Source organism: Arthrobacter sp. Y3221114 (assembly GCF_059092625.1).
The window spans coordinates 113,938-229,280 of record NZ_JBNHHW010000007.1; the positions used below are offsets into that span (position 1 = coordinate 113,938).

92 protein-coding genes, 3 tRNA genes, 1 pseudogene and 1 riboswitch (2 of these 97 only partly in view) are annotated in these 115,343 nt (G+C 67.5%); of the genes and pseudogenes, 26 read left to right on the forward strand and 70 right to left on the reverse strand.

Annotation, left to right across the window (positions count from 1 at the left end; genetic code table 11):
- Positions 1–496 carry the 3' end of an alanine dehydrogenase gene (gene ald / locus AC5RV3_RS15060; RefSeq protein WP_494122819.1) on the forward strand. It extends 593 nt beyond the left edge of the window, so 496 of the gene's 1,089 nt are visible here — the last part of the coding sequence; its start codon lies beyond the left edge, outside the window; it ends in the stop codon at positions 494–496.
- A 99-nt stretch (positions 497–595) separates the two neighbouring features.
- Here ald and AC5RV3_RS15065 read toward each other — a convergent pair whose 3' ends face one another.
- Both AC5RV3_RS15065 and AC5RV3_RS15070 read right to left on the reverse strand, forming a co-directional pair.
- Complete coding sequence (locus tag AC5RV3_RS15065; protein WP_494111385.1) at positions 596–2,221, reverse strand: monocarboxylic acid transporter; 1,626 nt, start codon at positions 2,219–2,221, stop codon at positions 596–598.
- Positions 2,218–2,586, reverse strand: coding sequence for a DUF485 domain-containing protein (locus AC5RV3_RS15070; protein WP_494122820.1), 369 nt, complete (start codon positions 2,584–2,586; stop codon positions 2,218–2,220). The genes AC5RV3_RS15065 and AC5RV3_RS15070 overlap by 4 nt, the downstream gene beginning before the upstream one ends.
- 178 nt (positions 2,587–2,764) lie before the next feature.
- On the opposite strand from AC5RV3_RS15070, the gene AC5RV3_RS15075 reads away from it, so the two are divergent.
- Genes AC5RV3_RS15075 through AC5RV3_RS15090 form a run of 4 tightly spaced genes read left to right on the forward strand, consistent with a single transcriptional unit; the run spans position 2,765 to position 6,731 of the window.
- The gene (locus AC5RV3_RS15075) at positions 2,765–3,982 is read left to right on the forward strand and encodes a sensor histidine kinase (RefSeq protein WP_494122821.1); all 1,218 of its coding nucleotides are present in this window, start codon (positions 2,765–2,767) and stop codon (positions 3,980–3,982) included.
- 48 nt (positions 3,983–4,030) lie between these two features.
- Positions 4,031–4,753 carry a LytR/AlgR family response regulator transcription factor gene (locus AC5RV3_RS15080; RefSeq protein WP_494111388.1) on the forward strand — a complete coding sequence of 241 codons (723 nt, stop codon included), beginning with the start codon at positions 4,031–4,033 and terminating at the stop codon, positions 4,751–4,753.
- The gene (locus AC5RV3_RS15085; RefSeq protein ID WP_494122822.1) at positions 4,750–5,229 is read left to right on the forward strand and encodes a hypothetical protein; all 480 of its coding nucleotides are present in this window, start codon (positions 4,750–4,752) and stop codon (positions 5,227–5,229) included. The genes AC5RV3_RS15080 and AC5RV3_RS15085 overlap by 4 nt, the downstream gene beginning before the upstream one ends.
- Positions 5,226–6,731 (forward strand): sodium/solute symporter, encoded by a 1,506-nt coding sequence (locus AC5RV3_RS15090; RefSeq protein WP_494122823.1) that lies wholly within the window; start codon positions 5,226–5,228, stop codon positions 6,729–6,731. Before AC5RV3_RS15085 ends, AC5RV3_RS15090 begins: the two co-directional genes overlap by 4 nt.
- Positions 6,732–6,747: 16 nt before the next feature.
- On the opposite strand, the gene AC5RV3_RS15095 is transcribed toward AC5RV3_RS15090, so the two are convergent.
- The 6 genes from AC5RV3_RS15095 to rpsB form a co-directional block, all read right to left on the reverse strand.
- Positions 6,748–7,338, reverse strand: a complete 591-nt coding sequence (locus AC5RV3_RS15095; protein ID WP_494111391.1) for a DivIVA domain-containing protein — start codon at positions 7,336–7,338, stop codon at positions 6,748–6,750.
- A gap of 100 nt (positions 7,339–7,438) precedes the next feature.
- The gene (locus tag AC5RV3_RS15100) at positions 7,439–8,341 is read right to left on the reverse strand and encodes a phosphatidate cytidylyltransferase (RefSeq protein ID WP_494111392.1); all 903 of its coding nucleotides are present in this window, start codon (positions 8,339–8,341) and stop codon (positions 7,439–7,441) included.
- Positions 8,342–8,364: 23 nt separating this feature from the next.
- Entirely contained in the window at positions 8,365–8,922 is a 558-nt protein-coding gene (frr, locus tag AC5RV3_RS15105; RefSeq protein WP_494111393.1) for a ribosome recycling factor, read from the reverse strand.
- Positions 8,923–9,014: 92 nt separating this feature from the next.
- A complete protein-coding gene (gene pyrH / locus AC5RV3_RS15110) occupies positions 9,015–9,758 on the reverse strand; it encodes a UMP kinase (RefSeq protein ID WP_494122824.1) in 744 nt (247 codons plus the stop codon).
- Positions 9,759–9,929: 171 nt separating this feature from the next.
- A complete protein-coding gene (tsf, locus tag AC5RV3_RS15115; RefSeq protein WP_494111394.1) occupies positions 9,930–10,769 on the reverse strand; it encodes a translation elongation factor Ts in 840 nt (279 codons plus the stop codon).
- Positions 10,770–10,886: 117 nt separating this feature from the next.
- Positions 10,887–11,786, reverse strand: a complete 900-nt coding sequence (gene rpsB / locus AC5RV3_RS15120) for a 30S ribosomal protein S2 (protein WP_494122825.1) — start codon at positions 11,784–11,786, stop codon at positions 10,887–10,889.
- Between the two features lie 375 nt (positions 11,787–12,161).
- On the opposite strand from rpsB, the gene AC5RV3_RS15125 reads away from it, so the two are divergent.
- A complete protein-coding gene (locus AC5RV3_RS15125; RefSeq protein WP_494122826.1) occupies positions 12,162–12,668 on the forward strand; it encodes a murein hydrolase activator EnvC family protein in 507 nt (168 codons plus the stop codon).
- On the opposite strand, the gene AC5RV3_RS15130 is transcribed toward AC5RV3_RS15125, so the two are convergent.
- The 6 genes from AC5RV3_RS15130 to AC5RV3_RS15155 all read right to left on the reverse strand — a co-directional run bounded on the left by AC5RV3_RS15130 (position 12,665) and on the right by AC5RV3_RS15155 (position 17,869).
- Positions 12,665–13,855, reverse strand: a complete 1,191-nt coding sequence (locus AC5RV3_RS15130) for an acyl-CoA dehydrogenase family protein (RefSeq protein WP_494122827.1) — start codon at positions 13,853–13,855, stop codon at positions 12,665–12,667. The two genes, AC5RV3_RS15125 and AC5RV3_RS15130, sit on opposite strands and share 4 nt — an antisense overlap.
- 208 nt (positions 13,856–14,063) lie before the next feature.
- A tRNA-Ile gene (locus tag AC5RV3_RS15135) sits at positions 14,064–14,137 on the reverse strand.
- An 88-nt stretch (positions 14,138–14,225) separates the two neighbouring features.
- Positions 14,226–15,422 (reverse strand): glycosyltransferase, encoded by a 1,197-nt coding sequence (locus AC5RV3_RS15140; RefSeq protein WP_494122828.1) that lies wholly within the window; start codon positions 15,420–15,422, stop codon positions 14,226–14,228.
- Between the two features lie 55 nt (positions 15,423–15,477).
- Positions 15,478–16,392 carry a DMT family transporter gene (locus AC5RV3_RS15145; RefSeq protein WP_493988113.1) on the reverse strand — a complete coding sequence of 305 codons (915 nt, stop codon included), beginning with the start codon at positions 16,390–16,392 and terminating at the stop codon, positions 15,478–15,480.
- 42 nt (positions 16,393–16,434) lie between these two features.
- Positions 16,435–17,064 (reverse strand): CDP-alcohol phosphatidyltransferase family protein, encoded by a 630-nt coding sequence (locus AC5RV3_RS15150; protein WP_493988112.1) that lies wholly within the window; start codon positions 17,062–17,064, stop codon positions 16,435–16,437.
- A gap of 91 nt (positions 17,065–17,155) precedes the next feature.
- Entirely contained in the window at positions 17,156–17,869 is a 714-nt protein-coding gene (locus tag AC5RV3_RS15155; RefSeq protein ID WP_494111400.1) for a phage holin family protein, read from the reverse strand.
- 498 nt (positions 17,870–18,367) lie between these two features.
- Between AC5RV3_RS15155 and AC5RV3_RS15160 the strand changes: the two genes are divergently transcribed.
- Positions 18,368–19,786 (forward strand): GH1 family beta-glucosidase, encoded by a 1,419-nt coding sequence (locus tag AC5RV3_RS15160; RefSeq protein WP_494122829.1) that lies wholly within the window; start codon positions 18,368–18,370, stop codon positions 19,784–19,786.
- Positions 19,787–19,835: 49 nt separating this feature from the next.
- On the opposite strand, the gene AC5RV3_RS15165 is transcribed toward AC5RV3_RS15160, so the two are convergent.
- From AC5RV3_RS15165 to AC5RV3_RS15205, 9 genes are all read right to left on the reverse strand, one after another.
- A tRNA-Asn gene (locus AC5RV3_RS15165) sits at positions 19,836–19,908 on the reverse strand.
- 116 nt (positions 19,909–20,024) lie between these two features.
- Positions 20,025–20,097, reverse strand: a tRNA-Asn gene (locus tag AC5RV3_RS15170).
- A gap of 80 nt (positions 20,098–20,177) precedes the next feature.
- The gene (dnaG, locus tag AC5RV3_RS15175) at positions 20,178–22,289 is read right to left on the reverse strand and encodes a DNA primase (RefSeq protein WP_494122830.1); all 2,112 of its coding nucleotides are present in this window, start codon (positions 22,287–22,289) and stop codon (positions 20,178–20,180) included.
- A gap of 109 nt (positions 22,290–22,398) precedes the next feature.
- A complete protein-coding gene (locus AC5RV3_RS15180) occupies positions 22,399–23,694 on the reverse strand; it encodes a deoxyguanosinetriphosphate triphosphohydrolase (protein ID WP_494122831.1) in 1,296 nt (431 codons plus the stop codon).
- Positions 23,687–24,868, reverse strand: a complete 1,182-nt coding sequence (gene dusB / locus AC5RV3_RS15185) for a tRNA dihydrouridine synthase DusB (protein WP_493988107.1) — start codon at positions 24,866–24,868, stop codon at positions 23,687–23,689. The genes AC5RV3_RS15180 and dusB overlap by 8 nt, the downstream gene beginning before the upstream one ends.
- Positions 24,869–25,002: 134 nt before the next feature.
- Positions 25,003–25,671, reverse strand: a complete 669-nt coding sequence (locus AC5RV3_RS15190; protein ID WP_494122832.1) for an HAD family hydrolase — start codon at positions 25,669–25,671, stop codon at positions 25,003–25,005.
- Positions 25,672–25,743: 72 nt separating this feature from the next.
- Positions 25,744–27,096: a YibE/F family protein gene (locus tag AC5RV3_RS15195; protein WP_494122833.1), complete on the reverse strand. Its 1,353-nt coding sequence runs from the start codon at positions 27,094–27,096 to the stop codon at positions 25,744–25,746.
- Between the two features lie 3 nt (positions 27,097–27,099).
- Positions 27,100–28,008 carry a GNAT family N-acetyltransferase gene (locus tag AC5RV3_RS15200; RefSeq protein WP_494122834.1) on the reverse strand — a complete coding sequence of 303 codons (909 nt, stop codon included), beginning with the start codon at positions 28,006–28,008 and terminating at the stop codon, positions 27,100–27,102.
- 79 nt (positions 28,009–28,087) lie between these two features.
- The gene (locus AC5RV3_RS15205) at positions 28,088–29,476 is read right to left on the reverse strand and encodes a glycine--tRNA ligase (protein WP_493988103.1); all 1,389 of its coding nucleotides are present in this window, start codon (positions 29,474–29,476) and stop codon (positions 28,088–28,090) included.
- 246 nt (positions 29,477–29,722) lie between these two features.
- Here AC5RV3_RS15205 and AC5RV3_RS15210 point away from each other — a divergent pair, with 246 nt between their 5' ends.
- On the forward strand, positions 29,723–29,950 hold the full coding sequence (locus tag AC5RV3_RS15210; protein WP_493988102.1) for an RNA-binding S4 domain-containing protein: 228 nt from the start codon (positions 29,723–29,725) through the stop codon (positions 29,948–29,950).
- Positions 29,951–29,991: 41 nt separating this feature from the next.
- On the opposite strand, the gene AC5RV3_RS15215 is transcribed toward AC5RV3_RS15210, so the two are convergent.
- A complete protein-coding gene (locus tag AC5RV3_RS15215) occupies positions 29,992–30,642 on the reverse strand; it encodes an alpha/beta hydrolase (RefSeq protein ID WP_494122835.1) in 651 nt (216 codons plus the stop codon).
- 105 nt (positions 30,643–30,747) lie between these two features.
- Positions 30,748–31,809, reverse strand: a complete 1,062-nt coding sequence (locus AC5RV3_RS15220) for an alpha/beta fold hydrolase (RefSeq protein WP_494122836.1) — start codon at positions 31,807–31,809, stop codon at positions 30,748–30,750.
- 154 nt (positions 31,810–31,963) lie between these two features.
- Between AC5RV3_RS15220 and AC5RV3_RS15225 the strand changes: the two genes are divergently transcribed.
- Genes AC5RV3_RS15225 through AC5RV3_RS15235 form a run of 3 tightly spaced genes read left to right on the forward strand, consistent with a single transcriptional unit; the run spans position 31,964 to position 33,983 of the window.
- Complete coding sequence (locus AC5RV3_RS15225) at positions 31,964–32,806, forward strand: SGNH/GDSL hydrolase family protein (RefSeq protein ID WP_494122837.1); 843 nt, start codon at positions 31,964–31,966, stop codon at positions 32,804–32,806.
- Between the two features lie 11 nt (positions 32,807–32,817).
- Complete coding sequence (locus AC5RV3_RS15230; protein WP_494122838.1) at positions 32,818–33,705, forward strand: winged helix DNA-binding domain-containing protein; 888 nt, start codon at positions 32,818–32,820, stop codon at positions 33,703–33,705.
- 23 nt (positions 33,706–33,728) lie between these two features.
- Positions 33,729–33,983 (forward strand): DNA glycosylase AlkZ-like family protein, encoded by a 255-nt coding sequence (locus AC5RV3_RS15235; protein ID WP_494122839.1) that lies wholly within the window; start codon positions 33,729–33,731, stop codon positions 33,981–33,983.
- A gap of 10 nt (positions 33,984–33,993) precedes the next feature.
- Here the strand turns inward: AC5RV3_RS15235 and AC5RV3_RS15240 are convergent, their stop codons facing one another.
- The 6 genes from AC5RV3_RS15240 to AC5RV3_RS15265 all read right to left on the reverse strand — a co-directional run bounded on the left by AC5RV3_RS15240 (position 33,994) and on the right by AC5RV3_RS15265 (position 42,985).
- A complete protein-coding gene (locus tag AC5RV3_RS15240; RefSeq protein ID WP_494122840.1) occupies positions 33,994–37,119 on the reverse strand; it encodes an alpha-mannosidase in 3,126 nt (1,041 codons plus the stop codon).
- A 29-nt stretch (positions 37,120–37,148) separates the two neighbouring features.
- Positions 37,149–38,003, reverse strand: coding sequence for a carbohydrate ABC transporter permease (locus tag AC5RV3_RS15245; RefSeq protein ID WP_494122841.1), 855 nt, complete (start codon positions 38,001–38,003; stop codon positions 37,149–37,151).
- 4 nt (positions 38,004–38,007) lie between these two features.
- Positions 38,008–38,895 carry a carbohydrate ABC transporter permease gene (locus AC5RV3_RS15250; RefSeq protein ID WP_494122890.1) on the reverse strand — a complete coding sequence of 296 codons (888 nt, stop codon included), beginning with the start codon at positions 38,893–38,895 and terminating at the stop codon, positions 38,008–38,010.
- Between the two features lie 56 nt (positions 38,896–38,951).
- Entirely contained in the window at positions 38,952–40,319 is a 1,368-nt protein-coding gene (locus AC5RV3_RS15255; RefSeq protein WP_494122842.1) for an extracellular solute-binding protein, read from the reverse strand.
- Positions 40,320–40,508: 189 nt separating this feature from the next.
- Positions 40,509–41,579, reverse strand: coding sequence for a homoserine O-acetyltransferase MetX (gene metX / locus AC5RV3_RS15260; RefSeq protein WP_494122891.1), 1,071 nt, complete (start codon positions 41,577–41,579; stop codon positions 40,509–40,511).
- 80 nt (positions 41,580–41,659) lie between these two features.
- Positions 41,660–42,985, reverse strand: a complete 1,326-nt coding sequence (locus tag AC5RV3_RS15265; RefSeq protein ID WP_494111417.1) for a bifunctional o-acetylhomoserine/o-acetylserine sulfhydrylase — start codon at positions 42,983–42,985, stop codon at positions 41,660–41,662.
- A 67-nt stretch (positions 42,986–43,052) separates the two neighbouring features.
- A riboswitch (SAM riboswitch) is annotated at positions 43,053–43,167 on the reverse strand.
- 228 nt (positions 43,168–43,395) lie between these two features.
- Here AC5RV3_RS15265 and AC5RV3_RS15270 point away from each other — a divergent pair.
- The 3 genes from AC5RV3_RS15270 to AC5RV3_RS15280 all read left to right on the forward strand — a co-directional run bounded on the left by AC5RV3_RS15270 (position 43,396) and on the right by AC5RV3_RS15280 (position 45,178).
- Positions 43,396–44,037, forward strand: a complete 642-nt coding sequence (locus AC5RV3_RS15270) for a VOC family protein (RefSeq protein ID WP_494122843.1) — start codon at positions 43,396–43,398, stop codon at positions 44,035–44,037.
- 173 nt (positions 44,038–44,210) lie between these two features.
- Entirely contained in the window at positions 44,211–44,825 is a 615-nt protein-coding gene (locus tag AC5RV3_RS15275) for a type IV toxin-antitoxin system AbiEi family antitoxin domain-containing protein (protein ID WP_494122844.1), read from the forward strand.
- On the forward strand, positions 44,825–45,178 hold the full coding sequence (locus AC5RV3_RS15280) for a hypothetical protein (protein WP_494122845.1): 354 nt from the start codon (positions 44,825–44,827) through the stop codon (positions 45,176–45,178). Before AC5RV3_RS15275 ends, AC5RV3_RS15280 begins: the two co-directional genes overlap by 1 nt.
- A 133-nt stretch (positions 45,179–45,311) precedes the next feature.
- Here the strand turns inward: AC5RV3_RS15280 and AC5RV3_RS15285 are convergent, their stop codons facing one another.
- The 7 genes from AC5RV3_RS15285 to AC5RV3_RS15315 all read right to left on the reverse strand — a co-directional run bounded on the left by AC5RV3_RS15285 (position 45,312) and on the right by AC5RV3_RS15315 (position 51,637).
- Positions 45,312–46,091 (reverse strand): CPBP family intramembrane glutamic endopeptidase, encoded by a 780-nt coding sequence (locus AC5RV3_RS15285; protein WP_494122846.1) that lies wholly within the window; start codon positions 46,089–46,091, stop codon positions 45,312–45,314.
- A 109-nt stretch (positions 46,092–46,200) separates the two neighbouring features.
- A complete protein-coding gene (locus tag AC5RV3_RS15290) occupies positions 46,201–47,169 on the reverse strand; it encodes a PDR/VanB family oxidoreductase (protein WP_494122847.1) in 969 nt (322 codons plus the stop codon).
- Between the two features lie 8 nt (positions 47,170–47,177).
- On the reverse strand, positions 47,178–47,975 hold the full coding sequence (locus AC5RV3_RS15295) for an amino acid ABC transporter ATP-binding protein (protein ID WP_494122848.1): 798 nt from the start codon (positions 47,973–47,975) through the stop codon (positions 47,178–47,180).
- Positions 47,972–48,910, reverse strand: coding sequence for an amino acid ABC transporter permease (locus AC5RV3_RS15300; RefSeq protein WP_493988087.1), 939 nt, complete (start codon positions 48,908–48,910; stop codon positions 47,972–47,974). Before AC5RV3_RS15300 ends, AC5RV3_RS15295 begins: the two co-directional genes overlap by 4 nt.
- A gap of 19 nt (positions 48,911–48,929) precedes the next feature.
- A complete protein-coding gene (locus AC5RV3_RS15305) occupies positions 48,930–49,880 on the reverse strand; it encodes an ABC transporter substrate-binding protein (protein WP_494122849.1) in 951 nt (316 codons plus the stop codon).
- 237 nt (positions 49,881–50,117) lie between these two features.
- Positions 50,118–50,567: a hypothetical protein gene (locus AC5RV3_RS15310; RefSeq protein ID WP_494122850.1), complete on the reverse strand. Its 450-nt coding sequence runs from the start codon at positions 50,565–50,567 to the stop codon at positions 50,118–50,120.
- A gap of 8 nt (positions 50,568–50,575) precedes the next feature.
- On the reverse strand, positions 50,576–51,637 hold the full coding sequence (locus AC5RV3_RS15315; protein ID WP_494122851.1) for an aromatic ring-hydroxylating dioxygenase subunit alpha: 1,062 nt from the start codon (positions 51,635–51,637) through the stop codon (positions 50,576–50,578).
- Between the two features lie 174 nt (positions 51,638–51,811).
- Between AC5RV3_RS15315 and AC5RV3_RS15320 the strand changes: the two genes are divergently transcribed.
- Complete coding sequence (locus AC5RV3_RS15320) at positions 51,812–52,468, forward strand: GntR family transcriptional regulator (RefSeq protein WP_493988083.1); 657 nt, start codon at positions 51,812–51,814, stop codon at positions 52,466–52,468.
- 44 nt (positions 52,469–52,512) lie between these two features.
- Here AC5RV3_RS15320 and hutI read toward each other — a convergent pair whose 3' ends face one another.
- Genes hutI through AC5RV3_RS15345 form a run of 5 tightly spaced genes read right to left on the reverse strand, consistent with a single transcriptional unit; the run spans position 52,513 to position 58,775 of the window.
- Entirely contained in the window at positions 52,513–53,742 is a 1,230-nt protein-coding gene (gene hutI / locus AC5RV3_RS15325) for an imidazolonepropionase (protein WP_494122852.1), read from the reverse strand.
- Positions 53,739–55,151: an amidohydrolase family protein gene (locus AC5RV3_RS15330; protein WP_494122853.1), complete on the reverse strand. Its 1,413-nt coding sequence runs from the start codon at positions 55,149–55,151 to the stop codon at positions 53,739–53,741. The genes hutI and AC5RV3_RS15330 overlap by 4 nt, the downstream gene beginning before the upstream one ends.
- Positions 55,148–56,347 (reverse strand): allantoate amidohydrolase, encoded by a 1,200-nt coding sequence (locus tag AC5RV3_RS15335; RefSeq protein ID WP_494122854.1) that lies wholly within the window; start codon positions 56,345–56,347, stop codon positions 55,148–55,150. Before AC5RV3_RS15335 ends, AC5RV3_RS15330 begins: the two co-directional genes overlap by 4 nt.
- Before the next feature lie 11 nt (positions 56,348–56,358).
- The gene (gene hutU / locus AC5RV3_RS15340; protein WP_494122855.1) at positions 56,359–58,056 is read right to left on the reverse strand and encodes a urocanate hydratase; all 1,698 of its coding nucleotides are present in this window, start codon (positions 58,054–58,056) and stop codon (positions 56,359–56,361) included.
- A 2-nt stretch (positions 58,057–58,058) separates the two neighbouring features.
- A complete protein-coding gene (locus AC5RV3_RS15345; protein ID WP_494122856.1) occupies positions 58,059–58,775 on the reverse strand; it encodes an IclR family transcriptional regulator in 717 nt (238 codons plus the stop codon).
- 181 nt (positions 58,776–58,956) lie between these two features.
- Between AC5RV3_RS15345 and AC5RV3_RS15350 the strand changes: the two genes are divergently transcribed.
- The 3 genes from AC5RV3_RS15350 (at position 58,957) to AC5RV3_RS15360 (ending at position 62,744) form a co-directional block, all read left to right on the forward strand.
- Positions 58,957–59,985: an ABC transporter substrate-binding protein gene (locus AC5RV3_RS15350; RefSeq protein ID WP_494122857.1), complete on the forward strand. Its 1,029-nt coding sequence runs from the start codon at positions 58,957–58,959 to the stop codon at positions 59,983–59,985.
- Positions 59,986–60,027: 42 nt separating this feature from the next.
- Positions 60,028–61,614: a histidine ammonia-lyase gene (gene hutH / locus AC5RV3_RS15355; RefSeq protein ID WP_494122858.1), complete on the forward strand. Its 1,587-nt coding sequence runs from the start codon at positions 60,028–60,030 to the stop codon at positions 61,612–61,614.
- Between the two features lie 101 nt (positions 61,615–61,715).
- Positions 61,716–62,744, forward strand: a complete 1,029-nt coding sequence (locus AC5RV3_RS15360; protein ID WP_494122859.1) for a sialate O-acetylesterase — start codon at positions 61,716–61,718, stop codon at positions 62,742–62,744.
- A 115-nt stretch (positions 62,745–62,859) separates the two neighbouring features.
- Here AC5RV3_RS15360 and AC5RV3_RS15365 read toward each other — a convergent pair whose 3' ends face one another.
- Together AC5RV3_RS15365 and tdh are read right to left on the reverse strand one after the other, a co-directional pair.
- Positions 62,860–64,074 (reverse strand): glycine C-acetyltransferase, encoded by a 1,215-nt coding sequence (locus tag AC5RV3_RS15365; protein ID WP_494122860.1) that lies wholly within the window; start codon positions 64,072–64,074, stop codon positions 62,860–62,862.
- Between the two features lie 11 nt (positions 64,075–64,085).
- The gene (gene tdh, locus AC5RV3_RS15370; RefSeq protein WP_494122861.1) at positions 64,086–65,132 is read right to left on the reverse strand and encodes an L-threonine 3-dehydrogenase; all 1,047 of its coding nucleotides are present in this window, start codon (positions 65,130–65,132) and stop codon (positions 64,086–64,088) included.
- Between the two features lie 190 nt (positions 65,133–65,322).
- On the opposite strand from tdh, the gene AC5RV3_RS15375 reads away from it, so the two are divergent.
- Both AC5RV3_RS15375 and AC5RV3_RS15380 read left to right on the forward strand, forming a co-directional pair.
- Positions 65,323–66,519 carry a cytochrome P450 gene (locus AC5RV3_RS15375; protein ID WP_494122892.1) on the forward strand — a complete coding sequence of 399 codons (1,197 nt, stop codon included), beginning with the start codon at positions 65,323–65,325 and terminating at the stop codon, positions 66,517–66,519.
- 33 nt (positions 66,520–66,552) lie between these two features.
- Positions 66,553–66,858 (forward strand): annotated as a pseudogene (locus AC5RV3_RS15380) (DUF779 domain-containing protein); the annotation flags it as partial.
- 118 nt (positions 66,859–66,976) lie between these two features.
- Here the strand turns inward: AC5RV3_RS15380 and AC5RV3_RS15385 are convergent.
- The 8 genes from AC5RV3_RS15385 to AC5RV3_RS15420 form a co-directional block, all read right to left on the reverse strand.
- Positions 66,977–67,297, reverse strand: coding sequence for a VOC family protein (locus AC5RV3_RS15385; protein ID WP_494122862.1), 321 nt, complete (start codon positions 67,295–67,297; stop codon positions 66,977–66,979).
- Positions 67,298–67,424: 127 nt separating this feature from the next.
- Positions 67,425–68,312, reverse strand: coding sequence for an aminoglycoside phosphotransferase family protein (locus AC5RV3_RS15390; protein ID WP_494122863.1), 888 nt, complete (start codon positions 68,310–68,312; stop codon positions 67,425–67,427).
- A gap of 401 nt (positions 68,313–68,713) precedes the next feature.
- Positions 68,714–70,225: an Asp-tRNA(Asn)/Glu-tRNA(Gln) amidotransferase subunit GatB gene (gatB, locus tag AC5RV3_RS15395; protein ID WP_494111444.1), complete on the reverse strand. Its 1,512-nt coding sequence runs from the start codon at positions 70,223–70,225 to the stop codon at positions 68,714–68,716.
- Positions 70,226–71,728 (reverse strand): Asp-tRNA(Asn)/Glu-tRNA(Gln) amidotransferase subunit GatA, encoded by a 1,503-nt coding sequence (gene gatA, locus AC5RV3_RS15400; protein WP_493988064.1) that lies wholly within the window; start codon positions 71,726–71,728, stop codon positions 70,226–70,228. It abuts the gene before it with no gap.
- A 9-nt stretch (positions 71,729–71,737) separates the two neighbouring features.
- Positions 71,738–72,034: an Asp-tRNA(Asn)/Glu-tRNA(Gln) amidotransferase subunit GatC gene (gatC, locus tag AC5RV3_RS15405; RefSeq protein WP_493977642.1), complete on the reverse strand. Its 297-nt coding sequence runs from the start codon at positions 72,032–72,034 to the stop codon at positions 71,738–71,740.
- Between the two features lie 82 nt (positions 72,035–72,116).
- Positions 72,117–75,245 carry an efflux RND transporter permease subunit gene (locus AC5RV3_RS15410; RefSeq protein WP_494122864.1) on the reverse strand — a complete coding sequence of 1,043 codons (3,129 nt, stop codon included), beginning with the start codon at positions 75,243–75,245 and terminating at the stop codon, positions 72,117–72,119.
- 1 nt (position 75,246) lies between these two features.
- On the reverse strand, positions 75,247–75,696 hold the full coding sequence (locus AC5RV3_RS15415; protein WP_494091805.1) for a hypothetical protein: 450 nt from the start codon (positions 75,694–75,696) through the stop codon (positions 75,247–75,249).
- Entirely contained in the window at positions 75,693–78,959 is a 3,267-nt protein-coding gene (locus AC5RV3_RS15420; protein ID WP_494122865.1) for an efflux RND transporter permease subunit, read from the reverse strand. Before AC5RV3_RS15420 ends, AC5RV3_RS15415 begins: the two co-directional genes overlap by 4 nt.
- A gap of 336 nt (positions 78,960–79,295) precedes the next feature.
- Here AC5RV3_RS15420 and AC5RV3_RS15425 point away from each other — a divergent pair, with 336 nt between their 5' ends.
- A complete protein-coding gene (locus AC5RV3_RS15425) occupies positions 79,296–80,438 on the forward strand; it encodes a metallophosphoesterase (protein ID WP_494122866.1) in 1,143 nt (380 codons plus the stop codon).
- Positions 80,439–80,472: 34 nt separating this feature from the next.
- On the opposite strand, the gene AC5RV3_RS15430 is transcribed toward AC5RV3_RS15425, so the two are convergent.
- The 16 genes from AC5RV3_RS15430 to AC5RV3_RS15505 form a co-directional block, all read right to left on the reverse strand.
- Entirely contained in the window at positions 80,473–80,970 is a 498-nt protein-coding gene (locus AC5RV3_RS15430; RefSeq protein ID WP_494122867.1) for a GNAT family N-acetyltransferase, read from the reverse strand.
- 95 nt (positions 80,971–81,065) lie between these two features.
- Positions 81,066–81,818: a hypothetical protein gene (locus AC5RV3_RS15435; RefSeq protein WP_494122868.1), complete on the reverse strand. Its 753-nt coding sequence runs from the start codon at positions 81,816–81,818 to the stop codon at positions 81,066–81,068.
- 125 nt (positions 81,819–81,943) lie between these two features.
- On the reverse strand, positions 81,944–82,453 hold the full coding sequence (locus tag AC5RV3_RS15440; RefSeq protein WP_494122869.1) for a DUF2087 domain-containing protein: 510 nt from the start codon (positions 82,451–82,453) through the stop codon (positions 81,944–81,946).
- Positions 82,450–84,624: an NAD-dependent DNA ligase LigA gene (gene ligA, locus AC5RV3_RS15445; protein WP_494122870.1), complete on the reverse strand. Its 2,175-nt coding sequence runs from the start codon at positions 84,622–84,624 to the stop codon at positions 82,450–82,452. The genes AC5RV3_RS15440 and ligA overlap by 4 nt, the downstream gene beginning before the upstream one ends.
- Before the next feature lie 98 nt (positions 84,625–84,722).
- Positions 84,723–85,424: a hypothetical protein gene (locus AC5RV3_RS15450; RefSeq protein ID WP_493988059.1), complete on the reverse strand. Its 702-nt coding sequence runs from the start codon at positions 85,422–85,424 to the stop codon at positions 84,723–84,725.
- Between the two features lie 89 nt (positions 85,425–85,513).
- Complete coding sequence (locus AC5RV3_RS15455; protein ID WP_494122871.1) at positions 85,514–87,091, reverse strand: serine/threonine-protein kinase; 1,578 nt, start codon at positions 87,089–87,091, stop codon at positions 85,514–85,516.
- On the reverse strand, positions 87,088–88,740 hold the full coding sequence (locus AC5RV3_RS15460) for an FHA domain-containing protein (protein WP_494122872.1): 1,653 nt from the start codon (positions 88,738–88,740) through the stop codon (positions 87,088–87,090). The genes AC5RV3_RS15455 and AC5RV3_RS15460 overlap by 4 nt, the downstream gene beginning before the upstream one ends.
- A gap of 8 nt (positions 88,741–88,748) precedes the next feature.
- Entirely contained in the window at positions 88,749–89,585 is an 837-nt protein-coding gene (locus tag AC5RV3_RS15465; RefSeq protein ID WP_494122873.1) for a PP2C family protein-serine/threonine phosphatase, read from the reverse strand.
- Positions 89,582–90,775 (reverse strand): RDD family protein, encoded by a 1,194-nt coding sequence (locus AC5RV3_RS15470; protein ID WP_494122874.1) that lies wholly within the window; start codon positions 90,773–90,775, stop codon positions 89,582–89,584. The genes AC5RV3_RS15465 and AC5RV3_RS15470 overlap by 4 nt, the downstream gene beginning before the upstream one ends.
- Positions 90,760–93,285, reverse strand: coding sequence for a transglutaminaseTgpA domain-containing protein (locus AC5RV3_RS15475; protein WP_494122875.1), 2,526 nt, complete (start codon positions 93,283–93,285; stop codon positions 90,760–90,762). Before AC5RV3_RS15475 ends, AC5RV3_RS15470 begins: the two co-directional genes overlap by 16 nt.
- Positions 93,282–94,634 (reverse strand): DUF58 domain-containing protein, encoded by a 1,353-nt coding sequence (locus AC5RV3_RS15480; protein WP_494122876.1) that lies wholly within the window; start codon positions 94,632–94,634, stop codon positions 93,282–93,284. Before AC5RV3_RS15480 ends, AC5RV3_RS15475 begins: the two co-directional genes overlap by 4 nt.
- Before the next feature lie 39 nt (positions 94,635–94,673).
- Positions 94,674–95,645: an AAA family ATPase gene (locus AC5RV3_RS15485; RefSeq protein WP_494122877.1), complete on the reverse strand. Its 972-nt coding sequence runs from the start codon at positions 95,643–95,645 to the stop codon at positions 94,674–94,676.
- A 114-nt stretch (positions 95,646–95,759) separates the two neighbouring features.
- Positions 95,760–101,930: an Ig-like domain-containing protein gene (locus AC5RV3_RS15490; protein WP_494122878.1), complete on the reverse strand. Its 6,171-nt coding sequence runs from the start codon at positions 101,928–101,930 to the stop codon at positions 95,760–95,762.
- A gap of 229 nt (positions 101,931–102,159) precedes the next feature.
- Entirely contained in the window at positions 102,160–103,482 is a 1,323-nt protein-coding gene (locus AC5RV3_RS15495; RefSeq protein WP_494122879.1) for an adenylate/guanylate cyclase domain-containing protein, read from the reverse strand.
- A gap of 18 nt (positions 103,483–103,500) precedes the next feature.
- Complete coding sequence (locus tag AC5RV3_RS15500) at positions 103,501–104,061, reverse strand: PH domain-containing protein (protein WP_494122880.1); 561 nt, start codon at positions 104,059–104,061, stop codon at positions 103,501–103,503.
- A 36-nt stretch (positions 104,062–104,097) separates the two neighbouring features.
- The gene (locus tag AC5RV3_RS15505) at positions 104,098–104,985 is read right to left on the reverse strand and encodes a biotin--[acetyl-CoA-carboxylase] ligase (protein ID WP_494122881.1); all 888 of its coding nucleotides are present in this window, start codon (positions 104,983–104,985) and stop codon (positions 104,098–104,100) included.
- A 237-nt stretch (positions 104,986–105,222) separates the two neighbouring features.
- On the opposite strand from AC5RV3_RS15505, the gene AC5RV3_RS15510 reads away from it, so the two are divergent.
- A complete protein-coding gene (locus tag AC5RV3_RS15510; protein WP_494122882.1) occupies positions 105,223–106,818 on the forward strand; it encodes an acyl-CoA carboxylase subunit beta in 1,596 nt (531 codons plus the stop codon).
- Positions 106,815–107,087, forward strand: a complete 273-nt coding sequence (locus AC5RV3_RS15515; RefSeq protein ID WP_494122883.1) for an acyl-CoA carboxylase epsilon subunit — start codon at positions 106,815–106,817, stop codon at positions 107,085–107,087. The genes AC5RV3_RS15510 and AC5RV3_RS15515 overlap by 4 nt, the downstream gene beginning before the upstream one ends.
- Before the next feature lie 35 nt (positions 107,088–107,122).
- Here the strand turns inward: AC5RV3_RS15515 and AC5RV3_RS15520 are convergent, their stop codons facing one another.
- Positions 107,123–108,382, reverse strand: coding sequence for a serpin family protein (locus tag AC5RV3_RS15520; protein WP_494122884.1), 1,260 nt, complete (start codon positions 108,380–108,382; stop codon positions 107,123–107,125).
- 170 nt (positions 108,383–108,552) lie between these two features.
- On the opposite strand from AC5RV3_RS15520, the gene AC5RV3_RS15525 reads away from it, so the two are divergent.
- The 3 genes from AC5RV3_RS15525 to AC5RV3_RS15535 form a co-directional block, all read left to right on the forward strand.
- Positions 108,553–110,283: a DUF885 domain-containing protein gene (locus tag AC5RV3_RS15525; RefSeq protein ID WP_494122885.1), complete on the forward strand. Its 1,731-nt coding sequence runs from the start codon at positions 108,553–108,555 to the stop codon at positions 110,281–110,283.
- 267 nt (positions 110,284–110,550) lie between these two features.
- Positions 110,551–111,210: a Maf family protein gene (locus AC5RV3_RS15530; RefSeq protein WP_494122886.1), complete on the forward strand. Its 660-nt coding sequence runs from the start codon at positions 110,551–110,553 to the stop codon at positions 111,208–111,210.
- Between the two features lie 857 nt (positions 111,211–112,067).
- Positions 112,068–115,343 carry part of the coding region annotated (locus AC5RV3_RS15535; protein WP_494122887.1) for a carboxypeptidase regulatory-like domain-containing protein on the forward strand (this coding region is incomplete at its 3' end). Its footprint extends 1,487 nt past the window's final position, so 3,276 of the 4,763 annotated nt are shown.

Consider the following 115,343-nt stretch of genomic DNA (forward strand, 5'->3'; position numbering starts at 1 on the left):
CACCGACGTGCGCCGGCTGCAGCGGCTCGATGACCAATACCAGGGCCGGGTGGCCACGTTGGCCAGCAACGCGCTGGAACTGCGCCAGGCGGTCCTGGCGGCAGACCTGGTGATCGGGGCGGTGCTGATTCCCGGGGCCAGGGCGCCGAAACTGGTCACGAATGAGATGGTCAGCCGGATGCGGCCGGGCGCCGTCCTGGTGGACATCTCCATTGACCAGGGCGGCTGCTTCGAAGATTCCCGGCCGACCACCCACGCCGACCCCACGTTTAAGGTCCACGACACGGTTTTCTACTGTGTGGCCAATATGCCTGGAGCGGTGCCGCGCACCTCGACCTACGCGCTGACCAACGCCACGCTCCCCTACGTTAAACTCATTGCCGGCGAGGGGTTCGATGCCGCGGCCAAACGACGCCCGGAACTGCTGCCCGGGCTCAGCACCCGGGACGGGAAGATCGTTTCCGAACCCGTGCGCCTGGCTCACGCCGCCCGCTGATCCCCGCGCGCCCGAATGGCTGCGGGCCCGGCATCCATCCGCCGGGCCCGCAGTGCTATCCGAGGCGGCGCGTTTCAGGCGCGCGCCGCCGTCGTCGCATCAGTGGACCGTCGCCTTCTCCGCGCCGACGCCGGTGAGCGAGCGGACCTCCATCTCGGCCTGCTTGGACGCGTCCTCGCGGTTCTTGTCCAGCACGGTACCCAGCCAGCCCAGGAAGAACGCCAGCGGGATGGAGACGATGCCCGGGTTGTTCAGTCCGAAGATGGCGAAGTCCGCGCTGGGGATCATCGACGTCTCCTTTCCGGAGACCACCGGGGAGAACACGATCAGGACGATGGCCGCGCCGAGGCCGCCGTACATGCTCCACACCGCACCCTGGGTGGTGAAGCGCTTCCAGAACAGCGAGTAGACAATGGTGGGCAGGTTGGCCGACGCGGCCACCGCGAAGGCCAGCGCCACCAGGAAGGCCACGTTCTGGCCCTGCGCGCCGATGCCACCGAGGATCGAGACGACGCCGATGACCACCACGGTGCGGCGGGCCACCTTGACCTCGCCGGCCGAGTCGACCTGTCCCTTGCGCACCACGTTCGCGTAGATATCGTGCGCGAAGGAGGCGGCCGCGGTGATGGTCAGGCCGGCCACCACCGCCAGGATGGTGGCGAATGCCACCGCGGAGATCAACCCGAGCAGCACCGGACCGCCGAGCGCGAAGGCCAGCAGCGGCGCGGCGGAGTTGACCCCGCCCGGAGCGCTCTTGATGGCTTCCGGACCAATCAGCGCCGCGGCGCCGTAGCCCAGCACCAGGGTGAACAGGTAGAACGCGCCGATCAGCCAGATGGCCCAGACCACGGACCGGCGGGCCTCCTTGGCCGTGGGCACGGTGTAGAAGCGCATCAGCACGTGCGGCAGGGCCGCGGTGCCCAGCACCAGGGCCAGCGCCAGCGAGATGAAGTCCAGCTTGGACGCCTCCGAGACACCGTACTGCAGGCCCGGGTTGAGCAGCTCGGGGTTGCCGGCGGTTTCCACCGCGGCGCCCAGCAGCTCGGAAAGGTTAAAGCCGTGCAGTGCCAGCACCCACACGGTCATGATGAACGCACCGGCGATCAGCAGGCAAGCCTTGATGATCTGGACCCAGGTGGTGCCCTTCATGCCGCCAACCAGGACGTAGAGGATCATCAGTGCGCCGACGACGGTGATCACCAGGGACTGTCCCAGCCTGGAGTCAATGCCGATCAGCAGCGAGACCAGGGCGCCGGCTCCGGCCATCTGCGCCAGCAGGTAGAAGAAGCACACGGCCAGCGTGGTGATGGCCGCGGCGATCCGCACCGGGCGCTGCCGCAGCCGGAAGGACAGTACATCGGCCATGGTGAACTTGCCGGTGTTGCGCAACAGCTCGGCCACCAGCAGCAGGGCCACCAGCCAGGCCACCAGGAAGCCGATCGAGTACAGGAAGCCGTCGTACCCGTTGATCGCGATCGCGCCGCAGATGCCCAGGAACGACGCCGCCGAGAGGTAGTCGCCGGCAATGGCGGTGCCGTTCTGGCCGCCGCTGAAGGACCGGCCCGCCGCATAGTAGTCGGCCGCGGTCTTGTTGTTCCGGCTGGCCCGCAGCACCACCACCAGGGTCACGCCGACGAACAGGGCGAAGATCAGGATGTTGATCCAGGTGGAATCCTTGATGTCGTCCGCCGTGACGGCCAGCGGAATGTTCACGGCGTGCCTCATTTGGTGTCCTCCGGTAGGCCGACGCCCTCGTTTTCGAGGCTGTGGCGGATGTCAGTGGCGATCGGGTCCAGCTTCTTGTTCGCGTAGCGGACGTACCAGGTGGTGATGGCGAAGGTGCTCACGAACTGCAGCAGGCCCAGCACCAAGCCGACGTTGATGTTGCCCCATAGCTTGGTGGACATGAATGCGTGCGCATAGTCGGCCAGCAGCACATAGGCGAAGTACCACAGCAGGAAGGCCACTGCCATCGGGAACACAAACGAGCGGTGGCGCTTGCGCAGTTCGGTGAACTCCGGACTGCTCTGGACCACCTGGAAGTCCACGGACGCGGCGGTGCCGGCGTCCGGGTTGGGGTCGTTACCCATCTTTTCCTCCTCATCGGACACACGCAGGGTGTGACTGCGATCACTCTGCTAGCCCGCGGTCCCGGTGGCCAGCAGCCGGGCGGGTCACATCGCCCAACGGTCCACCGGCTGCGGTGAACGGCGCTCCCCTGCGCCGAGCTGCATTCGGCCGTTCGGCCCTGCGGCTAGGCTTGAGGGCATGCTCAGCCCCGCCGTGGACATCGCGCTCATCGCCGCCCTGGCCGTGGTGGCGGTGGCGGTGATCGCGCTGGTGGGCTTTAAACTGACCCGCTCCTACCGGGACCTGGGCTCCGAGGCCGACCGCGCAACCTACGCCACGCTGCACACCGCGGGGCTCGCGGGCCAGTACCTGCGCTCCGGGCTGACGCCGGCCGGCGCGGGCAAGGCGAGCAAGCACCTGCGCGGCCTGCTGGGCTCCGAGGTGTTGGTGTTGACCGGGCTGGACGATGTGCTCGGCTGGGACGGATCCGGCCAGCCGCCGGAGTCGGCCCTGCGCCTGGCCGGCAAGACCATCGGATCGGGCCGCACCCAGGTCTTCCGCGGTAACCAGTTGCTGCCGGACGGCCTGGTCCCGCAGGTGGCCGCCGCCCGGGACGGCGGCCTGACGGAAGCGGTCTTCGCCCCGATCCGGGTCCAGGACCGGGTGGTCGGCACCGTCGGCGCCTACACCGGACACGTGGCGGCTTCGCTCGTGCGGGCCACCAACGAGGTCGCGGCCTGGGTGGCCACGCAGATCGAACTGGCCGAGCTGGACACCTCCCGGACGTTGCTGATGGAAGCCGAAGTGCGGGCGCTTCGGGCACAGATCAGCCCGCACTTCATCTACAACGCCTTGAACGCCATCGCCTCCTACATCCTCACCGACCCGGCGCGGGCACGGGAACTGGTGATCGAGTTCGCCGACTTCACCCGCTACTCCTTCCGGCGGCACGGAGACTTCACCACCCTGGCGGAGGAACTGAAGTCGATCGACCGCTACCTGCTGCTGGAGCGTGCCCGGTTCGGCGACCGGCTCAAGGTCAGCCTGCAGATCGGCCCTGAAGTCCTCAGCACCGTCATCCCGTTCCTCTCCCTGCAGCCGTTGGTGGAGAACGCGGTGCGCCATGGGCTGGAAGCCAAGGAAGGCCCGGGACAGATCACCATCACCGCCCACGACGCCGGCGCCTACGCCGTGGTCACCATTGAAGACGACGGCGTGGGCATGGATCCGGAGCGGCTGCGCACCGTTCTGGCCGGCCGCACCGAAGGCGATCATGTGGGCTTGCGCAATGTGGACGTGAGGCTGCGGCAGGTCTACGGCGAGGAACACGGCCTGGTGGTGGACACGGCGCCCGGTGCGGGCACGCTGGTCACGCTGCGGGTGCCCAAGTTCCAGCCCGGCAACCGCGTGGACTAAAGCGGCCGGCGCGGAGCTCCGTCCCGGGTACCTAATAGACTGTGGGCCATGGTCAATGTGGTTGTCGCCGATGACGAAGCCCCCGCCGTCGAGGCCCTGGCGTACCTGCTCGCCCGGGATTCCCGGATCGGGGAAGTCCACAAAGCCACCAGCGGCGCCGAAGCCCTGCGTGCCTTGGAGCGCCACGACGTGGACGCGCTCTTCCTGGACATCCACATGCCGGCTTTGACGGGGCTGGACATCGCCAAGGTCATTTCCCGTTTCAGCCGCCCGCCCGCGGTCGTCTTCGTCACCGCCGATGAAGACAAGGCGCTGCAGGCCTTCGAACTGGCCGCAGTGGACTACCTGCTCAAGCCCGTGCGGGCAGACCGGCTGGCGGAATCGGTGCGCCGGATTTGCGAACTGATGGAAGACGGCGGTGCGGCGAAGCCGGAAGTCGTCACCGTTGACCAGGGCGGCATTACCAAGATGATCCGGCGCGACGAGATTCAGTACGTGCAGGCCCAAGGCGATTACGCCCGGCTGCACACGGCCGATGCGAGCTACCTGATCCGGGTGCCGCTCAATGACCTGGAGCGCCAGTGGGCGGACGCCGGCTACCTCCGGATCCACCGTTCCTACCTTGTGGCGATGGACCAGGTCCAGCAGATGCGGACCAGCGCCGGCAGGGCCAGCCTCCTGGTCGGCGGCGCCGAACTGCCCGTCAGCCGGCGGCATCTGCCCGGCGTCCGCGACAGGCTGGAGGCCACGCGGGTGAGGCCACGCGGATGAGCAGCGGTCCGGGCCGCCGCGAGGTTCCCCGCTTTTCCGACGGCGGCGCACCGCTTCCCGACGGCGATGCGCAGGTCCCGTCGGCCGGATTCCGGGAGCGGGTCCGCGTCACCGCGCCGCGTTCGGCTGCGCCCCGTCCATCGGGGGGCTACACCTTCTCCCGCGAAGTGGCCGAGCAGTCCGAGGTCGGCGAACTCTTCGTCCGGTCCCTGGTCCGCTCCCAGTTGCGCCTGGCCCTCGTGGTGGCGGCCGGCTTCGGGCTGATCCTGCTGGGCATGGCAGTACTGATCGCGCTGGTGCCGTTCGCGGGCACGCTGACCGTTTTCACCGTCCCGCTCCCCTGGCTACTGCTGGGCATCGGGATCTACCCGATCATCCTGGCGTGCGCCGTGCTGTACAACCGCGCGGCGGCCCGCAACGAGCGCCGGTTCCGCGAGCTGACGGCCGACTGGATCGATCCGGGGACGAAGCAGTGAACGCGGCCACCGGGCTGGCGGCGGTGGCCGCCGTCTGTGCCGCCACCGTGCTGATCGGCATTTACGGGCTGCGGATTTCGCGCACCACCGGTGATTTCTACGTGGCCTCGCGGACGGTCAAGCCGTGGTGGAATGCGTCGGCCATCGGCGGCGAATACCTCTCCGCCGCAAGCTTCCTGGGCGTGGCAGGGCTGATCCTGGTCTCGGGCATCGACGCGCTCTGGTTTCCCGTCGGCTATACCGCCGGCTATCTGATGCTCCTGCTGTTCGTGGCGGCCCCGCTGCGCCGCTCCGGCGCCTACACGATCCCCGACTTCGCCGCGGCCCGGCTCGATTCCGCCGCCGCCCGCCGCGTCACCAGCCTGCTGGTGATAGCGGTCGGCTGGCTGTACATTGTCCCGCAGCTGCACGGGGCCGCCCTCACCGTGCGCATCGCCACGGGCCTGCCGGGCTGGGCAGGCGCCCTTACCGTCGTCGTCGTGGTGGTGCTGTCCGTGGTCACCGGCGGCATGCGCTCCATCACCTTTGTGCAGGCCTTCCAGTACTGGCTCAAGCTCACGGCCCTGGCCATCCCGGTGGTGTTCATCCTGCTGGTCCTCGCCGGGTCGGGCCAATCGGCCACCGGCGGCGGCGCGGCCTTCGACCCGTCGCTGGACGTCGTCGGCGATGCATCGCTGTACCGAAATATCTCGCTGATCATCGCCCTGCTTTTCGGGACCCTGGGGCTGCCGCACGTGCTGGTGCGTTTTTACACCAATCCCGACGGCGCCGCCGCCCGCCGCACCACACAGCTGGTGCTGGGGCTGCTGGCCTTGTTTTACCTCTTCCCCACCCTCTACGGCGTCCTCGGCAGGCTGCACACGCCGCGGCTGGCCGACGGCGGCCAGTCCGATGCCACGGTGCTGCTCCTGCCGGGGCGGATCATGGAGGGTTTGGCCGGCGACCTCCTGAGCGCGTGCGTGGTGGCCGGCGCCTTCGCCGCGTTCCTCTCCACCACCTCCGGGTTGGTGGTTTCCCTGGCCGGCGTGGTCAGCCAGGACCTGTTCCGCGGCAGCGTCAGGGGCTTCCGGCTGGCCGCGGTGCTGTCGGCCATCGTGCCGCTGGGCATCGCCCTGGGAACGGAATCGCTGGCGTTGGCGGGCAGTGTGGGCACGGTCTTCGCGTTCACCGCCTCGACCATTTGCCCGCTCTTGCTGCTGGGCATCTGGTGGCGCGGGCTCACCGATGCCGGCGCCATTGCCGGCATGGTTTCGGGGGCCGTGCTCTGCGGCGGTTCGCTGCTGGCGGCTGCCGTGGCGGGCCCGAAGCTGGGAGCCTGGGCCGAGCCGCTGGGGCAGCCGGCGGCGTGGACCGTCCCGGCGGCGTTCCTGGTGACCGTGGCCGTTTCCCGGGCTACCGCTTCGCGCAGGCCGGCCACCACCGCCCGGGTCATGGCACGACTGCACACGCCGGAGCGCGCGGACACGCTGGATGCGGCCGGCTGGTCCGGTCACGCGGACTGAACGAGGTTCAGCCCGGTCAGTCGATGGCGGCCATCAACTCGACGACGCGGTCCAGGAACGCGTCCACCTGGTTTTCCTCGTAGCCGTCCTTGCCCTTGGCTTCACGGAACACGGCCCTGCGGACCACGTCGACGCTCATCGGCTGGTCGTGCTCGAAATATCCCAGCAGTTCCACGCACAGCGCGTCGACATCCTCGACGTTGTAGCTGACGGCGTTCCGCTTCGTGGGCCGGCGGAAGCGTTCGCCGGGAGCCCGGTGGAGGCGGGCCCGCAGCATCGCCGACACGCGGCCGATCTGGGTCAGCCAGGCCTGTTCGCCGTCGCGCTTGATCAGCGCGTCGCGCTCCCGCTGGGCGAAGACATCCTCCAGCCGGTCCAGCGCGGCGTCGACGGCCCGCGGGTCGTAACCGCCCTTGGCCGGATCGAACGTCATGGCCCGGACATCGCGGCTGGTGATGGGAGCGTCGCCGGGCTCGGGGTTGTTGTAGTACTCCCGGGCCCGGCCGAGGAAGTCGTCCACCTGGCGTGCGTTGTAGCCGAAGTTCCGCCGGTCCACGTGGTCGAACGGGGCACTGCCCTTGCCGGCATCAATGGTTCGTCGCGCCATGGTGTCCTGTGGTTCCTGTTCCTTCAATACGTTCCGCTTGTCTACGGTGCCAGTCTATGCGGGCCGTCGCACGCCACCGGGTCAAACACGGCCCGCGCGCCTAGACTGCCCCTGGCGCCAGCAGCGACGCGAACACGTAAGCCACCGGTGCCGCAAACACGATGGAATCCAGCCGGTCCATCACGCCGCCGTGGCCCGGCAGGAAGTTGCTCATGTCCTTGATGCCAAGTTCCCTCTTGACCATCGATTCGGCCAGGTCGCCCACGGTGGATGCGGCCACCGTGGCCACGGCCAGGACGAGCCCGAACCACCACTGCAGGTCCAGCAACAGCACCGAACACAGGACACCGACCAGGATGGCCCCGCCGACCGAACCGGCAAACCCTTCCCACGACTTCTTGGGGCTGATCTTCGGCGCCATCGGGTGCTTCCCGAACAGCACCCCGATGAGGTAGCCGAAGGTGTCGTTGGAGACCACCAGCAGCAGCATGGTGGCAACCTTCAGGGCACCCGATTCCTCCAGCAGCAACAGCAGGGAGAAGCTGATGAAAAAGGGGACCCAGCAGAGAATGAAGGTGCCGCTGAGCACACTGCTGACCGCGCCGTCGGTGCTGTCCAGGCACTTCCAGACCATCAGGGCGACGCAGCTGGCCACCAGGGCAAAGGCCAGCCCTTCCGGCCCGCCGTAGTATGCGGCCACAGGCATGGCGATGGCACCGGCGAACAGCGGCGGCAGCGGCACCTTGATGTTCTTGACCGTCAGGGCGCGGGAAACCTCCCACACGCCGACGGCAGAGAATCCGGCCACCAGCAGCACGAAGGCATCGGGCAGCAGGAAAAGCCCCACCAGGACAACAATGAGCAGCGAGAGCCCGACGACGATGGCTGCCGGCAGATTGCGCCCGGCACGGGACGGCTTGGCGGCGGCACGCAACGCCCGCCGTCCGGGTTCGGCCGGCCGTTGTCCCGGACCAGCCGCCGGAGCCGGCGTATCGCCAGCCATGGGTTGAGGCTGGTCCGTACTCATCAGACCTCGAGCAGCTCGGCTTCCTTGCGCTTGAGGAGCTCGTCCACGTTGTCCGTGTGCGACTTGGTCTTGGCGTCCAGTTCCTTTTCGGCCCGGTTGCCCTCGTCCTCGCCGACGTCGCCGTCCTTGACCAGCTTGCCGATGGTGTCCATGGCCTTGCGGCGGATGTTGCGGATGGAGACCTTGGCGTCTTCGGCCTTGCCCCGGACCACCTTGACGTACTCCTTGCGGCGTTCCTGGGTCAGTTCCGGCAGGACCACGCGGATCACCACGCCGTCGTTGGCCGGGTTGGCGCCCACATCCGAATCGCGCAGGGCCTTCTCGATATCGTTCAGCGCCGACTTGTCGTACGGCGTGATCAGCAGGGTGCGCGGTTCGGGGTTCTGGAAGGACGCCAACTGCTGCAGCGGGGTCGGCGTGCCGTAGTAGTCGACCGTGACCTTGGAGAACAGTGCCGGATTGGCGCGGCCGGTGCGGATGGTGGCGAAGTCTTCCTTGGCCACTTCGACTGCCTTGTCCATCTTCTCGGCAGCTTCGCGCAGCGTCTCGTCTATCACGGTCTCTCCTTCACGTCCTTCATTCATTCCGCGGTGCCCGCGGTCCTGACTCTTTTCCATCCTAGGCTATCGGGCGGATGGCCCGGCGCCAGTCAGGCGGTGACGTAGGTGCCGATCTGCTCGCCCAGAATCGCACGGGTCACGTTGCCTTCACCCTCCATCCCGAAGACCACCATGGACAGCTTGTTGTCGCGGCACAGGCTGAAGGCGGTCTGGTCCATCACGCGGATATTCCGGCGCATCGCTTCGTCGTAGGTCAGGGTGTCGAGCTTCTCGGCAGCCGGGTCTTTCTTCGGGTCGGCCGTGTAGACGCCGTCCACGCCGTTCTTCGCCATGAGTACGACGTCGGCGTGCACCTCGAGCGCGCGCTGGGCAGCGACCGTGTCGGTGGAGAAATAGGGCAGGCCGGCGCCGGCACCGAAGATGACCACGCGGCCCTTCTCCATGTGCCGGATGGCCCGCCGCGGAATGTAGGCCTCGGCTATCTGCCCCATGGTGATCGCGCTCTGCACGCGGGTGTCCACCCCGGCCTGTTCGAGGAAGTCCTGGAGGGCCAGGCAGTTCATGACGGTCCCGAGCATGCCCATGTAATCGGCACGGGAGCGGTCCATGCCCGACGTCGACAGTTCGGCGCCGCGGAAGAAGTTGCCGCCGCCCACGACGATCGCCACTTCGACCTGGCCGACGGTGGCGGCAATCTGCTTGGCGACGCCCCGGACTGTGTCCGGGTCCACGCCCAGCTTCCCCCCGCCGAAGACTTCGCCCGAAAGTTTCAGCAGGACGCGGCGGCGTTTGGTCCCGGTATCAGCGGTGGTCTGGGTGTTCTGGGATTCCATGGTGCCTCCCGGCGTGCGTGGTTCTGGGGAAAGAGTATGTGAGTGGCCGCGCGGCTGCCCGACGGCTGAAGCCGCGCGGCCGATCCGGACATGAAAAAGGAGTGGTCACCGGTTGGTGACCACCCCCTTGTCATCTGAATCAGCCAGTTCGCCTAAGCGTTGCGACCGAGGTTACGCTCCGACGCGGAAGCGGGCAATGGCGGTGGCGTTGACGCCGGCCGCCTCCAGCACCTTGCCGACGGACTGCTTCGGGTCCTTGGCAAACGGCTGGTCCAGCAGCACGATCTCCTTGAAGAAACCGTTCAGCCGGCCTTCGACGATCTTGGCCAGTGCGGCCTCGGGCTTGCCTTCGGCGCGGGCGGTCTCATCGGCGATGCGGCGTTCGTTCTCCACCGTCTCGGCCGGAACCTCTTCGCGGGTCAGGTAGGCCGGTGCGTAGGCTGCGCTGTGCACGGCGACGTCGTGTGCTGCCTCGGTGGCTGCAGCCCCCTCGCCGTCAACGGCGAAGAGGACGCCAACCTGTGCCGGCAGGTCCTTGGAGGTCTTGTGCAGGTAAGCATCCACGGTCTTGCCCTCGACCCGGGCAACCCGGCGGACGACGATTTTTTCGCCCAGCACGGCACCTTCCTCGACGACGAAATCGCCCAGCGGCTTGCCGTCGACGTCGGCGGCCAGCAGCGCGTCGAGCTCGGCAGCGCCGGACTCAACCGCTACGGCCAGTACCTTGTCAGCGAGTTCGATGAACTTGGCGGACTTGGCGACGAAGTCGGTCTCGCAGTTGACCTCGATCATGACGCCGACCGTTCCGTCGATGACCTTGGCGGCAACCAGGCCTTCGGCAGTGGAACGGCCCTCACGCTTGGTGGCGCCCTTCAGGCCCTTGATGCGGATCAGCTCAATGGCCTTCTCGGCATCTCCATTGGCCTCGTCCAAAGCCTTCTTGACATCCATCATGCCGGCGCCGGTGCGCTCGCGCAGGGCCTTGATATCAGCAGCGGTGTAGTTCGCCATTTGGACTCCAGTCCTCCCGTATTAAGTAGTGTTCGGTGCCGCTGGCGGCGGGCCCACAGCAGGCCCGGCCGCCAGCGGAAGTCCGGCGGCGCACAAGGCGCCGCCGGTGAGTCGGATTTACTTCTCGGTGTCCGCGGCGGGTGCTTCGGCGGCCGGGGCGTCCGCTGCGGGTGCTTCGGCGGCCGGGGCTTCGGCGGCGGGAGCGTCAGCAGCAGCTTCGGCGGCCAGGGCTTCGGCGGCCGGGGCCTCGGTCGAACCCTCGAGCAGTTCGCGCTCCCACTCGGCCATCGGCTCGGCCGGAGCTTCGGTGTTGCCTGCGGCGCGGTTGTTGCGGGCGATGAGGCCCTCGGCAACGGCGTCGGCGATCACGCGGGTCAGCAGGTTGACGGAGCGGATGGCGTCGTCGTTGCCCGGGATCGGGAAGTCGACTTCGTCCGGATCGCAGTTGGTATCCAGGATGGCCACAACGGGGATGCCGAGCTTCTGGGCCTCGTCAATGGCGAGGTGTTCCTTCTTGGTGTCGACAACCCACATGACCGAAGGGGTCTTGGTCAGGTTGCGGATGCCGCCCAGCGTGGTTTCCAGCTTGGTCTTCTCGCGCTGCAGCAGCAGCAGTTCCTTCTTGGTGCGGCCGGAAGCAGCAACGTCGTCGAAGTTGATCTCTTCGAGTTCCTTCAGGCGCGAGATGCGCTTGGAGACGGTCTGGAAGTTGGTCATCATGCCGCCGAGCCAGCGCTGGTTGACGTAGGGCTGTCCGACGCGGGTGGCCTGCTCGGCAATCGCTTCCTGGGCCTGCTTCTTGGTGCCGACGAACAGCACGGTGCCGCCGTGGGCAACGGTGGCCTTGACGAACTCGTAGGCGCGGTCGATGTAGGACAGCGACTGCTGCAGGTCGATGATGTAGATGCCGTTGCGCTCGGTGAAGATGAAGCGCTTCATCTTCGGGTTCCAACGGCGGGTCTGGTGACCGAAATGTACGCCGCTGTCGAGCAGCTGGCGCATGGTAACGACTGGCATGTCGTCACTCCTTCCGGCAGCATCGGGCTGGGCCTGGGCTGCTGCCTGTAGACGGTTGTTAGCTTTTCGCCCGGCGGGCTAAGCTCCTGGCGTCTGTCGGCGCCGCCGGCACGGCGGCGCAGGTGCCCGGACCGGTTTCCCGGACCGTCTGGGCACACTTCCATCGCTCACATCGAGCCGGTGGATTTCAGACACGCGTAGTCAGCCTCCGCCCGGACATGGGTCATGGACGGAAAACTGCTTCGTCCAGTGTACTACAGGCAACACCGTGTTCCCGCGCGTTCCCGCCCTCCACAGCGGCCGGCGCCAAGGGGTTGGGCACACCGTCCTGCGCCGCCGTGGCACGCACCGGCGGCAGCGGCGACGATCGGCTGCATGACCCCGTCCTTGTTCCGCTGGGCAGCCGCCGCGGCCTCTGCCGTGCTGCTTGCCGCGGCCGGTTCGCCCGAGCCGGCCGGCCTGCCCTCTTATTCGCCGCCGTGGAGCTGGCCTGCCAGCCCGCAACCCGTCGTCGTGCGCGGCTTTGAACCGCCGCCCGAGCCCTGGCTGGGCGGCCATCGCGGCGTCGATTTGGCGGTTCCGGCCGGGACGACCGTCCTCTCCCCCGCCGCTGGCCGGGTCAGTTTCTCAGGCCGGGTCGTCGACAGGCCGGTGATCACCATCGATCATGGCAACGGCCTGCGCAGCAGCCTGCTGGCCGTGGCGTCCGAACTGCGGGCCGGAGATACCGTTTCGGCGGGCGATCCGGTGGGAACGGTGGCCGCGAGCAGCCATTGTGCCTGCCTGCATTGGGGCGTCCGCCGCGGTGACGCCTACATCAACCCCCTGCAGTTCGTCATGGACCTGCGGCCTTCGGTACTGCTGCCGGTACCCGATGGCTAAACGAACGCCGCCAGCCCGGTGATCGCCCGGCCGGCCACCAGGGAGTTGATTTCGTGGGTTCCTTCGTAGGAGTAGATGGCCTCGGCGTCGGCAAAAATCTTGGCCATTTCGTAGTCGGCGACAATGCCGTTGCCGCCCAGGATGTTGCGGCCCAGTGCAACGCTTTCACGCATCCGGGCAGTGGTGAACGCCTTGGCGAGTGCGGACTGCTCGTCCTTGGCCTGGCCTGCGTCTTCCAGCTGCGCAAGGCGGACCATCATGCCCATCGACGCCACCGTGTTGCCGAGAATCTGCACCAACTGGTCCTGCACCAGCTGGAACGAGGCCAACGGCCTTCCGAACTGGTGCCGCTCGACCGCATAGCGCCGCGCCACATCGAAGGCAGCCATCTGCTGCCCCACTGCCTGCCATGCCACGGCGAGCCGCGTCACCTTCAGCACCTTGTTGGTGTCCCGGAAGCTGTTGGCGCCCTTGAGATGGAAATCATCGGGGACCACCACATTCTCCAAGGTGATGTCCGCGTTCTGCACGGTGCGGAGGCTGATCTTGTTCTCGATCTTCGTCGCGCCGTAGCCGGGGGTGGCCGTGTCCACCAGGAAGCCCTTGACTTGGTTGTCGGCCAGGTCGCGTGCGTAAATCACGACCCAGTCCGAGAATGTCGCGTTGCCAATCCAGCGTTTGGCCCCGTTCAGCACCCAGTTGGCCCCGTCCCGCCGGGCCGTGGTGCGCGTGCCGCCGGCGACGTCGGAGCCACCGAGCGGTTCCGTCAGCCCGAAAGCGCCGATCTTCTTGAGGGCGTAGATGTCCGGCAACCAGGCCTCTTGCTGCTCCTTCGACGCGAGGGCTTCGATCGATCCGGCGAACAGGCCGTCGTGGACCCCCAGGAACGTGGCAATGGAAGTGTCTGCGCGGGTGAACTCCGCGTGCACGAGGCCGGCGAACAAGTTGGAATTGCCCTGCCGCCTGACCGGGCTGACCACATCAAGGTCCGCCAGTTTCGGGATGATCTCCAGGGGGAACTCCGCCCGGTTCCAGCAGTCGACGGCGATGGGGCGGACTTCCTTGGCCAGCCAGTCGCGGATGTCATGCAGCCGCGAACGTTCGTGTTCCGAGAGCATCTCCTCGAAGGCGTAGAAGTCGCCATCGGCGTAGGGGAGGTCGTTCGGATCGATGACGCGCTGGCCCATAGTGGCTTCCTTTTCTGTGAACAGGTCGCGGTCCCGGGCAGGAGGCCACGGGGAAAACAATAAGTTACTGAGCAGTAACTTAGCGCAAGACCGGCAATCGGGCAACGGCCGAAGGGGTCGACGCCCGCTCCGGTCGCGACCTCGTGGGGGTTTGGCCGGCGGCACGACGAAGGCCCCGGACCATCTGGTCCGGGGCCTTCGCTAAACGTAGGGCGGGTGGGGCTTGAACCCACGACCAAAGGATTATGAGTCCTCTGCTCTGACCGGCTGAGCTACCGCCCCTCGCTGCCGGACAGTGCCCCGCAGAGCGGGGACCGTTACCGGCACCTTAGACATACTAAGTCCTCCCGGCCGGCAGGCGCACGTTGGCCTAGTCGAGGTAGTCGTCCGCCGAGGCGCCGCGGTAGAGCTGCTCAAAGGTGTCCATGGTCTTATCGATACCGTGCCGCATCGCCTTCGCGTGGCTGGCTTCGCCCATGGCCTCCAGCCGCTCGGGGCTCTGGCCTAGTACGGCGTTGAGCTTTGCCGCCAGATCGGCGGGATCGCGCGGGGCAAACAAGTAGCCATTGACCCCGTCGTCCACCAAGTGCGGCAAGGCCATCGCATTGGCCAGCACCACCGGCTTGCTGGCGGACATTGCTTCCAGGGACACCAGCGATTGCAGTTCGGCGGTTCCGGGCTGGCAAAACACAGCCGAGCGCAGGTACGCCTTGCGCAGTTCGGCGTCGTCCACATGGCCCAGGAATGCGACCCTGCGGCCGAGCCCCATCGCCGCAACCCTCGCTTGGAGGTTCTTCCGCTCGTCGCCGTCGCCGATGATCTCCAGGCGGACATTCAGCGCGGGATCCGTCATGGCCAGCGCCTCGATCAGCGTGTCCACGTTCTTTTCCACCGCCAGCCGGCCCACAAACAACACCGTGGGGTGTTCCGGCCTCTCGATCGTTTCCCCGGGGGCCAACTCATAGGCAGCCGCGTCGATGCCGTTGGACAGGGGCATCACCTTGTGCAGGAACGCGTGATCACGCATCGCCTTGGCGGCCAGCGGCGTCGGCGTCGTCACCACGGCGGCCTTGCCCATGATCTTGCCCATGTCGCGCCAGGAATTCTTCGCCACAATGTCTAGGAACCACTGCGGGAAAGGCAGGAACGGCTCCAGGTTCTCCGGCATGAAGTGGTTGGTCGCGATGGTGCGGATGCCCCGTCGCACTGCTTCGGCAATGGTGGCCTGTCCGATCATATAGTGGCACTGGATGTGCACTACGTCCGGCTGGACCTCATCGAATATCCGCTTGATGTCCCGCCTGATCTCCCAGGGAAAACAGATGCGCCAGGTCTCATGCGTCGGCACCGAGTGGGAGCGGAGCCGGTGCACCTTGGCCTCCGGACGGTGCTCCACGAAGGTCGGGCCCTTGTCGTACCGCCCCGCGATGATGTCAACGCCGTGTCCGCGCTTGGTCATCGCCGTGGCCAGCCGGAACCCGAAGACGGCCGCTCCGTTGACATCCGGCGGGTAGGTATCGGCTGCAATCAGGATCTTGAGGGGTTTCGGTCCGATGTCGTCGCTCACCTGCGGCAGGACTCCTTGGTTCGTTGTCACGGTATTCTTCATCGGTGTCGGGGCCCTATGGTTTCTTTCCCGAGGCTTGGGCCCGGCGCCGGGCTTCTTCCTTTTTCTGCAAGACGTCCGGATGGTGCCTCGAGAGGGCAATGACCCCAACAATAGCAACCAAACCTGCCCCCACCATGCCAATCGCAAACACCGGTTCGACGTCGGGCCTGAGCTCTCCGAGGATGAAAATGCCGATCGCGATGCCCACCAGCGGATCGATCACTGTCAGCCCCGCGATGACCAGATCGGGCGGGCCACTGGAGTAGGCACTCTGGACAAACCAAGCCCCCAGGCCGCCCGCTGCGGCGACTGCGATGACCGTGTAGATCGGCACGTTCGCGATGAAACCGCCGCCGGGCTCCAGGAGCCGCAGGCCAATAATCCTTACCAGCACGGCGACGAAGCCGAACAGCATGCCGGCTCCCAGGATGTAAGCGAAGGCGTTCAGCCTGCGCCGGAACATCAGTTCCAGCGAGAGGAAGACTGCAACGACCACGGCCAGCAGCAGGACCGCTGAGAGTTCCTCCTCTGCCCGTACCCGATGGCTGGCGCCGGTGACGTTGACGGCCAGCAGCACGAAAACGGCGCTTCCGGCCACACAGGCCGAGATCGCTACCACCGTCACGCGGTTTAGCCGGATCCCTTGGTCTTTGGAATTGATGATCGTGGTGATGACCAAGGCGATGGCGCCGATTGGCTGGACGACGGTCAGCGGCGCGCTCACCAAGGCAACCACGTTCAGTCCCATTCCGACGACCAACAACAGCAGTCCCAGGACCCAGCGGGGGTTGCGGAGCATCCGCAGCAAACCGGAGACGCTCATCGCCAGGCCGCCGGTATTGGCTTGGACGGCACTGGCTTGGCGCTGGGTGCCGAGGGCGAGGAAGAAGGCGCCGAGCAAGGCACAGAAGATTGCTAACCAGACCATGGGGTCCCGTCAGGAGATGTCCGCTGCCGCCCGGATTCCGGATCAACCACGGTGTGGATCGTCCTGGCCGACCGCGCGCTGGCGCTTGTACTTGCCCCATGCCGCCCGCATGTAGCCCAGCCAGGCGAGGACGTGCCCAACACAGCCCGCGGCCAGGATGACGTAGGCCAAAATCAGCAGCCAGTCGTGGCCGAAGCCTTCCACCCGATGGAGCAGCAGCAGCGGAGTTCCCACCAGCAGCAAGGCGGTCCGGATCTTGCCGATGTCGGTGACGGGAAGGTCGGGGCTGCCATGGAACAGGAGCAGCGAGAACACGAGCAGGATCGCGTCCGGGATGATGATGGACAGCAGCAGCCACCACGGGGCAATGCCGGCAGCGACGAACGTCGTGGCCACGATGATGAGGGCCAGCCGGTCGGCAACCGGATCGAGCCACTTGCCGACCGAGGAGACTTGGTCGAGGCGACGGGCAATGTAGCCGTCGACCCAGTCCGTGGACCCCAGCACCACCAGCGTGATGGTGGCTGCCCCGTAGGACTGTCGGGCGATCAACCAGACAAACAGCGGCACTGCGAGGAAACGCAGCACGGTGATGAGGTTCGGGATGGTCCAGAACGTGTGCAGCTCACGGTACTCGAAGTCGCGCCGCGTCCCGGCACCGATGATCCTCAAACGCTGTCCCTCCCCTCAGTCGTCGTTCCACGCTGGGCAGCCGACTGCGCTGCAGCCGGCTCCCGTGCCGCCGTGCGGCGGTCAGGAATTCTTATTTTTGCAGCAGCCGCCGGAGCATGACGCCCATCGCGGTCAGCGAGACCGCCAGCGTCGCCAACGGCTTCCAACGCTCCCGCAGCTCTGGGCCGGCCTCGCTTACGGCCTCGTTCACGGCCTCGGCACCTGCCACGAGGCGCTCGGTGGCAGCGTCTGCCACATGCTTCGCCCGGCGCTTTGCCTGCTCTGCACGGGGCCGGGGGTCGACCCGGCGGCCGAGATCGTCCCTGACTGCCGCCAAATGGTCGCGGCGCTCGGCCGTACGGGCACGCAGTTCGTCCATCGTTGGTGCCGGCGCCTTGGCTTCCTTGCGCTCTGCCTTTTCCGCCTTGGTCTCCTTCTCGGGCTTTTCATCCAGTGTCGCCGGATCGAAGCTGCTGCCCTCACGCAACACTCCGACGTCGTACTTGACGCCGCGGATCGCCTCGGCGGGCACGAGCGGCATGGCCTTCTTGCCCCTCGAGATTCCAATGAGCGCCAGGATACCGCCCAGGATCAGGAACACGGCTGCGACGATCAGCGCCGCCAGCCATGCCGGCATGATGAGCGCCAGTCCCATGATTGCCGCTATCAGAAGGGAAATGACCATGAAGACCAGGAACACCAGCGCGGCCGCCAGGATCGCAGCCGCGATACCTGCCTTGACGCCCTTCCCCTTGAGCTCGAGTACGGCCAGCGAGAACTCGTCCTGAATCTGGCGGGGGGTCAACTGGCCGGCGAGCCGCGCAAGTCCCGGCGTCGACAACCTCGCACCGGCAGTGGTGCTCCCGGGCTGCCCGACACGGGCAGCCGTGGTTCCGGGCGGACGTAACCCGGTTACGGTGCTTCCGGGATTCCTCGCACCGGCTGCGGTGCTCCCGGCAATCGTCGCACCGGTGGCGGTGCTCCCGGGATTCCTCGCACCGGTGGCGGTGCTTCCGGAATTGCTCGCACCGGTGGCGGTGCTCCCGGACATCCTCGCACCGGTTGCGGTGCTTCCGTGGCTTTCCGGACCGGTCATGGGCTCTGCCTCCATCATTGTCGGTAGTGCGCGAGTGTCCACACCTTCAAATTATCATTCTGCCCCAGTCTGCCCCCTCAGCCGTAGGGAGGACATTCACCGGAGGGCTGTGGAACAAAAAATAAGAGTAAACGCTTACGTTCGTCTCCCCGCCGAACTAGGCTGGCAGGCAGTCCGTGTCGATGCTGCGTTTGCGTAAGGGATGGGATGAGCAAGGGCCTGCAATTTCCGAAGCAATTCCTGTGGGGCGCCGCGACTGCCGCATACCAAATCGAAGGCGCGTCCCACGACGACGGGCGCACCGATTCCATCTGGGATGCCTTCTGCCGGCTGCCCGGAGCCATCGTGGGCGGCGAGACCGGCGAAAGGGCCTGCGACCACTACCACCGCTACCGCGAGGACGTCGCCCTGATGTCCTCCCTGAACCTGGGTGCTTACCGGTTTTCCACGTCGTGGCCGCGGGTTAAACCGGACGACGCGGCAGTGAATCCCGCCGGCCTGGGTTTCTATTCACGCCTGGTGGACGAGCTGTGTGCGGCGGGCATCAAGCCATGGCTCACGCTGTACCACTGGGATTTGCCGCAGGCGCTGCAGGAGAACGGCGGCTGGGCGAACCGGGACACCGCCTACCGCTTCGCGGAGTATGCCCTGGCGGTCCATGAGGCGCTCGGCGACCGGCTACGCGTCTGGACCACGCTCAACGAGCCATGGTGCTCGGCTTTCCTCGGCTATGGTTCGGGCGTCCACGCCCCGGGAATCCAGTCGCGGCCGCAGGCCTTGGCCGCCATGCACCACCTGCTGCTGGGACACGGGCTGGCCACCGGGGAACTGCGCCGCCGTGATCCGGCTGCCGAGCTCGGCCTCACCCTGAACTTCACGGTGGCGGATCCCCTGGACCCGGAGGATCCCGTCGATGTCGACGCCGCCCGCCGTATCGATGGCCAGTTCAACCGCGCTTTCCTGGACCCCGTCTTCCGCGGTTCGTACCCGGCGGATTTTCTGCTGGACGTGGAGCCGTACGGACTGGACGCCAGGATCCGGGACGGGGACCTGGAACTGATCGGAACCAGGATCGACGCCCTGGGGGTCAACTACTACCACGGACAGGCAGTGACCGGGCACCCCCGCCCGGATGCGGAAAACACGCATGCCGCCCCGGTCGAGCGGCCGGTTGCGCCGCCCTACCCCGCGGCCGACCATGTCAGTTCCGTTTCCCGCGGGCTGCCCACGACGGCGATGGGTTGGGAAATCCAGCCGGAAGGACTGCACCGGCTGCTCATCCGCTTGCAGGACGAGTACAGCGGGCCGGCCGGGACGGGACTCTTCGTCACTGAGAACGGGGCTGCCTTCGACGACGAGGTCGCTGCCGACGGGGCCGTGCATGACCGGCAGCGGCTGGAGTTCCTGCGCGCGCACATCATCCAATGCCACCGTGCGATCCAGGACGGGGTGGACCTGCGGGGCTACTTCGGCTGGTCGCTGATGGACAACTTCGAATGGGCCTGGGGCTACCGAAAGCGCTTCGGCCTGACCCGGGTGGACTACGACACGCTGGAGCGCACCGTGAAGGACAGCGGCCGCTGGTTTGCGCAAGTCGCGGCAGGGAACCGGGTGGCCTCGGCGTAGCCAAAAAAAATCCCGCAACCGGCGCGCGGTGCGGGATTTTGCCTTGCAGCTCCCCCGACTGGACTCGAACCAGTAACCCTTCGATTAACAGTCGAATGCTCTGCCAATTGAGCTACGGGGGATTGAAGCGAGTAAAACTCTAGCAGGACGGCCGGGTGGAGACGAAATCGCCTGCCACCGAGGCCCGGACGCACAGGATCCCCGCCTTCGGACGAAGACGGGGATCCTGGTTTGTCCGCTCCCCCGACTGGACTCGAACCAGTAACCCTTCGATTAACAGTCGAATGCTCTGCCAATTGAGCTACGGGGGAAAGCTGCCATCCGCCAATCGGCGGTTTGACCTCCAACAGCATACTCAATGCAGGCCGGAACTTGCCAATTGGAGGCGGGCCTACTCCGCGCGAAGGGCCCGCCGCTGCATCTCCAGTTCCATTAGTTCACGGTTGATCTGTTGGAAGCTCGCGGGATCTGACGCCGGATCCATCCGTTGCAACTGGCCCAGCTTGTCGGCCTTCAGGTGGGTGATCTGCAGGTCCTGCAGCCGGTTCAGGATGCCCCGGCAATACAGCCGCAGGGCGTCGTCGTTCTGCGCAGGCAGCGGGGTCACCGCAAGTTCCGAGACGAAAGTGCGCAGCTCCTCCGGGACCTCCTGGCGGATCGTCTCCACCCACTGCGACGGGGTGGCACCGGAAACGCCGGCCGCCCGGACGGCGCCGTGGATGGCCACGTGCACGGGCGCCAGGAAGCGGGCCTGCATGAACTGTTCCCACTGGTTGGCATCAAGGAGGCCGGGCTGCTGGACCGCCACTTCCAGTGCCTGGTGTTCCAAGCGGACCACGGGATCACGCAGGTCCGGGCGCGGAAAGGCCGGGGGCGCCGCATACTGGCCGGCATCCCGGGCGTAGGCCGCTTCACCGCCGGCATCGGTGTCCCGGCCGTAGCCGTGCTGCGCAGCGTGCCCGTAGGCAGGCTGGCCCTGGCTGTTCTGTTGCCGGCGGGAAGCATTTCCCGGATTCCGCGCGTCCTCCCGACCGTGCGGGCCGCCGTCGCCTCGTCGGTCCCGTGCGGTCGACTGCTGCGTGCCGCGGTTCGGTTCCTGTCCGCGGTCCTGCTGGCCCCGCTCGGGGCCTGCCGACCGGGCCCCGGATTCCTGTCCCCGTTTCGCGGCTCCGGCCACGGCGCGGGTGACATCGTCAATGTCCATGCCCAGCCAGCCGGCAAGTTCACGCGAGTAGCCGGGCCGCATGGCCGGGTCCCTGATTTCGGCAACCACCGGGGCGGCGGCCCGCAGGGCCTGGACCCTTCCTTCGACCGTGTCCAGGTTGAACTTCTTCAAGGTGGCCTTGATCGCGAACTCGAACAGCGGGCGGCGGGAGCTGATCAGCTCGCGCACCGCACCTTCGCCGTGGCTCAAGCGCAGGTCGCATGGATCTGCGCCGCTCGGCTCGACGGCTACGTAGGTCTGGGCAACGAAGCGCTGGTCTTCCTCGAAGGCCCGCAGCGCGGCCTTTTGGCCCGCCTCGTCGCCGTCGAAGGTGAAGATCACTTCGCCCCCGGTCCCGTCATCGGAGAGCAGGCGCCGGGCAATCTTGATGTGGTCGGTGCCGAAGGAGGTGCCACAGGTCGCCACGGCCGTCCGGATGCCCGACAGGTGGCAGGCCATCACGTCCGTGTAGCCCTCCACGACCACCAGTTGGCGGCTGCGGGCGATGTCCCGTTTGGCCAGGTCGATTCCGTACAGGACCTGTGACTTCTTGTAGAGCACCGTCTCCGGCGTATTGAGGTATTTGGGCCCCTGGTCGTCCTCGAAGAGCTTGCGGGCACCAAACCCTATGGTGGCCCCCGTCAGGTCGCGGATGGGCCAGATCAGCCGGCCGCGGAAGCGGTCATAGATCCGGGCGTTCCGGCCGTCGGATCCGTCCGATCCGCCGGAAAACATGCCGGTCATCCGCAATTCGTCCTGGGTGAAGCCGCGGCCGGTCAGGTGCTTGAGCAGGCCGTCCCAGCCCTGCGGGGCATAGCCCACGGCGAACTGCTCTGCGGCAGCCTGGTCGAAGCCACGCCCGGAGAGAAACTCCCGTGCCGTCGCGGCACCCGGGCCCTGGAGCTGCTCCCGGAAGAACTCCGCGGCAACCTTGTGGGCGTCCAGCAGCCGCTGCCGCTTGCCGACGTCCTCCCGGCGGGGACCGGTGCCGCCGTCTTCGTACCGGAGCGTGTAGTTGATCCGGTGGGCGAGCTTCTCCACGGTCTCGGAGAACGTGGTGTGATCCATCTTCTGCACGAAGGAGATGACGTCACCGCCCTCGCCGCAGCCGAAGCAATGGTACGTGCCCACCTGCGGACGGACGTGGAACGACGGCGATCGCTCGTCGTGGAAGGGACACAGGCCCTTGAACGAACCGATGCCGGCCGACTTCAGCGTGACGTAGCCGTCGACGACTTCCTTGATGTCGGTACGCTGGCGGACTTCATCGATGTCTTCGCGCTTAATGAGTCCGGCCATGCTCCTATCGTATGCAGCCGCGCCAAATCGGCGGCGGAACCGCCTGCCGCTGGTGACGGTGGCGCCGCCGCAGCCGCCTGTGGAGGGAGGCTGCCGCCGCCCGCGCCCCTCACAGCAGGGTGCGGTGGGCCCCCATCAGGCGTTCGTGCAGCGCCAGGGCCGAGACATCGGTGAGCGAGGCGATCTGGTCAATGACCACGCGCAGGCGGCCGCCGTCGTCGTCCGCATCCCGCCAATCCGAGGCGAAGGGTTCCTCCAGATGCTTCTCCCCCGTGGCGTGCAGCTCGCTGACCAGGTCGTGCAGGATCTCCTGCTGGTGTTCGTAGACCGGCTGGCGCAGGTCCGCGGTCATTACGAACGTGGTGGCCAGCCCCTTCATCACCGCGATCTCGGTGGCGGTCTCCTGCGGCACCACCAGCTCCGCTCCGTAGCGGGTCAGCTGCTGCGGGCCGTAGATGGAGCGGGTGGCTTCCATCGCGCTGGAACAGAAGCGGCCGATCAACTGGCTGGTCATGTCTTTGAGCGCGGCCATTGCCTTGCGGCTGCCGTCGGCCTCGCGCACCCACACGCCGGAGCGCTCCAGCCGGATGAGCGCCTCGTCCACTTCCTGGGCGTCGCTGTGGGGCAGGTACCACTGCTGGGTGTAGCCGATGACCCGGCTGCGGGTGTCGGCGCTGTCCAGCCACTTGAGCTGGATGCGTCCGGCCACGATGGCGTCTTCGACGTCGTGCACGGAGTAGGAGATGTCGTCGGCGAGGTCCATCACCTGGGCCTCCAGGCAGGAACGGCGCTCCGCGGCGCCTTCGCGCAGCCAGTTGAATACGGGAAGGTCGTCTTCGTAGGCGCCGAACTTGCTCGTGCGCTTGCCGTGGATGACCGGCGCGTCGTCGGCGGACCACGGGTACTTGCACGCCGCGTCCAGGCTGGCCCGGGTCAGGTTCAGTCCGGCCGGGGATCCGTCCGGGCGCAGGATCTTGGGCTCCAGCCGGGTCAGCAGCCGAAGCGTCTGGGCGTTGCCTTCGAAACCGCCGATGGCATGGGCCGCGGCGTTGAGCGCGGTCTCCCCGTTGTGTCCGAAGGGAGGATGGCCAAGGTCGTGGGACAGGCAGGCGGCGTCCACCACGTCGGGGTCGCAGCCCAGGGTGCGTCCCAGTTCGCGGCCCACCTGGGCCACTTCCAGGCTGTGGGTCAGCCGCGTCCGCACGAAGTCGTCGGTGTCCGGGGACACCACCTGCGTCTTGGCGCCCAGCCGGCGCAGCGCCGACGAGTGCAGGACCCGGGCCCGGTCGCGTTCGAACTGCGTCCGGTAGGTGCTCTTCGGCTCCTCCGTGTACCAGCGTTCCTGGTCGAAATCCGTGTATCCCGGCGTGGGCGGGGCCGGGCGCCCGGTGCGTACCTTAGCCACCGGAGACGTCCAATTCGGCGGCGGCGATCATGGCCTTGTGATCGGCGTTCAGCTCCCGGCTGGACAGCCAGCCGTCGGGCAGCGCCGGGCGTTTGGGTGAGCCGGCACGGCCCCGCGGGCCCTCGGCGTCCGCCCCCGGGTAGGGGGCGTCGGCATCCAGTTCGGCCAGCAGCTCGCGCAGCACCTCGAGGGTAGGCACCTGTGCCAGCGCGGCCCGCAGCTCCCCGCCCACCGAGTATCCCTTGAAGTACCAGGCCACGTGCTTGCGGATATCCCGCAGCGCCTTGCCCTCGTCCTCGAAGTAATCCACCAGCAGCTCGGCATGCCGGTAGAAGCTGTCCGCGACGTCCTTCAACCCGGGGCGGAAGCGCCTGTCGGTCCCTTCGAAGGCGGCCTGCAGGTCACCGAACAGCCATGGGCGGCCTTGGCATCCGCGGCCGACGACGACGCCGTCCACGCCCGTCTGTTCCACCATCCGCACCGCATCCTCGGCACTCCAGATGTCGCCGTTGCCGAGCACCGGGATATCCGGCAGGGCTTCCCGCAGTTCGGCGATCGCGTTCCAGTCGGCCTTGCCGGAGTAGAACTGGCTGGCGGTACGGCCGTGCAGTGCCACGGCGGCAACCCCGGCGTCGCGGGCAATCTTGCCGGCCTCGATGAAGGTCAGGTGCTCGTCGTCGATCCCCTTGCGCATCTTGATGGTCAGCGGCACGTTGCCCTTGGCCGCCTCGCGCGTCGCGGCCTGGATGATCGCGGTAAACAGTTCGGTTTTCCAGGGCAGCGCCGAGCCGCCGCCGCGGCGGGTGACCTTCGGCACCGGGCAGCCAAAGTTCAGGTCGATGTGGTCGGCGCGGTCTTCCTCCACCAGCAGCCGGACGGCGGCACCGACGGTTTTGGGGTCCACGCCGTAGAGCTGGACGGACCGCACGTCCTCGTCCTCGTCGTGCGAGATGATCCGCATGGATTCCCTGTTGCGTTCGACCAGCGCGCGGGACGTGACCATCTCCGCCACGTACAGGCCGCCGCCGTACTGGCGGCAGAGCCGGCGGAACGCCTTGTTGGTGATGCCGGCCATGGGGGCCAGCACCACCGGGGTGTCGACGGTTATCGGTCCGAGTTTGAGCGGCGGAAGCTCAAGCTTGGCGGCCGATTCGGGTGCAGCGGTAAGTGTCACCCCACCATTCTCTCAAAACCGGGCAAATCCGTCCGCCGGCACCCGCGCCTGTGGACCGGCCCGGTCCGCATAGCCGTTCGCCCGCGCCGCCGGGGTCCGTCCACGTCGACGGGACATCGGGACCGCGCGCGCCCTTAGCCGCGCAGGAGGCTGCCGAGGGCGCTGTCCATGAAGTGTTCCAGCAGATCCTGCGGGTCGCGGTACACCTCTGCCGCACCGGCCCGGAGCAAGGTCTCCGCGGGAGTCCCGCCGCATTCGAGGCCTATGACCGGGATTCCGAGGTCTCCTGCCGCCTGGACATCCCAGACGGCGTCTCCCACAAAAACGGTGTCTTCGGGCTGCAGGCCCGCCGCGGCCAGAGCCGCTTGCAGGATGTCCGGCGCCGGTTTGCTGTTCTCCGCGTCCGCGGAGCTAGTGGCGGCGGTGATGGACCCGTCGGCGTCGATCACGCGGCGCAGCACTTCCAGCTCCCTTTCCTCGGCGGAAGAGGCCAGCACGACGGCGAACCCCTCCGCGGCGGACCGGAGCACCAGCTCACGGGCACCGTCAAAGCGGCGCAGCGCCGGCCAAAAGGTGGAGAAGACGGTTCCGTGGGCGGCCTTGAGGTCCTCGTCCCGGGACTGGTCGCGGTCCTCGTCGAGCAGCTGTGCGATGAGCCTGCCGCCGCCCATTCCCACGCAACGGTGGATGTCCGCCATCGGGACGTCGACTCCCGCCTGCCGGAAGGCCTGCCACCAAGCCAGCACGTGCAGGTAGTTCGAGTCCACCAGCGTCCCGTCCACGTCAAACAGCACGCCTTTCATAAGCACTCCTCCTGACGACGGCGATGGTTCATGCGGCACCGGCCGGTCCGGCACAGGGCCATTGTGTGCAGTCTAGCCGCTCGGATCGGCGGGCTTGCCGTGGCCGGCCGCAGCGGCCTCGCCGGGGTCCCGGGCCCCGCCGTCGGCGTCCGGCGCGGCGCCGGCAAGGAGGTGACGGGGGCCCGACCGCTCCCCTGCCGCCACCGGTCCCCGAATGCCGGTGGCCTTGACCACCAGCACCGCGATCAGCGTGGTGATCGGGATAGCCAGCACCAGGCCGATCGAACCGACCAGGGTGCGCACTATCTCCTCGGCCAGCTCCCCGCTCGTCAGGGTGGCGAACAGCGGCCGGTCGTGGAGCGACACCAGGATCAGCACCGGAAGGGAGGCACCGGCGTAGGCGAAGGCAATGGTGTAGACGGTGGAGGCGATGTGGTCCCGTCCCACGCGCATCGCCCCGGTGAACAGGCGCTTGGCCGATGCACCCGGAGCCAGCTCGTACATCTCCCACACCGCCGAGGACTGGGTGATGGTGACATCGTTGAGCACGCCCAGCCCGGAGATGATCAGCCCGCACATGATCAGCCCCGAGACCGAGAGGCTGCCGCCCATGTTGATCAGCTGGTAGGTGTAGTCGTCGTCCACCCCGGTCAGGTACGCGGCATCGGTGGCCCAGGCCGCCAGCAGGGCGGTCACGCCCAGGCCGAACAGGGTGCCCAGCAATGCAGTGGACGTGCGCGCGGAAAAGCCGTGCGCGAAGTAAAGCACCCCGACCATGATGACCACCGAACCGATCAGCGCCAGCAGCAGCGGCGGCTTGCCTTCCATGAGGCCCGGCAGGATGAACTGCGCCAGAACCAGGAAACCGCCCGCCAGGCCCAGCATCGCGCGGAAACCCCGCCAGCGGGCCACGGCCACCACTACCAGGGCGTAGAGCACGGCCAGCAGCACCATGGGGACGCTGCGCACGAAGTCCACGAAGACGTAGGCCCCCTCCTGCCCGCCCATGACGCCCGAAAGATTCAGGTAACGGATGGTGTCGCCGGCCTCGACGCCGCGCGACGCCGCGATCTCCGGGGTGATCTCCACGGGCAGCGGCGAGCCGCCGGCGTCGGGCTGGGTATAGGCGACCAGGCACTCCTGCGCTTCCATGCCGGCGTCCACCGCGGCCTGCGAGGTGGGGCAATCTTCCAGCTCCACCCGCTGCACGGTGCCGACGTCGAAGGTCACCCCCGGTGCCGCGGCATAGGGATCGGGGACATCGGCTCCGGTTCCGGCTCCGGAGGGCCAGAGCAGGATCATGCCCACCAGGGTCAGGACGGTGACCGGCAGCAGGATGGCTGCCAGGAGCAGGTTGGCCCGGCGCCGGGCGGCCAGGGCGGCGGCGCCGGGGTTGGAGGGCCCGTGGGAGTGGCTGTGCCCCATCTGTCAGTCGCTGACGATGGAGGTTTCAGGACCCAACTGGCGTGCGAGGCCAGCGTCCAGCAACGGCTGCAGTACGGCCACCACCGCGGTCATCGAGTCATCCACCTCCAGCTGCACCGGATACTGCGCCACCAGCATGGCCAGCAGCGCACGCACCGCAGCCTCGGCGTCTTCGGCCGGCAGCGCCGTGTCGTATCCCAGCAGCACGTCTGCCGGGGCGTCCGTCCGCTCGTGCGTGTAGCTGACGGCGAAAGCCTGGATGGTGCCGCCGTCGGACTTGGGCGCACTGCGCAGCACCACCGCTCCGCCGGCCCCCGCGCTCTCGCTCAGCAGCATCTGCTGGGCGCGTCCCACGGTCATGTCTGCCCGGTCCCACACGTGGACGGAGTTGTAGAAGTCTGCCACGGCCCGGGTCAGTTCCACCGACCCGGTGGCTGCCTCCGCCAGTTGCGGACCGGTCTCCCCGAGGTCGGGCAACGGCAGCGCGCCGGGCGAGACCAGCACCACGCGCGAGCTCTGGATCTGGGTCAAACCCGAAGCCCGGGCGAAGGCGGCGCCGGAGGTGTCCGGCTCCACCTTGGCCCGCAGCTTCCGCACGCCCGACGGGGCATGCTCGGCCTCCGCGCGGAGCCTTGCCAGCAGGTCGCGCGCGACGCCGGCGCCGCGGTGGTCGCGGGCAACCTCGACGTACACCCACAGCCGGTCCGGATGCAGGCTGGTTTCGTACACGGCACCGGCTGCGACGGCTATCCCCTGGTCTTCGGCCACGATGCACCGCGACCACGGCTGGTCGGCGGACGGGCGGAGCATGGCACGAAAATGACCGGCCTGGCCGGTTTCCGGGTCGCCCCAGATCTCCAGCAAGGCCAGGTCATCGTCCTCGCGCCAGTCGCGGTAGGTCAGCTGGGCCATGGTTCTCCTTTGTGGGTGCGCTGCCCTGATCGGGCGGACGGTTGCCGAAGCTGCTACGGACGGCCTGCCCGTAGCTGGTTCAGGCTCCGATCAGGCGGGCTGCGAGATATCCTTCGACCTTGTCCAGGGAGACCCGTTCCTGCGCCATCGAATCGCGTTCACGGATGGTCACCGCCTGGTCCTCGAGCGTGTCGAAGTCCACCGTGATGCAGAACGGCGTGCCGATCTCATCCTGGCGGCGGTATCGGCGGCCGATGGCACCGGCGTCATCGAAGTCGATGTTCCAGTTCTTGCGCAGCGCCTCCCCCAGCTCCTTGGCCTTGGGCGAGAGGTCCTCGTTGCGGGACAGCGGCAGCACGGCGGCCTTGACCGGGGCCAGCCTCGGGTCCAGCCGCAGCACGGTGCGCTTGTCCACGCCGCCCTTGGCGTTCGGTGCCTCGTCCTCGGTGTAGGCGTCCACCAAAAAGGCCATGAAGGACCGTGTCAGCCCGGCGGCAGGCTCGATCACGTACGGGGTGTAGCGCTCGTTGGTGGCCTGGTTGAAGTAGCTCAGGTCGGTGCCCGAGTGCTTGGTGTGGGTGGACAGGTCAAAGTCCGTCCGGTTGGCGATGCCTTCCAGCTCGCCCCATTCCGAGCCCTGGAAGCCGAAGCGGTATTCGACGTCGGTGGTGCCCTTGGAGTAATGGCTCAGCTTTTCCAGCGGGTGCTCGAAGAGGCGCAGGTTGTCGCGCTTGATGCCCAGGTCCACGTACCACTGCAGCCGCGCGTCGATCCAGTACCGGTGCCACTCTTCGTCGGTCCCGGGCTCCACGAAGAACTCCATCTCCATCTGCTCGAACTCGCGGGTGCGGAAGATGAAGTTGCCCGGGGTGATCTCGTTGCGGAAGCTCTTGCCGATCTGGCCGATGCCGAAGGGGGGCTTCTTCCGCGAGGTGGTCAGGACGTTGTTGAAGTTCACGAAGATGCCCTGCGCGGTCTCCGGGCGCAGGTAATGCATGCCTTCTTCATGGGCGACCGGGCCCAGGAAGGTCTTGAGCAGGCCGGAGAACTCCTGGGGTTCGGTCCACTCGCCCTTGGTGCCGCAGTTGACGCAGGCGATGTCCTTCAGCCCGTTTTCCGGGGCGCGGCCCTTTTTCTCCTCGTACTCTTCTTCGAGGTGGTCGGCGCGGTAGCGCTTGTGGCAGTTGAGGCACTCCACCAGCGGGTCGGAAAAGACGTCCACGTGGCCGGAAGCTTCCCAGACCTGGCGCGGCAGGATGACCGACGAATCCAGTCCGACCACGTCGTCGCGGCCGCGGACCATCGTCTGCCACCACTGGCGCTTGATGTTTTCCTTCAGCTCGACGCCGAGCGGCCCGTAGTCCCATGCGGAGCGGGATCCACCGTAAATTTCACCAGCCTGGAACACGAAGCCGCGGCGCTTGGCCAGCGAAGTAATCGAATCGAGGGCTGATTTGGCTGCTGCCATGAGGTGGTTCTCCGTATCTCTCCAGGGCCGCTGGGTGCGGTCCGAGGGTTGTCATGGCACAGATCCGTCCGGCGGCTGCAGGCACGGATCGGCGCATAGCGAAGCTACAACGTTAGCCTACCGAAAACGGGAACCCGAACCCGAACGGCGCGGGCGCATGCGGCTCCCGCCCGGCGGCCAAGGGCCGTGAGGGGCGCGTGCCGCATCGGACGCCGCAAGCCCCGCGGCATCGGGCATGATGGTTCCATGGCTTCCGACGAAATGTATGACGTGCCGATCCGCGACGAGATGATCCGGCTGGGCCAGCTGCTGAAGCTGGCCAACCTGGCCGACGACGGGATCCAGGCCAAGGAATTCGTCGAGAACGGACTGGTCCAGGTGAACGGCGAGATCGAAACGCGCCGCGGCCGGCAGCTCCACGCCGGGGATACCGTCAGCTGCAACGGGCAAACGGTGCGCGTCAGCCGCAGCTGAGAGGCGCACCGCTTGCTCCTGCGCTTGCAGTACCTTTACTTCTACTTCGCCTGCAGCACGTTGTAGGTCAGGAACTCCTTCACGTGTGCCAGTTCCTGGGCGTTGATGCCGTGGCCGATGCCGGGATAGAGGACCTTGGTCAGGTCCACATGCTCGTTCGCCCAGGCGTGGGTGAACTCGATCTTGTCCTGGGTAATGACCTGGTCTGCCTGGTCCCGGCCCCAGAAGAGCGGCGGCTTGATCGCCTTGACCGCATCGTCGCGGAAGAAATCGTTCCCCGCGGCCGGGACGGCGAATCCGGACAGGCCGACCACCGCGGCAATCTCCTCCGGGCGGTGGCGCAGCACCGACGTGGCCACTGCCATGCCCATGGAAAAGCCCAGCACGGAGACGCTGCTGTGCTGATCCTTGACTCCATCCAGCCAGGACACCACGTCGCTGACGGCCTTCGTGACCTTGTCCACGGAAAAGTCCGGCTCGTGCATGAGGGGGAACCATGTGAAGCCAGGTCCCATCGCCACCGGTGCGCGCACGGCCGCCACGGTAAATTCCTCGGGCAGCCCGGGCACCAGACCCATCAGGTCCTGCTCGTGGGATCCGTAGCCATGGAAGAGCACGAGCAGCGGCGTCCCCGCCCGCTCCTGTTCTGACTTGGACCAGGCAACCACGGGCTGATAAGCAGTTTCAGTCATGCGGTCCATGATCGCACAGAAAGCCCATTGCTTGAAACTTAAAGCTTCTTCGGTGTCGAGTCTCCCGGGCATCGGGCACCGAACCGGTACCCGATGCCCGCCGGCCTACCCGGCTTTGCCGCTCCGTTCGATGTGTGCCGTCAGCTCGGCAACGAACCGCTCCGGATACTCCACATGCGGCGAATGTCCGCAGTCTTCCAGCAGCACCTCGGTGAAGCGCCCGCCGTTGGCCGCATACTTTTCCAGCACCGCCCGGGTCTGCGAGACCATCGGCTGCAGCGGGGCCGCCTCCTCCCCCGGCCAGCCCGGTACCGCGCCGGCCCTGCCGAGGAAGTTCAGGTCGAAAAACGAAGCGTCGGAGACGATCGCGTCACTGTCGCCGTGGATCCAGAGGATGTCCGGCTTGTCCGCCAGTTTGACAATGCCGCTGGTGTTAAAGACCCCCGGCGCCATCGTGTTCAGCACCCCCCTGCGTCCGGGAGCGAAGCCGGGCCAGTTCGACGAGGGGACGGAATCGCCCGGATAGTTGTCGGGGCCCGTCTTGGTGCTGAGCATCGATTCGACCCAGATGCGTTCGTAGGGCGATACGAATCCGGCGTGTACATAGGTCGAGCGGTACACCGACAGCGGCGAGGCAGCTGCGTCGCCGCTGGTGTCGCCTGCTTCCAACCGCGCCACGAAGTCGGGGTTGGCGCCCCCGCCGCCGGTGCCGGCGTCGTCCTCGGTGAGCCTCCGACCCTCCGGTCCCGCCGTCCCGCCGAAACCGTACGGCGAGACCGGAGCCTGCAGCGTGAGGCTGCGGACCGGATGCTCCAGCGCGTATTGCATCACCACGCCGCCGCCCATGCTCCAACCGGCCAGGTGCACGGGCGCCAGTTGCAGGGTTTCCAGTGTGGCGTGGAGGTCGTCGGAGAAGTCGCGCAGCCCGCGGCCGGCAGCCACCGGCGCTGTGTCAGTCTGGCCGAAACCCCGCAGGTCCACCGCGAGCACGCGGTAGTCTGCCGGCAGCGCCTGCATTGTCTCCTGCCAGAACAGCGAGGAGGAGACATTCCCATGCACCAGGACCACCGGGATGCCGTCGGGCCGGTCTCCGTTGCGCTCGAGAATGTTCACCGTCAGACGCTCCGTCGGCACCCGCCGCGCCACGATTCCCGCCAGCAATTCCATCTCAGCTCCTCGAGGTCGAGGCGGCCGCCGTTGGCCGCGTCAAGCACACAGTAGCCGGGAATTCCCCTGCTGACCACGACTTTCTGAAAGGTGATTCAGGTTCTGGGTCTCGCGTCCCTGTGCATCCTCCGCGGCTTCTTGGGAGAATGTACCTGTGAGTAACTTGTCCTATCCAGAAGCACAAGCGTCCATCGCCGCGGCCCGCCACCCCTGGAGCCGTTACGTTGCCCTTGGTGATTCCTTCACCGAAGGGATCGGTGATCCGGACCCCGGGAGCCCGGGCGGACACCGCGGATGGGCCGACCGCGTGGCCGAGGAACTCGCCCGCGGCCACCATGACTTCGCCTACGCCAACCTCGCGATCCGCGGCCGCCTGCTGCAGCAGATCATCGATGAACAGGTCGAACCGGCCCTGGCCCTGCAGCCGGACCTGATTTCGATCTGCGCGGGCGGCAATGATGTGATCCGGCCGGGCGGCGACCCGGACGCCCTCGCCGAGAAGTTCGATCGGGCCGTCACCCGGTTGGCAGCGTCGGGAGCCACCATCGTCCTGTTTACCGCGCCCGACATCGGCGATACCCCCGTGATCGGCAGTGTCCGCGGCAAGGCCGCCATCTACAACGAGAACCTGCGCACGGTGGCGGCCCGCCATAATGCCGTCGTGGCGGACATGTGGGCGCTGCGCCAGCTGAAGGCACCGCAAATGTGGGCCCCCGACCGGCTGCATTTCTCCCCGCTGGGACACCACACCATCGCCGCCATGGTCCTGGACGCCCTCCACGTGGAGCATTCGCTGCAGCCCGAGACGCCCAAACCGCTGCCACCGAAGAACTGGCGCACCGCCCGTACCGAGGACCTGGTGTGGGCGCGCCAGCACCTGGTCCCGTGGGTGCTGCGCCGGGTCCGGCAACAGTCCTCGGGCGACGGGATCCTGCCCAAACGACCGGCCGCCGGCCCCTTCTTCGGGCCGGGCATGCCTCCCGGAGCGGCCGGGTAGGGGGAGCAGCGGTGCAGCAGCCGAGTGCCCAGGAAGTCCGCCGTCACCGGTTGCGGGCACAGCGGCTGTGGGACAGTCCCGGGGACGACGCCGTAGCCGCCCTGCGCTGGCTGCTCGCCTTCCAATCCCAGGAATATCCCTATGCCCGCTGGTCGCTGGCCCAGCGCTGCGGCGGAGCGGCCCGGGACAACGCTGCGGACGTGGACGCGGCCATCGCCGGTGGCCGCATCCTGCGCACGCATGTGCTGCGGCACACCTGGCACTTCGTGTCCGCGGAGGACCTGCGCTGGCTGATGCTGCTCTCCGGTCCCCGTCTCAAGGCGGGGAACAAGGGCCGGGACCGGCAGCTGAGCCTGGACGAGGCGACGGTGGCGCGCAGCAACGAGGTGCTGGCCGCGGCCGTCGCGGGCGGCCGGCACCTCACCCGGGACGAGCTCGCCGCCCGGCTCGCCGATGCGGCGCTGCTCAAGGACGACGGCGCGAGGCTGAACGGCGCGACGCTGCGCGGACAGCGGCTGGGGCATCTGGTGTTCCATGCGGAAATGGATCGGGTGCTGGTGAGCGGGTCTCCGCGGACGACCGGTTCGGTCGCCGTGCAGCAGACGTACGCGGCCTTCGACGAGCGGGTGCCGCCGCTGGCCGGGGACTTCGACCGCGATGGCGCGCTGGCGCAACTGACCGGGCGTTACTTCGCCAGCCGCGGACCGGCGACCTTGAAGGACTGCTCCGACTGGTGCAAACTGCCTCAGGCGGACCTGAAGCGCGGCCTCGAAGCCGGCGGTCGGGCGGGACTGGAGCGGACCGAAATCGAGGGCGAACAACTCTGGTACTCCCCCGCCGCCGGCGGGACGGTTGCCGGCGGCGCTGCCGTGGCGATGGACACCCGCGGGCGGACCTGATCCAGTGTTACGACGAATATGTCATGGGCTATTCCAAGACCCGCGGCTATCTGGGCGGAAGCGCCCCGGCGGCGTTGGGCAGCGACGTGCCGATGCACGTGCTGCTGCTGGACGGAAGGATGGCCGGCAACTGGAGACACGTCCTCCGGCCCGGCTCGGCGGACCTGCGGCTCAAACCGCTGCGGGTCTTCACCGAGCCGGAGCGGCGGGCCGTGGACGCCGCCGTGCAACGCTACTCGGCCTTTCTGCGGCGGCCTGTCACACAGGTGTTGGCCTGACCCGCTCTTGTCAGGCGCCCGTTACGCTGCGGAAGCGGAGGGTCACCAACTGGAACGGCCGAAGCTCGAACGCGGTTGCGCGCTCCGCAGGCTGCTCCAGCCGCAGACCGTCCACGTCCAGCTCCAGCAAATCAGTGGCCGTTACCCGCGCGTAGTCAAAGCCGGCGCTGACCGTGGCTCTCGCACGGCTGCCGAAGGCCTCGTAGCAGCGCAGGATCACGTCGCCGCTTCGGTCTTCGGCCAGCTTGACCGCTTCCATGACTACTGCCCGATTGTCCACGGTAAACAGGGGTTCCACCGGGCCAGCGCCGACCCCGTGCATGTGGCGCAGAGGCAGGTTCAACCGGTAGCCCGCCTGCACGGCCTCCGGGATACCGGCACCGATCACCAACGCCGTCCGGAAGGTGTGCCCGCCTTGGTCGGCCTGCGGATCAGGGTACAGCGGCGCCCGCAGCAGCGACTGCCGCACCACGGTGGCGGGCGAAGCGGTCGGATCGGTCCGCCGGATGTCGTACCCGTACGTGCAGTCGTTGGCGACGGCGACCCCGAAGCCGGGCTCGCCCACATGCACCCAGCGGTGCGCGCAGGTTTCGAACCGCGCTGCGTCCCAGGACGTATTGCTGTGCGTGGGCCGGAAGACGTGGCCGAACTGGATCTCCGACGCTGCCCGCTCTGCGTGGAGGTCGAGCGGGAAGGCCAGCTTCAGCAGTTTCTGGCGCTCGTGCCAATCGACCGTCGTCTCGATCTCCAGCGCGCGGGAGCCGGCGGCCAGCGAGACCGTTTGCTCAACCAGCGAGGCCCCAAACCGGCGGCTGACCCGGAGCCCGGCGACCGGCACGCGGTCCGAAGGCGTGCCTGAAGGAGCCGCAGCGCAGTCACGTGGATCCGGAAGGGCGGCGTCGGAGCCCACCTTGCTGGAAAACACCTCGATGGCATGGACATCCCGCAGCTCCCGGCAAACGGACTTGTAGTGCTCCTCCAGGTCCCAGGCATCCCACATGGTCGGGGCGTCGCGGAAGAGCTGCAGGACATTCGCCTGCATGCCGGCGGGAATGACTTCCCGCCCGGTGTCCAGATGCAAGAGCGAGGAAATCAGCCCCTCGGAGTCGATCACCACCCGGAGCAGGTCGTTGGCCAGCAGCCAGCCGTCGCCGCTGGGCTCAACGCCGACGCTTAACGAGGCGCCCCGGCCGGGCTGCGGTGCCGCGCTGATGGCACCCATCGCGGACACGCCGTCCACCGGATACGGGCCGGCGTTGGCCACGGTGCTCCCGGTGCCCCGGCCGAGGAGGGCGCGCAGCGAGCCATCGATCATGCCAGCCAGTTCCGCCGCCAACAGTGCGTAGTTGGCCTCGGCTTCGCGGTGCACCCAGGCGATCGAGGATCCCGGCAGGATGTCGTGGAATTGCTGCAGCAGCACGGTCTGCCAGGCCCGCTCCAGCGCATCGTACGGATAGGGCGCGGCGCCGCGCACCGCCGCCGTCGCTGCCCAGAGCTCGGCCTCGCGCAGCAGATGCTCGCTGCGGCGGTTGCCCCGCTTGGTGCGCGCCTGCGAGGTGTACGTGCCGCGGTGGTATTCCAAATACAGCTCCCCGGACCACACCGGCGGCCTGGCATATTCTTCCTCGGCGGCCCGGAAAAACTGCTCCGGGGTGGAGAGCTGCACCCGCGGCGAGCCTTCCAGATCGGCGGTGCGGTGCGCGGCGGCGAGCATCTCGCGCGTCGGTCCGCCGCCGCCGTCGCCGTAGCCGAAGGGCAACAGTGATGTGTTTGCCGCTCCCTTCTCCGCGAAGCGCCGTTCCGCCCGGGCAAGCTCGGCCGCGGTCAGCTCGGCGTTGTAGGTATCCGCCGGGGGGAAGTGCGTGAAAATGCGGGTGCCGTCGATGCCCTCCCACCAAAAAGTGTGGTGGGGAAAGGTGTTGGTTTCGTTCCAAGAGAGTTTTTGGGTCAGGAACCAGCGGGATCCGGCAGCGCGGGCAATCTGCGGCATCGCGGCGGAATAGCCGAAGGAGTCCGGCAGCCAGACTTCCTGCGGATTGATGCCGAACTCGGCCAGGAAGAATTTCTTACCGGCAATGAACTGGCGGGCCAGCGCCTCGCCGCCGGGCATATTCGTGTCCGATTCGACCCACATCCCGCCGACCGGGACGAAACGGCCGGCCCTGACTTGCTCCGCCACCCGTGCGAACAGGTCGGGGTACGACTCCTTCAGCCAGGCGTACTGCTGCGCGGAGGAGGCGGCGAAGACAAATTCCGGGTCCGACTCCAGCAGTGCCAGGACGTTCGCGAAGGTCCGGGCGACCTTGCGCTTGGTCTCCCGGACGGGCCAGAGCCAGGCGCTGTCAATGTGGGCGTGGCCCACCGCGTGGATCCGGTGCGCGCTGCCGGCCGCCGGGGCAGCGAGCACAGGCGCCAGGACGGCCCGGCCGGCCGCCGCTGTGCCGGCGACGTCCACTGGGTCCAGCGCGTTCAGTGCGTGCTCCAACGCGCGCAGGATCCGGGCACGGCGCGGCTGCCCCGGGTCAAGCTGGAGCATGAGCTGCTCCAGCACCGTGAAGTCCTGCAGCAGTTCCCATGCGGCCGCATCGCACAGCACGATGTCGGCACGGCGGAAGGTGTAGCACGGACTGCGCCCGGACGTGGCGGGGTCCCCGAACGGCGTGGGCCGGAAGGTGAAGCCGTCGATCATGTCCGGGTTGGCCGCCGCCTCCACGAAGAGCTCGACGCCGCCGCCGGACGTGGCGTCCAGCGGAACGTAGGCGTTCCGCGGCTCGATGGCCTTGATGATCCGTCCCTGCGGAGTGTAGATCAGCCCTTCGGCCTGGAAGCCCGGGATGCCGGGCGTGAACCCCGGGTCCAGGAGCAGTTCCGGCCGATGACCGGCGTCCACGTGCCATTCCGCGGGGATCTGTCCAGTGATCCGAAACCAGGTCGTGGACCAGGCCGGACCCCACATGCTGCCCGCCGCGAAGTCCGTAAAGGTTTCCGCAGCCGCCTCCGCGAAGGGGATCGGCTCGCCGGGACCCTGCCAGGCCTGGAGCCGGACCGGCACCGCCGCGGCGTAAACGGCCGGTTGCAGCCGTTCGACCATGAACCGGCGGATCCGCGCCGAAACCTGCGCCCCGTCGTCGTGCATGGCACCGTCCTTTCGGTCAGAGCGGTTGTTCAACCCTTGACGGCGCCGGCCATGGCAAAAGAACCGCCGATCCCGCGTGACACCAGGATGTAGAGCAGCACCACCGGCACCGAGTACAGCACCGAGAACGCCGCCAGCTGCCCATAGGCTATGGCACCATGCTGGCCGAAGAAGCTGAAGATGCTCACCGCTGCCGGCTGCTTGGCGGAAGAGAGCAGCAGGATGAAGGGAACAAAGAAGTTCCCCCACGCTTGGATGAAGACGAAGATGAAAACCACCGCCAGCCCCGGACGCATGAGCGGAACCACGATCCTGGCGAGGGCGTTCATCGCCGAGGCACCGTCCACCCAGGCCGCTTCTTCCAGGCTGACCGGGACCGAATCCATAAAATTCTTCGTCATCCAGATCGCCATCGGCAGTGATGATGCCGCCATGAAGAACGTGGTGGCCGCCAGCGAGTCCAGGAAGTTCAATTGCACGAACAGGCCGTAGACCGGAACCATGATCGCCGTGACCGGCAGGCAGGTTCCGAAGAGCACGACGTACAGGAACGGTTTGTTGAACCGCATCTGGTAGCGCGAGAGCGGGTAAGCGGCCAGCACGGCCGCCAGCACTGTGACCACGGCCGTACCGCCGGCAAGCATGAAGCTGTTGAGCAGCGGAACGAAGGTCAGGTCTGCGGTGAGCACCGCGGCGTAATTGGCCACCGAGATAGCGGACGGGAGCCGGGTCTGGTAACTGGCCTGTGCATCGAGCGACGCCAGGAGCAGCCAGCTCAACGGCAGCAGGAAGCAGGCGGCGACGACCAGCAGCGAGATGTTCGCCAGCACGGCAACGGTAGTTCCCCGGCCGGAGGCCACGGACAACGGTCCGGAGCGGTTCATCTGCTCAGCCCTTCCTTTCGCGCAGCGCTCGGATGTAGATGACGGAGAAGACCGCCCCGATCAACAGCATGACGACGGCGATGGCGGTCCCGTAGCCCACGTCGCTGTAGCGGAATGCCTCTTCGTAGGCCATCAGCGGCAGCGTGGTGCTGGCTCCTGCCGGACCGCCCGCGGTCATCACGTAGATGAGCGTGAAAACCGACAGGGTCTGCAAGGTGATGAGCATCAGGTTGGTGGCAATGCTGCGCCGGATCATCGGCAGCGTGATGTACCACAACCGCTTCGACCCGCCGGCGCCGTCGATCATCGCCGCTTCCGTGATTTCCTCCGGCACATCGTTGAGCGCCGCCTGATACACCATCATGGAAAACGCCGTTCCCCGCCAGATATTGGCCAGGATCACTGCCAGCATCGGAAACGTAAACAGCCAATCGGTGGCATCGAGGCCGAAGACGGCGGAGAGTTGGTTCAATGTTCCGTCCCGGTTGAAAAAGGCATAGGCGACGAAGCCGGCCACGATTTCGGGCAGCACCCAGGCCGCGACCACGCAGACACCCACGACTGCGGAAACCGCCTTGCTTGCTTTCGTCATCAGCAACGCGATCGCCAGGCCCAGCAGGTTCTGCCCGATCACGGCCGAGACAAGCACGAAAATGACGGTCAGCCAGAGCGACTGCAGGAAGTCGGGGTCGCCGAGCAGCTCCGTATAATTTTCCAACCCGACCCACTGCGGGTCCTTGGCCGCGACGCCGGTCAGCGAAGCATTGGTCAAGGATCCATAGAAGGACCAGAGGATCGGTCCGGCCAGGAACACGCCCAGCAATGCCACGGCCGGGCCAAGCGGCAGCAGCCGCAGGGCAGTCCTCCCCGGCGTACGGCGAGGGCGGCGCAGCTCAGTGCCACGCTGCCTTTCAGCGGCGCGGGCCACCACATCGGCGGTCAAGGCTGCTACTTCTGTACTACGTTTTCTTCGCCGACAAGGTCGGTGACGGCGGCGTCGTAGTCAGCCGCGGCCTCCTCAGGTGTCTTCTTCCCCATCATCACCGCTTCGGTGGCTTCCTGGACAGCGGTTGATATCTGCGGATAGTCCGCCGTGGCGGGCCGGTAGTGCGTCACCGAGACCAGTTCCGAGACCTCGCCCACAAACGGGTTGGCGTCCAGGTAGGCGGGGTCCTCGGCGACATCGGTACGCACTGCGATCTGGGAATTGGCCACGGTGTACTCCAGCGAGTTCTCCTGGCTCATCACCTCCGTCAGGAACTCAAACGCGAGATCCGGATTCGCCGAATTGGCCCCGACCGCGAGCGTCCAACCGCCGGACATACTGACCGCGCCCGGCTCCTGGCCGTTCTGAGTCGGGAACGGAGCCACGCCCATCACGTCGGTATATTCGGGCCAGTCCACCAGACCTCCCTCTTCCCAGAACGACGGCGAGTAGGAACCTTCCACGGTTCCGCCGAGTTTGTCCTCGGGGAAAAGCTGCCCGAAGACCATTTGCCACACGTTTGGATCCAGCGCCTCGGCCGGGCTTACTGCGAGTTCTTCCTGATAAAGAGTCTCCAGGAAGGCCAGGGAGTCGACGAAGCCTTGAGAGCCCACCACCCACTTGCCCTCATCGGCGTCGTAGAGCGTGTCGCCGGTGCCATAGAGCAGTTCATAGAAGCTCTGCATGACGGTACCTTCGCCGGTGCCCGTGCCGGCGTACATGTTGAACGGAACCACCTCCGGTTGGGAGGATTTGATGGCCCGGGCGGCCTCCAGAATGGCGTTCCAGTCCTTGGGTGCCCAGGGGACGTCGACGCCGGCTGCTTCCAAGACGTTCTTGTTGTACCAGATGGCGCGTGTATCGGTGCCCAGTGGCACTGCGTAGATACTGCCGTCGTCTGCACGCCCGGCTTCCTTGGCCCCTTCGTTGAAATTCGCCCAGTCGTCCCACTCGGCCAGATAAGGATCCAGGTTCAACAAGTAGCCGGCGTCTACATCCGAACGGATCTTGAAAGTGTCCTCATAGAAGACGTCCGGGGCGGTGTCCGGGGAGCGCTGGGACAGGGCGAGCTTGGTGGCGTAATCTTCGTCGCTGCCAGTAATGGGCTCCAAATTGACCGTCACGCCTTCGTGGGCGGCCTCAAAGTCTGATTTCGCCTTCTTCATCAAGCCGTCCATCGTGGCGTTGGCTTCGGTCGTCTGGTAAACGATCCGCAATGCGGCGCCTTGGTCCGTTCCGCCCTCACCGCCGCCGCCTCCACCGGCGCAGCCAGCCAGTGCCAGTGTGCCTATCGCCAACAGGGACACTTTCACAGTGGAGTCACGCAGCATAGTTCCCCCCTTGTAGTGGAGGCCTCCGGGCCAGACGTCGGATGGCGCGCCCGCGGGCCTATCGGCATGCTACCGACAGGCTCCATCAAATGGATTTATTCGTTCCAACCGTGATCAAACTGCAATGGTCACTCGTTCAGCAACCGGTCTCCGCCCTCGACGGAGCCAGTGCTGTTGCCGTTGGCGACGTCAGCCCTGCGCGAAGAACGCCTCGGTGAGGGCCTCGTGCAGCTGGTGGATATCGGTGAGGAAACCGTCGTGGCCCAGCGGCGTTTCGATGGTGTGGACCTTGACTGCCCCGGGCAGCGCCTCGGCCAGCTGCCGCGACTGTTCCGGAAAGTACAGGCGATCGGAATCCACCGCGGCGACGAAGAACTGCGTGTCGGTGAGACCGCCCAGCGACTGCTCCAGCGAGCCTCGGCCCCGGGCGACGTCGTGGCTGATGAGGGCCTCGGTGAGCAGGATGTAGCTGTTGGCGTCAAAGCGCGCGACGAGCTTGTCCGCCTGGTAGTCGAGGTAGCTTTCCACTGCATAGCGGCCACGGGCGGACGGCGTGATGCCGCCGTACGGCTGCTCCTCCGCCTGCGGCTTGCGGCCGAACCTGTACTCCAGCTCCGGCTCTGAGCGGTAGTTGATGTGTGCGATGCGCCGGGCAATGCCGAGTCCGGCCTCGGGAGCGGGACCATCGTAATAGTCGCCGCCGGCGAAGTGCGGGTCCAGCCGGATGGCCGCGACCTGCGCCTGCGCGAAGGCAATCTGCTCGGCGGTGCTCGCGGCGCCGCACGCCAGGACGGCGCACCGGGCGGTGCGCTCCGGGAACGTCGCCGCCCATTCAAGCGCGCGGGCGCCACCCATCGACCCGCCGAGCACCGTGTGCCAGCGCCGGATACCCAGTGCGTCGGCCAGACGCGCCTCCGCCCGGACGGAGTCGCGGATCGTGACGAACGGGAAGCGCGAACCCCACGGCGTCCCGTCCGGTGCCGGCGACGAGGGACCAGTGGAGCCGTAGCAGCCGCCGACCATGTTGGCGGCCACTACGAAATAGCGCTCCGTGTCGATCGTGGCACCGGGACCTACCAGGTCATCCCACCAGCCGTCCTCATGCGAGTAGCCGCGTGCGACATGCGTGCTGCCGGTCAGGGCGTGCTGTATCAGGACTGCGTTGGACGCGTCCGCGTTCAAGGTGCCCCAGGTTTCAAAGCCGAGGACCACCTCGGGCAGATAGCCGCCGGCCTCCAACTCCAGCGCACCGACCGGCATCCGGCGCAGGATGCCGTCGGTCGCCTGTTCCACCAGTTCCTGCGGTTGCACTATCGTCACGCTGCGCTCTACCTGCTTGCCTAGTCGTCCGCGCCCTTGGCGGCGCGGAAACCGGCCTCCAGATCGGCGATGATGTCGTTGACGTTCTCGATGCCCACGGACAGCCGGACCAGCCCGTCGGTCACCCCGGCCGCGAGCCGCTCCGGGGCGGAGAGCTGGGCATGCGTGGTCGACGCCGGGTGGATCACCAGCGAGCGGACATCGCCCAGGTTGGCCACGTGCGAGTGCAGTTCAAGGCCGTCCACAAAGCGCTTGCCGGCCTCGATGCCGCCCTTGATCTCGAACGAGACGATGGCGCCCGTGCCCTTCGGGCCGTACTTGCGGCCGCGGTCGTACCACGGGCTGGAGGGCAGGCCGAGGTACGCGACGGAGGCAACGTCGTCGTGCTCTTCCAGGAATTCCGCCACCTTCTGCGCGTTGGCCACGTGCCGCTCCACGCGCAGGCTCAGCGTCTCCAGCCCCTGGGCAATCAGGAACGCGTTGAACGGCGAGATCGCGGACCCCAGGTCGCGCAGCAACTGCACCCGGGCCTTGAGGATGTAGGCCAGGTTGGCGCCCAAAGCGCCGTTGACGCCGAGGTCGCGGGCGAAGACCAGCCCGTTGTAGGTCTCGTCCGGCGTGTTGAACCCGGGGAACTTCCCGGGGTCCGCGGCGAAATCGAACGTTCCGGCATCCACGATCACGCCGCCGATGGCCGTCCCGTGGCCGCCGAGGTACTTGGTGGCCGAGTGGAGCACGATGTCGGCCCCCCACTCGATCGGTCGGATCAGGTACGGGGTTGCCAACGTGTTGTCGACGATCAGTGGCACACCGTTCTCATGGGCGATGGCGCTGACCGACTCCAGATCCAGCACGTCCTGGCGCGGATTGGAGACCACCTCACCGAAGAACGCCTTGGTGTTCGGCTTCACGGCATCGCGCCACTGCTGCAGGTTATCCGGATCCTCGACGAATGTGACGTCGATGCCGAACTTGGGCAGCGTGGTGCGGAGCAGGTTGTAGGTGCCGCCGTACAGGCTGGGGCTGGCCACGATATGGTCGCCGGCCTCGGCGAGGTTCAGGATGGAGAACGTGGATGCTGCCTGTCCCGAGGCAAGCAACAGGGCGCCCACGCCGCCCTCCAGGTTGGCGATCCGGGTCTCCACAGCCTCGGTGGTGGGGTTGCCGATCCTGGTGTAAATCGGCGCAAGTTCGGAGAGGGCAAAACGGTCCGCGGCGCTCTGCGTGCTGGGGAAGACGAACGAGGTGGTCTGGTAGATCGGAAGGGCGCGGGCGCCCGTTGCGGCATCCGGCTCCTGGCCTACGTGAATCTGACGGGTCTCAAAGGACCAATCTGCAGTGGACATGGTGCAACTCCTTCAGTGGAAGGGGCCATCCGGGATCCGGCCGTGCCGGCATGTCTGTCCCGGGTGTGACCCGCGCTTGCGCACCGCCTTATGGCGGCTGCCTGGTCTTCACCCGGGGCACCCCACCGCGGTTGGAGGGTTGCCGGCCAGCAAACCGGGGTTTCGCGCTGGCACTCATGACCTGCCTCCAGTCTCCGCAGACAAGCCGGCGGCCGCAACAATATGACACCTTATGACTGGCCGCTCACCGCCCGCCCGCCTGTCCGCCTGCCCGCCGCCACTTTCCCCTGGGAGGCATGCCGGTCGGGCGGAATCCCCGTCAGGAACGCCGCGCCCCGCACGAGCCGCAAGCTGAGTGACTTAGGTCACCCTAAGTCGAGAGCGGGTTCACAAAGTGCCAAGATAATGCCATGCGCTTCGACCATGTTTCTTATGCTGCTGAACCCGACGGTCTGGCTGCCACCTCCGAGCGGATCTCCAGAGCCCTGGGCATCGACGCCGTCAAGGGCGGGGTTCACCCACGCTTCGGCACCCGCAATATGATCTTCCCCCTCACCGACCACCACTACCTGGAGGTGGTGGAGGTTCTCGACCACCCCGCTTCCGACAAAGCCCCCTTTGGCCAGGCCGTGCGGGCGCGCTCCGAGGCCGGCGGCGGCTGGATGGGCTGGTGCGTGGCAGTCGAGGACCTGACCCCGTTCGAAGAACGGCTGGGCCGCCACGCGGTTCCCGGCAACCGCAAGTTCCCGGACGGACAGGAACTGAGCTGGCAGCAGATCGGGATCAAGGGCCTGATCGCCGACCCGCAGGTGCCCTACATGTTGCGCTGGGATGACGGCACGGAGCCGCTGCATCCGTCCAACGCCCGCCCCGCAACGGTCAAGCTGATCGGCCTGACCATCGCCGGCTCCTCCGAGCGGGTGGCGGACTGGCTCGGCACCCCGGTCGACGGCCTGCTCGACGACGTCAAGGTGGCTTGGTCGGCCCCTAACGGCACGCCCGGCATCCTGTCCGTTCGCTTCGAAACCGCCAACGGGATCGTCGAACTCTGAGTTCTCGCGGCATCGCTCCGTTTCGGGCGTCCGCTCCACTTTATAGAAGGAGCAGACGCCCGAAACGGAGCTTTTGAGTGGTCAAGCCCTTCAGATCGTCCTGCAGGCCAAGGTTTTCCACATAGCTCGTCCCCGCGTGCCCGACCGGGGCCAGGTCGCCGAGGCTGTTCCGCATGGACGCGAAACTGATCTATGTGAGGGACCTGGAGACGGCAGGTTCAGGACGCCGGGACGTCGCGCGACAAGCTGCGGAAGGGCGATTGGTCCGAGTGCGGCGCGGCGTGTATGCGGCCACCGGGGAATACGCCCGGTTGCCATGGTGGGAGCAGCAGCGCCTGCACATAGAGGCCGCTGTCGGCAGCGGACGCACCACAAGAGTCCTTATCCAACGCTCTGCGGCGGCGATGTGGGGGCTTCCGGTAATGGGCCGCTCTCTGGACGTGGACTTGCTGGCTTACAACGGCACGCATGGTCGATCTCGTGGCGGAATCCGGTGGCATCGCAGGGAACTCTTGGAACCCCTTGTTAACCGCGACGGCTACCTGATGACTTCCCGGGCACAAACCATTGTCGATTTGGCGGCGCACTCTTCCTTCGCTGACGCGGTTCCGGCAATGGACCATGCGCTTCGCGTGGACCACCACCTCGGCCTTCCCGCCCTGAAGGCCAGTCATATCCTTGATCTGGCCGATTCTCTGCAGCCAGGTATGTCAAACCGGGTGAACGGGTTCTCGCCTTCGCCAATCCTGCCTCGCAGTCGCCAGGCGAATCCTACTCCCGGGCTCTGATGTACCTGAACCACTTCCCAGAGCCGTTGCTGCAGTACCCTGTCTTCGATTCGCACGGAGTCAGTGTCGGCATCGTCGACTTCTATTGGGAACAATTCCGTCTTGCCGGCGAATTCGATGGTGCAGGGAAATACTCCCGAAACGAGTACCTTCGGAGCCGTAGCCCCGCCGACGTAGTGGTGGCGGAAAAAAGGCGGGAGGACCGCATTCGGGCCACCGGGGCGGGAATGGTTCGCTGGATGTGGGACGCGCTCCAGCCCACCAGTACCAATACTTCACCGGGCATCGTCCGGTCCCTTTCCATGGCGGGCCTGCCCCAGGATAGGTGGAACAACTCGTGGACGGGCATGTAGCGGTCAATTCTCCCCCACACCACTCCTGATTGCGGGGCGAGCCTTTGCTCCGGTTTGGGCGGCGGCTCCCGGAAATAACCGGAGCACGCGCACCAGGCGGAGCAATAGATGTCCGGCAACTCCCTTGTGCCCGCTACGTGCCGATGCCGATGGCCGGCCCCACCAGCGCGTAGCCGACGAAGCCGGCGATATCCAGCAGCGCGTGCGCCACCACCAGCGGCATCACCCGCTTCACCTTGGTGTAGGCGTAGCCGAACATCAGGCCCATGAGGAAGTTCCCGATGCCCGGCCCGATGCCCTGGTAGAGGTGGTAGGTGCCGCGCAGCGCGGCGCTGACGAAGATCGCGGACCACATCCCCCAGCCGAACTTTGCGAAGCGGTTGAAGAGGTAGCCCACCATGACTACCTCTTCGAGGACCGCATGCCGCAGCGCGGACAGGATCAACACCGGAACGGTCCACCAGTATTCATCCAGGGCCGCCGGGACAATGGCGGTGGTGATTCCCAGTGCCCTGCCGGCAGCATAGACGCCCAGCGTTCCAACACCGATCACCAGCGCCAGCAGGAAGCCCAGGCCGAAGTCCAGCCGCGGCCGGGAAAACGTGAACCCCATCGTCCGGAAGGCCGACCGGCCGGGTGCGGTCATCAAAAACAGCACCAGGACAACCGGCACCAGCGCAAAGACGATGCCGAGCATTTGGTACACGAAATCGAAGAGTTCCCGCTCGTTCAGCACCGGGTTCAGCGTGGTCGTCTGCGAGGCCAGCGGCGCGCGGGTCATCTTTTCCAGCAGGTTCACCACGGCGTAGACCGCCGATTGGCCCAGCGACAGTCCGAGGACGATCAACACCTCGGCCCGGTAGTACCTGACCGTGCGCGGTGTGCTCGCGGTGGCGACCTTCTGGTTGTCCATAGCCCCCATCTTGCCAAGAGAACCGCGGGCGGAGATACAAGGCTTGGAGTGCATCCACGCTTTCCGCGGCCCGTCCCGTAAGTCGCTTCGGCGCCGGGAACTTTTCCCGCTATAAGTCCAGCAGCAGGCGCTGGCCCTTGCAGCGGGAGACACAGATCATCATGGTGTCTGAAGCCTCGCGTTCATCGTCGGAGAGCAGCGAGTCGCGGTGGTCGATCTCGCCACCCAATACGGGGGTTTCGCAGGTTCCGCAGATTCCCTCCCGGCACGAGTTCAGCGGGTTGATCCCGACCGCTTCGAGCGCCTGCAGGATGGACTCGTTCGAGCCCACCGGGACCTCGGTGCCGTCGGCCAGTTCGACCATGAAGGCAGAATTCTCCCCTTCCGGTGGCGCCGGGGTCTCCCCGGTGGCCGTGAACCGCTCACAATGAAAGCGCCCGGGAGCGTCCCAGCCATCGGCGATCGACTGGATGACATTGAGCAACGGCCCGGGGCCGCAGGCGTAGACGTGTGTTCCCGCCTGCAAATCCCCCAGCAGCTCGGCCAGCGGGTAGAAGCCGCTTTCGTCGTCGGCGTGGATATGGACGTCGCCCGCAAGCGCCTGGATCTCCTCAAGGAACGCCATCGATGAGCGGCTTCGGCCCAGATACAGCAGACGCCAAGGAACTCCGGCTTCGGCAGCAGCGCGGATCATGGGCAGGATCGGCGTAATACCGATGCCGCCGGCGATAAAGAGATAGCTGGCGGCAGGAGCCAGGATGAAGTTGTTGCGCGGTCCCCGGACCTGGATCTTGGTGCCCGGCTTGAGCATGTCGTGGACGTAGGCCGAGCCACCGCGCCCCTCGGGCTCCCGCAATATCCCCAGGCGCCAGGCGGAACGGTCCGTGCGGTCGGAGCACAGCGAGTATTGGCGCAGGATCCCATTGGGCAGGAGGACGTCCACATGGGATCCTGCGTCCCACTCCGGCAGCTCCGCCCCCAGCGGATGTGCCAGCTGCAGGGAGACCACGCAGTTGGACTCTTGGTGGATCGACCGGACTTCGACGTCGAAAAATTCTTCATTCATGGTTGCGCTCACAGTGGGTATCAGGCTGCTGCCGGTTCGGCGAGAACGGAGGCCAGGAAGGCCTTGGTGCGTTCGTTCTGAGGGTTGGTGATGACGTCACGGGCCGGCCCCTCTTCCACGACGTGGCCATCGTCCATGAAGACCACGCGGTCTGCGACGTCGCGGGCGAAATTCATTTCGTGCGTGACCACCACCATGGTCATGCCGGACATCGCCAGATCCTTCATCACCTTCAGGACCTCGCCGACCAGTTCGGGATCCAGTGCGGACGTGGGCTCATCGAATAGCATCAGTTTCGGTTCCATGCACAGGGCGCGGGCAATCGCCACCCGCTGCTGCTGCCCGCCGGAGAGCTGGCGCGGGTACGCGTCCGCCTTTTCGCTCAAGCCGACTTTTTCCAGCAGCGTCTTGGCCCGCGCCACAGCTGTGGCTTTCCGCTCCTTCCGGACCAGCCGCGGGGCCTCGATGAGGTTCTGCATCACGGTCATGTGCGGAAACAGGTTGAACTGCTGGAACACCATGCCGACGTCGGAGCGGCTGTGGCAGATATCGTTATGGCTTTGCTCGTAGAGCCTGCCGCCCTTGAGGTCGTAGCCCACGATCTTCCCGTTGACCCACATCCTTCCGCCGTCGATGACTTCCAAGTGGTTGATGCATCGCAGAAACGTGCTCTTTCCGGATCCGGAGGGGCCGATAAGGCAGACCACCTCGCCCTGCCGGACATGCAGGTCAATCCCCTTCAGGACAAGGTTGGAGCCGTAGTTCTTGCAGACCGCGTTCGCCTTGACCATCGGCTCGGCACCGTTCACTGCTGTCATTTCTTGCCGCCTTTCAGGGAGAGTGCGTCATGCGTTGCGAAGAACCGCTTGAGCTGCTGCATCGGCGTCGGCGGCAGGTTCCGCTGGTTGCCGCGGGCGAAGCGCCGCTCCAGGTAGTACTGGCCGATCGTGAGGATGGAGGTGATCAGCAGGTACCAGAGGCTGGCAACGATGAGCAGCGGGATGGTCTCGAAAGTTCGCGCGTAGATGATCTGCGCCGAGTACAGCAGCTCCGGCACCGAGATCACGCTGACCAGAGCGGTGGTCTTGAGCATTCCGATGGTTTCGTTGCCGGTGGGCGGAATGATCACGCGCATTGCCTGCGGCAGCACGATCCGGCGCATCGTCTGCAGCTTGGTGATGCCCAGCGCCCCGGCGGCCTCGGTCTGGCCATGGTCGACGGAGAGAATGCCGGCCCGGACAATTTCGGACATGTAGGCACCCTGGTTCAGACCGAGGCCGAGGATCGCGGCCGTCATCGGCGTAATGAACTGATTCGCGTCCAGGTGGACACCCGGGATCCCCAAGGTGATGACGGGGTACAGCGCCGCCAGATTGAACCAGAACAGCAGCTGGACCAGCACGGGGGTGCCGCGGAAGAAGTGCACGTAGGCGAAGGCAGCGACGCGCACCACCGGATTGACCGACAGCCGCATGACGGCAAGGACCACGCCGAGCACGATGCCGATGGCCATGCTGACCGCCGTGAGCCCCAGCGTGACGAGAATGCCGCGGCCGATGGAGATATCGCGCAGGTACATTCCCACCACGTCCCAACCGAAGTTTGGATTGGTGAAGACGGAGTGCAGCAGCAGTCCGCCGATCAGGAAGATCACGGCTGCGGCCAGCCAGCGGCCGGGGTGCTTGGCCTTGACGATGGTGTAGTCATCGACCGGTTTGGCGACCGGCTCGCTTCGGGCAGTCACGGCAGTCATCAGCTGGTCTCCTCTTTCGCTACTTCGCCTCGAGCGCGTCGGCCGGGATCAGCACGGACTTGGGGAAGTCCCACTTCTCGCCGATTTCCTCGTAGTAGCCATCGGCGATAATGCCCTTCACCGCCGCCGTTACGGCTTCCTTCATCCCGGTGTCCTTGGCCAGGGCGATACCGAAGGGTGCCGGATCGTGATCCTCGCCCTCGGCCAGTTCGAACTGGCCCTTGGCTTCCTTCCCCTGGAAGGCCAGCGGCATGCTGTCGGCGATGACCCCGTCAACCCGGCCGGACGTCAGCGCGAGGTTGGCGTCGGTCTGCCCGGGAAAGTTCTGGATCTTGATCGCTTCCTTGCCGGCGGCCGTGCATTCCTTGGAGAACTCCGGCAGGTACTCCATCGATTGGATGGACCCCTTCTGGCCGGCAATCTTCTTTCCGCACATCGTCATGGGGTCCATGGAGATGCCCAGTGGATTTCCGGGGGCGACGGCGATGCCCGTGCCGGTGTTGAGGTACGGCACGAAATCGACGATCTTCTCGCGTTCGGGCGTGACCGAGAAGGCCGACATCGCCATGTCGTACTTCCCGGAGGCCAAGCCCGCCAAAATCGTGTCGAACGTTGCCGGCACGTGCTCCACCTCCAGTCCCAACGCCGCGCCGACGGCATCGGAGAAGTCAACGTCGAAGCCGATCATCGTCTGGTTGTCGGTGTCGTAGTACTCGAACGGTGCGTAGGTCGGGTCGGAGGCGACCTTCAGCTTCCCGGCGGACAGGATTTCCTCCGGCAGCAGGTCCCGGGCTGCTTCATTGATCTCCACGGATCCCGCCGCAGCGCCGGAAGCGGCCGGAGCGCCTGTGGTTCCGGAGTCGGTAGCCGCACCCGAGGCGTTCGTGCAGGCGGCCAGGGACAGCGCGGCCAGCAGCACCGTTCCGGTGAGGAGATTGGCACGGATGGCACGTTGACGTGAATGACGCATGGACTTTCCTTTCATGGTCCGGACGGCGTTGTCCGGTATGGATATCCGCACTGATCAGGAGACGATCAATGCCTCGGTGCTTCAATTTCAGGTGCAGGGTGCAGCAGGCAGCGGCGGAAAAACCAGGTGGACGCCGCAGCGCGACGGCCACCACTGGTGCCAGCCAGATCGCACAATTGCCCGGTGGGTCGCAACTGCGGTGGGTATTGCGCGGTGCAGACGGTCAGCGAACAGCGGTCAGGGGACCCACCGCAGCACCTTGGCCTTCCGCGGGGCGAGAGTGATGACCTGGACGGCGCATTCTCCCCCGGCCAGCGAAAGCCGGATTTCCTCGCCGTCCTCGCCTTCAACAATGAAGATGTCGCCGGCGCGCAGCCAACGCTGCCATGGGCCACCCTGCGCGGCGACCAGCGCCTCGCCGGCCAGTCCGGCCACAATCAGCTGCTCGCCGGGCACGCGCTGCAACGTGCCGGTGTGGTTTCCGGTGTAGCGCTGGCTTTCGGAGGCAATGTAACTCTCGTCGGCTTCGAGTGCGACGGCGGGCTCCGGGCCGGTTTCATCCAGCGCCACCGTCCAGCGCCACGGGTCGCCGCGCTCGGCTGAATCCGGACACGCCGCAAGGATCTTGGCGCCCGACTCGGCCGAGGTCTCCGCACCGAGCGCGTTGGCTCTAATCAGCATCCACATGCGGGCACCTAGGCCGTCCTGGGAGCAACCGGCTCCCGGCGGGCGGCCGAAGCGGGGGCGGACTTGGCCTGCTGCTCTTTTTTCAGCAGTGCGGCCAGGACGCGCCGCGCCTTCGCGACCCCGCCGTCCTGGGCGATCAGGACATCGAACTCGCCCTCGGGCCGGGTCTGCATCCCGATTTCCTGGGCCTCCAGCGCCGATGCGTCCTCGTCCAGGACCGTCGCCAGACCTACGCGGAGGTCCTCGGTTGCCTGCTCATTGTCGACGGCGAAGTTGCGACTGAAGGCGTAGTAGTACCAGGAATTATGCTGATCGATCGGCGTGATGCCGTTCAGCACCTTGATCAGGAAGCCCTCTTCGCGCGGCTTGCCCTCTCCGGTGATGCCGGAGTGCAAAACATGCAGGTTCGGCACGAAGAACTCCGTGCAGTGGAAGCGGTCGAACAGTCCGCGGGCGTCCATGGTTTCGGCGTAGAGCGGCGGCGCTTCCACCGAGGGCATCAGGCGGTCGACGCTGACCACGTTGCCCTCCACTTCCACCGTGATGCCGTGCTCGTAGATGTAGTCATCCCCCACGGTGGTCTTGTGCAGGAAGGACTCATGGGTCAGGTCCAGCAGGTTGTCGTGGATCAGGCCGGCCCGGCACTTAAAGTGGTACGAATGGGTGACGGTGGCCCACTCGGGATCCACCATCCAGTGGGTATCCGGGACGTCGGCCGGGTCGGCCAGTTCCGGATCGCCGGTCCAAACCCAGATCCACCCGTCCTGCTCCACCACCGGGTATTTGCGCACCTTTGCGCGCTCGGGGATTGTCGACTGGGCCGGCACCTTGGTGCACATGCCGTCCGGGCCGTAGGTGAAGCCGTGGTATCCGCACTCCACCGAATCACCGATGGTTCGGCCTTCGGAGAGCGGGAAGGCGCGGTGCGCGCAGCGGTCCGCAAGGGCAATGGCTTCGTTGTCCTGGGTCCGGAACAGGACGATCGGCTGCTCGCAAATGACCCGCCGCACCGGCTTGCGCGTGACCTCCGTCGACCACGCCGCCACGTACCAAGTGTTCAGCACATACATTTTAGGTTCTCCTCCATCACGTGTGTATACACTGTATTCAGAGTCGGAGTGTGACGTCAAGCACTTTCGTCCGGAGGGTGGGAAGTCCCCCGTTTCGGGGTTTCTTGCCTCGCCGTCCGGGTGCTGCCGCAGGCTGGACTATAGAGTGCACTATGGAAACAGAAGGAGGCCATCATGGCTGCGATACCGAATGACGTGAGGCCGCTGTCGGTCCGCGTCCACGAGCAGTTGAGCGCCGACATCATCAGCGGATCCATCAAACCGGGTTCGGCCCTGGCCCAGGAGTCCGTGGCGGCACAATACGGTGTCTCCCGCACGCCCGTCCGCGACGCACTCACCCAGTTGACGCTGGAAGGACTGACCACCCTCGTCCCGGGCAAGGGTTATATCGTCAACCAGCTCGACGAGCGTGAGATCGAGAACGTCTTCAAGGTGCGCTACGCCCTGGAATCACTCGCGGTCCGGGACGCCATCGGCTCCTACACGCCGCAGCAGCTGGTGCGGCTCAGCAGCCTCGTGGACGAGACGGAAACCGTCGACCCTCAGGACAGCGGTGAACTCTTCCGGCTGGGCCGGGCCTTCCATCTGGCCCTCATCGAACCGTCGGACAACGACTACCTGCGCGGCGTGATCTCCTCCATCTGGAACCACCCCATCCAGCACCGGATTACCTTGACCTACCGGCAGGGACCGGACCACCAGGCCAAGGTCATCCACGACCACCGCAGCATCCTCCAGGCGCTCAAGGACCACGACGCCGAGCGTGCCGTCGAGGTCCTGGCCCACTGCCACGACGTCAAGGACCCCAACCGCTACGAACACATCGGCTGAAGGCCGCTCCCGGCCGTCAGGAGCCCGGGGAGGGCCACACGCCCCTAGGCGCCCACGGCCGACCGCACGCCAGCCCGCCACACCGCGGCCGTCAGGGGCATGCCGGGGCGGTAGGCGAGGTGGGTGGCCGAAGGGGCGTTGAGCAGGTGCAGGTCGGCGCGATGTCCGACGGCGAGGGAGCCCACGGCACGCTGGCCTTCCGCGTCCACACCGGCATGCCGCCCGAGCGCCAGCGCCCCGCCGTAGGTGGCGGCCCGGACAGCCTCGTGGACGCTGAGTCCCATCTGCAGGACGGCGGTGGTGACGCAGAAGTTCATGGAGCTCGTGAACGAGGTCCCAGGGTTGCAGTTGGACGCCAGGGCGATTTCCACGCCGGCGTCGAGCAGTTGCCGGCCGGGCGCCAGTGGCTGCCGGGTGGACAAATCGCAGGCCGGCAGGCAGGTGGCCACCGTGCCGCGCTCCCCCGTGCCGCTGGCCCGGTCCCAGCCCGCCCAGGTGCCGGCGAGCGCGGCGACGTCGTCGTCGGACAGGTAGTTCACGTGGTCCACGCTGGCCGCCCCGAATTCCACGGCGAGCCGCACCCCGGGACCTTCACCCAGCTGGTTGCCGTGCACGCGCAGGCCCAGGCCGGCGTCGCGGCAGGCAGCCAGCACGCGGCGCGACTGGGCCTCGGTGAAGGCGCCGCGTTCGCAGAACACGTCAGCCCACTGCACGTACGGCCTGACGGCTGCGAGCATGTCCCCGCAGACCAGATCGGTGTAGTCGTCGGCGTCGATGCCGTCCGGCACCAGGTGCGCCCCGAGATACGTGACTTCATCCGCCACCGTGGACGCGATGCGGGCACTGCGGGCCTCCTGCTCCACGTCCAGGCCATAGCCGGTCTTGGTCTCCAGGTAGGTGGTGCCGCCGGCAGCCGCCTCCGCCACCCGGGCCAGCAGCAGGCGGGTGAGATCGTAGTCGCTGGCTTCGCGGGTTGCCCCGGTGGTGACGGCGATACCGCCTGCCTGGTAGGACTCGCCCGCCATCCGGGCTTCGAACTCGGCGGTGCGGTCTCCGGCAAAGACCAGGTGCGTGTGCGAATCCACCCAGCCCGGCAGCACGGCCCGGCCGCCGGCGTCGAACTGCTCGTCGGCATCGGGGGCCTGGGCCGCGGGGCCGAGCCACGCGATGCGCTCCCCCTCGATGATCACCGCGGCATCGTGCAGCACAGAGCCCGCGCCGCGGGCCGGGTCCTGCGTGTGCAGTTCGCCGATGTTGGTGACGACAGTACTCATTCAAACTCCTTCAGGGCGTCGGCCAGCAGCTCGGCCGGCCAACCCAGGCGCCGGTGGCGGCCGTTGACGGCCAGCAAGTCACCGGCAACGACGACGGCGGAAACGTCCGCTGCGCTGGCGCTCAGCGGCAATTGCCCGGGCTCTGAGCCTACCGTGCGGACAGTGCCGGGGTTCACGGCCACCAGATCGCAGGCCATTCCGACGGCGATGCCGGCCACCGGGGTGCCCATCGCGGCGGCGGCTCCGGCGGACGCCGACCCCAGCAGCTCGGCCGGCGCAAACCGGCCGCGCTGGCCGCTGGCCAGCCGCTCGCCGTGTTCCAGCGCCCGCATCTCCAGCCACGGATCAATGACGGCATGCTGGTCGGTGCCAACGGCGATCCGGGCGCCGGCGTCTGCCAGCTCCCGGGCCGGGCCGATTCCGTCGGCCAGGTCCGCCTCCGTGGTCGGGCACATCACCACCGTGGCACCGGCCTTCCCGAGCAGCGCGATGTCTTCGCCGGTCAGGTGGGTGGCGTGGACGGCGCTCAGGCGCGGCGACAGCAACCCGTGCCGGGCCAGCAGGCCGGCCGGTGTCACGCCGTAGGCGGCCAGGCAGGCCTCGTTCTCGGCCGGCTGCTCGGAGAGGTGGATGTGCAGCGGCAGCCCGGCGGGCAGGTGCTCGGCGATGAACGGCAGCGCCGCCTCGGGCACGCCGCGGACCGAGTGCAGGGCGGCGCCCACCGTGATGCGGGCCGGGTCGAACCGGTCCGCAACGACGCGGCGCAGCGAGTCCAGCCGGGCCAGCCAGGCCTGCACGTCGCGATCGCCGAAGCGCTGCTGCTCCGGGGCCAGCGGGGTGCCGATGCCCCCGGACAGGTAGCAGGTGTCCAGCAGCGTCAGCCGGATGCCGGCCGCCTCGGCGGCCCGGCACAGCGCCAGCTCCATCGCGTGCCCGCCATACCCGGCGCTGTCGGGGTCGTCGCCGCTGGCCTGCTGCCCGTCGCGGCTCCCGCGGTCCGGCGATGTGGCTCCGTACGGGGTTCCGTCCGGGCGGTGGTGGACGTAGTGGAACTCCGCAACGCTGCTGAAGCCGGCCGCCACCATCTCCGCGAACACGGCCGTGGCCAGGCGCTCGTAGTTCTCCGGCGTCAGGATCCCGGCCGCGCGGTACATCTGCTCCCGCCAGGTCCAGAAGTCGCCCCGGCCGGTGTGCGTGCGGCCCCGCAGCACCCGGTGGAACGCGTGTGAGTGTGCGTTGGCGGCGGCGGGAAAGACCACGCCGTCGAGCACCAGCGCGCCATCGGCCGGATCGGGCCGGGGCGCCGCAGCCACCCGCGTCACGGTTCCGCCGTCGTCGCATTCAACCAGGACTCCGTCGGACACGCCGTCCGGGCTCAGCCAGGCGCGTTCGCACCAAATACTGCTCACAGCAGGGCCTCGAGCACATCCGCCAAGGCTTCCGCGCCGGCGTCCGCGTCCCAGGGCTCCACGTATTCTTCCGGGGAGTGGGAAATGCCGGACGGGTTTTTCACGAACAGCATGCCGGACGGCACACGCGAGGCCAGCACTCCGGCGTCGTGCCCTGCGCCAGTGGCCAGCACCGGCGCGCCGGGCAGGGCGTTCTCCAGTTGGCGCTGCAGCGCGGAGTCGAAGTGCACGGTTCCGCTGTAGGACTCTTCCGTCAGCGACGCGGAGCAGCCCTCGAACGCGGCGATCTTCTGCGCCTTTCCGTGAATCGTTTCGACCAAGTGCGCGGTGACGGCGTCGTCCGGGTGGCGGGCATCCAGCCACAGATCCACGCGCGAGGCGATCACGTTGGTCCCGCCGGGCACCGGCTGGATCCGCCCGACGGTGGCCCGGGCGTCGGGCTGCCTGGCGGCGGCCTGCTGCACGGCCAGGATGATCTGAGCGGCGGCAACCATCGGGTCGGCGCGGTCGGCCATCAGGGTGGTGCCGGCGTGGTTGCCCTGGCCGGAAACACTGATGCGCCACCGCCCGTGGCCCAGGATGGAACTGCCGACGGCGATGGCCGGTCCGTCCTCGCCCAGGCCGCGGCCCTGCTCCACATGCAGCTCGACGAAGTCGCCGATCCGCGCCAGCGCCTCGTCGTCGCGCCCGATGTGCGCAGGATCCAGCCCGTTGGCCCGGGCTACGTCGGCGAAGGTGTTGCCGCTCTCGTCGCGAAGGTTCCGGGCCTTGTCGGGATCGATCGCGCCGGCCAGCAGCCGCGAGCCCAGGCACGCCACACCGAACCGCGAGCCTTCTTCTTCCGGGAAGACGGTGAGGGCCAGCGGCCTGTTCGGCTGGATGCCTCGCTCCTTGAGGACGTCGACGGCGGCGAGCGCGGACGCGACGCCCAGCGGCCCGTCGAAGGCGCCGCCGCCGGGAACCGAATCCAGATGGCTGCCGGTGACCAGCGCGCCGCGCTGCGGCTCGCCCCACCACGCCCAGATGATGCCGTTGCGGTCCGTCTCCACGCCCAGGCCGCGGCGTTGGGCCTGGTCGACGAACCAGTCGCGCAGGCCCAGTTCCGCGGTGGAGTAGACCGGCCGCGAGTATCCGCCGCGCTGAGCGTCGCGGCCGACGTCGGCAATGGATTCCAGCAGCGAGGTGACAGTCTGCATCTGCCGGCCGCCTATTTGCTCATCGGGATGTGGACGCCCCGTTCGGCCGCGACTTCGACGGCGCGGTCGTAGCCGGCGTCCACGTGCCGGATCACTCCCATGCCGGGGTCGTTGGCCAGCAGCCGCTCCAGCTTCTGCGCGGCCAGCTCGGTGCCGTCCGCCACGGATACCTGGCCGGCGTGGATGGAACGGCCGATGCCGACCCCGCCGCCGTGGTGGATGGACACCCAGGTTGCCCCCGAGCTCGCGGCGGTCAGGGCGTTCAGCAGCGGCCAGTCCGCGATGGCGTCCGAGCCGTCCGCCATCGCCTCGGTCTCCCGGTACGGCGAGGCGACGGAGCCGGAGTCCAGGTGGTCGCGGCCGATCACGATCGGCGCCGAGACCTTGCCCTCGGCCACCAGCCGGTTGAAGAGCAGCCCGGCCTGGTGCCGCTCGCCGTAGCCGAGCCAGCATATCCGCGCCGGCAGCCCCTCGAACTCCACCCGCTCGGCGGCGGCGTCCAGCCACCGGTGCAGGTGCTCGTTCTCCGGAAAGAGTTCCTTCAGCGCGGCGTCGGTCACGGCGATGTCCTGCGGGTCGCCGGAGAGCGCCACCCAGCGGAACGGGCCCAGTCCCTCGCAGAACAGCGGCCGGATGTAGGCCGGGACGAAGCCCGGGAACTCGAACGCGCGCTCGTAGCCGCCCTTGCGTGCCTCGTCGCGGATCGAGTTGCCGTAGTCGAACACCTCGGCGCCGGCGTCCTGGAACTCCACCATGGCCTGCACGTGCCGGGCCATCGACGCCTGCGCCTTCTTGGTGAAGCCGTCCGGATCGGCCTGGGCCTCGCGCTGCCAGTCCGCCACGGAAATGCCCTCCGGCAGGTAAGACAGCGGATCGTGCGCGGAGGTCTGGTCGGTGACCACGTCCACGGTGATCTCGCCGGCCCGATGCCGGCGCAGGATCTCCGGGAACACCTCCGCGGCATTGCCCACGTAGCCCACCGACCAGCCGCGGCCTTCTTCCTTGGCCTTCATGACCTTCGCGACGGCGGTGTCCAGGTCGGTCTCCACCTCGTCCAGGTAGCGCTTGCCCACGCGGCGGCGCAGCCTGGCCTCATCCACGTCAACGATCAGGCAGGCGCCGTCGTTGAGCGTGACCGCCAGTGGCTGGGCTCCGCCCATGCCGCCGCAGCCACCGGTCAGCGTCACCGTTCCGGCCAGGGAGGGCGCGGCGGTCCTGCCGGCCTCGTGCAGCTTGGCCCCGACGGCGGCGAAGGTCTCGAAGGTGCCCTGCAGAATTCCCTGGGTGCCGATGTAGATCCAGGACCCGGCCGTCATCTGGCCGTACATCATCAGCCCTTCGGCCTCGAGGCGGCGGAATTCCGGCCAGTTGGCCCAGTCGCCCACCAGGTTCGAGTTGGCGATGAGCACGCGCGGCGCCCAGGGATTGGTCCGCAGCACGCCCACGGGCTTGCCGGACTGGACCAGCAGCGTCTCGTCGTCCTCGAGTTCCGCCAGCGTCTTGACGATCGCGTCGTAGGCTTCCCAGGAGCGTGCCGCGCGGCCGGTGCCGCCGTAGACCACCAGGTCCTCGGGACGCTCCGCCACTTCCGGATCCAGGTTGTTCATCAGCATCCGAAGCGGGGCCTCGCTCTGCCAGCTCTTGGCGGTCAGCGCGGTGCCCCTGGGGGCCCGGATGCTGCGGGAAGGATCGTGCTGGGTGAACGTCATTGTTATGCCCTTTCCGGCGTGGAAGTACGTGCCTGATCTTGTTCTTCGGTCCTAGGTGCCGCCGCCAATTCCGGCGCGGTGAAGAGCGTGCCCGCCTGTTCGGCCAGCAGCAGTCCGAATTTCTCGGCCGCTTCGGCGGTGGTGCGGTAACTGGGCGCGACGATGCTCAGCGCGGCGATGACTTTGTCTCCGGCGATGACCGGAGCCGCGACCGCGGTAACGTCGGGCTCCACGCTGTCCGCCTGCACGGTGAACCCGCCCCGGTCCACCCGTCCGCTGAGCGCCGCCCCGGCCGCGCTGCCCTCGATCGGGAAGGTCCGGCCCACCCAGTTCACGTGGCGCACGGTGTGGGTGCCCTCTTCGATGGATATGTACAGCCCGTGGTCGTTGCCGGCGGTCACGCTGAGGTACGCCGATTCCCCCGTCTGGTCCACCAGCGTGCGCAGGACGTCCCGGCCCGCATCGACCAGCGACTCGTGGCTGAGGGCCTGCACGCCCAGCTGCACCATCCGGAAGCCGGGCCGGTAGAGCGCGTTGTCCCGTTTGGCTGCGAACCCGTTGGCTTCCAGCGTGCGCAGCAGGCGCAGCGCGGTCGACGCCGACAGGCCCACCGCCTTGGCCGCATCGGCGAGCTTGACGCCGTCGTTCTCGCAGACGATGCGCAGCAGCGCCAGGGTGCGGTCCGCCGCCCGGGTCGTGGGATCCGCGGTCGTCGCCATGCCTGCCCTCCGTTGACTGTGCAATATTGCAGCCAGTAAAACATCAATTTCATTGAGCGGCAAGAATTTAGCCGAAAACCCTTGACCGGGGCATCGCTGGATGGGTAGCTTCGGGTATCAGCCCGGTCGTTTTATTGCTCGAAACAGGTATGCCGCGTACCGGCAGAACAAGGAGATCCTGATGCGCCCACAGTTGTTCGTGGCCCCCACGCCCCGCCGCTCCCTGCTTGCGACCGCCTCGGCGGCGGCGCTGGCCGGCACGCTCATGCTGACGGGCTGCGGCTCCGGCAGCCCGTCGTCAACCGGCGGCGGAACGGAAACCGCGGGAGCGCCGGCGGACGCCGGCCTGGACCAGGTGAATCTTGGCCTGATTCCGATCACGGACGTTGCCCCGGTCTATCTGGGCATGCAGGAGGGGTACTTCGAGGACGAAGGCATCCAGTTGTCTGTCCAGCTGGCACAAGGCGGCGCGGCCATCGTGCCGGCGGTCATGACCGGCGAATACCAGTTCGGCTACTCCAACGTCGTCTCGCTGCTGATCGCCCGGGACAAGGGGCTGCCGATCACGGTGGTCTCCAACGGCTCGAGCTCCACCAATGTCCCCGGCGAAGACGTCACCGAGGTGGCGGCCATGCCGGACAGCGGCATCGAGAGCGCCGCCGACCTGGTGGGCAAGACGGTGGCCGTGAACGCGCTGAACAACTTCGCCGACGTCACCATCCGGAACTCCGTGGAGCAGGCCGGCGGCGACCCGGACGCCGTCGACTTCGTCGAAATGCCGTACCCCAACATGCCCGCGGCGCTGGAGCGCGGCGACGTCGACGCCGCCTGGACCACGGAGCCGTTCCGGACCCAGATCCTGGACGCCGGCGGAAAGATCGTGGCCAGCCCGATGACCGACCTCACCGACGACTTCGATTCGGCCTTCTACTTCGCCTCCGAGCAAACCCTGCAGGAGGACCCCGAGCTCGTGGAGCGCTTCCGCCGGGCGCTGGAGAAGTCGTTCAAGTTCGCCTCCGAGAACGACGACGAGGTGCGCACCATCATCCAGGATTATGCCAAGGTCACGCCCGAGTTGGCCGAGACGGTAGTGATGTCCCGCTGGTATCCGGAGGTCAACATGGAGGGCCTGCAGAAGCTGGGGTCGGCGGCCACCAAGTATGGCGTGCTGGAGAACGAGCCCGACTATGATGCACTGATCGCGGACTGATCCCCGCCCCCGCCCCGCACTCCACTACTTTCGAAAGGCACCATGTCCCAGCTTCAGACCGCCCCCGTCTCCGTCTCTGTCGGACCGCTCTCCCCCGCCGAGGTTGTCGCCGTCGGCCGCCACGGCGCCGCCGTCGAACTCAGCGAAGAGTCGCTGCAGGCCATGGCCGAATCACGCAAGGTGATCGAGGCCTTGGTGGACGACGACGTGCCGCACTACGGGGTGAGCACCGGCTTCGGTGCCCTGGCCACCAAGCAGATCCCGGTTCAGCTGCGCACCCAGCTGCAGCGCAGCCTGATCCGCAGCCACGCTGCCTCGTCAGGGGCCGAGGTGGACCGGGAGGTGGTGCGCGGGCTGATGCTTAACCGGCTCGCCACGATGGCCACGGGCCGCACCGGCGTCCGCCCGCTGGTGGCGCAGGCCTACGCGGGCATCCTCAACGCCGGCATCACCCCGGTGGTCGGCGAATACGGTTCCCTGGGCTGCTCCGGGGACCTCGCGCCGCTGGCCCACTGCGCGCTCGCCCTGATGGGTGAAGGCCAGGTCCGCACCAGGGACGGTGAACTGGTGGCGGCCGCAGAGGCCCTGGCGGCCGCGGGCCTCGAGCCGGTGGAGCTGCGGGAGAAGGAAGGCCTGGCGCTGATCAACGGCACCGACGGCATGCTGGGCATGTTGATCATGGCGTCGGCCGACCTGCACCGGCTGCTGAAAACGGCCGACCTCGCCGCCGCCATGAGCATCGAAGGCCTGCTCGGCACCGACTCGGTGCTGGCCGAAGACCTGCACGCGCTCCGGCCGCACCCCGGCCAGATCGCTGCCGCGGCCAACATGCGCACCATCCTGTCCGGTTCCGTCCTGATCGAAGAGCAAAAGTCCGCAGGAGCCGATGCCCAGCACCGGTTCACCCGGGTCCAGGATGCGTACTCCCTGCGCTGCGCACCCCAGGTGCACGGAGCGGCGCGCGCCACGCTTGCCCACGTGGAATCGGTGGCCGGCTACGAACTGGCTTCCGCCGTCGACAATCCCGTGGTCACCCCCGACGGCCGGGTGGAGTCCAACGGCAACTTCCACGGCGCACCGGTGGGCTACGCGCTGGATTTCCTGGCCATCGCGGTGGCGGACCTTGCATCGATGAGCGAACGCCGCACCGACCGGTTCCTGGACACCGCCCGCAGCCATGGCCTGAACGCTTTCCTGGCCGATGATCCGGGGGTGGACTCCGGGCACATGATCGCCCAGTACACCCAGGCGGGCATTGTCAGCGAGCTCAAGCGGCTGGCCAACCCGGCGTCGGTGGATTCCATCCCGTCCTCGGCCATGCAGGAAGACCATGTCTCCATGGGGTGGTCCGCGGGGCTGAAGCTGCGCCGCGCCCTGGACGGGCTGACCCGGGTGCTGGCCATCGAGCTGCTCACGAGTGCCCGCGCCCTGGACATGCGCGACGGCGGCGTGGAGACCTCCCGCAGCGCCCCCGCCGTCACCGCGGTGCGCCGGGAGATCCGCAAAACGGTCGCCGGCCCGGACACCGACCGTTATCTCTCGCCGGAGATCGAGGCGGTCCGCCTGTTGGTGGACAGCGGCGTGCTGGTGGACGCCGTCGAAAAGGCAGCAGGCACGGCACTGAGCTGATGAGTTCGGCATAGACTGGTGCCCGACAGCCGTCGCGTCCGGCAGGCCGGACCGGACGCGGCGCAGCAACTTTGGGGGCCGGCACCAGAAGGACCTGCCGCATGGTCGCCAACACACCCGAGGGAACGCCGAGCCGGCGTAAGCTGCTGCAGCGGACGGTTCCCGTGCTGGCGGTCGGCATCGGTGCAGGCGCCCTGGGCACGGCGGGAGCTGCCGCGGCCCGGCCGGATTCCCCGGCGGACGACGAACAGATTGCGCGGTTGGTGGCGGACCCGACGTCGGCCACCCACCGGGCGCTGCTCCGGATCCTCGCCCCGGCAGCCGCCGCGCAAACCGCTCCCAACGGGCGCGTCGATCCCCGGCGGGCCGGGCATGACATCGTCCTGTTGCTGGGCCAGTCGAACATGCAGGGCTGCGGCCTCCCCTTCGACCCCGCCATCGATGTGGAGCTGGACGGCATCGACCAACTGGCGGGGTCCGGCCCGTCCGCCGGCCACGTCATCACGGCCAGCGAACCGCTCTGCCATGTCTCCAGCGTGTGGGTCGCCGGACGGCCCGCGGTGGGCCCGGGTCTCGAATTCGCGCGGCAGCTGTGGCTGGCGCAACCGGCCGGCCGCAAGGTGCTGTTGGTGCCCGCCGCCCTGGGCGGCACCTCGATCACCGGCAACGCCGACTACTCCTGGGATCCGGACAACAAAGCCGCCCGAACGAACCTGTGCCGCCGCGCGCTGGATGCCGCCCGGCAGGCGCTCTCACTGAATCCGCGCAACCGTCTGGTGGCGGTCCTGTGGCACCAGGGCGAGTCCGACGCGGTGCTGGGTGCCTCGGAGGCCTGGTACCGCCGCAAGTTGCTGCAGATTATCGATCTCGTCCGCGACTCGCTGGGGCCGGTGCCGTTCCTGATCGGCGGCATGGTGCCCGAATGGCTGCCCGACGACCCGCGGCGACGCGGCATCGAGGCCGCCCACCGCTCCGTGGCGACGCAGCGGTTGCAGACTGCGTTCGTCGAGGGCCCGTCCGGCGCCAGCCAGGACGCCGAACAGATCCACTACAGTGCCGCCGGCGCCCGCGAACTCGGCCTGCGCTTCTACCGCGCCTTCGAAGCGGAAACCGCGGGCCGGGCCGAGTAGCCGGGCCCGCGGCCGGGCGGTCAGCCAGTGGTCCGCGCCCCTGGACGCGGCCCCCGGGCAGCCGGTCCAGTGGCCTGCAGCGTCCGCTGCGGGCCGCACCGAGCCGCGCGCAGTGTCAGGCCTGCTGGACCTCATGCCGGGAGGCGACGAACGCCGCGACGCAGGCCTCGACGTCGTCGGCGCTGTGGGCGGCCGAGAGCTGCACGCGGATCCGCGCTGCGCCCTTGGGCACCACCGGATAGCTGAAGGCCGTGACGTACACGCCGTGGGCGAGCATGGCCTCCGCCACCCGCCCGGCGAGGACCGCGTCGTGGAACATCACCGGGACGATCGGATGCCCGCCTTCCAGCAGGTCGAACCCTTCCTCGGCCATCCGCCGGCGGAACAACGCGGTGTTGTCCTGCAGCCGGGACCGAAGGTCGGCCGAACCGCCCACCAGCTCCAGCGCCTTCAAGGTGGCGGCCACGATGGCCGGCGCGACCGAGTTCGAGAACAGATAGGGCCGGGCCTTTTGCCGCAGCGCGGCAACGATCTCGCGGCGGCCGGACACGTAACCGCCGGAGGCACCGCCCAGCGCCTTGCCGAAGGTGCCGGTGTAGATGTCCACCCTGTCAGCCACCCCGGCATGCTCCGGGGTGCCGGCACCGTTGGCACCCATGAAGCCGACGGCGTGCGAGTCGTCGACCATCACCAGCGCGCCGTATTCCTCGGCCAGTTCGCAGATCCGTTCCAACGGGGCCAGGTAACCGTCCATGGAGAACACGCCGTCGGTAACGATCACGGTCCGCCGGGCGCCGGCGCCGTCGTTCATGGCCGCAGCCTGCTGCAGCCGCTCCTGGAGTTCGGCCATGTCCCGATTGGCGTAGCGGAACCGCCCGGCCTTGGACAGCCGGATGCCGTCGATGATCGAGGCATGGTTCAGCGCGTCCGAGATGATGGCGTCCTCCGGCCCGAACAACGATTCGAAGACCCCGCCGTTGGCGTCGAAACAGGACGAGAACAGGATGGTGTCCTCGGTGCCCAGGAAGCGCGACACTTCCCGCTCCAACTGCAGGTGAAGATCCTGCGTGCCGCAGATGAAGCGCACGCTGGCCATGCCGAATCCGCGTTCGTCCAGGGCGGCCTTCGCGGTGGCGATGATGTCCGGATGGTCGGCCAACCCCAGGTAGTTGTTGGCGCAGAAGTTCAGCACCTCGCGGGTTGATCCATCCGGACCGGCGGAGATGTGGCTGGACTGCGGGGTGGTGATGCGCCGTTCGGCCTTGAACAGTCCGGCGGCGCGGATCTCCTCCAGCTCCGAGGCCAGCTGGTCCTTGAGCGTTCCGTACATGCTTCCCTCCCCTAAATCCGGGTCCAGTCCAGGACCACTTTGCCGCTTGTCCCCCGCCGGGCCGTCTCGAACCCGCGCTCCCATTCGGCGGCCGGCAGCACATCGGTGATCACGGAGGAAATCGCCGCGTGCAGGGCCGGGCTGGAGGAGAGCATGGCGCTCATCGCGTACCACGTTTCGAACATCTCGCGCCCGTAAATGCCCTTGAGCGTGAGCATGTGGGTGACCACCTTGGCCCAGTCGATGGTGATGTCTTCGGCCGGCAGCCCCAGCAGCGCGATCCGGCCGCCGTGGGTCATGTTGTCGATCATGGCGCGCAGGGCCGAGCCGCGGCCGGACATCTCCAGCCCGATGTCAAAGCCTTCGACCAGTTCGAGCTGCCGTTGTGCGTCCGCCACCCGGGCGTGGCTGACGTCCACCACCATGTCGGCGCCCATCTGTTTGGCCAGCTCCAGCCGCTCGGCCGACACGTCGGTGACGGCGATCTTGCGGGCGCCGGCGTGGCGGACCACCGCTATGGCCATCAGCCCGATGGGCCCGGCGCCGGTGATCAGGACGTCTTCGCCGACCAGCGGAAAGCTCAGTGCCGTGTGCACGGCGTTGCCGAACGGATCGAAGACCGCGCCCAGTTCGGGCGTGACGGCCGGGTCGGTGTGCACCCACACGTTGGTTTCGGGGATCACCACGAACTCGGCGAAGGCACCGTCCCGCTGCACGCCGACGCTGACCGTGCGGATGCACATCTGCCGCCGGCCGGCGCGGCAGTTCCGGCAGATCCCGCAGACGATGTGGCCCTCCCCCGAAACCCGGTCGCCGATCTGCACGTCCTGCACGGCGCTGCCGGCGGCCACGACCTCGCCATAGAACTCGTGGCCGGGGATCAGCGGCGCCCGGACCGCACCCGCGGCCCAGTCGTCCCAGGCCTGGATGTGCAGGTCGGTGCCGCAAATGCCCGTGGTGTTGACCTTGATCTTGACCTCGCCGGTGCCGGGTTCCGGTTCCGGCCGGTCGACCAGCTCGAAGCCGGCCTGTGGGCCGGACTTGTAGAGCGCCTTCACGCGGTGTCCTTTCGCTAAAGCGGCCGGCGCGCCCGGCCGCCCGGGCTGTGGCCCGGATCACTAGGCCAACTCTACGTAACTGTTCTGGCGAAGTGGAGCGCGTCACAGTATCCGTCGGGTCCCGGGCACGGTAGCTTTGCTCGCAAGCACTTCTTCCCTACAACGCAAGCGAGGCAAACGCGTGGCAACCATGACCCATCACAGCATCCCGGTAATCGCCGATGACCCGTATTCGGATGCGGTTCTGGCCGAGCCGTACGGGCTGTTCGACCGCATGCGGGCAGCCGGGCCGGCGGTTTGGCTGGAGAAGTACCAGGTGCCGGCCTTCGCCCGGTACGGCGAGTGCCGGGACATCCTGGCGGACCATGAAACGTTCATTTCGGGAGCGGGAGTGGGTCCGAAAGACCTGCTGAAGGAACCAAACTGGAGGCCGCAGGGCATCCTCGAGTCGGACCCGCCGCGGCACACCGTGATGCGGGACGCCATGGCCGGGGTCATCTCGCCCAAGGGGACCCGCGCCCTGCGGGCAGGATTCGAGGGCTTCGCCGACCAGTTGCTGCCCGAACTGCTCGAGCGCGGTTCGATCGACGGCGTCAAGGATCTGGCCGAAGTGTTCCCCCTCCGGGCGTTTGGCGACGCCGTCGGCATTCCCCGTGACGGGCGCGAGGAGAACCTGCTGACGCATGGGGCTATGAACTTCAGCCACTTCGGCCCCGAAAACGAACGCCACCGCTTCTACTTTGAACAAGGTGCCGGGACGCCGGAGTGGGTGATGGACCGGACGCGGCGGGAGAACCTCAGTCCCGGCGGGATGGGTGAACAGCTGTGGCAGTACGTCGACCGTGGCGAACTGCCGGAGGACATGGCGCCGCTGGTGGTGCGCGCGCTGCTGTCGGCCGGCCTGGACACCACGGTGATCGGCATTGGGAACGCCCTCAAGCTCTTCGCCGAACATCCGGAACAGTGGCGCATCCTGCGGAAGAATCCGCAGATGGTTTCGCTGGCCATCAACGAGGTGCTGCGTTTCGAGAGCCCGTTCCAGTCGTTCTACCGGACCACGTCGGCAGACACCGAGATTTCCGGCGTCAGCCTGGCGGCTGGCAGCAAGCTCGCCCTGTTCCTCGGGTCTGCCAATCGGGACGAAGCCCAGTTCGGGCCCGATGCGGACGTCTTCCGGATTGAACGCGACGCAGCCAGCATGATCGCCTTCGGCAACGGCATCCACCGCTGCGTCGGCCAGCCGATCACCCGGCTGGAAATGCATGTTGTCCTGACCTGGCTGGCACGGAACGTGGAACGGATTGAGCCCACCGGCGCGCCGGTCCCGTACCTGCACAACACGCTGAAGGGCTACTCCTCGCTGCCCTTGCGCCTGGTGGCCGCCTGAGCCCTCGGGAGCACCAGGCCGGCCGGACCCATGGAAACCCACGGGCCGCTGATGTTCCATCAATCCGGCGGCTGCTGCGACGGATCTTCCCCCATGTGCTATCCGGCCGGTGAATTCCTCACCGGCGATGCGGACGTGCTGCTGGGCACGTTCGACCTTCCCGACCGCGGGAGCCTGGACTTCTGGATGTCGCGGGAGCAGTTCGCGTACTGGAAACACACGCATCTGACCGTGGACGTGGTGGAGGGGCGCGGCAGCGGGTTCTCGGTGGAGGCCCCGGAGGGCAAACGCTTCCTGATCCGCTCCCGCCTGTTCGACGGCACGGCACAGCCGGCCTGAGGCGTGGCTCCGAGCCGGAGCGCCGGCCGGGGCGGCGCTCCAGTTTGGGCTCCTGCTCCGCTTATGAGGTGGAGCAGGGTCGCAAACCGGAGCAGGGGCGGCTTGACTGCCCGCGCGTCTAGTGTTCGAAGAGGCAGAACGGATGCCCCGCCGGATCGAAGTACACCCGGACGTCGTCCTGCGGCTGGAATCCGGCCAGTTCGGCTCCGGCCGCTTCAGCGTGAAGGCAGGCGGCGGCCAGGTCGTCGACCAGGATGTCCAGGTGCATCAGCATTTGCTGTTCGCCGGGTTCTTCGGGCCAGACCGGCCGGCGGTAATCCGACTCCAGCTGGAAGGACAGCCCCGACCCACCGTCCGGATTGGCCAGTGTCACCCAGTCGGGCTCGTTGGTGCGGATGTCCCAACCCAGCAGCCGACCGTAGAACTCCGCCAAGGCCAACGGATTCGGTGCCCCAAAACCGTTGCATGCAGTTGCAGGCCTGTAGAACCGGGCATCGCCACTCCTCCTTGTGGACGCAATTCCTGTGCAGCAATCCGGTCATGCTACTGCGGCTCCGGCGCGGGTGCTAGCTCCCGGACAGGACTTCGGCCAGCACCCGCTCCCCCACGCCGCGCAACAACCGGTTGTCGTCGGAGGAGGTCAGCAGCACGGTCGCGATGTTTAACGCCCAACCGCGGCCGCGCTGCCAGGTCTCCGGGGAAACGTTGGTGCGCGCTTCGACGGCCGCGATAAACTCCCGGCGCCCCGGGGAATCGAACACCAGCCAGGCGGCAGCCAGGTCGGTGGCCGGATCCCCCGCCGTGATGTCCCCAAAGTCGATGACGGCCGCCAACCGGTTGCCGTCCACCACCAGGTTTCCCGGGTGGAGGTCGCCGTGCAGCCACAGCGCCGGTCCTTCCCACCCGGGCACGGCGGACAGCTGGCGCCACAGCGCCGTGACACGTTCTGCCGCCGGAATGGCCCCGGAGGCCAGGCGCTGCTCCACGGCCGCGTTGCGGGAGGCCAGGGGCACTCCGCGCACCGGGTTCACCGGGGCCCCGGACGGGGCCGGCAGGTGCAGCGCGGCCACGAACGCCGCCAACCCCGGGGCCAGCGAACGCCGCTCCTCCGGCCGGAGGCGCCAGGCAGCCCGGCCCTCCAGCCACGGCACCACCGACCAGGACCACGGATAGTACGACGTCGGGCTGCCGCAGCGCGTCGGGGCAGGCACGGCGACGGGCAGCTCAGGGGCCAGGGACGGCAGCCACCGTTGTTCGTGCAGCACCAGGTCGGCTGCCGCGCCGCGCCGCGGCAGCCGGATGGCCATATCGGACCCGAGCTTGAACGTCACGTTGTCCCACCCGTTGGCCACCCGCACCAGGGACAGCCGGGCGAGGTCCGGGAACTGGTCCGAGAGCAACCGCTGCACCAGGTCGTTGGTGATGTCGATTTCGGCAGCGGGCATCGAAGCCATCTGTTTCCGTACTTCCTTCATTCGGCGGGCATGGCCCCGCCGGCGGCGAAGGCGTTTTGCCTGCCGGCCTGTCTGGTGTGGGGCGGGACTCCCATCAGATCATCTGCGGGCGCCGGCGGGCCAACGGACACGCCCTGCTCAGCCGATGACTACCTGCTCCAGCGCACAGCATCCCGCCGTCCTGCCCTGCGGCTTTGATGCAGACAACGCCCCCACCGGTAACGGCAGGGGCGTCGTCTGCATGCGGGCTGTCGGACCCTGCTCCGCTAGGCCAGCGGAACCGGCCCGATGTCGGCGCCGGTGGACGCGCGCGTACCCGGGCCGGCCGGGCGCCGCGGAACCGGGCCGATATCGGCGCGGGTGACGCCCCACGCAGTGCCGTTCATCGTCCGCTCCACCGGCTAACCCTGAACGCCGAGACGTTCAAAGATCAGCTCCCGGACCCGACCGGCGTCGGCCTGCCCGCGGGTGGCCTTCATGACCCCGCCCACGATGGCGCCAGCGGCCTGGACCTTGCCGCCGCGGATCTTCTCGGCCACATCAGGCTGGGCCGCCAGCGCGGCGTCGATTGCTTCCAGCAGGGCCGAATCGTCCGACACCACTGCCAGGCCGCGCTTCTCCACGACCTCCTCCGGTGTGCCCTCACCGGCGAGCACGCCGTCGAGCACCTGGCGGGCCAGCTTGTCGTTGATCTTGCCGGCCTGCACCAGGCGGTCCAGCTCGACCACGGTCAGCGGGGTCACGCCCAGTTCCGAAGGCTCAATTTCGGCCTCCTTGGCGCGGCGAGAGATCTCGCCCATCCACCACTTGCGGGCCACAGCAGCGGAGGCACCGGCGGCAATGGTTTCTTCGATCGACTCCATCACGCCGGCGTTGACCACGTCACGGAATTCGGCGTCGGAATAGCCCCATTCGGCCTTCAGCCGCTTGTGCCGCTCGGCGGGCGGCTCAGGCAGCCGGGCACGCAGTTCTTCGATCCACTCTTCGGTGGTGACCACGGGGACCAGGTCCGGTTCCGGGAAGTAGCGGTAGTCATCGGCGTCGGACTTGGGCCGGCCCGCGGTCGTGGAGCGGGTGTCCTCGTGCCAGTGGCGGGTCTCCTGGACCACTTTCTGGCCGGCGTCCAGGACCCCGGCGTGGCGCTGGATCTCGAAGCGGACGGCACGCTCCACCGCACGCAGCGAGTTCACGTTCTTGGTCTCGGACCTGGTGCCGAACTGCTCCGAGCCCTTGGGCATCAGGGACACGTTAGCGTCGCAGCGGACGTTCCCGCGTTCCATCCGCGCGTCGGAGACGCCCAGATTCTTGACGATCTCGCGGACGGCGGCCACGTAGGCACGGGCCAGTTCCGGAGCACGGGAGCCGGCTCCGACGATCGGCTTGGTGACGATCTCCACGAGCGGGACGCCGGCGCGGTTGTAGTCCACCAGCGAGTACTCGGCGCCCTGAATCCGGCCGGTGGCGCCTCCCATGTGGGTGAGCTTGCCCGCGTCCTCCTCCATGTGCGCGCGTTCAATCTCCACACGGAACACTTCGCCGTCTTCCAGCTCGATGTCCAGGTAGCCGTCGTAACAGATCGGGTCTTCGTACTGTGAGGTCTGGAAGTTCTTCGGGGTGTCCGGGTAGAAGTAATTCTTCCGGGCGAAGAAGCAGGACTCGGCGATCTTGCAGTTGAGCGCGAGCCCAATCAGGATCGAGTACTCCACCGCCGACTTGTTGACCACCGGCAGGACGCCGGGCAGGCCCAGGTCCACCGGCGACACGTTCGTATTCGGCACATCGCCGAACGCGTTCGGAGCGGCGGAGAACATTTTGGTCTTCGTGTTCAGCTCGACGTGGACCTCGAACCCGAGGACCGGGTCGTACTTCGCCATCGCCTCTTCGAAGGAGACCAACTCTTGTGTTGCAGCCATTTACTTCACACCTCCGAGGACAGGAGCCTGGGCCAGCAGCGGGCCGCCCCACTGGGCTTCCAGCAGGTTTTCAAGACCGGCGCCGGCGCGGTACAAACGGGCATCTTCACGGGCGGGGGCCAGGAACTGGATACCCACCGGCAGTCCGTCGGCCAAGCCGCCCGGCACCGAGATGCCAGGTACTCCGGCAAGGTTCGCCGGAATGGTGGCCACGTCGTTGAGGTACATGGCCATCGGGTCGTCCAGCTTCTCGCCCAGCTTGAACGCGGCCGTCGGCGCCGTGGGAGAGACCAGCACGTCGACGGTCTCAAACGCTGCGGCAAAGTCGCGCTGGACCAGCGTGCGGACCTTCTGCGCCGAACCGTAGTAGGCGTCGTAGTAGCCTGCGGACAGGGCGTAGGTGCCCAGGATGATGCGGCGCTTGACCTCGTCGCCGAAGCCGGCGGCACGTGTCGCACCCATCACGCGTTCGATCGTCATCGGGCCCTCGGCCGGCAGCACGCGGTGTCCGTAGCGGACACCGTCGAACTTGGCCAGGTTGGAGGAAACCTCCGAGGGCATGATCAGGTAGTAGGCGCCCAGCGCGTACTTGAAGTTCGGGCAGGAGACCTCCAGCACCTCGGCACCGGCCCCGCGCAGCAGTTCCAGGGCCTCGTCGAAGCGGGCCTGCACGCCGGCCGCGTAGCCTTCGCCCTGCAGTTCCTTGATCACGCCGATGCGCATGCCCCGCACGTCGCCGTTCCGGGCGGCCTCGACCAGCGCACCCACCGGGTCGGTCAGCGAGGTGGAGTCGGCCGGGTCGTGTCCGCCGATAACCTCATGCAGCAACGCGGCGTCCAGCACCGTGCGCGTCACCGGACCGATCTGGTCCAACGAAGACGCCATCGCAATCGCGCCGTAGCGGGACACTCCGCCATAGGTCGGCTTGACGCCCACCGAACCGGTCACTGCGGCCGGCTGGCGGATGGAACCGCCGGTGTCGGTGCCCAGCGCCAGCGGTGCCTCGAATGCGGACACGGCGGCCGCAGAGCCGCCGCCGGAGCCACCGGGGATCCGGTCCAGGTCCCACGGGTTGCGGGTGGGACCGTAGGCGGAGTGCTCGCTGGAGGAACCCATGGCGAATTCGTCCAGGTTGGTCTTGCCCAGCATCGGCATGCGGGCCGCCCGGATTTTCTTGATCACGGTGGCGTCGTACGGGCTCATCCAGCCCTCGAGGATCTTCGAGCCGGCGGTGGTGGGCTGGCCCACGGTGACGATCAGGTCCTTGATCGCAATCGGTACGCCCGCCAGCGCATGCAGCTCTTCGCCGGCGGCACGGGCTTTGTCCACGTCCGCCGCTACCGCGAGCGCCTCGTCGGTGTTCACGTGCAGGAACGCGTTGAGGTCGCCGTCGACCTCGGCGATGCGGTCCAAATGCGCCTGGGTGACCTCGACCGAGGACACCTCCGAGGCGGCCAGCATCTCGGCCATTTTGGCCGCACTATGGGTAATCAGTTCGCTCATGGCTGCGTCTTACTCCTCGTCCAGGATCGCCGGAACTTTGAACCGGCCGTCGGCCTGGTCGGGTGCGTTCGCCAGGGCAAGTTCCTGGCTCAGCGTCTCGCCCACCACGTCCTCGCGGAACACATTGTTCAGCGGGATCGGGTGCGAGGTCGCCGGAACATCGGGGCTGGCAACTTCCTGGACGGACTTGATCGAATCGACAATGACGTCGAGTTCGCCGGCCATCTTGTCCAGTTCTTCGGCGGTCATCTCAATGTGGGCCAGCCGCGCCAAATGCGCCACCGCCGCACGATTGATCTCAGACATGAGTCTCCTACGCGGATGGAATGCTTTTCCTTCTCAGTCTACCGGCGCAGAAGGGTCGGGATTCGCCAGGGAAGCCGAGGGACTATCCCACGGCGACAGCCTCGGCTTCCCTGCGTTCGGCCTTGGGCTTGGCGAACCGCAAGTACAGCGAAGGGACCACGAAGAGGTTCAACAGCGTGGAAGTGACCAGCCCGCCGAGGATAACCAACGCCATCGGATGCTCGATCTCGTGCCCCGGGATGCTGCCCATCACCACCAGGGGCACGAGCGCCAATCCGGTAGCGAGCGTGGTCATCAAGATCGGCGAGAGACGTTCGCCCGCGCCGCGCAGCACCAGCGCCGGACCGAAGGTTTCGCCCTCGAACTTCTCCAGGTGCTGGCAATGGTTGATCAGCAGGATGCTGTTGCGCGCGGCTATGCCCATCACGGTCAGGAACCCGACGATGGACCCGAGGGAGAGCACGCCGCCGCCCAGGAAAGCCGCAAACACGCCGCCCACCAGCGCGATCGGCAGGGTCAGCATTATCATCGTCGCCAGGCGCCAGCTGCCGAAGGACACCTGCAGCAGCAAATAGATGACGGCGAGCGCCACAACCGCGAGGGTCAGCAGCAGCTGCGTGGCTTCCTGCCGTTCTTCGTACTCGCCGAGGATTTCGGCATGGAACCCGGGCGGCAGCTCGATCTCTGCCAGCCCGGCCTCCATCGCCGCGACCACTGACGCCAGCGCCCCGTCTTCGACGTTGGCCTCGATGTCGATGCGGCGGGAGTTGTCGTCACGTTCGATGACGTTCGGCGTGGGCCGCAGGCTGACGTCGGCGACGTCCGCCAACCGGATGCGCTCGCCGCTCGGGGTGTCGATGGGCAGGTTTCTGATGCTGGTCACGTCGGATCGGATCTCCTCCGGACTCCAAACCTGGACGTCGTAGGCCTTCCCGCCCCGGTAGACGTCGCCCACCTCTTCTCCGGCCACCAGCGTTGCCGCGGCGCGCCGGACGTCGCCGGGTTTCAGCCCGTACCGCTGTGCCGTCTCCAGGTCGACGGTCACTTCAAGTTGCGGCACGTCCACCTGCAATGACACGTGCTCGTCGATGGCGCCGTCGGTTGACTGGAATATCTCGTTGATTTCCTCGGCTTTCTCCCGCAGCATGTCCAGGTCATCGCCGTAGAGCCGCACCACCACCGCGTTACTCGATCCGGTCAGCACCTCGCGGATCCGTTCCTTCAGATAGGTCTGCACGTCGCGGTATATGCCGGGGTAGCCTTCCACGACCTCCTGGACCGCGGCCAGGGTCTTGTCGTAGTCCACCGCCGGGTCGATGCTGATCCAGTTCTCGCCGAAGTTGACCCCGACCACCTCGTCGGCGGCAAACGCCTGGCCGATGTGGGCGCCGCAGTTGCGCACGCCCTCGATTTGCAGCAGTTCCGCGCAGGCTCGCTGGCTGATGCGGTACTCCTCCCCTACCGAGGTGCCGGGCTGCGTGACCCAGTGCATCAGGAAGTCCCGCTCCTTGAAGTCCGGCAGCAGCGACTGCCCGAGGAATGGCGCCATAACGGCCCCGGCTGCCGCGATGGCGCCGAAGACCACGTAGCTCGGACGCGGGCGCCGCACGAAGCGCTTGAGGATGGCGTGGTAGCCGCGTTTGAGGACCCGTACCAGCGGAGGCTCGCGTGACTCCAACGGCACGTTGCGCATGAGGATCAGGGCCAGCGCCGGGGTGACCGTCAGGGCGACCAGCATCGAGGCGAGCACGGCCAGGGTGTAGGAGATGGCCAGCGGCCGAAAGAACGCCCCGGTGAGTCCTTCGAGGAAGAAGATGGGGATGGCCGCCACGATGATGATCAACGTGGCATAAACGATCGGCCCACGGACCTCAAGGGAAGCGTCCAGCACCACCCGCATGGTGGACCTGCTGCCGCCTTCGGCGCGGTGCTGGCGCAGCCGCCGGATGATGTTCTCGATGTCGATGATGGCATCGTCTACGACCACGCCCACGGCAATGACCAGCCCCGCCAGGACCATCGTGTTGACCGAACTGCCGCTGAGGTAAAGCACCAGAGCGGCGGTCACGAGCGATAGCGGAATCGCGATTATGCTGATCAGCGCGGTGCGCCATTGGAACAGGAACGCGCCGAGGACCATCATCACCAGGACGGTTCCGAGCAGCAGCGCCACGGTCAGGTTGTTCAGCGATTCTTCGATGAAGCTGGCGGGCCGGAAGATTTCCGTGTCGATCTCGATGCCGCTCAGGCCCGGCTCCATCGTCTTCAGCGCCGCTTCCACCCCTTTGGTGACTTCCAGGGTGTTGCCCCAGGGAAGTTTCTCCACGATGAGCATGAGCCCCTCGCCCTGGTTGATCACGGCGTCCCCGATGAGTGGCTGGTGGTCCTCAACCACGCGCGCAACGTCGCCCAGGCGCAGCGGATCGCCGTCGCGCTCGTCGATGGTCACCTTGGCCAGGGCCTCCGGCGTCGTAATGGGCAGCACGTGTTGGATGCCCAGGCGCTGGTTGGGTGTCCCGATGTAGCCGCCGGTGCCGATCACCGCGCCGGGGGAATATTGCAGCAGCCCTGCATCCAGGGCTTCGGCGGTGACCGTCATCACCTGGTTCAGCGACACGCCCTCGGCGCGCATCTTCTCGGGTTCGGCCTGCACCTGCAGCATCTGCAGTCGCTCGCCCCAGATGGCCACGTTCGCGACGCCGGGCACGCGGAGCAGGTGGGCGCGGATCTTCCAGTAGCTGATCATCGACATCTCGATCAGCGAGCGCTCGTCGGAGGTCAGGCCAATCTTCATGACGCGGCTGGTCGACGACAACGGCTGCAGCATGACCGGCGGCGATGCCCAGGTGGGCAGGGTCGGGGTGGTGTTGGCGATCCGCTCCGATACCAGTTGCCGGGCGGTCAACAGGTCCGTGTCCGGTTCGAAGATCAGCACGATGGAGGACAGTTGGGAAACGGATTTCGAGCGCAGGTCGTCCAGGCCCTCGACGCCGTTCAGGGCCTCTTCCAGCGGGACGGTGACCAGCTCCTCCACCTCGGAGGCGGTCAGGCCGATGCAGATCGTCTGGATTTCGACTTTCGGCGGTGCGAACTCAGGGAAAACGTCCACCGATGCGGTACTCAGGCTGACGCCGCCGAACAGCATGATTCCGACGGCGATGGCCACCACCACGGACCGGAATTTGAGGCTGAAAGCGACGATCCGGCGCATGTCAGTGGGCCGTATCGAACTCGGCGCCGAAGAGTTCGGCGGCACCGAGGGTGACTATGTCGGTGCCGGGCTCCGGGCCGTCGCTGAGGTGCACGACGTCGCCCTCGATCCGGTCCACCTCGACGGGAGCCCGGACGAAGACCAGGGGTTCGGGGTTGGTGTAGACCCAGGTGTCGCCGGCAGCATCGTAGATCAGCGAGCTGTAGGGAATTTCCAGCCCGCTCCCGGTTCCGGCGGCCACCGGCTCCGTGGTCAGGTCCAGCCGTTCCGCCGCTTGCTCGGTGAGGGTGAGCCGGTTCAGCTCGGAGCCGGGAATCGTCTCCTTGACGGCGGCCTCGATGCCCTGGGGTTCCATTTCCGGGCCGGCTGCCGCGCAGCCGGACAACACAATGGTTGCCGCGGCCGTCGCTGCGACCAGCGCACTGTGGCGTCCATGACGTTGGCCAGTCATGACATTTCCTGCCTCCGTTGCAGTACAGACTCGTGCATATTGACCAGTGAGTTCGACCAGTCGGGTTGGCCGGAAGATCCGAGCGTGAGGACCAGAACCGGCAGGACCCACAGCACCAGCAGTGCGGTGGTGATCAGGCCGCCCCAAACCACCACGGCCAGGGGCAGGATGGTGACGGCTCCGACGGTTCCGCCCAAGGCGACCAAGGGCACCAGTGCCAGGGCAGCGACCGCAGCCGCCAGGAGCATCGGCGGCAACCGGTCGCCGACGGCCCTGCGCATCAGTTCGACCGGACGACGGGACGGGTCGTCGCTCTGCAACGTCTGGAAATGCCCCACCAGCTGCAACGCTTCCCGGATGGCAAAGCCGAGCACCGCCGCGAGCCCCACCAACGCATACAGCGATCCATCGCCACCGGTGAGCAGGATCGCGAGCACTCCTCCGGACAGCGCGACCGGCAGTGCCAGCAGCACCAGGGCGGCGAGCCGCCAACTACCGAGCACGGTTTGCAGCAGGATCAGGATGCCGACGGCAGCCGCGGCCGCGAGCCACCAAATCAGCTGGGCTGAAACCTGCTGTTCTTCGTACTGGGGCGGGATTTCCGCGTGGTACTCGACCGGAAATTCCATCTCGGCGATCGCTGCGCGGATTTCCGACTGAACCTCGCCCAGGCTGCGCCCCTCGATATCGGCGAGCACGTCGATGCGGCGCGAGGTGTTGTCATGATGAATGACCGTCTGGTTTGGACTAATGCGCACGTCGGCTACGTCGCCGAGCCGCACGCTGCCGCCATCGGGAGTATCGACGGACAGCTCGCGGACACTGGTGAGGCTGCCCCGGGTAGCTTCGTCGCCCTTGACGATCACCTGGAAAACCTTTTGCTGCTCGAAGATGAACCCGACTTCGATGCCCTGCAGGATGGCGGCGGCGGCGCGGCGCACGTCTCCCGGTTTGATGCCCACCCGTTCGGCGGCGTCCAAGTCCACCTCGATCTCCGCGATCGGCTGGTCCACCGCAATGTCCAGCCGCGGATTGGCTACACCGTCGATCCCGGCCATGACCTGTTGGAGCTCTTCGGCCTTCTCCCGCAGGATGGGCAGCTCTATTCCGTAGACGCGTACTTGGAAGCCCTGCTCGTTGGCCTGCCGAACCCGGTCGACCTGGCCTTCCGGATAGGTCAGCACCCGGTTCGCCAGGCCGGGGTAGCCGTCGACGATTCCCTGCACGTCGGCTTTGACCCGGTCGAAGCTCGCGCCGTCCTCGAGCGTCACCCAGATCTCACTGGAACTGACGTTCGCCTCGGTATCCGACGTGATGGCCCTCCCCACGTGGCCGCCGACGGCAGCGACGCCGTCGACCGTCCGTAGTTCATCGCTGGCCCTGGCGGTAATGCGGTTCATCTCGGTATTGGCGGTGCCGGGGGCGGCGTCCCACTGAATCAGCAGGGTGCGGTCCGGCACGGAAGCCACCACGGGGTTTCCGGCAGCGACGAGCGGGACCGCAGCCAGGGCGGCGATCCCGAGGATGGCGACTACGCCGGCTGCCAGCCAGCGCCGCCCCTCGGCGGCGGAGGCGAGCAGGTGGTCCAGCCTGCGCTGGACCTTCTGCACGGCGGCGGGGACCGGCCTCGTCTTCTCCCGGGCGGGCACCAGAATGCTGGCCAGGGCGGGCGTGACGGTGTGGGCAACAATAAACCCGACGGCGACGGCCAGCAGGTAGGAGAGGATCAGGGGCCTCAGCAAGGCGCCGTCGACGCCCCGGATGAACAAGGCCGGCGCCAGCGCGAGCAACGTTGCCAGGGCCGCGAATATCATGGGCATTCTCGACCGCCGCAGGGCCCGGGCCAGCAGGCTTTCCCGGCCGTCGGTCGCCGTTGCCTCCGCCGGTTGCTGGTTCCCGCCGAAGCCGGCCGGGTCGCCTGCCGCCGTTTCCTGCCCCGCCGGGTGCGCTGGGGCCGGCGCGAAGGTTCGCGCAGGCTGGCCGGTGTCTTTGTGCCGGACGCTGTGCAGGTCGGCGATGACGTCGCCCACGCCGACGATCAGCGCCAGCACGATGCCTGCGAAAGCCATGGTGTTCAGCACGGCTCCCTGCCACTGCAGTATCAGCGCCGCAGCCACCGCCGACAGGACGATTGCCGCCAGCCCGATGAGGGCATACCGCCAGGATCGGAAGGCAAGGCCGATGCCAACGGTCACCACGAGCAGGCCGATGAGCAGCGCCAGTCCCAACTGGTTCGCGGCGGACTCCAAAAAGCTTGCCGGGCGGAAGATCGTGGAATCCACCTCGATGCCGGGCAATCCGGGGCGAAGCTCGTCCAATGCCTCCTCGAGGTGTTTGGTGACCTCGACGACGTTGGCATCGGGGAATTTTTCGATGACCAGGATGAGCCCCGGGGTGTCTCCGGTTACCGCGTCGCCGATCAACGGCTGGTGGTCCTCCCTCAACTCGGCCACATCGGAGAGCTGGAGCGGTTTGTCGCCGGTCCCCTCGACGCTGACCTTGCCCAGGTCCTCGGCGTTCTGGATCGGCAGCACGTGCTGGATGCCGATGCGTTGGTTGGCAGACTCCAAAAATCCGCCGGTGCCCGGGGTCGAAGCTTCCAGGAAGCTCAGCGGGGAGACCCATACGGCATTTCCCGTGGTTTCGATCACCTGGTTCAGCGTCACGTCCTGTGCGCGGAGGCGCTCGGGGTCCACATGGACCTGGAGCTGTTGTTCACGCTGGCCCCAGATCGACACGTTGGCCACCCCGGGGACGCCCATCAGCACGGGCTTGATGTTCCAGCGCGCCAGCACCGACATGTCGATCACCGACTGCTCGGCCGAGCTCAGCTGGACCATCATGACCCGGCTGTTCGACGACAGCGGCTGCATCAGCACCGGGGCCGTAGAGACGTTCGGCAGCGCGAAGGCCTGCGTCAACCGCTCCGCCACCAGCTGCCTGGCCCGCAGGATATCGGTACCGGGTTCGAAGACCATCTCGATGGACGACAAACCCGGGACGGAGACCGAACGGATTTCATCCAGCCATGCCACGCCGTTGAGCAGGTCGGCCTCCATCGGAGACGTGATCAGCTGCTCGACTTCTACGGCCGACAGGCCCAGCGCCTCGGTCTGGATTTCGACATGGGGTGGGGCGAATTCGGGGAGGTTGTCCACCGGCATCGACGGCAGGGTCACCAGTCCCAACCCGAGAATGCCCGCCGCGGCAGCCAAGACCAGCAACCGGAATTTGAGGGTCCAGCGAACCAAGAAGCCAGACATAAAAACGCCCCCAACGGCGCAGAGCGATTCGGGTCACTACCCGTCCCCGCTCACCCATGATGCTTGTGCGGACGCCCGGTCCGCACGGTAGGAGTTCGGCCTGTCCCGGCGTAGCTCCGGTCCCCATCGAGGCGTTGGCCGCCCGGCGTGTTCCCCAACGGATCACTCAAAATGCTGTCCCCAGTGTGGCACAAACGACCAGCGGGCGACAAGGAAAATCGCGAAGCAGTTTGACCGCCTTACGCCGGGGGCCTAGAATGTGGCCCCCGCGAACGGCCGGTAGGGGTGTCGGGCTTCCGACCGGCTGCCGGATTCCTCACGCGGCGAGGAGGCCCCATGCGTCCGGCTCGGCTGGCTGCCATAGCCCTGACCGCCCTGCTGCTGCCGTGCTGCAGCAGCGCGGGGCAAGGCTCCCCCGCCCCGGCGCCGCTAGCCTCGGCAGGACCCACCTCTCCCATGACCTCCCGCGCGCCGGCCGCGCCGCCGGTTACGTCACCACCTGCCTCAGACCCGGCCGGCCCGGCGGCCCCCGCGCCCCGGACAGGCGGCAACTCCGCGGAAAGCGTGAAATTCGCGGCGGCCGGGGACTTCGGCTTCGACGAAGGTGCCGCGCAGGTGCTGGAAGCGATGGCGGGAAGCGGTCCCCGGTTCGGCCTGGCGCTCGGCGACCTGTCCTACGGGCTTCCCGGCACAGAATCGGGGTGGTGTAGTTTCGTCACCGACCACCTGGGGCCGGATATCCCCCTGCAGTTGGTTTCCGGAAACCACGAAAGCGATGGCAGGAACGGTTCGATCGACGAATTCGCGCGCTGCCTTCCTCCCCGCTTACCCGGTGTCCACGGCACCTATGGGCGCCAATGGTTCGTGGACATCCCGCAGCGGGATCCCCTGGTGCGGCTGATACTGATTTCGCCGGGCCTGGAGTTTCCCGAATCCGGCCGATGGGACTACCTTCCCGGCACGGAGCATTACCGGTGGACGACGGCTGCCATAGACTCGGCCCGCACGGCGGACATCCCGTGGGTTGTGGTTGGCTCCCACAAGCCCTGCCACTCGGTGGGCCGCTACGAGTGCGATCCCGGCCCGGCCGTGACGGATCTGTTCCTGGACAAAAAGGTGGACCTGGTGCTGCACGGGCACGAACACCTCTACCAGCGGACACACCAACTCGCCCTGGGCCCGAACTGTCCGTCGCTGCTGCCCGCGCACAGCAATAATGCCTGCATCTCCGACACCGACGCCGACTTCGAGTCGGGTGCCGGCACGGTCTTCGCGACGGTCGGCACCGGCGGGCAACCGCTGCGCGACATCAACGGCTCCGATGCCGAGGCGCCCTACTTCGCCGCCCGCTCCGGCGCGAACGCCGACCCCACGCACGGGTTTGTGGAGATCGAGGTGACCGAGGACTCCCTGAAGGCTACGTTTGTCGGCGCCGGCGACGGGAACTTCACCGATTCGTTCACACTGGGCAAACCCTGAGTGCGGCCGCGTACTCGTGCGGTCCGTGGGCGGCCTAGAGGCGCTTGACGAAGACCAGCAGCCGGATATCCGTTCCGGGCACCGGCCAGTCCCGTTCCGGCGCACGGTCGAATCCCAGCGATTCATACAGCCGGTGCGCCGCGGTCCAGTCGCTGCCGGTGGTCAGGCTCACGGCGTCGATGCCCTGCAGCGTGCGCGCGTACTCCACGATGGCGTCCACGAGCGCCCGGCCGACGCCGGAGCGCTGCAGCCCCGGATCCACGGCCAGCATCCGGAACTCCAGTTCACCCTCCCGCGCGATGTCGGCGTACTTCCCGCCAGCCTGCGCCAGCGTGACCGCCCCGGCCACCTTTCCGCCCCGCTCGGCCACCCAGATCTCGGCATGCTGTGCCCGGTGCGCCACGTCGGAAACGTGCACCAGATACGGGTGGTCGGCTGCCGGGAAGTGTCCCGCGGCCAGGTACGCCTCGCGCGTTAGGCGCTCAACGTCGTCGAAATCGGTGGCGGTGGCAGGGCGGATGGTGATCTGCATGTGCTTGGGCGGTGTCCTTGCGGGTAGCGAAAGTACGACGTCGGGGCTTGCCTGACCAGTTTCCCGCACCCCGGGCGGTGCGCGCCAATAGGGGTTCAGGCCTCGCCGCCGTATTGCCGTCCCGCCGGCGGTCCCGCCGCCGGGCGGGGCAGGGGCGGGAGCAATTCCGGATTGACCCGCCGCTGCAGGGCGGCGACGGCCTCGGCCGGCAGCGCCAAGAGACCGTCGAGCTCCTTGCGGGCCCGCGCGTAGGCCAACTGCCGCTCGGCGGGGGTGGCCGCCCGGTCCACCGCGATGGTCAGCAGCCGGCGTGCGGTGTTCAGCCGCAGCCGTTCGGGGCCGCTGAAGTGCTGGTCCTGAATGCGGCGGGCCTCGCGTTCGGCGATGTCGAAGGCCACCTCATAGGCCCGCACCGCCTCGCGATATTCGCGCAGCCGCTCGTCGGTGGCAACTTCCGCGGCGGTGACCGGCCGCAGCCCGTCCGCGGTCCGTTTGGCGCGCAGGAACGCCACCGTGAGCGGCTCGCGGACATCGGACATCATGGGGAAATCGATCAGCTTGGCCACGTCCAGCTCGTAATCCAGCCAGCGCGCGTTCACCGCGTCATGGTCGGCCATCACCGCCGCGGTGTCGCGGAGCCGCTGCTGCTCCGCGACGGCGGCGGCGCGCATCCGTTCGGCCTCGCGCCGGGCCGCCTCCGACCGTGCGCTTTCGCGCCGCCGGCCACCGGTCCGGTTCCAGCCCTGACCGCGCCGGGTGCGCTTGGCACGCTGTCCCAGACCGGAGACCACGGCGAAACCGACCCAGATGAACCACCAGGGAAAACCGTCGGCAAAGAACTCGTTCATGGCTCACCTCGCACATCCATCGTCCCATGGCCGGTGATGCCAGTCACGATGGTTTTACGAGGCCGCCGGGATGTCCGCGCGTTTCGCGAAGTGGCTGCCGCTGCTCTCGGCGCAGCTTTCCGCTGCTACTGCCGCCCGGGGCCGTTGGCGGGGCGGTTCGGGATCCGATAGGCGCTGCCGTCCGGCTCGCGGTTCAGGAAGCCGTAATCCACCAGGGCACGGCGGAGCATCGGTACATCGGGGGTGAAGGCGGCCAGCCTGGCGTTCAGTTCCTTTTCAGCCATGACCTCGCTGCCGGCAATGATGCGGTCGCGGATATGGCCCAACAGTTCCAGCCGGTCGGAGGCACGGGCTGGCAGCACCACGAGCTCGCCGGCGAGGAACCTTTCCGGTCCCGTCTGCTGGGGTTTCCGTGCCGCGGCCAGCGCGGCCTTGAACACACCGGGCTCAACGGTGAGGGCACCGCCGTCGTCCGTCACCAGGCCGGAGGCGAGCAGCTTCTGCCGTTCCTTGGCGGTCATCTCTGGCTGTTGGCCCAGCACCAGGGCAGCGTAGAGCCCGCGCAGGCGGTGGCTGGCCAGAGCGGAGAGCAACTGCTGCCAGCCGGCGCCGGGCCCTGGCCGCTCCCCCGTCACGCCGTGCCGGTTTCCAGCAGCCGGCGGAAACCGTCCTCGTCCAGCACCGTCAGGCCAAGGGACTCGGCCTTGTCCAGTTTGGTGCCCGCGTTCTCGCCGGCCACCACATAGCTGGTGTTCTTCGAGACGGAGCCGGAGGCCTTGCCGCCGCGGATGATGATCGCTTCCTTGGCCTCGTCGCGGCTGAAGTTCGGCAGCGTCCCGGTGACCACCACGGTCAGCCCCTCCAGCGTGCGGGGCATGCTCTCGTCCACCTCGTCGGCCATTCGCACGCCGGCGGCGGCCCAGGCGTCGACAATCCCGGCATGCCAGTCCTCGGCGAACCACTCTTTCAGCGCCGCCGCGATGGTGGGGCCCACCCCGTCCACGTGCGCCAACTGGTCCTCGCTGGCGGCCCGGATGGCGTCCATCGACCCGAACGCAGTGGCCAGGGCGCGGGAAGCGGTGGGACCAACGTGCCGGATGGACAACGCCACCAGGACCCGCCAGAGCGGCTGGGTCTTGGCCTTCTCCAACTCCTCGAAGAGCTTCCTGGTGTTGGCCGTGGGCACAGAGGGCTTCTTAGCGGTGCCCTTGGTGTAGAAGTAGGGCACCAGTTCCGTCTCTCCGGTGGGCACGCCCTTCGCCTTCTTCTCGCGGCGGATCCGCACGTCGGCCAGGTCCTCGGGCCTGAGGCTGAAAATCCCCGCCTCGTTGGTGAGCGGAGGCTGTTCGGGTTCGGCCGGCCGGGTCAGCGCGAACGCGGCCTCGTAGCCCAGCGCTTCGATGTCGAAGGCGCCGCGGCCGGCCAGATGGGCCACCCGCTCGGTCAGTTGCGCCGGGCAGGACTTGGCATTAGGGCAGCGCAGGTCGACGTCGCCTTCCTTGCCGGGAGCCAGCGGTGTGCCGCACGAGGGGCAGTCGGTGGGCATCACGAAATCGCGCACCGGCGGATCCTGCGCATCCCGCAGCGCCAGCACCGGGCCCACGATCTCCGGGATCACGTCGCCGGCCTTGCGCAGCACCACGATGTCGCCGATCTTCACGCCCTTGGCCTTGACCACGTCCTGGTTGTGCAGCGTGGCCATCTCCACGGTGGAACCGGCCACCTTCACCGGTTCCATCACGCCGTACGGGGTGACCCGGCCGGTGCGGCCCACGTTCACCCGGATGTCCAAGAGCTTGGTGTGGACCTCTTCCGGCGGATACTTATAGGCCACCGACCAGCGGGGCACCCTGGAGGTGTGGCCGAGCGCGCGCTGCAGGCCGAAGTCGTCCACCTTGACCACGATGCCGTCGATTTCGTGCAGCAGGTCATGCCGGTGTTCACCGTAGTGTTTGATGAACTCCAGTACCTCTTCGTAGCTGTCCACGACCTTGTAATAGGGGCTGGTGGGCAGCCCCCATTCCTGCAGCATCGCGTAGGTGTCCGATTGGCTCTCGGCGGCGAGCCCTTCGCGGGCGCCGATCCCGTGGACGAACATGTGCAGCGGCCGCTCGGCCGTCACCTTCGGGTCCTTCTGCCGCAGCGAGCCGGCCGCGGAGTTCCGCGGGTTGGCGAACGGCGCCTTGCCTGCCTCCACCATCCGCTCGTTCAGCGCCAGGAAGTCCTTGGTGGGGATGAAGATCTCGCCGCGGATCTCCACCTCGGACGGGATGTTGCCGCCGGAGAGCCGGCGCGGGATGTCGGCGATGGTCAGGGCGTTGTGGGTAATGTCCTCGCCGGTCGTGCCGTCTCCGCGGGTCGCGGCCCGGACCAGTTCACCATCGCGGTAGAGCAGGTTGACGGCCAATCCGTCGATCTTCACTTCGCTGAGCCAGCGCAGTTTCCTGCCGTTGCCCAGGTTGGCCACCGACGCTGTGGCGCGGTCCACCCAGGCCTTCAGCTCGTCCAGCGAGAAGACGTCCTCCAGCGAGTACATCCGCTGCAGGTGCTCCACCGGGGCGAAGGCGGCGGAAACCTCGCCGCCGACTTCCTGCGTGGGCGAGTCGTTGGCCACCAACTCCGGGTGCAGTGCCTCGATCTCCTCCAGCCGCCGGTACAGCTGGTCAAATTCGGCGTCCGAGACCAGCGGGGCGTCCTCGTTGTAATACGCGTAGCGGTACTTGCGGACGTCCTCGGTCAACTGCTCGTACTCGTGGCGGATCTCGTCGCCGGGAATATCGCTGGCAGGTGTTTCGACTGTGCTCACCTGACTATCTTGCCCGAGAAGCGCGGTTCAGGCGACGATGGCGGAGCCCGCAAGTCCCCGCTGGACCGGCGGCCGCTCAGTGTTCCGCGTCAGGCCGCTCAGTCTTCCGCGTCCGGCCGTTCGTCAAGCAGCGGCAGGTCGGCCGCGGTGACCAGGTGCGAGGTCACCGCGTGTTCGACCAGCCGCGCGCGCCGGTTGGTGGCAAGCTTTCCGCCGCCGCCGCGCAGTCCGGCGACGCCCACGCGGTCCAGTTTGTCGCAGACGTTGTCCAGCTTGCGGTTGAACTTGGTCAGGGGCCAGCCCAGCCTGGCCGCCGCCTGCGAGGACGACGGGATTGAGCTGAGGCCGGTCCCGTCGCGCTTGAGCATCGGTTCAGCCAAGGCCAGGATCAGGGCCTTCTGCGACGCGGTGAACACCACCGGGCCGATGGTGGTTTCGCCCACCGCATCCGTGTCCCGGTGTTCCTGGCGGAACGACGGCGTCTTCACATGGACCGACAGTTCATAGGTCGTGGGGCCGGCCGTGAAAACGATGTTCGTCTGGCTGAAGACCATCGGGATCCGCGCTCCCGGCGCCAGCCATGCCTGCATGCCCCCGGTCGAATCGGCAATGGTCGCGGAAATGAGGGAGCCAACGTTGGCCAGCCACCAGATGCCGTCATAGTGGGCGATCTGCAGGAACCTGCGGTGCAGGTAGGGATTGTCGTCGATCTCCAGGTCGCCTTCGCGCCCGATGGTGAACACGTCGTTGTTCGTGGCTTCATACCATTCGCCGCAGAACTCAATGCTCACATCCGCCACCGCTATCCCCCTTGTCTGCACCGACCGCGGGGGCCAATGCGTGATTCAACGTTTCAAACCTACCCGCGAAAGCCGCGCAGGCCGGGCAGCTACTTGTCCGCGCAGCCGCGGACCGGATCCGAGGCCCGGCCATTGGCCCGCACCACCACCACTTCAATGCAGGTCCGGTCATTCTGCGCCAAGGGCATGGTTGCCTCGGGTTCACCGGTGCGCTCGGCCTCGCCCCGGCCCAACGCGGTCACCGGCGTCCAGATGTACAGGTCGCCGTCCCGGGGGTCCGGATTGGTCCAACTGAAGACTGCCTCGCCGCCCTGCACCCGGGCGGCCAGGTCCTCCGGCGGCACAACGTTGCCGGACAGGCCTTCCAACGCGTTTGCCGGCGGCCGGCTGACGGGGGTTTCGGGCACTGCAGCCTCGGAGGCAGGGCGGTTGAGCACGACGACGGCACCGGCGAGCACCGCTGCCGCGGCGGCGGCCCCGGCCACCCAGGCCCAGGGGCGGCGCCGCGCCTCGCCGTCGGGGTCCGTCGCTTGGTCCTGTTCCGAGTCCCGCAGCACTGTGGCGCCGTCCGGGTCCAGCTTCAGGGGCCGCCCGTGGGGGCCGCCGGGCAGCCACGGCCCGGCTGCGGTGCCTGCTGCCGGCTGCGCCGACCCGGCGGGCTGCCTCCCGGTGCGTTCGGGGAAGGTGAAGCCGGGTGCCGTCGGTGCCGTGCCGGCGGACGGGTCGATGGAGACAATCCCGCGGACACGCGTCGCCTCGCCGTCGTCGCCGCCGTCTGCCTGAGCCGACCGCGCTTCCTCCAGCACCTCGAACGGGGTCACCGAGAGGTTCAATTCCGTCTGGACCCGCTGCAGGGCCAGCGCGAAGGCATAGGCCGATGTAAACCGCGAGCCCGGCGACTTTGCCATCGCCGTAGCCAGGGCCAGTTCCAGGGATGCGGGCACGTCGGCACGGCGCAGCGGCGGCAGCGGCGCATGCGCGATGCGGTCCATGAGGTCCCGTTGGGAGTTGTTTCCGCCGGGCTGGATGAACGGGGACCGCCCGGCCAGCAGCGTGTAGACGGTGGCACCCAGCGACCAGATGTCGCTGCGGGTGCCGTTGCCGGCAGCACCCTGGAATGCTTCCGGTGGCGACCAGGGGATGGACATGCCGGTGTCGCCGTCCCCGCCGTCAGCGCCGGAGGAGGAGATGCCGAAGTCGGTCAGGGCCGGCCGGTTGTAGTCGGTGACCAGGATGTTGGCTGGTTTGATGTCGCGGTGCGCGATTCCCGCCCGGTGCGCGGTTTCCACGGCCGAGGCCACCTGGATTCCGAGGGCCAGCACCTCGTCCACCGCCAGTGGCCCGTTGCGGTACCGCACGTCCAGACTGGGACGCGAGCAGTACTCCATTGCCAGGTAGGAATGTCCGTCGGCGGTGAGATTGGCCTCGTAGATCGTGACGATGAACGGATGCGTGGACAGTTGCGCCATGAGGTTCGCTTCGGATTCGAAGCGGCGGCGGGCGTCCTCGGTCTTCAGCCCGGACAGCAGTACCTTGACCGCAACCCGGCGCTTGGGTCGATCCTGTTCGTAAAGATAGACATCGGAGAAGCCCCCGGAGCCGAGCAGCCGGACGTAGCGGTAGCCTTCGATGGCGGGCGGCGGTGCGGGCGGGCGCTTCATGCTCACGGCAGGTCCTCAAAGCGCAGGGAGATGCCGTCGCCCAGGTCCGCGATGTCGCCGTCCAGCAGCATGACCGCCTCGCCGTGGCCCAGCCGCCGGGGCGCCTGCTGGCCGCGCAAGAGCAAGGTCCCGTTGGTGGAGTCCAGGTCGGCAAGGATGACGTGCCAGCCTTCCAGCCGGACTTCCACGTGTGAGCGCGAAATATCCCCGCTGGCGCTGTGCACCGGAACCAGCCGCGGCATCACACTGCCCTGGACCCGGTTCGCGGAGGGCTGCCGTCCAACGATCACGGGCCTGTCCAGTTCCACCACTTCCCCGGTGGACAACCGCAGGTGCCCCAGCGCCGGCCGCTGCACCTCCTGGGCCTCGTCGCCCAGCTGCCCGCCGCATGCAGAGCACGCTGAACTGGTCGGTGGATTGGCGTGGCCGTGACCGCACAAACGGGCCAGCACCATGGGCGCGGTGCTCGGCACGGACGACGGCGCCGCGGCGGCAGCGGCGGGTGCGGCGGCAGCGGCGGGTGCTGCCGGGACCTCGGGCAGGTCGCTGCGCATCAGCGTCTGCCCGTCGTGGTCGCCGTCGGCGTGGTCTCCCGGGACGAACCCGGCAGGCGGGCCGGCAGCGGCAGGGCCGCGGTGGGTCGGCTCGGCCGGCTGGGAATCCCTGGCCTCTTCCGCGGCGGCGGATGCCGCGGCGGCGGCGCGGGCGGACGCAGACGGCGTCAGCCAGGGGACGGCGTCGATCAGGTCCATCGGCTGGCCGGGCTGCCCGGCGGTCCGGCCCGCCGCCGCGGGACGCGCTGCGACGGCGGCTCCCGCCTGGCCATCGCCGCCGGCGGCAAGGGGCGGCCGTGCCTGCAGGTTGGCCCGCTGCGCGGCGGCGTGGACAACCGTCTGGTCCAGGCCATCATCTGCCGCCCCGGTGTCCGGCACCGCTTGGGCGCCGGCGGCCTGCCCGGCGTCCGGCACCGGTTCGACGCCCGGCACCATTTCATCGGCTGCAGCGGCGGCGTCGGACTCATCTTCCGGCACGTAGAGACTGGTCATTTCCAGGCTTTCGGACCATCCGGCCTCCGCCCCGCCGGACTCCGGCCCTGCCGCTTCGGTCCGCGCCGCCGGAGCCGGTACCGGTGCAGGTGCAGCTGCCGAAACGCCGGCCGTACGGTCCGTCTCCGTCGAATTCGCTGCGCCCTTTGGTCCTGGCACCCGTCCGGCGGCAACTGCCGCGCCCATGCGAAGGGCACCCAGCTGTACCGCGCCGGCGCGCAGCGGCAGCCATGGGCCCGGCTGGCCTGCCGGATGGGGCCCGCCGGCCCCGGCCGCAATGACCACGCGGTCGGCCGCCAGCCGTCCTTCGGTCCAGCTGGAGACACCGCGCCCGCTCAGTTCCTGCCCGTCCGGATCCGCGGATGCCACCACGTCGCCGCGGAGCACCGCGTGGATGCCGCCGGCGCAGGAGATGATGCCGAACTGCGGCATGGCCGACAGGTTGGCGCCGTAGCCGGAGACGACGGTTCCCAGCAGCGCTTCGAGCGTGGCGCCGGACTCCAGCGCCTGCCACAACTGCTGCACCATGTCATCGGGGGCGCCCGGTTCGAGGAGTACTGCTGTGTCGCCGCTGACCAACCCAAGCCAAGGCCCGGGGCTGTACGCCATGCCCGCCATCAGTCATCCCCCACGGCGGTTGCCTGTTCGGGAGCTTCCAGCCGGGGCAGCGTCGTCGTCTCCTCCTGCCGCGGCGCGGTCGAGGCATCCTCGGCCTGGCCCGCGGGACCGGCGGCATCAACGACAACCACGGTGATGTTGTCCCGTCCGCCCGAGCGCAGCGCGGCCTGGATCAGCGCATCGACCGCGTCCTGGGGATGGGACAGCGAGGTGAGGATGCTGTAGATGTGGTCGTCGCTGACCTCCGACGTCAGCCCGTCGGAGCAGATCATGATCCGGTCCCCCGGTTCCACGGGCACCATCCAAAAATCCGGCTGGTTGTCTTCGCCGGTGCCCAGCGCCCGGGTGATGACGTGCCGGCGCGGATGCACCAGGGCCTCCTGGGCGGTGATTTGTCCCGCCTCGAGCAGTTCCTGCACCTCGGAGTGGTCGACACTGACCTGCACGAGTTTGCCGTGGTTGAGCCGGTAAGTGCGGGAATCGCCGACGTTGAACACCAGCCAGTAGGGCACGCCGCGTTCGGAGACCAGCGCGGCCCCGGACACCGTCGTGCCCGCCCGCGATGCCGCCGCCACCCTGATCCGTGCGTCGGCCCGGGCGATCAGCTGTTCCAGCTCGTGCGCGCCGAGTTCGTGGCTGGCCACGTAGTCCCGCATCGTCTCCACGCAAATGCGGCTGGCCACTTCGCCGGCCTCGTGTCCGCCCATGCCGTCGGCCACCGCGAACAACGTACCGTCGGCCAGGTACGCGTCCTCGTTCAGCTGCCGCCGCAGCCCGCGGTCGGACCCGGCGCCGACGTTGAGCCGGATGGGCTCCGCTCCCGACGCCGTGCTCATGCGCGTCCGATGGTAAAGCCGCGGTCGCCGAACTCGACGGTCGCTCCGGGTTGGGCAGCCACCGCTTCCCCGGGGGCCAGCTGGCGGCGGATGCCGTCGCCGCCGGTCACCGCGGTCCCGTTGGTGGAGTTGCGGTCGGTCACCCAGACGGTGCCGCCGTCGACCCGCAGCAGCACGTGCGTCTTGGATACGGAGCGTCCCATGTCTGCGAAATCGATCAGTTGGTCGATCTCCTCGCCGGCGCCTGCGGCCGGGTTGCGCCCGATCAGGGCTGTCGTTTCAAGTACCACGTTGCGCCCGTCGTCGAAGGTAATGGTGAGGGGCCCCGCCGGCGGGGCCACCGTACGGACCCGGGTCGCCGCGAATTCTTCGTCCGGGTGGTTGTCGCGGACCGCATCCGCAGTCTGGCCCGTCGCTGCCGGGACGTACGACGGCGGTGCCTCCGGGGTGCCCTGGCTGACGGCCGCCGGCGCAGGCGGCGCGGCGGAGACGGCGCCGGCTGCCGGGACGGTGGGCGCCGGTGCTACCGGTGCGGGGCCGAATCCCGGGATCGCGGAGATGACGGCGGAAGGCTGCGGAGCAGGCTCAGTGACGGGCCGGTCTTGTCCTTCCGATGCCGCGCCGGCAAAGCCGACGTGGGCGTCGGTACCGTCCGGCGCAAAAGCCGCCGGCCCGTACAGTCCGCCGGTGGTCAGCGGATCGCGCCCCTGTGCCACGTCGAGCACCAGGGTCTTGGCCACCTTGTCGTGCCAGCCCTGGCGCTTGTGGTTGCGGTCCCAGACGTTGGAGACCACCACCACGACCGCGCCCACTGCCAACACCAGTGAGCCGACGGCGATGATCAGCCCGCGCAGGAAGATGGCTCCCCAGCCGGCCGCGTGGCCGTCCTCGTTCGCGGTCCGCAGGCCCAGCAGCACGTTGCCGGGAGTCTTGCCGGTGGTCGCTTCCCAGCCCCAGAGCCAGATGGTGTAGGCCAGCGACAGCACGGTCGCCAGCCCGATCCACAGGAACAGGCCGCCCAGCGAGTCCGCGGCCGCGGAGGCGCTGCCCGAGGCCGCGGCCTCCATCACCGCCGGCACGCTGGCAGCGTAGGCGGCCAGCATCAGCACGGCCGGCAGAATCTTGTCGATCAGCCACGCCGCCAGCCGTTTGCCGACCGGGGCGCTGACCAGATTCAGTCTTGCTGCCACGTGCTGCTCCCGCCCTGTTCCGGCCGTCCGGCCTGTGAGTCTACTGTACGGATTCTAGTGGCGGCCGTTGTCCGCCGCTGCGCCAGCCGCCTCTTGGCGTCCGCAACCAGCGAGCGCGGTGTGTACTTGGCCCGCTGCCGCTGCCAGAAACCCAGCGAGTCCTTCATCTTGGCCAGCGAGTCATCCACCTGGTCCCAGTACTGCTGCACCTGGACCTCCGTCGGCTCGGCCGCCCCGAAGATGGCCGCGTCGGCCCGGTGTGCCAGCAGCGTGGTGCCGTGCGCCGTGGTTGGGAACTGCCCCGCCAGCATGGCGGCATGTTCGCGCCGGGTGGCGTTCGCGGGGGCTCTCGCTCCCATATCGGTGGCCAGCGACATCACCTCGCGCCAGCCGCCGCCCACGCGGTGGCTCGGCAGGCCTTCGCTGGCCCGCCGCTTGCGCCGGCGCAGCTTCAGCCAGGCGATCAGCAACAGCGGCAGCACAAATACCGCCAGCGGGACGGCCGCCATGCCCACGGCCGCGAAGAGCCAGCCCCACAGTTCCCAGAACGACTTCTCCTGCTGCTCGGCGTCCTGCGGCTCCGGGGCGGTGTCCGGCGGGAGCTCGGCCGGTTCCTGCGGCGGAGGCGGCGGCTGCAGGACCTGCGGCTTGGGCGTCGACTTCGGTTCCTGCTGCGGCGGAGTCGGCTCGTTGTCCTCGTCCGGAGTCGGGTCAAAGGCGACCCAGCCGGCATGTTCGAACGCCACCTCCACCCAGGCGTGCACGTCTTCGCCCTTGATCTGAACTGCTTCCCCGGCGGAATGGCCTTCCTTCGGATCCGGGTAGAACCCCATCACCACCCGGGCCGGGATGCCCAGGTGCCGGGCCATCAACGCCATCGCCACCGCGTACTGCTCGTCGTCGCCAATCATCTGCTCTGCATCGAGGAGCTGGATCATCCGCCCCGCGTGGTGGCCGGACAGGCTGCGCGCTTCGTCTTCCTTGCCGTTGCTGAAGAAGCCGTTCTCGTGCAGGTTCCGTTCCAGTTGGCGCACCTGTTCGATCGGCACCGTCGCTTCGCCCACAAACTCGTTCGCCTTGGCCGCGACGATGTCCGGCACCCTGGCCGGTTTCGGCAGGCGGACGGAGGCGAAGTCATACTGTGCCAGCTGGGCGTCATCCAGCCGGCCGGGGAACGTGGTCTCCACCGAGTAGCTGTCTCCGGCCACCAGGTACCGCGTGGTCAGCGCTGTCTTCGAGTCGTCGTTGTAGAACAGCGAGCCGCCCAGCTCCGTCGCCCGCTCCCCCTCGAACGCCATGCCGTCGATGTGCCCGCCCGCGGGAAGCCAGACGCCGCGGTAGTCCCCGATCCGGATGTCGAGCCGCGCGGTGCCGCCGGACGCCGGACCGAGCGAGCCGGCGTCGCCCACGGGCGTGAAATTGCCCCCGCTTTCGGGGTTGACGTTGTAGACCGTGCCGTCGAAGGTATCCAGCGCGGCCAACCGCACCCGCTGGCCCTCGGGCAGCCCGGCGACGGTGAAGAGCGTCTCCTCGGCCTGGTCCTTCACGTAGCTCCGGAAATCCATCAGCGGGCTCGGATAGTCGTAGAGATTGACCGGGGGAACGACGACGTCGCGCAGCACCTCGCGATCGCCGCGCGCCGTGAGTGCCGGGCCGGCCAGCGCCGTAAGCGCCACCGCTGCCGCCAGCATTCCGGCGCCCAGGCCGAGCCTGCGCCGCAGCCCGGCCCGGTGTGCGGCGGGGTCGGCCAGTGCCGGGGTAGCCACGCCGGCAGCGGCATCCCCGCGGGCCAAGTGGCGGTGCCAGGCCAGCCAGGCGGCGGACACCGCCACCAACAGCACGCCCCGCAGCACCGGCAGCGCCGGGACGTCGGTGCCGAACGCGATGCCCAGCAGGAAGAACCCCAGTACCGGCAGCAGCGGCCAGTACGGCCCGCGGAGGCGCCACGCCAACGTGCCGGCCAGCAGGGCGGCGGCCAGGGCGCCCAGGAACGGCACCACCAGCATTCCGCCGGAGATCCCTACCGGCGGGGCGACGGTGAGGATGTCCTTCCACGCGAACACAAAGCCGGTCAGCACGGTGCGCAGCGAGTCCGGCGACGGCAGGACGCCCCCGATGGCTTCGGTGGGCGCGGCGAAGGTGCTGCCGAGCAGCAGGTAGGCCCCCAGCCCGGCGGTGGCCATGGACAACAGACCCATCCGGTAGCGGGCGCCGACCAGGGAGAGCAGGAGCCCGACGGCGATACCGCCGAAGCCTGCGGTCAGGTAGCGGCCGTTGCCGCCGAAAACGTGGTGGAATCCGGCCAGCCCCAGTCCCAGCAGCACCACCAGGACAGCCGCATCGAGTGCCACCTGTCGTGCGGGCCGCGGCAGCCAGGCCGCCAGTCCACCCGCAGCCGGCACGCGCCGCTTCCGCGGGGCGGTAGGGCCGGCGTCGTTCTTTGCTTCGGCGGCACGGCGGCGGACCCGGCCGGGTTGTTGCTCCGGAAGCGGAGCTTTGGCGCTGCTCATGCAGCGGCCTTCCGCAACACGATGGCCAGGTCGTCCAGGCTGGACAGTGACAGCACGGACAGGTCGCCGATGGTCGCCCGGGCGACTTGGAGACCGCCGCCGCAGCGGATGGCGAAGGCACGGATGCCGGCCGGCACGGCCGATGATGCCTGGCGCAGCTGAGTGGCCGACACGTGATCGCCGACGATCAGGAACATGACGGAGGCATTCGGCACCGCATCGGCCGTACCGCGGGCCAGTTCCACCGCGCTGGAGCGCTGCGGTGTGCCTTCGATCCGGGTCATTTCATCCAGCAGGATGCGGCCGGTTTCGCTGCGCAGCGGGCCCCGCTGGGTCAGGACGCTCAGGTTGCGCTGCTCGCGGAGGGCCTGCAGCCCGATCGATGCGCCCACGGAGACAGCCAGTTCGAAGTCTTCCTCCGAGCCGTATTCCTCCGTGTTCGTGGAGACCGCGACGGCGAGATGCGCGCGGCGGGTCTCCTCGAACTGGCGCACCATCAGCGAGTTGGTGCGCGCCGTGGTCTTCCAGTGGATGTAGCGGCGGTCGTCGCCGGGGACGTAATCGCGCAGCGCGTGGAAGGAGACGTCGGCGCTGGCCAGTTCCTTGGTGGGCAGTCCCTCGAGGTCGCGGATGAAGCCGGCGGCCGAGCTGCCCAGCGCAGTGGTGCGGGGATGGACGAACAGGTCGGTCGGTTCCGTCCACATCATCTGCCGGCGCAGCAGGCCCAGTGGATCCTGGCGCACCGAACGGACCGGCCCCACCACGATGACGGCGCGGCGCTGCGTGGGGATGGTGAACAGGTCCTCGTGCACTTCGCCGGCCGTCATGCGGGGCAGCTGGAACACGGCCGTGGCCGCCCCGACCGGCAGTTCCAGCGCGGCCGGCAGCAGGGGTTTGTCCGCGGTGTTCGTCACCGCTACGCTCCCCACGGCCTGGTCACCGACGGCGACCCGGGTGCGTGCCAGGTCCAGTTCCACGCCGTACGAGGAACGGCCCAACACAAAACCTATGGCCAGCGCCAGCAGGAACAGTCCCGTCAGCGCCGCGATCTTGGCCTCCTGCCAGCCGAAGGCGATCCCGGGCACCAACAGCAGGACCGTGCCGCCGGCCACCACCCAGCCAAGCGGGCTCACGGTATCCAGCACAGGCCGCAGGTAGCGCTCCGCGGCACCCCGTACCCGCCGCCAGCCCGGCCCCACGTACTGCCCGGCCAGCGAACCAGCCTGGGCGGCCAGCGAGGCCGGATGCAGCTTGCTGCCTTTGTCCGGAGCCACCCGCCGAATCGTTTCACTGAGGCCACCGAGCCGGTTCGTTTGCTCCGTGGCCTGCTTCGTCGTGGTCTCGGTCATGCAGCCGCTTTCGGCCGGAAGAGTTCCTTCGGCACGGCGCTAGACCGTCACCCGCTGCTGGGGCGCCGGCACGTCGGCCAGCACGCGCGACATCACGGCCTCCGGGGTAGCACCGGCGAACTCCGCCTCGGGGTCCATCACGAACCGGTGGTTCCAGACCACGGGAGCCAGTTCCTTGATGTCGTCCGGCAACACGAAGTTGCGGCCCTGGGACGCGGCCCAGACCTTGGCCGCGCGGACCATGGCCAAGGCGCCGCGTACGCTCACGCCGAGGCGCGACTCGGCCGCGTTGCGGGTTTCCTCACACAGGGCCGAGACGTATTCGAGCACCGACAGGTCCACGTGGTTGCTGGCCCCGAGGTCCGCCATGTCCCTGACGGCCTGCGGGGTGATGATCGGCGTCAGGGCGGCCGACCGGTCGCGGGTGCTGGCTCCGCCCAGCAGCTCCACGGTCGACGCGCGGTCCGGGTAGCCGATCGACGTCTTGATCAGGAAGCGGTCCAGCTGGGCTTCCGGGAGGCGGTACGTACCGGCTTGCTCGATCGGGTTCTGCGTGGCGATCACCATGAAGGGGCGCCCGGCGTCATAGGTCACGCCGTCGACCGTCACCCGGCCTTCCTCCATGACTTCCAGCAGCGCCGACTGCGTCTTCGGCGAGGCACGGTTGATCTCGTCCGCCAGCACCACGGTGGCGAAGATCGGGCCCTTGTGGAACTCGAACTTCTGCGTCTTCTGGTCGTAGATCGTGATGCCGGTGACGTCCGAGGGCAGCAGGTCCGGCGTGAACTGGATGCGCGAGTTCGAGCCCTGCACGGTGGCCGCCAGCGACCGGGCCAGCATGGTCTTGCCGGTTCCCGGGGCGTCCTCCAGCAGCACGTGGCCCTCGGCCAACATGGCCGTGAGCACCAACCGCACCACCTGGTTCTTACCAAGCACCGCTTGGCCAACGTTGGCGGCCAGCTTCCCGAACGTCTCGGCGAACCACTCGGCCTGCTCGGAAGTCATCGTCATGCTGTTCCCGGTTTCTCTTCGTGTTGCATCAGTGTCAAAAGCCTTTGCTAGTTTAGGAACCGACAGCCGTGGTCCCGAATCCCGACCTGCTGTCGTTCCACGACGGCGCTCCGATCAGCACTTGTCATCATCTGTGTTCATGCCCGAAGGCAGCCGGCTTCCGAGGTGTCCGGCGACGCCTGACTCCCGCACGTGGATGCCCTTGACCACCAATCCGTTGTTATGGGTATACGACGGGTTGGAATACGACTGCCGGTACCAGTAGCCATCGGACGATGTGATGTAGCACGCGACGGTGATGGTGGTGTGCTTTCGCTCGAGATTAGCCCAGTGGTTACCGGCACATTCCCCGTTGCTGAAGTTGGCGCCGAGACTCCCGATGTACTCCATGCAGGTACGCCACCCAGACTGTAACTTGGTTTCGTTGCCGCCGACGATAACATCCCAGCTCGTTTTCGGCGGCGGCGGTGGCGGCGGGGCGTCGCCGGAGCTCGCCGAAGCGGACGCTACCGCACCGGCCGTGCCGCGGGAATTGATCGACTGCGCTTCGAACGTCACGCGCTTGTTGTACGCGCGGGTGTCTACCGTCTCGCTTCCGGAGTTGGCCACGTCCCGCCAAGCGCCCCCGTCGATCCGGATCCGGATTTGGGCCACGTCGTGGCTGTTCGCCGCCGGTGCGCTCCAGTTGAACGTCACGGACTGCTGTTCCCTGGCGCCGTCCTGTCCGGAGACACTGGGCTTCCCGGGGGCTCCATACGGAGTCGCGTTGTTGGACGCGGCGCTCGGCGCACTGGAGTAGCTCGCGCCGTCACTGTTGGCCACGGAGGTGATGCGCACGTTCACGGCCTTGCCGTTTGTGAAGCCTCCCACCTGCTGCCCGTTCGTGATGGCCATGGTCCGGCCGTCACTGAAGGTGGCCCGGTAGCTGACTTCGCCGGACTGGGCGCCGTTGCGCTGCGCGGCGGTCAGTTCGTTGAAGGACACCGTGACCGCGCGTCCGGCCCCGCCGGTCTGGGCTTCGCTCAGCGAGGCGCCGGTCGGGGCATCGGGAGCGCCCACCGCCCGCCGCGCGTTCGACTGCGGGCTGGCCTCGCCCGACCCGGCCTTGTTCCGGGCCGTGACGGTGTAGGTGTAGGCGGTCTCCGAGTTCGGTGCCGTCACGGTCTGCGACGTGGCATTCACCGCCGGGAAGGTCCGGGTCAGCCCTCCGCCCTGGTATTCGCGCACGGTGTAGTCGAGAATCTCGCCGCCGTTGTTGGACGGCGCGGCCCAGCTCACCTTCAGCTGGCTCTGGTCCCCCACGGACTTCACCCGTTCGGTGGCAGGAGCGGTGGGAGCAGCCGGCGGACCGGCCGGCACCTCTGCGGCGGAGTAGGCGCTGAAGTCGCTCGGTTCCGGGGCGCGGTTGTGCGCCTGCACCCGGACCTCATACGCCTGGCCGTTTTCCAGCCCCTCCCACCTGTAGCTGGTGCCGGTCAGGCCGCTCTTCTGCAGCGGGCCGCTCGGCGGGGCCGGCGAAATCTCCAGGGTGTAGCTCTCGATAGCCGAGCCTTCGTTGGCCGGTGCGGTCCAGCTGACGTCCAGTGACTTGTCGCCGAACTTCAACTGCGGAGCGGCCGGGGTTGCCGGCCGGACATCCGGCCGGGCCACCGCCGACTCAGCCGACGGATCGGACGTGCCCACGGCGTTCTCCGCCGTCACGGTGAAGGTGTATTCGACGTCGTTCTGCAAGCCGGTCAGGGTGCAGGTAGTGGTCGCGCACTGCTGGCTGAATCCCCCGCCTACTGCGTTCACGGTGTAGCCGGTGATCGGCGCGCCGTTGTCGCCGGGCGCCGTCCAGGACAGCACCACGGTCTGGTTGCGGACCGAGTCCACCAGCGGCGTGCCGGGCGTCTCCGGCCGGCCCTTGACGACGAGCGAAACGTTCGCCGTAGCCTGCCGGCTCCCCTCGCGGGTCTTGTCCTCCACCGTGTATGCGACGGTCATGGTGCCGGAGAAGTCCGCGCCGGGCGTCACGATGATCCGCTCCCCGTCGATCTCCGCGGTGCCCCCGTTGCCGGCCACGGCGCTGACGATCGTCAGCGGTGTTTCCGGGAACGGGTTCACGTCGTTGGCGAGCACGTCTACCGGCAGCGCTTCGCCCTGCACGGCGTCCGGCACCTCGTCGTCGTTGGCGACCGGTAGTGGGCGGGTGGAGGCGGTCGCCCGCACACTCACCCGGCTGGTCACCTTATCGGAGCGGCCGTCGGTAACGGAGAAGTTGACCACGCCGGTGGCGCCGGTCTGCAGCGCGGCATCCGCCGCCACACGCAGCACGCTGCCCTCCAGGCTGACGTCGAATCCTTCCGGCGTCCCGCCTTCGACGGCGAACTGCAGCTTCTCCAGGTCCTCCGGGTTCGGGTCGCTGGCCAGCGGGCGCAGGTCGTAGCTGACGGCGTCTTCGCCCTTGGCCACGTCGAGCGTTCCGGTGGTCAGTTCGGGCGGGAAGTTCCGGTCGGCGGCCGGGATCACCTTGGTCATGATGGTGAGCGTGGACTTGAGCCCCTCGGGGTCGTCGGGGCCCGACCCGTCGGTCACCTCGAACGTGATGGAGCCGCGGCCGGCGTAGTCGCGGTCCGCCTTGTAGCTGAGCGTGCTCGCGTCGGCCATCCATTCGTCGTCGCTGGTGCCGATCGCGCGGATGTTCTCCGCCACCGTGATCCGCGGGGTGCGGCCGGGCCGGACTTCCACCAGTTCGGTCAGGTCCAGCTGCAGTTCCTCGCCGGCCGTCACGTCCAGCGGGGTGTTGTCGCGCAGCACCGGATACTGCTCGCCCAGCGGCGGAACCCAGATGACCGCAGTGGCCTGCAGCCCGTCCACGTCCCGGACGGTGTAGGGAATCAGCTGGACCGCGTCGGTCAGCTCCACGTTGACCTGGCCGTCGGCGACCGCCCGGGCGGTCGGATAGTCACCATCGACCAGGACGTCCAGCTCCTTGGCCACGCCGTCCGGGTCCTCGTCGTTCTCCAGCACCGGCACGTCGACGGCGGTGCGCCCCTTGATGTCGGCCGATTCCACCCGATCATCACGGGCCAGCGGCGCCTGCAGCGGGGCGTCCCCGCTCACCTGGACCGTCACGGTCCCGACGGCGGAGCCGCCGCGGTCGTCGCCCACGGTGTACCGGGCGTTGACCGTGCCTTCCTCGGCCGGAGTCGTCAGATAGGCGCGCCCGTCTTCGGCCTTGGCCGCAATCGACTCGGGCGTTCCGACGATTTTGTCGGGGTCCAGCAGGAGCGCGTCGCCGTCCGGATCCGAATCGTTCTTGAGCACGTCGACCGCCACCGTCCGGCCCGGCCGGATCTCGATCCCGTCGTCGATCGCCACCGGGTTCTGGTTGCTCTCCGGCGCGGGGGCAATGCCCACCCGGACCGTGGCCGTATTGACGGCGTCCAGCCGGTCCCTGACCTGGTAGGTGAAAGTGTCGGTTCCCGCGCCCTGCGCCGATGCCGTGTAGTCGATGTAGTTGGGCCCGGCGACGGCCGCACCCTGGGCGGGAGCCTTGTCTATGCCCGTCAGGTATACCGAGTCGCCGTCGGGATCGATCCCGTTCAGCGGGATGGGAATACGAACCGTCAACCCCGCGATGGCGCGGGCCTCCTGGTTCTTGGGGGCGGGCTGGGAGTTGGACTCGTCGTCGCGCGGGAGGATGTTGATCCTCAGCTGGGCCGAATCCCTCTGTCCCGTCGTGTCAGTCACCTCGTAGACCGCATAGACCGTCTTGGCCTGCTGCCCGGCGATGAAGCGCACGGTGTTCTCGGCCGTGAAGATGCGGCCGTCGGCAGGGTCCGGGGCCTCGGCGAGCTCATCCACCAGCTCCAGCGTGTCGCCGTTCGGATGAGTGTCATTCGCCAGCACCTCCACCGTCACGACGTCGCCGACCCGCACGGTGGCCGTATCGGCCTCGGCCTGCGGCGGCAGCGGCTTGTCCTGGCCGGCCACGGAGATCACGCTGACCTCGCCCGTGGCAGAGGCGAAGCCGTTCGACACGGTGTATCGGATGGTGGTCTGCTGGTGCAGCCCCTTCACGTCGGAGAGGCGCAGGATGTTGTGGTCCAGCACCTCGACGGCGACGGGCGCACCGTCCGCGTCCACCGAGGTAACGACCAGGACCCCGCCGGCGGGGTCGGTGTCATTGGCCAGCACATCCACCAGCACCTGCCCGTTCTCCGGCAGCAGCGCAACGTCCCGCACGGCCACCGGCGCGCCGCCGCCGTCGTCTTCGGTGGCATCGATGCGGATCAGGCCGGTGGTGCTGGAGGGCCCATTTGTGACGAGGTAGGTGAAGTAGTGGGCGCCGGCGGCATCGGCCGTGAACTTAACCGTGCCCGCGTCGTAGTCGGGCACGATCGAGGTGTTGGCCGCGGAGCCGGTCTTGGCCAGCCGGAGTTCCCCGCCGTTCGGGTCCTGATCGTTTTTCAGCGGCGCGATCTGGATTTCCTGGCCCACGGTCGCGGAAAAATGGTCGGCGTTGGCCAGCGGCGGCAGCGCGCCGGGCGGGCGGACGTCGAACACCACCACGTCCTCGGTGGTTTCGGAACCATCGGACACCCGCACCGTGACGTCCTTTTTGCCGAACGTCTTCCCGACGTCCTGGAAGGTCAGCAGCCCGTCGGGCCGGGTCCGCACGAGGTCGCCGTCGGCGGTGTTGTCGGCGCCGAACAGGAACAAGTCGTCCCCGTCCGGATCGATCCAGTCGCTGAGGATGTTCTGGCTGATCTCGCGGCCCTGTTCCACCAGGATGGTGGTCTTCCGCTTCGGTTCCGGCGGCAGGTTGCTGCCCTCCGCGCGCACGTCAATCGCTACCCGCGCCGTGTCCGTACCGCCCCGGCCGTCGTCCACCTCGTAGTTGAAGGTGTGCCGGCCGGGTGCAGCATCCCCGTTGACCACGATCTGCAGTCCGGTGCTGTCATAGATGCCCTGCACCTCGCCGATGCCCGGGCCGTCGCCGGTCAGGCGGGCGGTGAGCACGTCGCCGTCGGGATCGGAGTCGTTATCCAGGATGGTCAGCGTGGTGGTGCGGCCGGCACGGACGCCGAAGGTGTCGTCCTGGGCGACCGGCGGCTGGTTTTCCTCGGTGCGGTCGGGCAGCGTGTTGACCGGGTTCTCGTCCGCCGAGTCCTCTTCGTCCTCTTCGTTCTCCTGCTCCGGCGGGATCAGGTCGCTCCAGTTGTCCACCAGCTGCATGTTTTCGAGCACCAGCCACACGTTTCCGGCGTTCACATCATTGAGGACCACAATGTCCCGGTTCACCCGGAAGACGAGCGACGCGTTCGACCCGATGCCCTGGATCGGCTGCGCGAGATCATCGGCGTCGTCGCCGCAGTCCCGCAGGTAGTGGTTGACGCCGGCCCAGGCCGCGTGCAGGCAACCCGCGAGCTGGACCGGCGCGGCCGGTGTTCCGGTGCCGTCCAGCGGCACGACGTCCGCGTCGGATCCATTCAGCGGCTGCTTGATCAGGGCCGATTCGGTCGCCAGCGCCACGAACGGGCTCTTGTCTCCGCTGAGCTGCAGCGCCCCGCCGCGGGCGTCCGGCACGGTGACCTCGCGGCCGCCGGGGAGAACCAGCAGGCCCGAGTCGGCGTCGAAGACCACCGCTTCTTCCCCCACGGCGGCTATCTGGAGATCCCCGGCTTTTGCCAGCGACTCCACCCGGTGCCCGCCGGTGCGTTCGGCCACGCCTTCATCGTTGACTTCGAAGCGGGCCACCTCGCCGGCATCCGGATCGGCGACGAAGATGGTGTCCTGCTTCGATACCGTGGCCACGCTGCCCTTGGCATCGGTGAGCAGCGGCTCGGCCGTTTCCTCATTGAACGACCCCAGCTCGTCCGCCGGGCTGATCCAAACCTGGCCCTTGACGGTGTCGGTGATGGACAGCAGCGTGTTGCCGAAGGCCACGTCGGCGGTGCCGGGCAACTGCTGCTCCGACCCGCGCTCCATCTGCGCCACGTCCACCGGGCTGAGCATCGACTGGTCCTGGTTCTCCATGAACACCGTGCCGGCGTTCTGCATGACGTCGAAGCCGTCGCTGTTGGCCCTGAAGCCGCCGTCGAGCACCTGGGACTGGTAGTTGAGGTGGCCGACCATCCCCTGGCTGTTGTTGGTGACCCACACCCCGCCGTCGTTCAGGTCCACGTCAGCGGTGGGGAAACCCTGGTAGTAGATGGCACCGCCGACCACCAGCGCCGTCGCCACAGAGAAGGTAGTCGTCGATGCCAGCGTCTTGCGCCGCCGCGTCCGCCCGAACATTCTTCCCCGCAATGCCCTGATTCCTTTGTGATCCCGCGCCGATTCCCCGTCGGCGCTTCGCGGAATTCCGCGACAACACGCCGGCAAGGCACCCAAAGAGGGCCTTGGTGCACCAAGGGCCCTTACCGACTATTGCACGTATAACCACTGAGCGTAAACCCGAGGGCATGGGGAGCGCTCCCCTGCCGGGCGAAGTCTCGGGAACGACGACGGCAGCGGCGATCCGAACCTAGTCGACGACCAGCCCTTGGCCGGTGCCGTGGGCAACTGTGACCGGGTTGACCTCGCCGAATCCGCGGACGGTGCGCACCTTCTGCGGTATCAACACGAACCTCTCATCCCCGGCGAGCGTGGACGCGGTGGACGCATCGACCAGCACGGTGCCGGGCTCCGCGAGCGTGGTCAACCGGGCGGCGAGATTGACCGTGGGGCCGTAGATGTCGCCGAGCCGGGAAAGGACCCGGCCCCAGACCATGGCGACCCGCGCCGACGGCAGCAGGTCGTCGTCACCGATGGCCTTCGCCAACGCCAGGGAGATTTCAGCCCCGGCCTGCGGCGAGGACGCGATGTAGAGGACTTCATCGCCGATCGTCTTCACCAAGCGCCCGCCGCCCACGGAGATAATCTCGGCACAACGGTTTTCGAACCGCTGGACCAGTTGGGCGAGGGTCTTCTCGTTCATCTGGCGGGACAGGCTCGTATAGGAAACCAGGTCCGCGAAACCCACGGCCCGCAACAGGGGCAGCGAATCGACGTCGCTACCTGCCCCGGCGCCGGCCCCCAGGGAGGCCTCGGCCCGCACGGTCAGGCGGGCGACCCCGGCGTTGAGCTGTCGGCGGTAGGAGTAGAGCAACAGCTTTTCCAGGGAATCGATCAGGTTCGGCAGCTCATGGACCAACCGCTGGCGAGCCTGGGCATCGGTGAGCCCCCGCTGGTGCACCATTTCCTCCACCAACGCCTCCACCTGCCAGACCACCATGCGGTCCGTCATCTGGCCGACGGACCGGGTGATCGAAATGGCCGCTTCTTCGGTCAGCCGCTCCTCGCGGACCAGATCGATGATGGTGGTCAAGGCATCCAGGTCGGCCTGGGTGAAGGCGAGGTCCTCGTCCCCGAGGTTGGCGAACCCCAAAGCCCGCCAGATCTTGCGGGCCGACAAGAGCGAGACTCCTGCACCGGCGGCCACTTCACGGCGCTTCATGGTCCGTTCGGAGCCCAGCAACCGGATCTCGAGATCCTTGATCGCTTGCCGGTCCACTTTCCCGTTGGACTCGGCGGCGGGTGCTGACTGGGCGGGCAACGGCACGCGCGGCATGGACAACGTCAGCGGCTCGGGCTCCCCGGCCGGGTGGCCTCCGGCGGCCCGCAGCCCTTCCGGTGCCGGCTCGGCCTCCAACACAGGTTCCGGATCCTCCGGGCGGGTTTCCTCCAGCTCTTCGTCCGGTTCGTCCGCGGCCGGCGGCGGGACTTCGCGGCGCAGCAGGTGGGGCAGCTCGGGATCACGCGGGACCGGTGCCCGGCGCGGTTCATCCTGTCCGCTGCTGATGTCCATCCTGTGCTTTCCTCCCTGTCAGCTGTCCCAGCTGTTCCACTCGTTTTCCGTTTCCATGTCTACACCATCAAACATGGCGGTGCGTGGCAGCTCCTCAATGGCCTCCACCACCAACGATCTGAACCGGTGAACCTCCGGTACGTCAACCAGCCTGCTGGTGCGCCCGTGCCCCAGGTCGATCGTGAGATTGCCGCTTCGCAGTGTGCGCTGGATGATGGACTGTTCGCTGTGGACTTCGGCAATTGCCACCAGCAGCAACTGGCGTTCATGCCGCCGCCCGACGCCCTGGCGGATGATGAGCCGCCTGCTGCTCAGCAGATACCGCGTACTCATCCAGCGCAGCAGCGGCAACAGGAACAGCCGTGACAGCAGCGCCGCCACCGTCACCGCCAGTCCGGCGAGCAGCAACGGGCGCCACTCGACCACCCAGTCCGGCGGGCTGGGGCGGCTGAGGTTGCCCAGCACGTAGGAGCCGGCGCCAAGCACAAGCAGCGCTGCCACCACCGGCCAGGAAAGCTTCCGGGCCTGCGGCCGTGTCGCCACGATCACGCGCTCCCCCGGATCCAGATTCAACCGCAACGCGGCTCCCGGACGCAGCAGGGCGTATGGAGCAACTCAGGGACCTTCGTGCGGCCGGAGGTGCACGACGTCGCCGGCTGTCACGACGTGCTCCGTGCCCTCCGCATCCCGGATTTTCACGGCGCCGTAAGCGTCCAGGCCGAAGGCCTCGCCGATGATCTGCTTCCCGTCAGGAAGCTCGGCGCGCACCTGCTGTCCCAGCGTGACCATGACGTCGCGCATGCGCCCGATCAGGCTGGATCCGTCGTCCCATTCGGCCGCGGGGTCGCCGCTGACATCGCAGAACTGCCGGTAGCGCTGAGAGAACACCCGCAGATAGGACATCAACAGGATATTCCGGTCGGTCGTCCGGCCCTTTTCCAGCGCGACGCTGGTGGCCGTGGGAACGGGCAGCTCATCCCTGGAGAGCGTCACGTTGAGGCCGGTGCCGAGAACGACGGCGGGGGGCGAGCCGTCGGGGTAGCTGACGATTTGGGCCAGGATGCCGGCGATCTTTCGTCCGGAGACCAGGACGTCGTTGGGCCATTTGACCTCGGCCTTGAGCTGCGCGTACTCGCCGAGCGCCTCTGCCAGCGCGGCGGCCGCCAGCAGTGAGAACCAGGAGTAGCTCTGGGTCGGCACGGGCCGGCCGGCGTGGTTGAAGGGGCGCAGCAGGATGCTCACGATCACCGACGAGCGCGCCGGGGCGCTCCATTGCCGTTCCAGCCGGCCGCGGCCTGCGGTTTGCACCTCTGCGGCCAGGACGCTCAGGTCCGACCAGCCCACCTTGTCGGCGACCGCCTTGGCCGCCAGGTCGCTATTGGTGGAGCCCGTGGATTCCACCAGTTCGAGCCTCCGGTACGGGCCCAAGGGTGCGCAGAGGGCGTCGCTGAGGCCGTCGAAATCCAGGGCCGGTCGGTCAACGTCGGAGAAACTCGGGCTCATGTATCCCATCCTACTGACCGCGGGCCGCCGAGGGGCTGCCGCCGGGCCGCCGTCGTCGGCCTCGATCGGGCAAAAGCAGTTGCGGCGAAATTGTAGGGTTCCTACAGCGGGCGCAACGCCGATGCTCACTAGACTTGGTTCAGCGGCGTGCCTGTGCCCTGCTGTTTTGTGCGAAACCTACTTAAACAGCCTGCAGAGCGCCGGCATCCGACACCCTCGGCAGAATCCGGAGAATCCATGAGCCTCGATCAAGACCTTGATCTGCAGACCACTGCAGGCAAGATTGCGGACTTCCGCCGCCGCCAGGCGCAGTCCATGCAGCCTTCCGGCGCCGAGGCGATCGAGAAGCAGCATGCCCGCGGCAAGAACACCGCTCGGGAACGGATCGAAATGCTGGTGGACGAAGGCTCCTTCGTCGAGTTCGACGCCTTTGCCACGCACCGGTCGACGGCCTTTGGCATGGAGAAAAAGAAGCCGCTCGGCGACGGCGTCGTCTCCGGTTACGGCACCGTCGACGGGCGCCTGGTCACGTTGTACAGCCAGGACTTCTCCGTCTACGGCGGCTCGCTGTCCCAAGTCAACGGCGAGAAAATCGTGAAGGTGCAGGAATTCGCCCTGCGCAACGGATGCCCCGTTATCGGCATTAACGACGGCGGCGGGGCGCGCATCCAGGAGGGTGTGGCATCGCTGGCGATGTTCGCTGACATCTTCCGCAACAACGTTGCCGCCTCCGGCGTGGTGCCCCAGATCTCGCTGATCATGGGTCCGTGCGCCGGCGGGGCCGCCTACTCCCCCGCCCTGACGGACTTCGTGGTGATGGTCGACAAGACCAGCCACATGTTCATCACCGGACCGGACGTCATCAAGACGGTCACCGGCGAAGAAGTGGACATGGAGACGCTGGGCGGAGCGCGCCAGCACAACGCCACGACGGGCACCGCCACCTATCTGGCCGCCGATGAGTCGGACGCTGTCGAATTTGTCCGCGAGCTGCTCGAGTTCCTCCCCTCGAACAACCTGGCCGAGGCTCCTCCGCTGGACTTCGAGGAGGAACTCGAAATCACCGCCGACGACCTGGCCCTTGACGAACTGATTCCGGATTCGGCCAACCAGCCGTACGACATGCGGACCGTGATCGAGCACGTCGTCGACGACGGCAACTTCCTGGAAATGCAGTCGCTGTATGCGCCGAACGTGATCATCGGTTACGGCCGCGTCGAGGGGCACACCGTCGGCGTCGTCGCCAACCAGCCCATGCAGTTCGCCGGCACCCTGGACATCAACGCCTCCGAAAAGGCCGCCCGCTTCGTCCGTCACTGCGACGCCTTCAACATCCCCATCCTCACCCTGGTGGACGTGCCCGGCTTCCTGCCGGGCAAGGACCAGGAGTTCAACGGCATCATCCGCCGCGGAGCCAAACTGCTCTATGCGTACGCCGAGGCCACGGTGCCGAAGCTGACGGTCATCACCCGCAAGGCCTACGGCGGTGCCTACATCGTGATGGGCTCCAAGAAGCTCGGTGCCGACCTGAACCTCGCCTGGCCCACGGCCCAGATCGGCGTGATGGGCGCCCAGGGCGCGGTCAACATCCTGTACCGCCGCGACCTGGCGGCCGTGGCTGCCGAAGGCGGCGACGTCGAGGCCCGCCGGCAGGAGATCATTTCACAGTACGAGGAAGAGCTGCTCAACCCGTACCAAGCTGCCGAGCTCGGTTATGTCGACGCCGTGATCGCACCGTCCGACACCCGCCTCCAAGTGGTCCGCGGCCTGCGGGCGCTGCGCGACAAGCGGGCGACCATGCCGCACAAGAAACACGGGAACATTCCGCTGTGAGCCGCTGGTCAGACATGAACACTGCACAGCCTTCGGACTCGGCCGCGGTGCCGCACGACGATGCGGTCGTGCGACCGCAACCGCTGCTGACCGTGGCCAAGGGAAATCCGAATGCCGAAGAGCTCGCCGCCCTGACAGCCGTCGTCGCCGCCCTGCAGTCCGGCGGGCCGGCCGGCTCGCCCAAGGGCAGACCCCGGCGAAACCGCCTGCCGCTGCTGCGGCCGTTCGTCTCGCACGGACCCGGGGCCTGGCGGCACACCTTCCGGTAGCCGGCTCCGGGGCCCGGGTACCACCCTCCGGGCGCTCAGCGCGGGTCCAAGACCGTGCCGAGGAACAGCGGGAGCCCCGTCGGCAGGTGGACGATCTGGTACAGGAAGGGCCGGTCGAACGAAAGCTCGACGTCGGGCCGTGGTGGCAGCGAACCGGCCAGCACGTCGAGCTCCGTCACCGCCGCTGCGACTGTCCCCTTTTCCCCGACGGTGATGTTGGCTTGCTGGGCCGCGCCGGTCACCGAGGCGTCCTGTTGAATGGCCTCCAAATCGGGATTCGGCCCGAAGGTCTCGGCGAGTCCGAGTCCGCGCAGGATCGGCAGCAGGTCCTGGTGGTGGGTGTGGTTCCAGGTGGGCAGCTGCAGAAGGACCACGGCGTCGGCTGCGCTGTCCATGACCGTAGCCACTTCCCCCAGGCCTTCTTCGTCCAGGACCGGCGCGCCGCCGTCGGGCAGGACAAGGCGCATCACGAATCCGTCGCTGTACGGCAGGTCGATGCCCTGCCAGCCATTCCCGCGCCCGTACGCCGCCTGCACGAGATTGCCCATCATGGGTACCTTGACCGTCCCGCCCGAAGCCGTCGTGAAGGCGCCGTCCTCCGTTGCCGACGGGTCGAACGGCTGTTCCCAGGCAGCTGCGAAATAGACGGCGTTGAGGAGGGTCAGCGTGTTCCCCGGGTCGAAGGTGCCGGGGGCCTCGGTGATGCGGCCGCCGGTGTGGTGGTCCACCCACGCATCCATTGCCTGTTTGGTCGCTGGATCGGAATAGTCCACCGGATACACGCCGGAGCCGTAGTGCCGGGCCAGGGTGTGCAGGTAGTCCTCGCCGGTGGGCGTCCCCTCGTCCACGAAGATGCCGTTCGCCAGGTGCAGCAGCGGCCGGACCGGCGGCTCCTCCTCGTCGACCGAGCTCAAATCGCCGTCGAAACCTTCCCACCCCGCCAACAGCCCGTTCATGGCGCCGTCAAGATTTCCGTCCGGCAGCCCCAAAACGGCATCCATCTCGCGGGCCGTAGTACTGCCGGCGCCCGCGCGGAGCATGGCAACGGCATAGAGCAGGCTCACCGGACTGGTGACCTGGTTTTTCGCCGGCGCCGCCGCGAGCATGGCTGCTCCCAGCTTGTAGGTCGAACGCCGCAGCGCGTCGACCTCGGCGGGGTAATCCCCCGCTGCCGCGTCCACCCGGGCCACACCGTCCGCGGTCAGCAGTTCCGGAGGCGCCGCACAGCCGCCGAGCACCATGGCGGGCGCCACCCCCAAAGCCGCCAGCGCCGCCGTCGTCCTCTTCCGCACCATGCTCTCCTCACCGTTGATCCCCCAACCTATGGCGCGGCAGGCCCTGAGGGCCAGAGGCAGCACACTACAATTCCGTGACAATCGCCGCGTGCCCGACCGGCCTTAGGGTGCCGGACAGCAGCCGCGCTACGGCGGCGTGGCCGGGGCCAGCGGGTTGGTAGGCTCTCCCTGTGACTGAGCAGACATCTGAACTGACCAAGACCCCGGAAACCGGGCGCACTCCGTCCGCCATCGATGCCGTCGCAGACGCCTACACGGCGGCCCTGCTGGAGTTGAACCCTTCGCTGGCAACCTCCCTTGGCATCCCCGGACACGAGACCGAGTACCCGGACTACTCCCCTGCCGGCGCCGAGGCCTTCGCCGAGGTTACCCGGGAGGCGCTGCGGCGGCTCGAGGACCTGGAACCGACCGACGACGTGGACCGCGTCACCCTCGATGCGATGCACGAGCGGCTGGGCCTTGAGCTCGAAATCCACGAGACCGGGTGGGACCTGGCGGACCTGAACAACATCGCCTCGCCGGCGCAGGACATCCGCGCCATCTTCGACCTGATGCCCACCAACACCGTCGAGGACTGGAACAACATCGCCGGCCGCATGGCGCACGTTCCGGACGCGATTGCCGGCTACGTGACGTCGCTGCGCGAGGCCAAGGACCGCGGTCTGGTCGCCGCCAAGCGGCAGGTGCGGATCGTGATCGAGCAGACCCGTGCGTACGCGACCGAGGACGGTTTCTTCCGCACGCTGGCCGGGCACGCTGCATTGGAAGAGGGCGAGCTGTCCCAGGACCTGTGCGACCGGCTGGCCGAAGCCGCGGGCACCGCGGCGACCGCCTACGGCCGGCTGGCCTCGTTCCTCGAGGCCGAGCTGCTCCCGGCGGCCCCGGAGAAGGACGCGGTGGGCCGGGAACGCTATGCCCTGATGTCGCGCCGTTTCCTGGGGTCTGCGGTGGATCTGGAAGCCACCTATGCCTGGGGCGTGGCGGAACTCGACCGCATCATCGCGGAGCAGGAAGCCGTGGCGGAACAGATCCGGCCCGGGGCCAGCATCGAGGAAGCGATGGCGCTGCTGGATTCGGATCCCCAGCGGCAGCTGCACGGTACCGAAGAGTTGCAGGCGTGGATGCAGGGCCTCTCGGACAAGGCCGTGGAGGAGCTGGCCGACCACTTCGACATTCCCGAACCCATGCGCGAGCTGGAGTGCATGATCGCCCCAACGCATGAGGGAGGCATCTACTACACAGGGCCCAGCGACGACTTCGCCCGGCCGGGCCGGATGTGGTGGTCGGTGCCCGAAGGCGAAGACAGCTTCACCACGTGGAAGGAAACCACCACGGTCTACCACGAGGGCGTTCCGGGCCACCACCTCCAGGTCGCGACGGCCACCTACCGCCGCGAGCTCCTGAACAACTGGCGGCGGAACATCTGCTGGGTTTCCGGCCACGGCGAAGGCTGGGCGCTGTATGCCGAACGCCTGATGGATGATTTGGGCTACCTGGCCGATCCGGGCGACCGGATGGGCATGCTCGACGCGCAGCGCATGCGGGCCGCGCGCGTGGTGTTCGACATCGGCGTCCATCTGGAGCTGGAGATCCCCGAGCGCTGGGGCTCGGGAACCTGGACCCCGGAGAAGGGCTACGAGTTCCTGCGCAAGAACATTGCTATCAGCAAGGGCCAGCTGGACTTTGAGTTCACCCGGTACCTTGGGTGGCCGGGACAGGCCCCGTCCTACAAGCTCGGCCAGAAGCTCTGGGAGGAAATCCGCGACGAGCGGCGGCGTCGGGAGGGCGATGCCTTCGACATCAAGGCCTTCCACAGCCAGGCGCTGAACATCGGCTCGGTGGGACTGGACACCCTGCGGCGCGCACTGCTGGGCGAGGACCCGGTAGCCGCCGCCAGCTGACCTGGGACCCGTCCGGCCGGGCGCGGACGGCCGGGCACAGACAAACAGGAGGGGCCGATGCATCCCCCAACGGTGCACCGGCCCTCATCTGTGCCGAGTCCTTCGGCCCGGTCAAGGGCGTACTCTCCGGCGGGAGAAGCTCCCGCCGAAATCGTACGGTCAGGCAACCGGTCCACGGAACAACGGCGGCAATTCTTTACGCTCAGGTCACGGGCCGGAAACACCCTAAGCAGGGTTCGCTTTGCGGCGCCGGATAAGCTTGGTCGGATGACCGACCTTCGCCTGATCCTGGCCTCAGCATCCCCCGCCCGCACCAAGCTCCTGACCGAAGCCGGCATCGCGCACGAGGTCCTGGTGTCGGACGTGGACGAAGAAGCGGTCACGGCCGGCTACGGCATCACCGACCCCCACGACACTGCGCTGCTGTTGGCACGGGCCAAGGCCGAGGCTGTTGCGGCGCTCCCCGCGGCCGAGGGCGCCCTGGTGCTTGGCTGCGACTCGGTGTTCGAACTCGACGGTGCGCCGTACGGCAAGCCGCATGAGCCGGACGTCGCCCGTGAACGCCTGCATCGGATGAGCGGGCGGCACGGCGTGCTGCACACCGGCCATTGGCTGGTGGACTGCCGCCCCACCGCCTTCGAAGCCGGCGCGCAGGACACCCCCGACGCGGGATCGGGTGCCACGGTGGGCGCAGTCGCCTCCGCCGCGGTGCATTTCGCCCAGCTCACCGAGACGGAAATCGATGCCTACGTGGCCAGCGGCGAACCGCTCCACGTTGCCGGTTCGTTCACCATCGACTCGCTGGGCGGCGCCTTCATCGAGCGAGTGGACGGCGACCCCCACGCCGTCGTCGGCCTTTCCGTCTCCACCCTGCGCCGGCTTCTGTCCAGCGCCGGCGTTCAGATCACCGAGCTCTGGGGTTATTAGGCTTTCCCCGGTCCGGGAGCGTCGCTTTTTATGACGTCGTCTAAGCCTGTGTTTAACCGTTTCATCATTTTCTGCTTAATTCCATAGTCGGAAAACTTGTTTTTCCAAACTGCGGGAAATTCTCTCCTATATTCGTCCTTGTCTGACGTCATCAGACTGGGGGAATCTGGTTTGGCGCCGTCAGCAAAGTGCCCCTCATCGCACACGAGTTGGGGTACTACATGTTTCGCAAACGGCCTCCACGCCGGCTTAGTCTCAGATACGTCCTTGCGGTCCTGCTGGCCGCGCTGCTCTCTCTAGGAACGATTCCGGCCGTTGCTGCCGAGATCGGTTCGATCGAGGGCACGGTGACAGTTCCTGAAGGCCATTCGGCAGCATCGGTTACTGTGCGCGCGTTCACCGCCACAGACCACGAAGCCGCAGGAGAAGCGAAGGTGGCTGACGACGGCCGTTACCTCCTGGTGAATCTCGTGCCGGGTGACTACAAGCTTGAGTACGTGAGCGATGACGATGAAATCGCCTCAACCTGGCATGGAAATACTTCTACATTCGATGATGCTGCTCTGATCGCGCTTGGTGCAGCGTCACTGACGGACGTTAACGTCACCTTGCCTCTAAAGCCAACCGGCGCTGGTGCTGAATCGAAAGACAGTAGTAAAACAGCTGATTTAGAAGCTTCGGCTCCGTCCGCCCCGGAGACAGGACTGGACGAGCAAGCGACCATCGAAGCCGAATCCGTGGTGCAAGACCAGACCGAACAAGCTAGGCCGGACACAACGCGCGATGATGCTGCAAGCTCGGAGACAGCTGCACCCTCACTAGCCGCATCGGCTACTGCGACTATCTCCGGGACCGTTGTGCTACCGGAAGGCGTCGACCCTGCAGGGATCAGCGCCATCGTTTATGGCACGGATTACGAATGGCTCAGCTCCACCCAGCTCAACGAAGACGGGACCTACACCCTCACCGGGCTGGCTGCCGGCGACTACAAACTGGAGTTCGATGGCGGTGGCTCCGGCGCGCTCTCGCAGTGGTATGACGGCGCGCAATCCTTCGAAGTGGCCGAAATCCTGCCCCTGGCCGACGGCGAAGAGCGCACCAACGTCAACGCCGAACTCGCCAAGGCTGCCAGCATCTCCGGAACCATCGTGGTTCCCAACGGCGCCAACGTCAGTGATGTATACGTTTATGCCTACACCGACAATGAGTGGGACGACGTAGCCTCAAGCTGGGTGCAAGAAGACGGTACCTACAAGCTCACCGGACTGACAGCGGGCGAGTACAAACTAAAGTTCCACGGCGGCGGCTCCGGTGCGCTCTCACAGTGGTACGACGGCGCACAAACCTTCCAAGAAGCCCAAACCCTGCCTCTGGCCGACGGCGAAGACCGCACCAACGTCAACGCCGAACTCGCCAAGGCCGCCAGCATCTCCGGAACCATCACGGTGCCCGACGGTGCCAACGCCAGCCGAGTAGAGGTTCGGGCATACACCGACGATGAGCGGGACTACGACGAATGGGACTACGCTGCCTCAGCATCCGTGGAACGTGATGGCACCTACATCCTCACCGGGCTGACAGCGGGCGACTACAAACTGAAGTTCTCTGCCGGCCGTTCCGGCGCGCTCTCCCAATGGTACGACGGCGCACAAACCTTTGAAGAAGCCCAAACCCTGGCCCTGGCCGACGGCGAAGACCGCACTGACATCAACGCCGAACTCGGCAAAGCAGCCAGCATCTCCGGAACCATCACGGTGCCCGACGGTGCCAACGCCAGCGATGTGCACGTTCGTGCATACGACTCCGAAGGGGACTATGTCGCCTCAGCTTGGCTAGAAGAAGAAGACGGGACCTACACCCTCACGGGGCTGGTCTCAGGCGACTACAAACTCGAGTTCGATGGCGGCGGTTCCACCGCGCTCTCGCAGTGGTACGACGGCGCACAAACCTTCGAAGAGGCCAAAACCCTGACCCTGGCCGACGGCGAAGACCGCGCGAACATCAACGCTGAACTCGCCAAGGCTGCCAGCATCAGCGGCACGGTGACCATGCCTGTGGGTGCCGATGCCGAATCTGTCCGGGTCCGTGTCTACCAGGTCGAGGATCCAGACGAATCGGTCGGCGGCACATTGCTGGACGAAGACGGCACCTACACAATTTCGGGACTAGCCGCTGGACAATACAAGATCCATTTCTCCGCCGGCGGCTCCGGCGCGCTCTCACAGTGGTACGACGGCGCCAAAACCTTCGAAGACGCCCAAACCCTGACCCTGGCCGACGGACAAGACCGCGACAACATCAACGCCGAACTCGGCAAAGCCGCCAGCATCTCCGGAACCATCGTGGTCCCCCACGGCGCCAATGTCGGTGCTGTACGCGTTCGCGCATACACCGACAACGAGTGGGACAACATAGCCTCAGGCCGGGTGCAAGAAGACGGGACTTACACAATCTCGGGTCTGGCTGCCGGCGACTACAAACTGGAGTTCGATGGCGGTGGCTCCGGCGCGTTCTCGCAGTGGTATGACGGCGCGCAATCCTTCGAGGAGGCCAAAACCCTAACCCTGGCCGACGGCGAAGACCGCGACAACATCAACGCTGAACTCGGCAAAGCCGCCAGCATCTCCGGGACCGTTGCACTACCGGAAGGCGTCGACCCTGCAGGGATCAGCGCCACCGTTTATGGCACGGATTACGAATGGCTCAGCTCCACCCAGCTCAACGAAGACGGGACCTACACCCTCACCGGGCTGGCTGCCGGCGACTACAAACTGGAGTTCGATGGCGGTGGCTCCGGCGCGCTCTCGCAGTGGTATGACGGCGCGCAATCCTTCGAAGTGGCCGAAATCCTGACTCTGGCCGACGGCGAAGACCGCGACAACATCAACGCCGAGCTCGGCAAAGCCGCCAGCATCTCCGGAACCATCGTGGTCCCCCACGGCGCCAATGTCGGTGCTGTACGCGTTCGCGCATACACCGACAACGAGTGGGACAACGTAGCCTCAGGCCGGGTGCAAGAAGACGGGACTTACACAATCTCGGGACTGGCCGCTGCAAAGTACAAAATTCACTTCTCCGCAGGCCGCTCCGGCGCCCTCTCGCAATGGTACGACGGCGCCCAAACCTTCGAAGAAGCCCAAACCCTGGCCCTCGAAGACGGCGAAGACCGCGACAACATCAATGCGGAACTCGGCAAAGCCGCCAGCATCTCCGGAACCATCACGGTCCCCGCCGGCGCTAACGTCAGCGGAGTAGAGGTTCGGGCATACACCGACGATCAGCGGCACTACGACGAATGGGACTACGCTGCCTCAGCATCCGTGGAAGATGACGGCACCTACATCCTCAACGGACTTACAGCGGGTGACTACAAACTAAAGTTCCACGGCGGCCGTTCCGGCGCGCTCTCACAGTGGTACGACGGCGCCAAAACCTTCGAAGACGCCCAAACCCTGCCCTTGACCGACGGCCAAGACCGCACCGACGTCAACGCTGAACTCGCCAAAGCCGCCAGCATCAGCGGCACGGTGACCATGCCTGTGGGTGCCGATGCCGAATCTGTCCGGGTCCGTGTCTACCAGGTCGAGGATCCAGACGAATCGGTCGACGGCACATGGCTGGACGAAGACGGCACCTACACAATTTCGGGACTAGCCGCTGGACAATACAAGATCCATTTCTCCGCCGGCGGCTCTGGCGCGCTCTCACAGTGGTACGACGGCGCCCAAACCTTTGAAGATGCCAAAACCCTGACCCTGGCCGACGGCGAGGACGGCAGCATCAACGCTGAACTGGCCAAAGCTGGGAGCATCTCGGGTGTAGTAACAGCCATGGCAGGTGGCACACCGGAGGGGGTTGAAATCAGACTCTACTCGGCAGCCACTGGTGAATGGCTAGCTGAGGAAACTACGAACAAGTCCGGAGTCTTCACCTTCCAAGGAGTGGCTGCGGGCGACTACAAGTTGTACGCCAGCACATGGGGAACAGGGCTCCTCTCGCAATGGTATTCAGGCGCCTCGACCAAGAACACCGCCGAAGTCGTGAGCGTCGCCCCTAGCCTGGACGTGGACGGCATCAATTTCAACCTCAGCACCGGCCTAACCATTTCGGGAACCATTTCCGTGCCGGAGGGC

Coding starts and splice junctions, on each gene's coding strand:
- AC5RV3_RS15065 (WP_494111385.1), bottom strand. CDS start 2,221: ATGAGGCACGCCGTGAACATTCCGCTGGCCGTCACGGCGGACGACATC.
- AC5RV3_RS15070 (WP_494122820.1), bottom strand. CDS start 2,586: ATGGGTAACGACCCCAACCCGGACGCCGGCACCGCCGCGTCCGTGGAC.
- AC5RV3_RS15075 (WP_494122821.1), top strand. CDS start 2,765: ATGCTCAGCCCCGCCGTGGACATCGCGCTCATCGCCGCCCTGGCCGTG.
- AC5RV3_RS15080 (WP_494111388.1), top strand. CDS start 4,031: ATGGTCAATGTGGTTGTCGCCGATGACGAAGCCCCCGCCGTCGAGGCC.
- AC5RV3_RS15085 (WP_494122822.1), top strand. CDS start 4,750: ATGAGCAGCGGTCCGGGCCGCCGCGAGGTTCCCCGCTTTTCCGACGGC.
- AC5RV3_RS15095 (WP_494111391.1), bottom strand. CDS start 7,338: ATGGCGCGACGAACCATTGATGCCGGCAAGGGCAGTGCCCCGTTCGAC.
- AC5RV3_RS15100 (WP_494111392.1), bottom strand. CDS start 8,341: ATGGCTGGCGATACGCCGGCTCCGGCGGCTGGTCCGGGACAACGGCCG.
- pyrH (WP_494122824.1), bottom strand. CDS start 9,758: ATGGAATCCCAGAACACCCAGACCACCGCTGATACCGGGACCAAACGC.
- tsf (WP_494111394.1), bottom strand. CDS start 10,769: ATGGCGAACTACACCGCTGCTGATATCAAGGCCCTGCGCGAGCGCACC.
- rpsB (WP_494122825.1), bottom strand. CDS start 11,786: ATGCCAGTCGTTACCATGCGCCAGCTGCTCGACAGCGGCGTACATTTC.
- AC5RV3_RS15125 (WP_494122826.1), top strand. CDS start 12,162: ATGACCCCGTCCTTGTTCCGCTGGGCAGCCGCCGCGGCCTCTGCCGTG.
- AC5RV3_RS15130 (WP_494122827.1), bottom strand. CDS start 13,855: ATGGGCCAGCGCGTCATCGATCCGAACGACCTCCCCTACGCCGATGGC.
- AC5RV3_RS15145 (WP_493988113.1), bottom strand. CDS start 16,392: ATGGTCTGGTTAGCAATCTTCTGTGCCTTGCTCGGCGCCTTCTTCCTC.
- AC5RV3_RS15160 (WP_494122829.1), top strand. CDS start 18,368: ATGAGCAAGGGCCTGCAATTTCCGAAGCAATTCCTGTGGGGCGCCGCG.
- dnaG (WP_494122830.1), bottom strand. CDS start 22,289: ATGGCCGGACTCATTAAGCGCGAAGACATCGATGAAGTCCGCCAGCGT.
- AC5RV3_RS15190 (WP_494122832.1), bottom strand. CDS start 25,671: ATGAAAGGCGTGCTGTTTGACGTGGACGGGACGCTGGTGGACTCGAAC.
- AC5RV3_RS15195 (WP_494122833.1), bottom strand. CDS start 27,096: ATGGGGCACAGCCACTCCCACGGGCCCTCCAACCCCGGCGCCGCCGCC.
- AC5RV3_RS15200 (WP_494122834.1), bottom strand. CDS start 28,008: ATGGCCCAGCTGACCTACCGCGACTGGCGCGAGGACGATGACCTGGCC.
- AC5RV3_RS15205 (WP_493988103.1), bottom strand. CDS start 29,476: ATGGCAGCAGCCAAATCAGCCCTCGATTCGATTACTTCGCTGGCCAAG.
- AC5RV3_RS15210 (WP_493988102.1), top strand. CDS start 29,723: ATGGCTTCCGACGAAATGTATGACGTGCCGATCCGCGACGAGATGATC.
- AC5RV3_RS15215 (WP_494122835.1), bottom strand. CDS start 30,642: ATGACTGAAACTGCTTATCAGCCCGTGGTTGCCTGGTCCAAGTCAGAA.
- AC5RV3_RS15220 (WP_494122836.1), bottom strand. CDS start 31,809: ATGGAATTGCTGGCGGGAATCGTGGCGCGGCGGGTGCCGACGGAGCGT.
- AC5RV3_RS15235 (WP_494122839.1), top strand. CDS start 33,729: ATGGGCTATTCCAAGACCCGCGGCTATCTGGGCGGAAGCGCCCCGGCG.
- AC5RV3_RS15240 (WP_494122840.1), bottom strand. CDS start 37,119: ATGCACGACGACGGGGCGCAGGTTTCGGCGCGGATCCGCCGGTTCATG.
- AC5RV3_RS15245 (WP_494122841.1), bottom strand. CDS start 38,003: ATGAACCGCTCCGGACCGTTGTCCGTGGCCTCCGGCCGGGGAACTACC.
- AC5RV3_RS15255 (WP_494122842.1), bottom strand. CDS start 40,319: ATGCTGCGTGACTCCACTGTGAAAGTGTCCCTGTTGGCGATAGGCACA.
- metX (WP_494122891.1), bottom strand. CDS start 41,579: ATGCCGGTCGGTGCGCTGGAGTTGGAGGCCGGCGGCTATCTGCCCGAG.
- AC5RV3_RS15265 (WP_494111417.1), bottom strand. CDS start 42,985: ATGTCCACTGCAGATTGGTCCTTTGAGACCCGTCAGATTCACGTAGGC.
- AC5RV3_RS15270 (WP_494122843.1), top strand. CDS start 43,396: ATGCGCTTCGACCATGTTTCTTATGCTGCTGAACCCGACGGTCTGGCT.
- AC5RV3_RS15275 (WP_494122844.1), top strand. CDS start 44,211: ATGGACGCGAAACTGATCTATGTGAGGGACCTGGAGACGGCAGGTTCA.
- AC5RV3_RS15280 (WP_494122845.1), top strand. CDS start 44,825: ATGTACCTGAACCACTTCCCAGAGCCGTTGCTGCAGTACCCTGTCTTC.
- AC5RV3_RS15285 (WP_494122846.1), bottom strand. CDS start 46,091: ATGGACAACCAGAAGGTCGCCACCGCGAGCACACCGCGCACGGTCAGG.
- AC5RV3_RS15295 (WP_494122848.1), bottom strand. CDS start 47,975: ATGACAGCAGTGAACGGTGCCGAGCCGATGGTCAAGGCGAACGCGGTC.
- AC5RV3_RS15300 (WP_493988087.1), bottom strand. CDS start 48,910: ATGACTGCCGTGACTGCCCGAAGCGAGCCGGTCGCCAAACCGGTCGAT.
- AC5RV3_RS15305 (WP_494122849.1), bottom strand. CDS start 49,880: ATGCGTCATTCACGTCAACGTGCCATCCGTGCCAATCTCCTCACCGGA.
- AC5RV3_RS15310 (WP_494122850.1), bottom strand. CDS start 50,567: ATGTGGATGCTGATTAGAGCCAACGCGCTCGGTGCGGAGACCTCGGCC.
- AC5RV3_RS15315 (WP_494122851.1), bottom strand. CDS start 51,637: ATGTATGTGCTGAACACTTGGTACGTGGCGGCGTGGTCGACGGAGGTC.
- AC5RV3_RS15320 (WP_493988083.1), top strand. CDS start 51,812: ATGGCTGCGATACCGAATGACGTGAGGCCGCTGTCGGTCCGCGTCCAC.
- hutI (WP_494122852.1), bottom strand. CDS start 53,742: ATGAGTACTGTCGTCACCAACATCGGCGAACTGCACACGCAGGACCCG.
- AC5RV3_RS15335 (WP_494122854.1), bottom strand. CDS start 56,347: ATGCAGACTGTCACCTCGCTGCTGGAATCCATTGCCGACGTCGGCCGC.
- hutU (WP_494122855.1), bottom strand. CDS start 58,056: ATGACGTTCACCCAGCACGATCCTTCCCGCAGCATCCGGGCCCCCAGG.
- AC5RV3_RS15345 (WP_494122856.1), bottom strand. CDS start 58,775: ATGGCGACGACCGCGGATCCCACGACCCGGGCGGCGGACCGCACCCTG.
- AC5RV3_RS15350 (WP_494122857.1), top strand. CDS start 58,957: ATGCGCCCACAGTTGTTCGTGGCCCCCACGCCCCGCCGCTCCCTGCTT.
- hutH (WP_494122858.1), top strand. CDS start 60,028: ATGTCCCAGCTTCAGACCGCCCCCGTCTCCGTCTCTGTCGGACCGCTC.
- AC5RV3_RS15360 (WP_494122859.1), top strand. CDS start 61,716: ATGGTCGCCAACACACCCGAGGGAACGCCGAGCCGGCGTAAGCTGCTG.
- AC5RV3_RS15365 (WP_494122860.1), bottom strand. CDS start 64,074: ATGTACGGAACGCTCAAGGACCAGCTGGCCTCGGAGCTGGAGGAGATC.
- AC5RV3_RS15375 (WP_494122892.1), top strand. CDS start 65,323: ATGACCCATCACAGCATCCCGGTAATCGCCGATGACCCGTATTCGGAT.
- AC5RV3_RS15390 (WP_494122863.1), bottom strand. CDS start 68,312: ATGGCTTCGATGCCCGCTGCCGAAATCGACATCACCAACGACCTGGTG.
- gatB (WP_494111444.1), bottom strand. CDS start 70,225: ATGGCTGCAACACAAGAGTTGGTCTCCTTCGAAGAGGCGATGGCGAAG.
- gatA (WP_493988064.1), bottom strand. CDS start 71,728: ATGAGCGAACTGATTACCCATAGTGCGGCCAAAATGGCCGAGATGCTG.
- gatC (WP_493977642.1), bottom strand. CDS start 72,034: ATGTCTGAGATCAATCGTGCGGCGGTGGCGCATTTGGCGCGGCTGGCC.
- AC5RV3_RS15410 (WP_494122864.1), bottom strand. CDS start 75,245: ATGCGCCGGATCGTCGCTTTCAGCCTCAAATTCCGGTCCGTGGTGGTG.
- AC5RV3_RS15415 (WP_494091805.1), bottom strand. CDS start 75,696: ATGACTGGCCAACGTCATGGACGCCACAGTGCGCTGGTCGCAGCGACG.
- AC5RV3_RS15420 (WP_494122865.1), bottom strand. CDS start 78,959: ATGTCTGGCTTCTTGGTTCGCTGGACCCTCAAATTCCGGTTGCTGGTC.
- AC5RV3_RS15425 (WP_494122866.1), top strand. CDS start 79,296: ATGCGTCCGGCTCGGCTGGCTGCCATAGCCCTGACCGCCCTGCTGCTG.
- AC5RV3_RS15430 (WP_494122867.1), bottom strand. CDS start 80,970: ATGCAGATCACCATCCGCCCTGCCACCGCCACCGATTTCGACGACGTT.
- AC5RV3_RS15435 (WP_494122868.1), bottom strand. CDS start 81,818: ATGAACGAGTTCTTTGCCGACGGTTTTCCCTGGTGGTTCATCTGGGTC.
- AC5RV3_RS15460 (WP_494122872.1), bottom strand. CDS start 88,740: ATGGCGTACAGCCCCGGGCCTTGGCTTGGGTTGGTCAGCGGCGACACA.
- AC5RV3_RS15465 (WP_494122873.1), bottom strand. CDS start 89,585: ATGAGCACGGCGTCGGGAGCGGAGCCCATCCGGCTCAACGTCGGCGCC.
- AC5RV3_RS15475 (WP_494122875.1), bottom strand. CDS start 93,285: ATGAGCAGCGCCAAAGCTCCGCTTCCGGAGCAACAACCCGGCCGGGTC.
- AC5RV3_RS15480 (WP_494122876.1), bottom strand. CDS start 94,634: ATGACCGAGACCACGACGAAGCAGGCCACGGAGCAAACGAACCGGCTC.
- AC5RV3_RS15485 (WP_494122877.1), bottom strand. CDS start 95,645: ATGACGATGACTTCCGAGCAGGCCGAGTGGTTCGCCGAGACGTTCGGG.
- AC5RV3_RS15490 (WP_494122878.1), bottom strand. CDS start 101,930: ATGTTCGGGCGGACGCGGCGGCGCAAGACGCTGGCATCGACGACTACC.
- AC5RV3_RS15495 (WP_494122879.1), bottom strand. CDS start 103,482: ATGGACATCAGCAGCGGACAGGATGAACCGCGCCGGGCACCGGTCCCG.
- AC5RV3_RS15505 (WP_494122881.1), bottom strand. CDS start 104,985: ATGAGCCCGAGTTTCTCCGACGTTGACCGACCGGCCCTGGATTTCGAC.
- AC5RV3_RS15510 (WP_494122882.1), top strand. CDS start 105,223: ATGAGCCTCGATCAAGACCTTGATCTGCAGACCACTGCAGGCAAGATT.
- AC5RV3_RS15520 (WP_494122884.1), bottom strand. CDS start 108,382: ATGGTGCGGAAGAGGACGACGGCGGCGCTGGCGGCTTTGGGGGTGGCG.
- AC5RV3_RS15530 (WP_494122886.1), top strand. CDS start 110,551: ATGACCGACCTTCGCCTGATCCTGGCCTCAGCATCCCCCGCCCGCACC.